Annotated in this window: 103 protein-coding genes and 2 tRNA genes (2 of these 105 cut by a window edge); 59 read left to right on the forward strand and 46 right to left on the reverse strand. The window is 39.8% G+C overall.

The annotated features are described in order from the left end of the window. Positions 1 to 44, reverse strand: the 5' end (the start) of a protein-coding gene (locus tag ACK2WI_RS09035) for a DUF1080 domain-containing protein (RefSeq protein WP_409150679.1). It extends 1351 nt beyond the left edge of the window; 44 of the gene's 1395 nt are visible here — the first part of the coding sequence; its start codon is at positions 42 to 44; its stop codon lies beyond the left edge, outside the window. A 124-nt stretch (positions 45 to 168) separates the two neighbouring features. Here ACK2WI_RS09035 and ACK2WI_RS09040 point away from each other — a divergent pair, with 124 nt between their 5' ends. The 3 genes from ACK2WI_RS09040 (at position 169) to ACK2WI_RS09050 (ending at position 4198) form a co-directional block, all read left to right on the forward strand. Further along, entirely contained in the window at positions 169 to 1584 is a 1416-nt protein-coding gene (locus ACK2WI_RS09040) for a Gfo/Idh/MocA family oxidoreductase (protein ID WP_312698081.1), read from the forward strand. A 27-nt stretch (positions 1585 to 1611) separates the two neighbouring features. After that, on the forward strand, positions 1612 to 2631 hold the full coding sequence (locus ACK2WI_RS09045) for a DUF1080 domain-containing protein (RefSeq protein WP_409150445.1): 1020 nt from the start codon (positions 1612 to 1614) through the stop codon (positions 2629 to 2631). Between the two features lie 460 nt (positions 2632 to 3091). Next, on the forward strand, positions 3092 to 4198 hold the full coding sequence (locus tag ACK2WI_RS09050; protein WP_409150446.1) for an SMP-30/gluconolactonase/LRE family protein: 1107 nt from the start codon (positions 3092 to 3094) through the stop codon (positions 4196 to 4198). Here ACK2WI_RS09050 and ACK2WI_RS09055 read toward each other — a convergent pair. Then, positions 4193 to 4492 carry a Smr/MutS family protein gene (locus ACK2WI_RS09055; RefSeq protein ID WP_409150447.1) on the reverse strand — a complete coding sequence of 100 codons (300 nt, stop codon included), beginning with the start codon at positions 4490 to 4492 and terminating at the stop codon, positions 4193 to 4195. The genes ACK2WI_RS09050 and ACK2WI_RS09055 overlap by 6 nt on opposite strands. 167 nt (positions 4493 to 4659) lie before the next feature. After that, a complete protein-coding gene (locus ACK2WI_RS09060; protein WP_409150448.1) occupies positions 4660 to 5562 on the reverse strand; it encodes a hypothetical protein in 903 nt (300 codons plus the stop codon). 226 nt (positions 5563 to 5788) lie between these two features. Here ACK2WI_RS09060 and ACK2WI_RS09065 point away from each other — a divergent pair. Both ACK2WI_RS09065 and ACK2WI_RS09070 read left to right on the forward strand, forming a co-directional pair. Continuing rightward, a tRNA-Pro gene (locus tag ACK2WI_RS09065) sits at positions 5789 to 5862 on the forward strand. 1170 nt (positions 5863 to 7032) lie between these two features. Next, complete coding sequence (locus ACK2WI_RS09070; protein ID WP_409150449.1) at positions 7033 to 7635, forward strand: hypothetical protein; 603 nt, start codon at positions 7033 to 7035, stop codon at positions 7633 to 7635. Between the two features lie 142 nt (positions 7636 to 7777). On the opposite strand, the gene ACK2WI_RS09075 is transcribed toward ACK2WI_RS09070, so the two are convergent. After that, entirely contained in the window at positions 7778 to 7936 is a 159-nt protein-coding gene (locus ACK2WI_RS09075; protein WP_409150450.1) for a hypothetical protein, read from the reverse strand. 1075 nt (positions 7937 to 9011) lie between these two features. On the opposite strand from ACK2WI_RS09075, the gene ACK2WI_RS09080 reads away from it, so the two are divergent. From ACK2WI_RS09080 to ACK2WI_RS09110, 7 genes are all read left to right on the forward strand, one after another. Next, on the forward strand, positions 9012 to 9182 hold the full coding sequence (locus ACK2WI_RS09080) for a hypothetical protein (protein ID WP_409150451.1): 171 nt from the start codon (positions 9012 to 9014) through the stop codon (positions 9180 to 9182). 2 nt (positions 9183 to 9184) lie between these two features. Further along, positions 9185 to 9598 (forward strand): hypothetical protein, encoded by a 414-nt coding sequence (locus ACK2WI_RS09085; RefSeq protein WP_409150452.1) that lies wholly within the window; start codon positions 9185 to 9187, stop codon positions 9596 to 9598. A gap of 208 nt (positions 9599 to 9806) precedes the next feature. Further along, on the forward strand, positions 9807 to 10469 hold the full coding sequence (locus tag ACK2WI_RS09090; protein ID WP_409150453.1) for a DUF4369 domain-containing protein: 663 nt from the start codon (positions 9807 to 9809) through the stop codon (positions 10467 to 10469). Positions 10470 to 10504: 35 nt separating this feature from the next. Continuing rightward, entirely contained in the window at positions 10505 to 10918 is a 414-nt protein-coding gene (locus ACK2WI_RS09095; protein ID WP_409150681.1) for a peroxiredoxin family protein, read from the forward strand. 158 nt (positions 10919 to 11076) lie between these two features. Then, positions 11077 to 11562 carry a CPBP family intramembrane glutamic endopeptidase gene (locus tag ACK2WI_RS09100; protein ID WP_409150454.1) on the forward strand — a complete coding sequence of 162 codons (486 nt, stop codon included), beginning with the start codon at positions 11077 to 11079 and terminating at the stop codon, positions 11560 to 11562. 113 nt (positions 11563 to 11675) lie between these two features. Beyond that, positions 11676 to 12290 carry a hypothetical protein gene (locus ACK2WI_RS09105; RefSeq protein WP_409150455.1) on the forward strand — a complete coding sequence of 205 codons (615 nt, stop codon included), beginning with the start codon at positions 11676 to 11678 and terminating at the stop codon, positions 12288 to 12290. A 204-nt stretch (positions 12291 to 12494) separates the two neighbouring features. Continuing rightward, the gene (locus tag ACK2WI_RS09110) at positions 12495 to 12938 is read left to right on the forward strand and encodes a hypothetical protein (RefSeq protein WP_093094943.1); all 444 of its coding nucleotides are present in this window, start codon (positions 12495 to 12497) and stop codon (positions 12936 to 12938) included. A 508-nt stretch (positions 12939 to 13446) separates the two neighbouring features. Here the strand turns inward: ACK2WI_RS09110 and ACK2WI_RS09115 are convergent. Beyond that, positions 13447 to 14544: a hypothetical protein gene (locus tag ACK2WI_RS09115; RefSeq protein WP_409150456.1), complete on the reverse strand. Its 1098-nt coding sequence runs from the start codon at positions 14542 to 14544 to the stop codon at positions 13447 to 13449. Positions 14545 to 14720: 176 nt separating this feature from the next. On the opposite strand from ACK2WI_RS09115, the gene ACK2WI_RS09120 reads away from it, so the two are divergent. After that, complete coding sequence (locus ACK2WI_RS09120) at positions 14721 to 15194, forward strand: hypothetical protein (protein WP_409150457.1); 474 nt, start codon at positions 14721 to 14723, stop codon at positions 15192 to 15194. Positions 15195 to 15355: 161 nt separating this feature from the next. Here ACK2WI_RS09120 and ACK2WI_RS09125 read toward each other — a convergent pair whose 3' ends face one another. The 9 genes from ACK2WI_RS09125 to ACK2WI_RS09165 all read right to left on the reverse strand — a co-directional run bounded on the left by ACK2WI_RS09125 (position 15356) and on the right by ACK2WI_RS09165 (position 23606). Continuing rightward, positions 15356 to 15679, reverse strand: coding sequence for a cupin domain-containing protein (locus tag ACK2WI_RS09125; RefSeq protein ID WP_093094949.1), 324 nt, complete (start codon positions 15677 to 15679; stop codon positions 15356 to 15358). A 161-nt stretch (positions 15680 to 15840) separates the two neighbouring features. Then, on the reverse strand, positions 15841 to 16494 hold the full coding sequence (locus ACK2WI_RS09130) for a hypothetical protein (protein WP_312698245.1): 654 nt from the start codon (positions 16492 to 16494) through the stop codon (positions 15841 to 15843). Positions 16495 to 16522: 28 nt separating this feature from the next. Further along, positions 16523 to 17185: an OmpW/AlkL family protein gene (locus ACK2WI_RS09135; RefSeq protein WP_409150459.1), complete on the reverse strand. Its 663-nt coding sequence runs from the start codon at positions 17183 to 17185 to the stop codon at positions 16523 to 16525. Between the two features lie 23 nt (positions 17186 to 17208). Then, positions 17209 to 18489, reverse strand: coding sequence for a leucine-rich repeat domain-containing protein (locus ACK2WI_RS09140; RefSeq protein ID WP_409150460.1), 1281 nt, complete (start codon positions 18487 to 18489; stop codon positions 17209 to 17211). 29 nt (positions 18490 to 18518) lie between these two features. Then, positions 18519 to 19061 (reverse strand): hypothetical protein, encoded by a 543-nt coding sequence (locus ACK2WI_RS09145; RefSeq protein ID WP_409150461.1) that lies wholly within the window; start codon positions 19059 to 19061, stop codon positions 18519 to 18521. Positions 19062 to 19135: 74 nt separating this feature from the next. Further along, the gene (locus ACK2WI_RS09150; RefSeq protein ID WP_409150463.1) at positions 19136 to 19726 is read right to left on the reverse strand and encodes a hypothetical protein; all 591 of its coding nucleotides are present in this window, start codon (positions 19724 to 19726) and stop codon (positions 19136 to 19138) included. 11 nt (positions 19727 to 19737) lie between these two features. After that, entirely contained in the window at positions 19738 to 20328 is a 591-nt protein-coding gene (locus tag ACK2WI_RS09155; RefSeq protein ID WP_409150465.1) for a hypothetical protein, read from the reverse strand. Positions 20329 to 20330: 2 nt separating this feature from the next. Next, entirely contained in the window at positions 20331 to 21113 is a 783-nt protein-coding gene (locus tag ACK2WI_RS09160; RefSeq protein WP_409150467.1) for a class I SAM-dependent methyltransferase, read from the reverse strand. Between the two features lie 63 nt (positions 21114 to 21176). Further along, the gene (locus ACK2WI_RS09165) at positions 21177 to 23606 is read right to left on the reverse strand and encodes a TonB-dependent receptor domain-containing protein (protein WP_409150468.1); all 2430 of its coding nucleotides are present in this window, start codon (positions 23604 to 23606) and stop codon (positions 21177 to 21179) included. Between the two features lie 225 nt (positions 23607 to 23831). Between ACK2WI_RS09165 and ACK2WI_RS09170 the strand changes: the two genes are divergently transcribed. Beyond that, the gene (locus ACK2WI_RS09170) at positions 23832 to 24842 is read left to right on the forward strand and encodes a helix-turn-helix transcriptional regulator (protein ID WP_409150470.1); all 1011 of its coding nucleotides are present in this window, start codon (positions 23832 to 23834) and stop codon (positions 24840 to 24842) included. 1396 nt (positions 24843 to 26238) lie between these two features. Here the strand turns inward: ACK2WI_RS09170 and ACK2WI_RS09175 are convergent. The 5 genes from ACK2WI_RS09175 to ACK2WI_RS09195 are packed head-to-tail and all read right to left on the reverse strand — an operon-like array spanning position 26239 to position 32448. Continuing rightward, positions 26239 to 26457, reverse strand: coding sequence for a DUF2892 domain-containing protein (locus ACK2WI_RS09175; protein ID WP_409150472.1), 219 nt, complete (start codon positions 26455 to 26457; stop codon positions 26239 to 26241). A 17-nt stretch (positions 26458 to 26474) separates the two neighbouring features. Further along, entirely contained in the window at positions 26475 to 26780 is a 306-nt protein-coding gene (locus ACK2WI_RS09180; RefSeq protein ID WP_409150473.1) for a hypothetical protein, read from the reverse strand. Between the two features lie 18 nt (positions 26781 to 26798). After that, complete coding sequence (locus ACK2WI_RS09185; protein WP_409150475.1) at positions 26799 to 29999, reverse strand: efflux RND transporter permease subunit; 3201 nt, start codon at positions 29997 to 29999, stop codon at positions 26799 to 26801. Between the two features lie 44 nt (positions 30000 to 30043). Then, on the reverse strand, positions 30044 to 31129 hold the full coding sequence (locus tag ACK2WI_RS09190) for an efflux RND transporter periplasmic adaptor subunit (protein WP_409150477.1): 1086 nt from the start codon (positions 31127 to 31129) through the stop codon (positions 30044 to 30046). 8 nt (positions 31130 to 31137) lie between these two features. Further along, complete coding sequence (locus ACK2WI_RS09195) at positions 31138 to 32448, reverse strand: TolC family protein (protein WP_409150479.1); 1311 nt, start codon at positions 32446 to 32448, stop codon at positions 31138 to 31140. Between the two features lie 457 nt (positions 32449 to 32905). Between ACK2WI_RS09195 and ACK2WI_RS09200 the strand changes: the two genes are divergently transcribed. From ACK2WI_RS09200 to ACK2WI_RS09220, 5 genes are all read left to right on the forward strand, one after another. Further along, on the forward strand, positions 32906 to 33637 hold the full coding sequence (locus ACK2WI_RS09200; RefSeq protein WP_409150480.1) for a hypothetical protein: 732 nt from the start codon (positions 32906 to 32908) through the stop codon (positions 33635 to 33637). 5 nt (positions 33638 to 33642) lie between these two features. After that, positions 33643 to 35043: an RtcB family protein gene (locus ACK2WI_RS09205; protein ID WP_409150482.1), complete on the forward strand. Its 1401-nt coding sequence runs from the start codon at positions 33643 to 33645 to the stop codon at positions 35041 to 35043. Between the two features lie 124 nt (positions 35044 to 35167). After that, a complete protein-coding gene (locus ACK2WI_RS09210; protein WP_409150484.1) occupies positions 35168 to 35605 on the forward strand; it encodes a hypothetical protein in 438 nt (145 codons plus the stop codon). 144 nt (positions 35606 to 35749) lie between these two features. Further along, a complete protein-coding gene (locus ACK2WI_RS09215) occupies positions 35750 to 37276 on the forward strand; it encodes a glycosyltransferase family 39 protein (protein ID WP_409150486.1) in 1527 nt (508 codons plus the stop codon). A gap of 138 nt (positions 37277 to 37414) precedes the next feature. Further along, the gene (locus ACK2WI_RS09220; RefSeq protein ID WP_409150487.1) at positions 37415 to 38038 is read left to right on the forward strand and encodes a hypothetical protein; all 624 of its coding nucleotides are present in this window, start codon (positions 37415 to 37417) and stop codon (positions 38036 to 38038) included. A gap of 76 nt (positions 38039 to 38114) precedes the next feature. Here the strand turns inward: ACK2WI_RS09220 and ACK2WI_RS09225 are convergent, their stop codons facing one another. Further along, positions 38115 to 39491 carry a tryptophanase gene (locus tag ACK2WI_RS09225; RefSeq protein ID WP_409150488.1) on the reverse strand — a complete coding sequence of 459 codons (1377 nt, stop codon included), beginning with the start codon at positions 39489 to 39491 and terminating at the stop codon, positions 38115 to 38117. A gap of 194 nt (positions 39492 to 39685) precedes the next feature. Here ACK2WI_RS09225 and ACK2WI_RS09230 point away from each other — a divergent pair, with 194 nt between their 5' ends. Beyond that, positions 39686 to 40777 carry a Gfo/Idh/MocA family protein gene (locus ACK2WI_RS09230; protein WP_409150490.1) on the forward strand — a complete coding sequence of 364 codons (1092 nt, stop codon included), beginning with the start codon at positions 39686 to 39688 and terminating at the stop codon, positions 40775 to 40777. Between the two features lie 918 nt (positions 40778 to 41695). On the opposite strand, the gene ACK2WI_RS09235 is transcribed toward ACK2WI_RS09230, so the two are convergent. Further along, on the reverse strand, positions 41696 to 41920 hold the full coding sequence (locus ACK2WI_RS09235; protein WP_409150492.1) for a hypothetical protein: 225 nt from the start codon (positions 41918 to 41920) through the stop codon (positions 41696 to 41698). 878 nt (positions 41921 to 42798) lie between these two features. Here ACK2WI_RS09235 and ACK2WI_RS09240 point away from each other — a divergent pair. Continuing rightward, positions 42799 to 43272 (forward strand): ankyrin repeat domain-containing protein, encoded by a 474-nt coding sequence (locus ACK2WI_RS09240; RefSeq protein ID WP_409150493.1) that lies wholly within the window; start codon positions 42799 to 42801, stop codon positions 43270 to 43272. A 12-nt stretch (positions 43273 to 43284) separates the two neighbouring features. Here ACK2WI_RS09240 and ACK2WI_RS09245 read toward each other — a convergent pair whose 3' ends face one another. After that, positions 43285 to 43692, reverse strand: coding sequence for a hypothetical protein (locus ACK2WI_RS09245; protein WP_139185398.1), 408 nt, complete (start codon positions 43690 to 43692; stop codon positions 43285 to 43287). Between the two features lie 131 nt (positions 43693 to 43823). Here ACK2WI_RS09245 and ACK2WI_RS09250 point away from each other — a divergent pair, with 131 nt between their 5' ends. Continuing rightward, positions 43824 to 44570, forward strand: a complete 747-nt coding sequence (locus tag ACK2WI_RS09250) for a copper homeostasis protein CutC (RefSeq protein WP_409150494.1) — start codon at positions 43824 to 43826, stop codon at positions 44568 to 44570. Between the two features lie 38 nt (positions 44571 to 44608). Here ACK2WI_RS09250 and ACK2WI_RS09255 read toward each other — a convergent pair whose 3' ends face one another. Then, positions 44609 to 44788, reverse strand: a complete 180-nt coding sequence (locus tag ACK2WI_RS09255; RefSeq protein ID WP_093094996.1) for a spore protein — start codon at positions 44786 to 44788, stop codon at positions 44609 to 44611. A 31-nt stretch (positions 44789 to 44819) separates the two neighbouring features. After that, a tRNA-Cys gene (locus ACK2WI_RS09260) sits at positions 44820 to 44890 on the reverse strand. Between the two features lie 302 nt (positions 44891 to 45192). Between ACK2WI_RS09260 and ACK2WI_RS09265 the strand changes: the two genes are divergently transcribed. Then, positions 45193 to 45831, forward strand: coding sequence for a porin family protein (locus ACK2WI_RS09265; protein ID WP_093097675.1), 639 nt, complete (start codon positions 45193 to 45195; stop codon positions 45829 to 45831). Positions 45832 to 46072: 241 nt separating this feature from the next. Further along, the gene (locus tag ACK2WI_RS09270; protein WP_313367312.1) at positions 46073 to 46708 is read left to right on the forward strand and encodes a porin family protein; all 636 of its coding nucleotides are present in this window, start codon (positions 46073 to 46075) and stop codon (positions 46706 to 46708) included. A gap of 545 nt (positions 46709 to 47253) precedes the next feature. Here ACK2WI_RS09270 and rpsJ read toward each other — a convergent pair. From rpsJ to fsa, 7 genes are all read right to left on the reverse strand, one after another. After that, positions 47254 to 47559, reverse strand: coding sequence for a 30S ribosomal protein S10 (gene rpsJ / locus ACK2WI_RS09275; RefSeq protein WP_013667229.1), 306 nt, complete (start codon positions 47557 to 47559; stop codon positions 47254 to 47256). Between the two features lie 80 nt (positions 47560 to 47639). Beyond that, a complete protein-coding gene (gene fusA / locus ACK2WI_RS09280; protein ID WP_093094999.1) occupies positions 47640 to 49763 on the reverse strand; it encodes an elongation factor G in 2124 nt (707 codons plus the stop codon). Between the two features lie 126 nt (positions 49764 to 49889). Beyond that, on the reverse strand, positions 49890 to 50357 hold the full coding sequence (gene rpsG, locus ACK2WI_RS09285) for a 30S ribosomal protein S7 (RefSeq protein ID WP_093095001.1): 468 nt from the start codon (positions 50355 to 50357) through the stop codon (positions 49890 to 49892). Positions 50358 to 50372: 15 nt separating this feature from the next. Next, entirely contained in the window at positions 50373 to 50786 is a 414-nt protein-coding gene (rpsL, locus tag ACK2WI_RS09290) for a 30S ribosomal protein S12 (RefSeq protein WP_002993550.1), read from the reverse strand. Positions 50787 to 51010: 224 nt separating this feature from the next. Next, positions 51011 to 53140 (reverse strand): ribonuclease R, encoded by a 2130-nt coding sequence (gene rnr / locus ACK2WI_RS09295; protein ID WP_409150496.1) that lies wholly within the window; start codon positions 53138 to 53140, stop codon positions 51011 to 51013. A 538-nt stretch (positions 53141 to 53678) separates the two neighbouring features. Continuing rightward, positions 53679 to 54143, reverse strand: a complete 465-nt coding sequence (locus ACK2WI_RS09300) for a Fur family transcriptional regulator (RefSeq protein ID WP_093095004.1) — start codon at positions 54141 to 54143, stop codon at positions 53679 to 53681. Positions 54144 to 54229: 86 nt separating this feature from the next. Beyond that, positions 54230 to 54889 carry a fructose-6-phosphate aldolase gene (fsa, locus tag ACK2WI_RS09305; RefSeq protein WP_093097677.1) on the reverse strand — a complete coding sequence of 220 codons (660 nt, stop codon included), beginning with the start codon at positions 54887 to 54889 and terminating at the stop codon, positions 54230 to 54232. 274 nt (positions 54890 to 55163) lie between these two features. On the opposite strand from fsa, the gene ACK2WI_RS09310 reads away from it, so the two are divergent. After that, positions 55164 to 56393, forward strand: a complete 1230-nt coding sequence (locus tag ACK2WI_RS09310; protein ID WP_409150498.1) for an MFS transporter — start codon at positions 55164 to 55166, stop codon at positions 56391 to 56393. On the opposite strand, the gene ACK2WI_RS09315 is transcribed toward ACK2WI_RS09310, so the two are convergent. The 4 genes from ACK2WI_RS09315 to ACK2WI_RS09330 all read right to left on the reverse strand — a co-directional run bounded on the left by ACK2WI_RS09315 (position 56360) and on the right by ACK2WI_RS09330 (position 65495). Continuing rightward, positions 56360 to 56812 (reverse strand): retropepsin-like aspartic protease, encoded by a 453-nt coding sequence (locus ACK2WI_RS09315; RefSeq protein ID WP_312697564.1) that lies wholly within the window; start codon positions 56810 to 56812, stop codon positions 56360 to 56362. The two genes, ACK2WI_RS09310 and ACK2WI_RS09315, sit on opposite strands and share 34 nt — an antisense overlap. Positions 56813 to 56840: 28 nt before the next feature. Then, positions 56841 to 57785, reverse strand: a complete 945-nt coding sequence (locus tag ACK2WI_RS09320) for a malate dehydrogenase (RefSeq protein WP_093095007.1) — start codon at positions 57783 to 57785, stop codon at positions 56841 to 56843. Between the two features lie 230 nt (positions 57786 to 58015). Continuing rightward, a complete protein-coding gene (locus ACK2WI_RS09325; protein ID WP_409150501.1) occupies positions 58016 to 60316 on the reverse strand; it encodes a BamA/TamA family outer membrane protein in 2301 nt (766 codons plus the stop codon). Next, a complete protein-coding gene (locus ACK2WI_RS09330; RefSeq protein WP_409150503.1) occupies positions 60306 to 65495 on the reverse strand; it encodes a translocation/assembly module TamB domain-containing protein in 5190 nt (1729 codons plus the stop codon). The genes ACK2WI_RS09325 and ACK2WI_RS09330 overlap by 11 nt, the downstream gene beginning before the upstream one ends. 585 nt (positions 65496 to 66080) lie before the next feature. On the opposite strand from ACK2WI_RS09330, the gene ACK2WI_RS09335 reads away from it, so the two are divergent. Next, positions 66081 to 66557 (forward strand): Dabb family protein, encoded by a 477-nt coding sequence (locus tag ACK2WI_RS09335; protein ID WP_409150505.1) that lies wholly within the window; start codon positions 66081 to 66083, stop codon positions 66555 to 66557. A 75-nt stretch (positions 66558 to 66632) separates the two neighbouring features. Here ACK2WI_RS09335 and ACK2WI_RS09340 read toward each other — a convergent pair whose 3' ends face one another. Together ACK2WI_RS09340 and ACK2WI_RS09345 are read right to left on the reverse strand one after the other, a co-directional pair. Further along, positions 66633 to 66947, reverse strand: a complete 315-nt coding sequence (locus ACK2WI_RS09340; protein WP_093095013.1) for a DUF4342 domain-containing protein — start codon at positions 66945 to 66947, stop codon at positions 66633 to 66635. A 157-nt stretch (positions 66948 to 67104) separates the two neighbouring features. Next, positions 67105 to 67893 carry a sulfite exporter TauE/SafE family protein gene (locus tag ACK2WI_RS09345; RefSeq protein WP_093095014.1) on the reverse strand — a complete coding sequence of 263 codons (789 nt, stop codon included), beginning with the start codon at positions 67891 to 67893 and terminating at the stop codon, positions 67105 to 67107. A 159-nt stretch (positions 67894 to 68052) separates the two neighbouring features. On the opposite strand from ACK2WI_RS09345, the gene ACK2WI_RS09350 reads away from it, so the two are divergent. The 5 genes from ACK2WI_RS09350 (at position 68053) to ACK2WI_RS09370 (ending at position 71467) form a co-directional block, all read left to right on the forward strand. Then, complete coding sequence (locus ACK2WI_RS09350) at positions 68053 to 68601, forward strand: YeeE/YedE family protein (protein ID WP_093095017.1); 549 nt, start codon at positions 68053 to 68055, stop codon at positions 68599 to 68601. Between the two features lie 3 nt (positions 68602 to 68604). Then, complete coding sequence (locus ACK2WI_RS09355; RefSeq protein WP_409150506.1) at positions 68605 to 69018, forward strand: DUF6691 family protein; 414 nt, start codon at positions 68605 to 68607, stop codon at positions 69016 to 69018. 73 nt (positions 69019 to 69091) lie between these two features. Further along, positions 69092 to 69400 (forward strand): rhodanese-like domain-containing protein, encoded by a 309-nt coding sequence (locus tag ACK2WI_RS09360; RefSeq protein WP_409150508.1) that lies wholly within the window; start codon positions 69092 to 69094, stop codon positions 69398 to 69400. Positions 69401 to 69449: 49 nt separating this feature from the next. Next, entirely contained in the window at positions 69450 to 70829 is a 1380-nt protein-coding gene (locus ACK2WI_RS09365; RefSeq protein WP_409150509.1) for an MBL fold metallo-hydrolase, read from the forward strand. A gap of 11 nt (positions 70830 to 70840) precedes the next feature. After that, complete coding sequence (locus ACK2WI_RS09370; RefSeq protein WP_175486266.1) at positions 70841 to 71467, forward strand: Crp/Fnr family transcriptional regulator; 627 nt, start codon at positions 70841 to 70843, stop codon at positions 71465 to 71467. Positions 71468 to 71470: 3 nt separating this feature from the next. Here the strand turns inward: ACK2WI_RS09370 and ACK2WI_RS09375 are convergent, their stop codons facing one another. The 5 genes from ACK2WI_RS09375 to ACK2WI_RS09395 form a co-directional block, all read right to left on the reverse strand. Further along, positions 71471 to 72055 (reverse strand): RNA polymerase sigma factor, encoded by a 585-nt coding sequence (locus ACK2WI_RS09375; RefSeq protein ID WP_409150510.1) that lies wholly within the window; start codon positions 72053 to 72055, stop codon positions 71471 to 71473. 352 nt (positions 72056 to 72407) lie between these two features. Further along, positions 72408 to 73241 carry a hypothetical protein gene (locus ACK2WI_RS09380; RefSeq protein WP_312697573.1) on the reverse strand — a complete coding sequence of 278 codons (834 nt, stop codon included), beginning with the start codon at positions 73239 to 73241 and terminating at the stop codon, positions 72408 to 72410. Between the two features lie 17 nt (positions 73242 to 73258). Then, on the reverse strand, positions 73259 to 74956 hold the full coding sequence (locus tag ACK2WI_RS09385) for a RagB/SusD family nutrient uptake outer membrane protein (protein WP_093095027.1): 1698 nt from the start codon (positions 74954 to 74956) through the stop codon (positions 73259 to 73261). A gap of 8 nt (positions 74957 to 74964) precedes the next feature. After that, positions 74965 to 78456: a TonB-dependent receptor gene (locus tag ACK2WI_RS09390; protein ID WP_409150512.1), complete on the reverse strand. Its 3492-nt coding sequence runs from the start codon at positions 78454 to 78456 to the stop codon at positions 74965 to 74967. Between the two features lie 174 nt (positions 78457 to 78630). Beyond that, the gene (locus ACK2WI_RS09395) at positions 78631 to 79818 is read right to left on the reverse strand and encodes a FecR family protein (protein ID WP_409150514.1); all 1188 of its coding nucleotides are present in this window, start codon (positions 79816 to 79818) and stop codon (positions 78631 to 78633) included. Between the two features lie 105 nt (positions 79819 to 79923). Here ACK2WI_RS09395 and ACK2WI_RS09400 point away from each other — a divergent pair, with 105 nt between their 5' ends. The 8 genes from ACK2WI_RS09400 (at position 79924) to ACK2WI_RS09435 (ending at position 88031) form a co-directional block, all read left to right on the forward strand. Next, a complete protein-coding gene (locus tag ACK2WI_RS09400) occupies positions 79924 to 80325 on the forward strand; it encodes a hypothetical protein (RefSeq protein WP_093095030.1) in 402 nt (133 codons plus the stop codon). 136 nt (positions 80326 to 80461) lie between these two features. Next, positions 80462 to 81817 carry a TolC family protein gene (locus tag ACK2WI_RS09405; protein ID WP_409150515.1) on the forward strand — a complete coding sequence of 452 codons (1356 nt, stop codon included), beginning with the start codon at positions 80462 to 80464 and terminating at the stop codon, positions 81815 to 81817. A gap of 8 nt (positions 81818 to 81825) precedes the next feature. Further along, a complete protein-coding gene (locus tag ACK2WI_RS09410; RefSeq protein WP_313367301.1) occupies positions 81826 to 84981 on the forward strand; it encodes an efflux RND transporter permease subunit in 3156 nt (1051 codons plus the stop codon). 3 nt (positions 84982 to 84984) lie between these two features. Then, positions 84985 to 86073 carry an efflux RND transporter periplasmic adaptor subunit gene (locus ACK2WI_RS09415; RefSeq protein ID WP_409150516.1) on the forward strand — a complete coding sequence of 363 codons (1089 nt, stop codon included), beginning with the start codon at positions 84985 to 84987 and terminating at the stop codon, positions 86071 to 86073. A 17-nt stretch (positions 86074 to 86090) separates the two neighbouring features. Next, on the forward strand, positions 86091 to 86666 hold the full coding sequence (locus ACK2WI_RS09420; protein WP_093095038.1) for a TlpA disulfide reductase family protein: 576 nt from the start codon (positions 86091 to 86093) through the stop codon (positions 86664 to 86666). Positions 86667 to 86671: 5 nt separating this feature from the next. Continuing rightward, positions 86672 to 87139: a DsrE family protein gene (locus tag ACK2WI_RS09425; protein ID WP_409150517.1), complete on the forward strand. Its 468-nt coding sequence runs from the start codon at positions 86672 to 86674 to the stop codon at positions 87137 to 87139. Between the two features lie 61 nt (positions 87140 to 87200). Beyond that, the gene (locus tag ACK2WI_RS09430) at positions 87201 to 87461 is read left to right on the forward strand and encodes a hypothetical protein (protein WP_409150518.1); all 261 of its coding nucleotides are present in this window, start codon (positions 87201 to 87203) and stop codon (positions 87459 to 87461) included. Between the two features lie 447 nt (positions 87462 to 87908). Continuing rightward, complete coding sequence (locus tag ACK2WI_RS09435) at positions 87909 to 88031, forward strand: hypothetical protein (protein ID WP_409150519.1); 123 nt, start codon at positions 87909 to 87911, stop codon at positions 88029 to 88031. 126 nt (positions 88032 to 88157) lie between these two features. Here ACK2WI_RS09435 and ACK2WI_RS09440 read toward each other — a convergent pair whose 3' ends face one another. Beyond that, positions 88158 to 89231 (reverse strand): DUF3667 domain-containing protein, encoded by a 1074-nt coding sequence (locus tag ACK2WI_RS09440; protein ID WP_409150521.1) that lies wholly within the window; start codon positions 89229 to 89231, stop codon positions 88158 to 88160. A 291-nt stretch (positions 89232 to 89522) separates the two neighbouring features. Here ACK2WI_RS09440 and ACK2WI_RS09445 point away from each other — a divergent pair, with 291 nt between their 5' ends. The 5 genes from ACK2WI_RS09445 (at position 89523) to ACK2WI_RS09465 (ending at position 93538) form a co-directional block, all read left to right on the forward strand. After that, the gene (locus tag ACK2WI_RS09445; RefSeq protein WP_409150523.1) at positions 89523 to 90398 is read left to right on the forward strand and encodes a substrate-binding domain-containing protein; all 876 of its coding nucleotides are present in this window, start codon (positions 89523 to 89525) and stop codon (positions 90396 to 90398) included. Further along, positions 90388 to 91278, forward strand: coding sequence for a phosphate ABC transporter permease subunit PstC (gene pstC / locus ACK2WI_RS09450; RefSeq protein ID WP_409150525.1), 891 nt, complete (start codon positions 90388 to 90390; stop codon positions 91276 to 91278). The genes ACK2WI_RS09445 and pstC overlap by 11 nt, the downstream gene beginning before the upstream one ends. Continuing rightward, positions 91268 to 92125, forward strand: coding sequence for a phosphate ABC transporter permease PstA (gene pstA, locus ACK2WI_RS09455; RefSeq protein WP_093095049.1), 858 nt, complete (start codon positions 91268 to 91270; stop codon positions 92123 to 92125). The genes pstC and pstA overlap by 11 nt, the downstream gene beginning before the upstream one ends. Beyond that, on the forward strand, positions 92115 to 92861 hold the full coding sequence (gene pstB / locus ACK2WI_RS09460; protein ID WP_093095052.1) for a phosphate ABC transporter ATP-binding protein PstB: 747 nt from the start codon (positions 92115 to 92117) through the stop codon (positions 92859 to 92861). The genes pstA and pstB overlap by 11 nt, the downstream gene beginning before the upstream one ends. Before the next feature lie 227 nt (positions 92862 to 93088). Continuing rightward, a complete protein-coding gene (locus tag ACK2WI_RS09465; protein WP_409150527.1) occupies positions 93089 to 93538 on the forward strand; it encodes a hypothetical protein in 450 nt (149 codons plus the stop codon). Positions 93539 to 94548: 1010 nt separating this feature from the next. On the opposite strand, the gene ACK2WI_RS09470 is transcribed toward ACK2WI_RS09465, so the two are convergent. Next, complete coding sequence (locus tag ACK2WI_RS09470) at positions 94549 to 95235, reverse strand: arylesterase (protein WP_409150529.1); 687 nt, start codon at positions 95233 to 95235, stop codon at positions 94549 to 94551. A 41-nt stretch (positions 95236 to 95276) separates the two neighbouring features. Here ACK2WI_RS09470 and ACK2WI_RS09475 point away from each other — a divergent pair, with 41 nt between their 5' ends. From ACK2WI_RS09475 to ACK2WI_RS09495, 5 genes are all read left to right on the forward strand, one after another. Beyond that, positions 95277 to 95948 (forward strand): ABC transporter ATP-binding protein, encoded by a 672-nt coding sequence (locus ACK2WI_RS09475; RefSeq protein ID WP_409150530.1) that lies wholly within the window; start codon positions 95277 to 95279, stop codon positions 95946 to 95948. After that, entirely contained in the window at positions 95945 to 98476 is a 2532-nt protein-coding gene (locus ACK2WI_RS09480; protein ID WP_409150532.1) for an ABC transporter permease, read from the forward strand. The genes ACK2WI_RS09475 and ACK2WI_RS09480 overlap by 4 nt, the downstream gene beginning before the upstream one ends. A 64-nt stretch (positions 98477 to 98540) precedes the next feature. Then, positions 98541 to 100805, forward strand: a complete 2265-nt coding sequence (locus tag ACK2WI_RS09485; RefSeq protein WP_409150533.1) for a prolyl oligopeptidase family serine peptidase — start codon at positions 98541 to 98543, stop codon at positions 100803 to 100805. Between the two features lie 60 nt (positions 100806 to 100865). Beyond that, on the forward strand, positions 100866 to 102377 hold the full coding sequence (locus tag ACK2WI_RS09490) for an NAD(P)H-hydrate dehydratase (protein ID WP_409150534.1): 1512 nt from the start codon (positions 100866 to 100868) through the stop codon (positions 102375 to 102377). 72 nt (positions 102378 to 102449) lie between these two features. Next, positions 102450 to 102977, forward strand: coding sequence for a helix-turn-helix domain-containing protein (locus tag ACK2WI_RS09495; RefSeq protein WP_409150536.1), 528 nt, complete (start codon positions 102450 to 102452; stop codon positions 102975 to 102977). Positions 102978 to 103037: 60 nt separating this feature from the next. Here ACK2WI_RS09495 and ACK2WI_RS09500 read toward each other — a convergent pair whose 3' ends face one another. Further along, the gene (locus ACK2WI_RS09500) at positions 103038 to 103706 is read right to left on the reverse strand and encodes a tetratricopeptide repeat protein (RefSeq protein WP_093095065.1); all 669 of its coding nucleotides are present in this window, start codon (positions 103704 to 103706) and stop codon (positions 103038 to 103040) included. Between the two features lie 324 nt (positions 103707 to 104030). On the opposite strand from ACK2WI_RS09500, the gene lon reads away from it, so the two are divergent. The 3 genes from lon to rnhA all read left to right on the forward strand — a co-directional run bounded on the left by lon (position 104031) and on the right by rnhA (position 107762). Next, the gene (lon, locus tag ACK2WI_RS09505; RefSeq protein ID WP_093095067.1) at positions 104031 to 106493 is read left to right on the forward strand and encodes an endopeptidase La; all 2463 of its coding nucleotides are present in this window, start codon (positions 104031 to 104033) and stop codon (positions 106491 to 106493) included. A 173-nt stretch (positions 106494 to 106666) separates the two neighbouring features. Next, positions 106667 to 107200 carry an aromatic acid exporter family protein gene (locus ACK2WI_RS09510; protein ID WP_093095069.1) on the forward strand — a complete coding sequence of 178 codons (534 nt, stop codon included), beginning with the start codon at positions 106667 to 106669 and terminating at the stop codon, positions 107198 to 107200. 55 nt (positions 107201 to 107255) lie between these two features. Next, the gene (rnhA, locus tag ACK2WI_RS09515; protein WP_409150538.1) at positions 107256 to 107762 is read left to right on the forward strand and encodes a ribonuclease HI; all 507 of its coding nucleotides are present in this window, start codon (positions 107256 to 107258) and stop codon (positions 107760 to 107762) included. Positions 107763 to 107800: 38 nt separating this feature from the next. Here the strand turns inward: rnhA and ACK2WI_RS09520 are convergent, their stop codons facing one another. Then, the gene (locus tag ACK2WI_RS09520) at positions 107801 to 109828 is read right to left on the reverse strand and encodes a M3 family metallopeptidase (protein ID WP_409150539.1); all 2028 of its coding nucleotides are present in this window, start codon (positions 109826 to 109828) and stop codon (positions 107801 to 107803) included. A 116-nt stretch (positions 109829 to 109944) separates the two neighbouring features. Here ACK2WI_RS09520 and ACK2WI_RS09525 point away from each other — a divergent pair, with 116 nt between their 5' ends. From ACK2WI_RS09525 to ACK2WI_RS09555, 7 genes are all read left to right on the forward strand, one after another. Continuing rightward, on the forward strand, positions 109945 to 110415 hold the full coding sequence (locus ACK2WI_RS09525; protein WP_409150541.1) for a hypothetical protein: 471 nt from the start codon (positions 109945 to 109947) through the stop codon (positions 110413 to 110415). Between the two features lie 114 nt (positions 110416 to 110529). Then, positions 110530 to 111159, forward strand: a complete 630-nt coding sequence (locus ACK2WI_RS09530) for a TetR/AcrR family transcriptional regulator (protein ID WP_409150542.1) — start codon at positions 110530 to 110532, stop codon at positions 111157 to 111159. Positions 111160 to 111213: 54 nt separating this feature from the next. After that, entirely contained in the window at positions 111214 to 112509 is a 1296-nt protein-coding gene (locus ACK2WI_RS09535; RefSeq protein WP_409150543.1) for a TolC family protein, read from the forward strand. A 5-nt stretch (positions 112510 to 112514) separates the two neighbouring features. Next, positions 112515 to 113417, forward strand: coding sequence for an HlyD family secretion protein (locus ACK2WI_RS09540; protein ID WP_409150544.1), 903 nt, complete (start codon positions 112515 to 112517; stop codon positions 113415 to 113417). 7 nt (positions 113418 to 113424) lie between these two features. After that, positions 113425 to 114333: an ABC transporter ATP-binding protein gene (locus ACK2WI_RS09545; RefSeq protein ID WP_093097683.1), complete on the forward strand. Its 909-nt coding sequence runs from the start codon at positions 113425 to 113427 to the stop codon at positions 114331 to 114333. A gap of 1 nt (position 114334) precedes the next feature. Continuing rightward, entirely contained in the window at positions 114335 to 115081 is a 747-nt protein-coding gene (locus tag ACK2WI_RS09550; RefSeq protein ID WP_409150545.1) for an ABC transporter ATP-binding protein, read from the forward strand. After that, positions 115082 to 115343: the 5' end (the start) of an ABC transporter permease gene (locus ACK2WI_RS09555; protein WP_409150547.1), read on the forward strand. Its footprint extends 845 nt past the window's final position; the window shows 262 of its 1107 coding nt (coding positions 1–262); it begins with the start codon at positions 115082 to 115084; its stop codon lies off the right edge, out of view. It begins immediately after the preceding gene.

The following is a 115343-nucleotide window of genomic DNA, read 5'->3' on the forward strand; positions in this document are numbered from 1 at the left end:
CCGAATGTGGATTTAAAAACAGATTTCAAATAGGTATTTCTCATCATAATATGTCTTTATTGTAACAGGTTTATGGATTAATGTCCAATAAGGTGACTGAAATTAGGATTTTTTTTTAATTTTAAGCTAATCATTCATGTAACATTCGTAAACCTAAACATATTACAGATGAATCATCATTTTTCAAGAAGAAGTTTTTTAAAGAAATCCATTATCGCTGGAGGAGCCTTGACGATGGCTAGCAGTCCATTGGGAAATATCTTGATGGCCAAGCCAAATGAACGGGTCAACTTGGCGGCGATAGGGATCGGGAATAGAGGTGGAGAAATCCTGATGGATCTGTATAAAACGGGTTTATGTAATATTGTTGCACTATGTGATGTGGACATGGGGGCTAAACATACCGAAGCTGCTATCAAGCAATTCCCAGATGTTCCACGTTTTCAGGACTTCCGCCAGATGTTCGATAAGATGGGTAACCAGATCGATGCGGTGACGGTTGGAGTGCCAGATTTTTCCCATTTCCCGATCACCATGATGGCGCTGGACCTTGGAAAACATGTGTACGTGGAAAAACCGATGGCCCGTACCTTTTTGGAGGTGGAGCTGATGATGGAAAAAGCTAGGAAGAACCCAAAATTGGCAACCCAGATGGGTAACCAAGGACACTCCGATGCCAATTACTTCCAGTACAAAGCATGGACCGAGGCGGGAATCATCAAGGATGTCACCCAGATCGTCGGCCACATGAATATGCCGCGCAGATGGCATGGATGGGATGTCAATATCAAGAATTTCCCGCCAGCAGAACCGATTCCAAGCACGATCGATTGGGATCTTTGGCAAATGCAGACCATCGGACATAATTACAACAAAGACTTTGTCAATGGGCAATGGCGTTGCTGGTTCGATTTCGGAATGGGAGCCTTAGGCGATTGGGGTGCACATATCCTCGATACCTCCCATGAATTCCTGAAATTGGGCCTTCCGACCGAGGTAGGAGCAGAGATGCTAGAAGGGCATAATTCCTTCTTCTTCCCGATGTCATCCACCTTAAAATTCAGCTTCCCTAAACGCAAGGGCATGCCAGCCTTGGATATCATGTGGTATGATGGCATCAATAACCTGCCTCCAATTCCAGAAGGATATGGCGTATCGGGACTGGATCCGAATATTCCGCCACCAAGTACTGGTAACCTAGAGCCAGCCAAATTAAACCCTGGAAAGATTATTTACGGAAAAGACCTTACCTTTAAAGGAGGATCACATGGCAGTACCTTATCGATTATCCCTGAACAAAAGGCTAAGGATATCGCAAATAAGCTACCAGTAGTTCCGGAATCACCTTCCAATCACTTTGCAAACTTCCTGAAGGCTTGTAAAGGCGAGGAAAAGACACGTTCGCCGTTTGAAATCGCAGGTCCATTGAGCCAAGTTTTCTGCCTTGGGGTGATTGCACAGCGCTTGAACGGAAAATTTAAGTTCGATCCTGTCAAAAAAGAGATTACAAATGATAAATTTGCAAATGCACTCTTGATCGGACCGCCACCTAGAACCGGTTTCGAACAATACTATAAAGTTTAAAATAATAATCAATCAAATACATTAAAGATGATCAAACAACTTGCTTACGGTTTAGCTTTCACCAGTATTCTTGGATTAGGCTTGACTTCGTGCCAAAACGGTAACTCGGATAAAGCAGACAATCAAGACAAAAAAGAAGATGTGGAACACAACCCAGCATCTCAAACCATCCCAGAAGAATCTAAAGACCTATTGGGTCGTTGGGACTTGAACGTAGACAAGAATGGCAAACAAGTGCCTTCTTGGATTGAAATCAAATTATCTGGATTCACTACCTTGGTAGGGTACTGGGTAGGAGATAGCGGCAGTAGCAGACCCATCTCCCATATCAAACTTCAAGATGGCAAGTTCTCCTTCGCTATCCCACCGCAATGGGAAGGTGGCACTGGTGATATTACGATTGAAGGCGAATTGGCAGGTGCTGAAATCAAAGGTACCATCACCAACAATAATGGTGAGAAATATACTTTCACCGGTACAAAAGCACCTTACCTGAACCGCACGGCTGAACCTACTTGGGGCAAACCTGTGGAATTGTTCAATGGAAAAGACCTGACCGGTTGGAAACCATCAAACGATAAGAACAAATGGGTGGTTAAGGATGGCATTTTGACCAATGAAGATGCTGGTGCAAACCTGATCACTGAAAAATCATTCGAGGACTTTAAATTGAACCTAGAGTTCAAATACCCTGAAGGAAGTAACTCTGGTGTTTACCTAAGAGGTCGTTACGAAGTTCAGATCGAAGACTCTCCAAAAGATAGACATCCTGGAAACCTTTATTTCGGCGCTATCTACGGATTCTTGACGCCAAATGCAATGGTAACCAATGGTCCTAATGAATGGAACAATATGGAAATCACGCTTGTAGGCCGTTTGGTTACGGTGGCTATCAATGGCAAAACAGTGATTGACAAACAAGAAATCCCTGGAATCACTGGTGGTGCGCTTGATTCAAAAGAAGGCGAACCGGGACCACTTTATATCCAAGGGGACCATGGACCGATCGAATTTAGGAAAATTACGATTACGGAAGGGGTTAAATAGTATTTAGTATTAAGTATTTAGTAGTTAGACCTGTTGGGTCTCTATTGAGTGCTAAAGAAAAATGGTATTTAGACCTATGTCTTTTACATGGTCTGAAAATATAATAATTAAGGAGCTTGCTAGCGGTAGCGGGCTCCTTTTTTGCTTTATGGTTCTTGGATAGAATTTTGGCTGAAAAATCTTTGAAATCGGGGAGATTTTGGGATTATATATGGGGTCTTATTCGAGACTCATTCGAGGCATGTTCGGAAAATTCCATGCTGGCTAAAATTTTATTCAGGTCATATTCGAATGATCCTCGAAGCATTCTCGAAGATGCCTCGAATGAAGTCCATTAATATGCTTGGAAATTATCGGTTTTGTTGGATAGAATTATTCTCTTCCAAATTGATTTGTCCAAACAGTATTTTGTAACTTTTGTTGTTTAGTTAGGTGCTGGTAAATCTTGCAACAAATTCGAATGATGATGAAAACTTTATCCTTATATATCCTATTAGCTGTTTCCTTTATTTTCAATGCTATGAGCCAAAAACAAGATCCTAATCTGCAGGTGGTAGCTTCCTTTGGGAAGTCGCAACCCATCGGTGTCTCCGTTTCTTCTGATAACCGAGTATTTGTTTCCTTTCCACATAAGGATCCCTATCTATTTGGATTGACCGAGATCGTCAATGGCGAACGCAAAGCCTTTCCAAATGCAGAATGGAATGCTGTGGAAGGCGACTATAAGGAGCATTTTGTCAATGTGCAAGATATCTATGTGGATACCGATGATCAATTGTGGGTTTTAGATTCCAAACCGGCTCCTTCAGGTTCCATTTTTGGAAAAGAGGGGGGAAGCGATAAGAAGGAAGGTCAGTTTAAGCTGGTTCAGATAGATTTGAAGAGCAATCAGGTCAAGCAAATATTTACGTTTGATGATTTGGACAAGAGTAAATCGGGTTTAAATGATGTTCGTGTAGATACTGATAAGAAATTGGCTTACCTATCCGATCGTGGCCAAGCCTCCATTATTGTGCTAGATCTCAAGACCGGGAAAAGTAGAAAGCTCTTGAGCAATAGCAGCTTTACCTTGGCAAAACCTGATGCCGTACTATCCTATAATGGACATGAGATGCGGGACAAGGATGCTAATCCATTCAGGTCAAATGTCAATGGTATTGCATTGACTAAGGACAATAAGTGGTTTTATTTTAAACCGATCAATGCGATGAACTTGTATAGGATTGAAACCAAGTTTCTGGCAGATGCAAGTCTGACTGATGAAGCCTTGAAATCCAAGGTGGAAGATATGGGCGAGGTCGGGATCACGCATGGACTTGTCGCTGATCATGAAGGAAATATCTATTTGACAACTTCTCTTGATTATTCCATTCGCAGATTGACCCCTGAGGGTAAATTGGAAATCGTGGTTCAAGATCCACGTTTGATATGGCCGGATTCCCTAGGTGTTGGTTCGGATGGATACCTGTATTTTTCTTGTGCACAAATGCAGTTGCTACCGCAATGGAATGATGGGAAAGACTTGGTACAATATCCTTATGAAGTCTATCGGGTCAAGGTCTTATAGCCCGATTACCACCACTACAATATCTTCATTGGAATAGGAGGGATGGAAATGACTGATGGCATTGGATTGCTTGTAGATCTTCAGTTCCTCATAGACCGCGTTTTTAAGCGCTCCTTTGCCTTTTCCATGGATAAACTTGATTTCCGGATATCCCCAATAAATCGCCGCGTCTAGCTGTTCCCTAAGGTAATCTATCGTTTCTGCCAATAGTTCATCCAGTTCATAGCTGTCCAAATCGGCCAAAAATGCTTCGGCATGCAGGTCGACAGTTTTGCGGGGCTTGGGTAGGGACATTAATTAAAGAGTATTTAGTATTTAGTATTTAGTATTTAGTATTTAGACATGAGATATGAGATATGAGATATGAGAAATGTCCATCCCTAATTAGAGTTGACCGATTTAATACTTATCACTTATCTCTTATTTCTTATCTCTTATGTCTTATGGGGCAAAGTTAAGGATTAATTGATGGATCTGCCGATTAAACTTGGTAACATGGCTTTGGCTTCGTCGATTTTTTGTTCTTGAAGGAGTGCAATGTAGGGTTCCAGTTTTTTGTAGGTGGCAGAGTTGGGTGAAAAATCCTTGAGGTAGCTGTAGGCTTCCTGGAAGTAGGGTGAGATCTGCTGACTTTCGATGGCTGGGGTATTGTCCATCCCGATGGTTAGCGTCGTGAAGTATTTCTCGTATTCTTTCTGTGCTTTTTCGCCTGCGACTGTGCCTTTGGTCTTATTGGCGAAGTCTTCATACCAGATCGTTCGCTGAACCAAAGACTGGAATGGGATCGCGATGGCTGCATCTTCTGCATATCCTTCCATATTATCACGTCCGATCTGTTGCAAAAATATTTCTAGGTCAGAAGTGATATAAGGGTAGAAGTTCTCCTGGAAATAGATCGGGTTAGCTTCTAGATCGAACATACCTTCTGTTTCGCGAACACGGAAACCGTTGCGGTTGATCTTGTCATAAGCTTGTTCCAGATCACTTGGAACGGCCGCTTTGCCGCCATCGAATTCAATGTTAACCAATGGGCGGTAGTTTGTTTCATCATCAAAAGCCGAGCGGTGCGCATACATGGATAGCTTGTCGATATAGTCCATGATCAGGGCTACTCCTTTATCATTTTCTGGGTTTTCCTTCTTTTCAAAAAGTTCCTTGAATTTAGAGGTTGCTTTTCCCACGCTTTCAATATCTGTGGAGTCGAGGGCCAGGATATAATCCTCCAAGGCCTCCGCTTTGGTCAGGTTGTATTCTTCGGGATTCTCCACCGTGCTACTGTCGGAGTTTTGTTGTTCCTTATTATTGGAAACACAGGCCGTCAGGCACAGGGTTAAGATCAAGCAATTTCTGAAAATTTTTGTCATAATTTTATTGATAATTATGTGTGATGGAAGATGAATTCCACCCCAAATATCGTATTTAAATCCTATTTATAAGTATAAACGTTCAAATGTGGGATAATGTGTCGAGGAAATTTAATTTTATTGGCATAATAATCAATTGGTTAATTTAATGTTGCTTTTATCATTTGGAAGATTGTGGGGAAAGATTGTATATTTGTGCCACACAAGAAAAAAGGTGATACCTTCTCGGGGTGTAGCGTAGCCCGGTATCGCGCCACATTTGGGATGTGGAGGTCGTAGGTTCGAATCCTGCCACCCCGACTAAAAAATCGAAGCCTTCCGCATAGCGGGAGGCTTTTTTCATTCAGGGGCAGAGCCAAATTTATTTGTGCTCAAGCCCCTGAATGAAAAAAGATCACCTCCGGTGAAGCTTCGATTTTTTATGGCCAACCCCCCACAGGATGGCTCAGGGTTTGAGTGCGGGGTTTGTGGGGCTGAGCCAATCCTGTGGGGAGAGTATTTAGTAGAGAGTATTTAGTATTAAGTATTTAGTATTTAGAGCCTTTCTGCCGTGCTAGTTAAGACGATAATAGGATTTACGCTCGACTTAGGTCGAGCTTTTTTGTGTCCGGGTACAGTGTTATTTTTTATGGAAAAAAACAAAAGATTGATTCTCTTTTACTTTTGGAGCGTAAAAGAACCAAACTGACGAAGGAGCTCACGGATACCAAAAAAACAACTCGAATCCGTAAAACGCTTCGGCTCATTTAAGGTAGCTTTTCGCACGGGCTTCCATACATGGATAGAATGCCTTGTTGTCGGGAATATCTTCCTTCAAAATTCTCCTCTTAGATGGAGAATTTTTTGAAAGTATTCCAAGGCCAATCCCATCTCACAGAGCATCGGCATTCTTTCCATTTGTCCGCCAAGGAAATGAGCCGGAGGCTAAAGGACTTCCTTCGGAAGTATGAATGTTCCTTAACTCACTAACAATGCAGATCCCTAGCAAGAAAAGAACCCTAGAGGGGGTTAATTATTTTAGCAATCCCATCGCACAGGTCATCGGCATTCTTTCCATTTGTCCGCCAAGGAAATGAGCCGTGGGCTAAAGGACTTCCTTCGGAAGGAAGATGTTTGCATGGATAGGCAACCCCCAGCGGGCAATGTCATTAAGTTTAACTTTTTTGTGTAGTACTGAACTTTATTCGATTATCTCATTATGCAAAACATCAAAATAAAAAACATCGTGGGTTACACTGGTTTACAGTTCCTTAACCTTCGGTTAAGGATGACAAGATTTTAGGGAGAAGACCCGTACAGATTCTTCACGAATTGTTCAGAATTAAATTATCCTATTGGCATTCTTGTTCCTTGGGATAGTTCCGCTTTGTTTTTTCATTAATTTAATGATATTAAGATAAAATATTCTTTTAGGCAATAAAATTAATTAAAAATAATATTACCTTTGCGCCTCTTATAAAAATAGATACAATGGAGATAATGGACAATGGAAAGCAGGAGCGCTTGGAAAAAAGAAGAATAAAAAAAGGATATAGTTTGATGAAAAATTACATAACAATAGTTGTGTTGCTGTTTTCTATAACGGTTAGCAGTGCACAGGAAAGGCAGGTAAAGCCATTGAATCGGATCAATTTAGGGGTTTTTCCAACTGGAATAAACTATTCGCGAGAAATACCAATAGCTAAGAGATCGACAGTGGAAGGTTCTGCTGGTATATCTTTAACATATTATATAGATAATTTTGGCGTACAGCTTGGAACTGACCTATCCGTTGATTACAAATTTTATTATAATATTGGAAGTAGGGAGAGAAAAGGTAAAAACACAGCTGGCAACAGCGGATCTTTTGTAGGAGCAACCGCTTATTCTAACCTGTTTCCTTTGAATAAATTAGAACAATCCAATAATAAAAGTTTCCAGTTTGGCGGAGCCATCTTTTGGGGAATACGTCAACAAATTAAAGATAGTGGTTTTCAAGTTAACTTTCTTGGAGGACCAGCTCTTGCAATGGAAGGGCTTACTGATAATAATCCTTCACTTTTTATAAGTACAGGTATTTCTTATATATTTTAATCTGAAATATATATTATTTTACTTGTAATGTGATTCCAAAAAGGATAATAGGATTTACGCTCGACTTAGGTCGAGCTTTTTTTTTGTGTCCGGTCGGGTACAGTGTTATTTTTTAAGGAAAAAACAAAAGATTTTTTCTATGTTACTTTTGAAGCGCAAAAGTACCAAACCGACGAAGGAGCTCACGGATACCAAAAAAACAACTCGAATCCGTAAACGCTTCGGCCCATTTAAGGTGGCTTTTCGCACGGGCTTCCATACATGGATAGAATGCCTTGTTGTCGGGAATATCTTCCTTCAAAATTCTCCTCTTAGATGGAGAATTTTTTGAAAGCATTCCAAGGCCAATCCCATCGCACAGGGCATCGGCATTCTTTCCATTTGTCCGCCAAGGAAATGAGCCGGAGGCTAAAGGACTACCTGCGGAAGGATAAATGTTTGTTTGTAGAAAACCCCTGGAAGGGGTGATATCTTTGTAGAAAAACGAATTGTTAATCGGATAACCCACAGCGTGGGTGAAATATTTTTCTATAACTATTTTGTGTCACCCTGGGGACCCCCGAAGGGTCTCGGGACTATCCGCAATCATTTAAAATAGTTTTCTCATCTCACGATTTCGATGACAGGATATCCTAAAAATAACAAAAATAAATTCTTCGCTGTGCTCTGAATCCCTCTCAGGAATATCCAATTCTGAACGATCAGTGAAGAATCTGTACGTAAATGTCTCAACACTTCCTTGTCATCCTTGATCGAAGATCAAGGACTTGTTCGCCAATGATGTTGTTTTATCTATGGTTCTGATATCATTTTCTGAATGGCTCCAAGAATCTTCGTTCCTAGCAATGACATTTTGTAGAACTGTGTTTCTAGGTATTTAGACCCATATTTATTTCCCTGATGTATATCTCTTTTGGCGACATACTGCCCTGGAAGGGCAGAATTATTTTAGATGAATGGTATTGAACAATATAGGGCTAATGCAAAAGCGATGTTCGATTAATCGAACATCGCTTTTGCACGACTTTCAGGCTAATTGGCCATGTCTGCTAAAATAATGGAACCCCAAAAGGGGTTATATCGCTAAAATTAGAAAAGCATTTTTTGCCTTCCACTTTGCTGTCATCACCTTTCGATAAATTTTACCAAACCTTTACTTCTCAGCATGAAACAAAAAACCTTTCCTCAAGGATGTAGCCGGTAATGGGATTTCTAAGATGTGTGGTCCAAATACCGATAAAATAAACCTTAAACATATCGTAAAATAGAGTGGATAGGTTTTTTGTAGAAAACATTTAACCAATACTTCATATGAATGATATATCGTAATTAGATAAAATTTATATTTTAGAGAAAATGTTTGAAATAATTACTTCATGATTATCCTAACTCCTTTTAAGCAAGAGATCCTCCCCGAGGAGGATCACCATTATCCCAATAGTAATTGGGCATCGTCTGTTGGGAAAGACAAGAAAATCCATATTTCGCACATGGGAGTGACAGATGCTCAAATAAATGATCTATTTAACATGTATTTAAGTTATTAACGATGAAAAGAATTTTCTCTGTAATAATAATTGCTCAATTGACTTCCTGTATAGTAGAAACACCTAAACTAGAGCTGTCTTACCTATTTGTAAATGACACTGATCTTGATTTAGAATTAACAAGGTATGAAAGCAAGAATGGAATAGATAAGGACATTAGACATATATATCGCCACAAAATCAAGAAAAAAGAATCTCTAGCGCCTAATAATTACCGAAAAAATAATCTTGATATAGACTCCATTAAAATTGTTTTTGAAGATGGTAAAATTCAAATGTTTAAACGTAGTGACCGTGAGCTTAATCCAAAAAGATGGAATAAAAGTCCCTTAAATATTTCTAATTTTAGGCAAACTGATAATATTGAAATTTATCAATATACCATAGATAATTCGATTTATAAGTTATCTAATTAGAAAGTACCTATAGTCATTAATTAATAGTTTAGAACCCCGTTGAAAAGCGGGGTTCTCTATTTGAATTTTAGAAATACCAAACCTGAGAGAAAGAAGCTTATTATGAAATTGAAGAAATGTAGAACCATATAGGACAGTTTGTTTGAGCTAGATATAACTTCTTTTTAAAAAGAATCGTTATTTTTATTTTAGTTGTCAAACAATTAATATGCAGCCAATTAACTATTGCTTAACGATTATTTTTTCTTTATTTATTTCGATTGGTTTTCCCCAAGGCAATTATTCACTTCTTTGCAAAATTGATAGTTCTTTAAATTTAGAAGGGGAGACCTTATATTTAAAGTATATTGACTATAGCAAAATGAACCCTGTAATTAACGATTCTGCTAGAGTTGAAGAGGGAAAGTTTATATTTAAAGGCTCGCTAAATACTCCTGGAGTTTATTCAAGATTGATCAGTAAAAGTGATAAATCAGAATATTGGTTCATGTTGAGCGCTGGCGAAAGCAAAGCGACATTGGCTAAGCCAAAGTACAATGAAATAACAGGTGAAAAAAGAGGCTTCACAAGCTCATTTGATATTCCAGTGAACGATAAGTTTAGGTTGATGCAAATATTCGATAAGTTGTATGACTTATATGGAGAAGAGTCCTCAAAGTTTCATAAGTTGGCAAATGAAGTCGAAGATGAAACTTTACAGCAAAAACTAAGTGATTCCGCCTTTATGTATATGGAAAAAAGGGATCCTTATGTAATTTCATTGATAAAGGATAATCCAGACAATTATATTTCCTTATTTATCCTTAAATACTTTACTCCTGTACCTCTAAAAAAAGATATAAACCAACTTGAGGATGTTTTAAGCTCTTAAATCCCAAACTTAGGGAGCCCAAGGAAGGATTGGAGTTGCTCAATGTCATTCTAGCGAAGAAGAAACTGAAAGTTGGCTCAGAAGCTCCAGACTTTTCGATGTTCAATCAGGATGGCCAAACGGTAAAATTAAGTGATTTTAAAGGTAAAAAGGTCCTTCTGGATTTCTGGGCTACTTGGTGCGGACCTTGTATTGATAATTTACCAAAATTAAAAGATTTTGCCAGGAACAATTTGGATTACCAAATAGTGGCGATTTCACTTGACAATAATAAATCAAGCTGGATAAACGGTATAAAAAAATTAGACTTTGAATGGGCAATTCATCTTTCCGACCTTCAAGGATGGAAAAGTCCAATTAATGTATTGTATAATATTGAGGCAATTCCAAGAAGTATTTTAATTGATGAAAAGGGAATTATTACAAATTTGGATTTCAAATTGGAGTAATGTTTTTCTGAATGAGATATTTTGGGTTATGGGTCAAGATGTTTAAAGTATGGTGTATTTCTATCTTTCCTAATTCAAACCATTAGGACGAATCGCTGGTGAGTTTTAATTCTTTTCTTGGTTTTTTTTCTTTTGATCTTTAAATTTTATCCTTCGAAATGATTCGAAGAATAAAGGAGATGTTGTGTTTTACTTGGCTTAAAAAGCCTCAAAAAAATTGGGGATGGAATATTGTTGCAATTATTGTCGGACTTATCCCTTTACCTATTTTTCTTAAATTTAATTATCTATTGGCTGACTGGACAATCTGGCTACCTTGGATTTTATTAGCGCTAATCAACCCTTTCCTTGAAGAGTTCTATTGGAGAGGGCTTTTGATGGATTCGACCAAGACATGGAACAGAGCCCTTGCCCTCTTATTTACCAGTGTCGTGTTTTCCGTGAATCATGGCGTATTTGGAATTAACTCGGAATTATTTAGGGGCTATGAAGTCATCTTTTCCACTTTTATTATGGGGCTGGTCTGGGCAATCACCTATAAAAAAACTGATAGTTTAAGATGGGTGATTGCATCTCATTTTCTGGTCGATTTCTTGAATCTATCTGCACCCGCATTCCTTGATTTGTTTAAATCAAAATTTTAAAACTGTTAAAAATGGTGAAGCATAAACTCCGTGAGGATATGCAGGACCTGCGGGAGTGCATGGTGTCGGGAAGCTAAAAAGTAGCCTATGACCAGCAGGATATACTCACGCTGATGGACAGACGGCTGAACATTATCGAAGAGAAGCTCGAGGACAAAGACTATTCGGCAGCGCTGGCAGAAATCAGCCAAGAACTGGACAGCAATATAAAGGAGGAAACATTTGCCGGACTAAAAACAGCCATTCTAAAATACAGCAAAGTGAGCGATAACCTTGTCGCCGCTTTCGGCGAGCAGCGGACGCTGATTCGTGAACTGCCAAAAAAAATACAGGTCGGCGTAGAGCATCGCATTACCGGAAACCCAAAGCCCTACATCATTACGGGCTTGGTTCTGCTATTGATATCGTTCTTTTCTCTTTTCGCCAACTTTCAGCTTTGGAGATCAAACTCGGCTCTACAAGACGGTGACATAAAAATCCGTATGATGAGATTGTTTTATCCACCGGTGTCATTGGATATTGATTCCATCTACAACAGCAACCCCAAAGAACTTAAACTATGGGTGAAGCAGGAGGAAGAAAGGTTGCTAGCGATTATAAAAGCCGAAGAAAATGGGAAGCAGTCGACGGAACAGCAGAACACGCGAAAAAAGAATTGGAAAGGTCGAGAGAAATTAAAAAACAGGAATTGGAGTAGAACGGTTTGGCACAAACACTCAGGGATATAGATTACTTTTTAAACACTTTGAAACTAAATAGAGCAATCGAAGAAAGTCAATGAGATTGCATGGGCTTTTTTTTGTATTTTAGGAACAATGATAAAAGAACCACTTACGAAAGTTGTGTAAAGCCGACCTATTGTGGTTGTATTTGGAGAGGTTTCATGAGAGTTATAAATAAGTTAGGCGCAACTTTACAAGAACAGAATATCAATGGAATTTTCAGAAGGAAAATATAAGATAGTAACGGGAATTTTTGATTATAAGATAAATCCAAAAAATCCAAAATACTTTGCAAAATTTTTGAATGACGATGTGGAGGTTTTAGGTCATACCGAAGATGAAGCTATTGAAGGTCTAAAAAAACTTTACAAAGAATATAAAGCCAAGAATAAATTATTCCCTTCTCATTCAGACCAAGTACTTAATCCTTATGTTCCAACTGAAAAATTTCAAGAGTATTTTGATAAAGGAATTTCTATAGCCTTTTTTGAACTTATTGAGGAAGATCCTTATACACAAATAGATGACGAATTTACTGTTCAAGATTTAGAATTAAGTAATAAACAAATTGAAATAATTAATGACAAATACCAGCTTTCCGTTCGACCAGAAGATGTTGTTGTAGACATTTTTGACAGAATAAAAAATAGCTGAGCCTAACAGCAAATTTGCTCAAAAATGGCTGACGGTGGTTTACGTTAATTCATCAGTTATTTACTTAATTTAGTGCGGTACGACAATGGTTCTGCAAGCAATGCCATTTCTGCACAAATTAGTAAACCTTTAGCGAGAACCACCATGCAACAAAGGACAGACAAGCAAAATGAACATTGAAACTCACAATATAAACGATATAAAAATTGCAGAAGTAATTTCGGCAGACAACATTTGTATAACCACGACAGAGGTTAAAAAAGTCTGTACAAGAAATAATTCATTTTCCCCTCGCTCATTAGTTGCTTGCGAAACCCCACCGCTCCAGGCCATGGCTGTTCTCGCTTTTATTGTGTCCGGTGTGGCAGATTTGAACCCTGGTTCGAACCTTAAGAAATTATTGAAGAAAAAGTATTTAATAAAGTGCCAATGCTTAACCAAAGTAAACTAAAAAGAGTCAAATGGAATTTTCTGCATAATCTGTTTTCAAATGCAAATTTGCGTAACATCAAAATTCCATTAATTGTTTTCCAAATTGTTTGGTAATTCCGGAAGGAAGAGGAGGGATTCCAAATTGGTCTAGTTCTTTCCAAAACTCCATAGAGTAATCACTTTTTTCTTCCAGATAGATGCTCTTGTTAAATAGGTTTTTCTTTTCTTGTACTTCTAGTGAAGTTAAGAAAAAACGTTCCAATACATAGAATTCGGATAATGTCTCATATGGGAAATAACCCAATTTTCTTTTCCGTTTTATACTTCCGATATTATTGCTATACCAGCCTTTAAGATGTTCTAGGCTTATTTCAGAAAAATTGTTAGCATCGTATGTTTCAATTCGGACTTGACTTGTACGTATTCCTTCCACACGAAATATTTTTTTCTTGATCATAGAATCAGGCTGTACCAAATCAATATAAGTTTGTGCTTCACCATTTGGGCTAAAACCTATTTCGCCAACTTTATTTCCATGCTTGTAGATATTGACCAGCTTCGATTCTTTCTTCAATTCATACTCATTTGATAAGCTGCTATGAATAGGATTAGAATCAATGTTTGCAATTCGAGGAAGTTCAGAAAATGGTCCCATTACTTCTTTGAAGGCTCGAATTGTCTTATCATTGCCAAAAACTCGATAATCTTCTAATATATGCCTTTTCTTTTCCTTTTTATCAGTCAGCGGGATAAAGAATTGCACTATGCCATCGGAAAAATATTTATTTTTGCCATCAAAGGTTTCCAATACACGATAGTACCCTCTTAGAACTAACCAATCTTTTGAATTATTATTGATTTCGATTTCATCTATACTGATAGTTGATGGTGTTAGCTTTATTATCTTTTCAAATGACAAAATACTTTTTAAGCTAATTTCCTTTGAGCGATATGAAAGATGTTGAAAGGTTAAATTTTCTATAGAATGCAGTTTTTCTTTCTTTAACTGAACATGTCCGTTTTTATCACTGATATTTATCAATGTTCCGTTTGAATCAAAAACACTTACAGCAGGGATTGGATCATTGGAAATAGAGTCTAGTAGAACGATCTGGCCAATCAAGTAATTTGCAAAAAAGGAAAAAATTATTATTAAAGTAAATTTGGTTTTCATGAATGTTTACCTAAAGATACGATAATCTCTTTTACAAGTACAAAAATGATAATAGGTTGTTAGCCATGAATTAACACTCAATGTCTTAAATAGATAACCATCCCACTTCACTGGTTAATACTTTTTTTTATTAAATCTATTTTCTTTCCTTTATATATGTAAACTATTATATTATTATGAAAGCACTTATCACAGCACTAACCATGGTTTTCATGCTCCATGCACCTTCCTTTTCCCAAGAAACCAATTCAGCCAAAAAACTCATCAAAACTTTCTATAAGGAAATATTTGAAGGTCAAAAATGGTCAGATGAGATTGTCGATAAGTATGTGGTTTATGTAGATTCCAACTATGAGGATGCAGTCAATTCCGTGGAATATTTCCAAAAGGGAACTCATGAACCCTTTATTGCTGCATTTAAGGAAAATATGCTTAGTGATAATATTAATTTGGTTGGATATGAAGAGTTCAAGGAAGAAGATAAGGCAAAGTTTTTGAGATTTAATCCGAAACGTTATCCAGATATCTATAAATTGACCTTTGCGGATTATCCGCCTATCTATGTCTTGGTAAAGGACCATCAAATTGAGTCATTCTTTGGTTTTCAGAAAGCACAGGACGATGATTATCTTTTTATTATCTATCACTAAAAGGCTGGAAATTGAGCTGTCCTTATACATACCTTTATCATTTAACTTAGTTGTCCCATCTACATTTGCATCCCTGCCATTAACAAAAAAACTCCTTAGTTCAATTCCCAAGGAGTTTTTGAAAGCATTAGATTTCTACTCAATATACCCAACTTATACCCTTAGCCTTTGATCATGGTCAGCATCATTTTGAATGCTGTTGTGGCATAGACTTCGTGGGGGATGTTTGCTGGTAGGATGATCATTTCGCCTTCCTTGACCACATGGGGTTCACGGGCGATATGGATCAGGGCTTCGCCGTCCAGAACCTGTAGTGCAGCATCAAAGGGAGCGGAATGTTCGCTGAGCTGTTCGTCTTTGTCAAATGCGAATAGGGTAATATTGCCAGCCTTACTTTTGATAACCTGTTGGCTTACCACACTGTTTTTTGAATATTCTATTCTTTCTTTTAGTGAAAAAACAAAACCTGTTTCTATTGTTGCCATATTATTTTATGTTTTTCTTTTTATAATAACCTTTCCAACAAAAGGATTCTTCTTGTTGGAAAGGCTGATAGATTGTATGATGCCTATACGCTTAGCATCCTTGTTGTCTGTTGCTTAAAGAGCACTTATTGCTTACCCGATATAATTTAATGATCTTATCATTAAAAATCAATAAAATCATTAGGGTCTTTGCCTACAGGAGACTTGGTGGGTTTGGTTATGCTTTTATCCTGTACCCATACGGAAGCAATGACCATTATGACAGTTTCATTGGCCATGGCTTCTAATATTTGGATGGTTTTACCTGTTTTGACGTTATAGGTTGCGGACATTGAAAAACCCATACCTGTTGGCTTTGTTGTGGTTCCTTCCTGTGTAATCTGGAACATGTCCTCTAATTTTGCCGTTATGGTATAGAGGTCGTTTTCTTTCTTCAGGCCGAAGTTTTCGAAGAAGTAGTAGCTTCCACCTACAGAAAAGTAGAGCTTGGCTTTTTTATCGATTACAAGGTTTGAAGCCATGTATTTATTCTCATTGTTGTCCCATTGAATTGATTTAAGGGATTCACTAAAGTCCTTTGCTGCTTTAAAATCAGGGTTTAAATTGGAACTATATTGTAGCTCTTTATAGCTACTATTATATTTCATGCTGGTCCGCAGTTCTTCTTTGAGTTCCGCTAGGATTTCTGCATCGGTTTTGGGTACCACCGGAGTTACTGTAACTTCATCTTTATCTTCGTTGCATGAAGCGATGCCCAAGGTCATCAGGGCAAAGGCTCCTACAAATAAACGGCTGCTAAATTGTCTTCTGTTCATGATCATTTAATTTTTGTTAATAATATTTTTAAAAGCGGTATCCAATTCCGATTGTCATTTGTGTTGGGTCAGGTTTTAGCTGACCATTGAGTTTCCAGCCGACCGATTTTGTGAAATCAGGGTTGACCTTTGCTCGGTTTGCCAAGAAATGTTTGAGGTCCAGTTGCAGAAACCAACTTTCATGGAGTTGATAGTCGACGCCCAGACCGAGGTGCAAGGCCGAACGGCTATGGTATTCCACGGCATCGGCTGCCCATCCTGGATCTTCTTGGTCAAATAATAAAAAGCTTCGTCCTGCGGCGAGGTATGGTTTTATTTTATTCCATCGATTGACATGATAGCGAATGGAAAGGCTTATCGGTGCCAGCCAAACCCTACCTAAGGGAATCTCATCTCGCAATACCTTCATACTGGAGTAGTCGCCGTTTTTCATGGACATTCGATAGTGGCCAGCAGAGGCGCTGACTTCGGTAGACCAAGAGGGGCTAAGGAACCAGGCAATGCCAAAGCCTACGGAAGGGGAATTATTCAACTCATAGATCCCGCCGACTTTTTGCAGGTGACTGCTTTCATTGGTCCTGGAATATCCGCCAAAAAGCTTTACGGTAAACCTTTTAAAACCATCGTCCTGTGCATACAGAGCGTTGCTGGTTAACAGATACAATACTATAACAAGTAGCGGAAGGGTCATATTTCGATTATTCCTGAGCATACCTATTCCTCTATGATCTGTTTGAAATTTTTCCAGCCCGCTGCATTTTTATAGGCGATGGAAGTCCCTTTGGGGACGAAAAGTTTCACCTTTTCAAAATCTGGGCTTTTGTTGTACTCAGGTTTTCCCAATGGACTGATGAGGATATCGTTGAATAAGCTGTTTGCTGCTGGCGGTATGGCCCATGTAATATGCACTTCTTCTAGATTACTCATTCCATTGATAAAGCCTAGACCCAGACTGGAAATGTTTTGATGGAACCATATTCGCTTGATGGTACTTTGGTAAAAGCAGCTTTCTCCGATTTTTGTGATCTGGTTGGGTATATGGAGTTCATCCAATTGACTTCCACGCATGGCTCGCACACTTAATTCGGTCAGGCTTTGGGACCATTTGATTTTCTTTAGTTTGATTCCGGAAAGGAAACCTTCTCCAACTTGGTTAACTCCATCAGGCATCAGCAATTCCTGAATTTTAGTGCCTTCAAACGCTGCGGATCCAATGGATGTCAAGCCTTCGGGCAGGTTTATGCTTTCCAGATCATTGCTTAAGAAGAAGCATTCATCGGGCACTGCTGTTACCTTCGCTGGGAAAGTAAAGCTGGTCAGTTTGCTGTTTGCAAAACAGCCTCGCTTTATTGTTTCAACGGATTCGGGTAGTGAAAGTTCCTGATAAGGATAGTATCTGTAAGCAAATTCCCCGATTTCTTTTACCGTATTGGGTAATTGATATCTTTCCTTTGCCATGTACGGAATGTCTATGGGGAACACCTGTCCAGTTCCTTGAAAATCTATCCTGAAGCTAACGATTTCGAAGGTTCTATCCCCAATGATTTCTACATCCTGAGGAATAATGATCTCCCGAACCCAGAAGGATTCAGACATGACATTATCGCCAGTGCTTTTGATCTTTTTAGGATAAACGAAATGTTCCAGGTTTTTCAGCTTATGGAAAGGGGAGTTGATGAATTGGCCTTCAAAGACTTCGGCGTCTCGAAAATCCAGTTCCCTTAATTCGCCATCAAATGTCTCGGCTATGTAGCGTTTGATGATGCCTATATCTTTATTGTTGATATGTCCTTTTAGGATCAGTTTCTTGATGCCAGACCAATCCATTTGGTCGGCTGCATGCTCAAAATCGCCAGCTTTTTTACCCTCGTAAACAAGGGTTTTGCTGTCATTTTCTGAGGTAATGAAAAAGGAGGAGTTTATTGGGAATTCTTCCTTGTTACAGGAAGCCAATAAAAACAGTGCGATCGACAAAAAGCCTAGTATTCTGCGCATAGCCATCGGGAATTGGAATTACTATGGAATTAGATTTTTGTCAACACGATTTGAAAAGGGATTTGGAAACCTAATTTTATCCGAATGGAAAAGGCCTGGGCAGAGTTACCAGTAGTGGTAATAATTGCCGCTGAACCATCAGAATCCTGACTTGGATTGATAAAAGGAGGGATGCTGCTACCCGGGTTTCCGTTTCTTCTTGCCAATGCTTTCAGGGGATTTCCTTGGCTTATATTTCCTGTTGCTTGGTTGAATGTAAAGCTAACGTCCTGCAAAGCTAAGGCCATGGGCATTTGGTTTTTCCAATAATGTTTGGTTGAGGCATAGTCGAAGTCGCCATAAGATGAAGGTGGATTTCCGGGGTTCAGACCACTGATATTACCGTTGGCATCGCAGAATTCTACTTTTGTTATTTCGGATGTTTTAGCGGATAGTTTAATATAATGGTACCCATCTGGGTTTAATAGCCCTTTTGCTAGGTTAGTGAATAAATCCCCCATGGGGTCAAAGAATACTTTTACTTGGAATATGCCTGTTAGGGAGATTGCTCCTGTAGATTGGTTTGCGCTCATAATGATGGATTTTTGAATGATAAATAAAAATTTTTGAAGTAGTATCAGCTAGTATGTGAGCTTGTTTTATGGGTTTAATTCAGTTTTTGGACAGATTTGATGATCACCACTACGGGTAGTGACACCGCGGGATCCAGTTTAAGGTCATATTGCATCGCACCTGACCCGTTGGGGTTCTTATCGATTGTACCGGTCAGCTTGGACTTGCCATTGCTGTGCAAGCCTTTCTTTAGGGCTTCCTCAGGGATTTCAAATCCAGGGTCAACATCGGGATCAGCCCCGCCAGCGGGAGGGTCTGCATCAAAGAAGCTTTTGCCCTCAATATTTTGTACCAGCAGTCCTTTTGCAGTTTCTGAAATGGTAAAGCTGGCATCTACACTCATCTCAAAGGGCATGGGATTAGCGCGGAAGCCATTGAAACGGAGCCTCAAAACCCCATTGCCTTCATCGCTAACTGTGCCATCGACGGTGCCCGTTGCAATGGGGATAGTCCCCATCATAGTCGGAATAACTTGAAATCGGTATTGACCTGTCAGACCATATTGTTTGATCAGGGTACTGCCTCCGGTATCTTCATCTTCCTTGCTACATGAGAAGAGCATCAACCCGCTGAGCAAGAAGAACAAGAAGTAAGTTAGTTTTCTAATTATGCTTTTTGTGAACATGGATTTCTAATTTATTTAGAGCCCGTTATATGGGCTTTTATGGGAATGGGCAACATGAGGTCCAGCAGGACACTTAGTTTCTTGCTGCTTCGGACGTAATAACCCTGTAGTTCGGCGTCATCACTTTGGGGCAGAGGCGTTCCGATAGCTTGGCCTGAAGCTTCTGCCGTTCGGATCTTTCCATCGGTACCCCGTAGCCAGATCGTGTCTTTTGTGCTGTTCAATTCCAGTAGGACATTGATGTTGGCTGTCATTTTAAGGGGCATCATTTCGGTCTGGAAATTCCTATAACCCAATTCTAAAGCTCCGTTGGCTAGCCAACGCATATTAATGGGCCATTTTTGTTCTGTAAAAGTCAGCAATGGCTGCTTGCGTGTTGCATCGTCGTACATGATCATTTTAATCAGTACGCTGTCGTTTTTATAGCCTGTATAAGCTTCGAAGATTTCCTTTGCCAAGGCCTGCGTCCCATAATCTTTGCTTAGGTAATCCGATCTATCGGGCAATAAGCTAGGGTCGTTCAGGTCAGGCGATAAATAATCGTCGCCTGAACACGCGCAAAACAGGATCAACATCATCCCTATGAAACCAAATGCCCTCATATCTAGATCTTTTTTCGAGCAACAATAGCTACAGCATTGATGTCGTTCTTATGCTTCTTGAATGTTTGACGCATCTGAAGGATTCGTTTTCTTAGGTCGCCATGGGTCAATACATTGAAGATGATTTTCATGGTCCGAAAGAGGCCTTCATCTGCCAAGACACGCTTTGGCTCCAAGAGCGCCATGGCATTGCTGTCTACTTTGACAATTTCAAAGCCTTCATCGACCAGCAATTGGCTCCATTCGGAGATGGTCAATGGGCGCGCATGGACACGGATATTGGAGCTGAGGTCTTTGTACACGCTCTGTTTTATTTCTTCACTGATGTTTTCTGGTTGAAGGCCCAGTTCATGGATACCGTAGTAGCCACCGGGTTTCAAGAGGCGCGAAGCTTCCTTTATGATCGCTTTCTTATGTTCCAGCGGTTGCATGGTCAACATCGCCTCGCCGTAGACTTTTGATGCATAGCCTGAAGGGATCGTCGTATCAGAAGCATCTGCGACAATGAACTTAACCTTATCGTATTTTACGTTCTTACGGGCCAGCTCTGCAGCCTGATGATTGTTGTCCACCCCGGTATAGCTGTTTGGTTTTTTCGCGCATGCAATCGAAGCTGTAAAGCCGAGACCTGGAGCAAACTCCACGACATCGTCTGCGGAGTTGATGTCCATATTGTCCATCAGTTTTTTCGTAAGTTCACGACCTCCGGGACGCAACACTTTCTTACCTACCTTGGCAAGTATCCAGTGTCCTTGTTTTTCATTTAATTTTTCTTCTATTGACATTTTTTGTATTGAGTTTGGAGAGCTTAGGGTTATGAATCCTGCTCTCTTTGTTTTATTTCTATCTTAAAATTTATAAGTGAGTCCTGCATAAAAAGCCCTAGTCTGCCCCGGCATGAAAAACGCCACATTGTTCACCGTAAATTCAGGGAATGGAATAGGAGGGAGCAAGATCTGGTCGCTGATGATGTAGCTCGAAGCATAATATCTGTTCAGGATGTTCTTGCCTTCTACGTAGAATGAAAAGTTTTTCCAGCCATCAACCCCCGCACGCATGCCAAGGATGGTAAACGGTTTCTGAAAGACTGTATTCGTATGGTCTATCGGGCTTTTTAGGGGTTGGCTTTCGGCATTGAGCGAAACGAAGAACTTGCCTGGATTTTTATATTCTATGGCGGCGGTCAGGTAATGGGGTGGAACGCCAGCCAGTTTTTTGCCTTCATAATCTCCCGCAGAGAAGAAAAAGTCGCTGTAGGTGTACATCCCTTTCACTGAAATTTGATCCTTTGGATAGAGGACTCCTTGGAAAGGAATTGCCATTGCTGCAAATTCTATCCCTTGATGTATCGTCTGGGGATAGTTCTTGGTTTGCTTCACACCCAGCACAAAATCCTTCACTTCCAGAAGTTCGTTCTTTACCCAAGAACGGTACAGGGAGATATTCCAGCTGTAACGAGTGTTCTCATTCCTTGTGCCAATTTCTACCGTGGTAGAAGATTGTTTGTCCAGTTTGATGGCAAAGAACTCTTTCGGGCTGGTGTTGATATTGGCTGTTACTTTTGTACCGACCAGTTCATCAAAGGTTGGGGGCTCATAGCTTGTGCTGACATTGCCAAAAAATTGGATATCCTTGTTTCGACCGGCATTGTAAATTGCGCCAATCCGTGGATTTACAGATCTGAACTGTTGGTCTAGCGATTGGCTGTAGGAGTGGAAATAGCGGTACTTATGCGATGAATGGCTATACCAAGGGCGTAATTCGGGATCAGGGAATACATCTTCGCTGTTCCGTTCGTTATTGACGGCCTGAATATTAGTAATCAGCTGGAAGCGTTCATTAAAACGATGTTGATATTCCGTGTAAAAAGTGAGGTTTACTGCATTCAGCTTGTCCTTGCTGAACATGTAGGAGTCCAATCCATTGACATTGATATGCCCTCTGCGGTCTATATTGCCATGGCTTTCTAGGAAACCGACCATGAGTCGGCCTTTATCCATCCTATGCTCGGCTTGAATGCTGATTCCTCCATCAGTTCCCGTTGATCTTTGGGTGGAAAGTACGATGGGAAATACAAAACGATCTTTGATAAGCTGATAATATGCGGAAACAGTAATATCGGTATTCGCTGAAATGCGGAAGGCAGTTCGGTTGGCAATCCGTAATACTTCAGCTTCTCGTCCCGGCTTGTCGCGTTCGATATTGGGGCCCATATAATAGGGCAAGGCTATTCCCTTGTTGATTTGTGAAGGGTCCTCCAAAAGCATTTGCATGGTCAGTGGACCCGGTACATCGAAATTGATATACGAATAATTGAGAAAAAGACGACTGTCAATATTGTTGGAAAAACGATGGCCGAAATTGCCGGCTACATTCATCTTTCTATTGTTATTGTGCTGACGAAAACCATCTTGACGGCTCCCAGAGACTGAAAGGAAGGCATCTGACTTTCCCCAATGCTTGCCTGCCATCAAATTGCCCTGCGTATAGCCGAAAGATCCGCCTTCGACTTTTGCTTGTATGCCCGACGCAAATCGACCGGTATGGGAATTGAAATTAACGGCACCACCAAGCGTTGCTGCGCCATAGCGAAGGGCATTTGCTCCTTTGAAAGTCTCGATCGATTCGGTAATAGCTGGATCCATTACACCGATAATAAAGGAGCCATCAGCGAAATTAATGGGGATGCCATCCTGTAAAAGATATACACCTCGGCGTTGGGGATTGCTTTGGATACCCGACCCCCGTATGCTCAAGCGAGGTTGGTCATTTGCTCCAAAAAACTCTTGTATGACCACTCCTGGCTCATATTTCAAAGCATCCTTAATGGTTTCCAGACGCTGAACCTCTGGAGTCATCACAGCCACCGAAGTTCCCCCTGCAATCTGCTTATGTTCCAGTTTGATGGTTTTGAGAGATGGGGCAGCGGATAATACTTTCTGTCCCTTAATGTCTACCTCTTGGATCTCTATCCGTTTTTCCTTAAGGTAGATCTCGTAAAAATGCTTGTTACTTTCATTTTCAGCTATCCTAAAGATTCCTTCAAAAGACTGATAGGATTGATGGCTAAAAACGAGTGTATGGCTTCCTTCGGGCAGGCTAAGTTTGAAGGACCCTTGGGCGTCCGTTTTGGTCGAGATTTTATGGTTGGTTTTTAAAATAATACTTACGTTAGGAATGGGTTCTTTTTCATTGGTCAGTACTTTTCCTTCGATCAAGAATTGCTGTTGAGAGATGGATATGTTTCCATAAACTATTTGACATATTGTGTTCATCATTACCAATAGAAAGCAGTACCTAAAAATTCCTAGCATATAAAATATTCCGACTCGTATCTTGATAATCTTCATTCAATTGTAATAAGCAGTTGAATGCGTGTTGTTATTTAGATTTATACTAAATATAAATTATCTTTACAAAGATATCTAAAGTGAGATTTTTCGAGTGCCCAAAATGGAAGTAAAAGTGCCCAAAATAGAAGTATTTAGTAACCGCGATTGCAGATGGAATTGATATGGACGAATCGGAAAGGAGCTGAAAAAGCCAGCATCGTTGTTCCTGATGTTTATGACCTAGGGTCTGAGCTGAAAGAACTGCTATTGGGCAATGAGGAGCTTTCAGACGGCCTATTTAGGTTCTTCCATACGGATGGACTGATTCTTATAGATGTCCATTCCCATCTTTCTCAGCGGGCTACTGCAAACTTGTCTTTCAAGGATAATGTGTTGCTCATTGTTTTTCATCTTGAGGGAGATGTAAGGATCATGGACATGGAGAGCAGTCATGCCTCTGGTTTAAAGTTACAAAGAGGGGAGCATAAATTCGAGATTTTTAATGCCAATAATTTAAAGATAATTTATGAACCGGCTTTAATGGTCAATTCCTTTATCATCCTTCTTTCTCCGGAGTTCAGCCATCGGATTATCCCTCATAATTACAGCAATCAGGATGGTCTGATTAAAGCGGTTATGGATGGAGATAGGATTAGTTTGCCTCTAGATTTTGCGCCATTGAGCCTGGATATGAAACAGATAATCGAGAAGGTTCGTAACTGTAGTCGAAAGGGTTCATTTCATCGTCTATGTCTTGAGATAAAGATTGCTGAATTGCTGATGCTGCAATTGGAACAGCAAGCCAGTTTGCATTCAGAACAGTTGGCAAGACCGGCCATGCATGATGCGGATATTGAAAAAATAGAAGAAGCGAAAAACATTTTGGAGGATCAATATATCCAACCCCCAACCATAAAGGATCTGGCAGGGATGGTTGGTCTAAACGAAACAAAGCTCAAAACTAATTTTAAGAAGACCTTTAACAGTACCATCCATGCCTATACACAACGGATAAGGATGCAAAAGGCGCATGAGCTTCTTACCCAAAAGAATTTATTGTTGAAGGAAATTGCCATGCAAGTTGGCTATCAAAAACCTTCAAATTTTACCAGTGCCTATAAGGAATTTTTTGGGATACATCCAGGTGATGTTGCCAGAAATAGGAAAAGAAAGGAATATTAATGAGCACCTGTTTTCTTATAGAAAACATAACATTGGCTTTTGTTTTTCTTTTGGATTAAAATTTTAAATTGCAACTCAAGCAAGGGGGATGCAAGAAATCTAGGTGCTCTAATCGTTATTTAGAACTAGGTCCTTGTAAGCGGCCCTGTTTGTCGGTTGTTCTTTGAAATTGTCGAAATTTCGCATTTATTGCTGCTGAATGCGAAAGTTTAATCATCGTTACTTTTGGAGCCCAAAAGTACCAAACCGACGAAGGAGCTCAGGGATACCAATTCTCATTGTTACTTTTGGAGCCCAAAAGTAACCAAAAACCTTTGGCTCATTTAAGGTGGCTCTTCGCACATTCCCACACACATGGATAGAATGCCTTGTTGTCGGGAATATCTTCCTTCAAAATTCTCCCTTTAGATGGAGAATTTTTTGAAAGCATTCCAAGGCCAATCCCATCGCACAAGTCGACGGCATTCTATCCATCTCTCCGCCACTGGAAATGAGCCGGGGGCTAAAGGGCTTCCTCCGGAAGGATGAATGTTCCTTGACCCACTAACAATGCAGAATCCTAGCAAGAAAAGAACCCTAGAAGGGTTCAATTATTTTAGCAATCCCATCGCACAAGTCGACGGCATTCTTTCCATTTGTCCGCCAAGGAAATGAGCCGGGGCTAAAGGACTTCCTGCGGAAGGATGGTTGTTTGTATAAATTGGGAACCCCTGGAAGGGGTGGAATCTTTATAGAAAATTGGATCGTCTAAAGGATAACCCACAGCGTGGGTGAAATATTTTTCTGAAAATCCTTTAAATGGGTTTATAATGAAAAAAAATAGTTCCCTCATCTTACGATTTCGGGATGACAACCATCCTAAAAAAAATAAAAAAATAGATTCAGAGCACAGCGAAGAATCCCTCTCAGGAGGCTTCCAATTCTGAACGATTAGTGAAGAATCTGTACGATTCTCCACCTCATGACCTTGTCATTCTCAATCGAAGATTGAGGACCTGTTCGTCATTCCAATCATCGTTTGTATGGTTCCGAGACACTTCGTTCCTCAGTGTGACACCGGAAAAGAAAGGCCTTTTTAGCGATGTGCCGACCCGAGGGGTTCAATTATTTTTATTAAAAAATTCCTCAAATCAGGAAGCTGCAATAAAAGTTAGGGTCTATAATCATTCTTCAAGAGTACAACAGAAAACTAGTGCTTTGTAATGGAGTGTACTGTAGATTGTTGTGCATAAGAATAAGGTTTCTCACTTTTAATTCAACAAGTAGGGTCGAGTATCGAAAATTTGAAAAGCAAAGATATTCTACAGTCTTCTTAAATATGAATAGGAACTATATGTTCAAAAATGAAAAGAGCTGCCCATTACAGGCAGCCCTTCCTTATTAAACTCATAGGTAATCAACATTTTTCTGTTCCGCAGCATTCTATTTCCGATTTTATCCCCAATGCCTTCAAGATGTTATTCAGCAGGCACCATTGGGTAATGGAAAATTGCAATAGGTTTACACCTACAAATACGGCGAGCCATATCCAATTGATATTGATAAAATAGGCTCCTAAGCTGGATATTAAAACCATCGCACCGGCGATCATTTTAATGTAGCGTTCTCTAGTCATATTTGATATTTAACTGGTTAATTTGATTTTTCAATAGAACTGATGGCGATATGCACTTTCGAGTGCAGGTCCATCGTCCGGTTTAATTCTTCCACGGCGGAGAAAATCTGATCAGATTGCTCATCCTGCACAAAGGCAAAGAATAGCAAGGATTCAGTCTTGTTCATTTCAGAAGCGAACCAATTATCCTTCACTGCATCCTTGGTGCTATCCCTATAGCCCGTTACGGCGCTATAAGAATAGGTGATCACATTATTTTCTGCCAGCAAATTTTTGACGCTGTATTGGTAGCTATTTGCAGCTGTAATGATTAATAGTTTCATAATAGTAGATCTTAAAAATTAATCCTTATTGTTTGCCCATTTTTTGCGTTCCACGATATAGTATACCAATGGTACGACGAACAAGGTCAAGATCGTAGATACGATGGCACCACCCACAAGGGAGATGGCTAGACCTTGGAAAATAGGGTCGAAAAGAATAACCGATGCACCGATTACAACCGCTCCTGTCGTCAAGAGGATAGGCGTGGTCCGAACAGCACCCGCATCGATGATGGCCTGTTTCAAAGGAATTCCATCTTTCAGCCTGATCTCAATAAAGTCGATCAGCAACACGGAGTTCCTCACCATGACCCCGGCCAGGGCAATCATCCCAATGAATGAAGTAGCTGTAAAGAAGGCGCCCAACAGCCAGTGACCGAGTACAATTCCGATCAGTGATAATGGGATTGCCACCATCATGACAATCGGTGTTTTGAAATCTTGGAACCAGCCTACGATCAGCATGTAGATAATGATGATCACGACCATAAAGGCAATTCCTAAGTCACGGAATACCTCAAGGGTAATTTGCCATTCACCATCCCACTTAACCGTGAAATTGCTGGTTTCCTTAGGCTGACCCATGTACAGGTCGGAGATTTCATATCCTGTAGGCAATTTCATTTGCTTTAGGGTTTCCTCCATTCCCAAGATGGCATAAGCAGGACTTTCCAGATCACCAGCCATATCCGCAAGGACATAAACCACGCGCTGCTGATCCTTTCTGCTGATGGATTTTCTCAGGGTATCTTGTTTTACCTGTACGATATCACGAACAGGGACCATATTGCCTTGCTGACCTTTGATCTTCAGGTTCTGGATATCGTCAATATTCGTTTTGTCCTTATCGTCTAAGGCCATCACGATTCCTACCGGATTTACCGACTTTTCATCGTAAAGATTAGAAATAGGGTATTCACGCAATAGGTAAGTCAGGTTGCCAACCACTTGTTGTGGAGCAATACCGTTCAACATGGCTTTTTCCTTGTCTACTTCCAATTTATATTCGGTCTGCACATCTTCAACGCCCCAGTCTACATCGACCACATCATTGGTTTTCTTCAGGATTTCCTTGACTTGATAAGCCACCTTGATCTGCTCTTGATAGTCGGGACCATAAACTTCCGCAACTATGGTCGATAATACTGGAGGACCAGGAGGGACCTCCACAATCTTCACATTGGCATGGTGCTTTTGAGCTATGGCCTGAATCGCTGGTCGAATACGCTTTGCAATAGCATGGCTCTGCTCATCACGATCAGTTTTGTTCAACAGGTTCACTTGGATGTCCGCCATATTACTTCCACCACGCAGGTCATAGTGACGAACCAAACCATTGAAGGTAATCGGAGCCGATGTTCCGATATAATTCTGATAGTTTACAACCTCAGGCACAGTCGTTAAATATTGAGAAATTTCCTTGGCTACTGCCGATGTCCTTTCTAATGTCGTGCCTTCCGGCATATCGATCACCACCTGGAATTCATTCTTGTTGTCAAATGGAAGCATCTTTACAGCAACTGATTTCGTAAAGAACATACCCACAGATCCAAACAAAAGAACCACAGTCAGCCCTAGTACCAACCAACGTTTCTTGGAGTTGTCCAATAGTGGTTTTTCAAACTTGTTATAGATCTTATAGATCCAACTGGTCTGATGCCCCTGTTCCTCTTTTTCATGTTGCTTCTCTTTTTCATTCAACAAATGGTAGCCTAGGTAAGGCGTAATGGTCAAAGCAACAAATAGAGAAAGCAACATGGCAATGGATGCACCAATTGGCATAGGACTCATATAAGGGCCCATCATTCCCGAAACGAAGGCCATCGGTAGAATAGCCGCAATAACAGTGAAAGTTGCCAAGATGGTCGGGTTACCTACTTCATTGATCGCATAAATAGCGGCATCCTTGAATGGCAGTTTCCGCATCTTAAAATGCCTGTGCATATTCTCGGCAATGATAATACTATCATCCACCACGATACCTACGACAAAGACCAGAGCGAATAAGGTAATCCGGTTCAAGGTGTAGCCCAGCATATAATAGCTAAAGAGTGTTAGAGCAAAGGTCAGCGGTACAGAAAGGAACACAACTAATCCACCACGCCAGCCCATAGCCAACATAACCAATGCCGTAACTGCTACAATGGCCACTCCAAGGTGGAACAGCAATTCATTTACTTTATGTGAAGCTGTTTCGCCATAGTTCCTGGTTACTTCTACTTTTACATCCTTAGGGATCAAGTTGTCCTGTAATTTCTCTACACGCTTCAAGATCTGCTCCGAGATTTGCATCGCATCCGCGCCTTGCACTTTCGCAATGGAAAGAGTGACAGCAGGGTATTCAGATGGATTGCTTTCGAAGTTCTCATTGTTCTTGCTGTATCCAAAAGACACATAGCTTTTGGCTGTTCCAGCAGCATCATTGATCTGTGCGACCTGTTTTAAGTAAACTGGCATCTGTTGGTGCACACCAACCACCAAGTTTTCCATATCTTCTTTGCTTGCCAAGAATTGACCAGTTGTCAATAAAAACTCCTGATCGTGCTGCACAAAGCTACCTGACTGCATGCTGCCGTTATTGGCTTGGATCATCTGCATGATACTCAAGGCATCAACGCCATTCTCAGCCATCTTATCTTTGTCCAAGACCACTTTCAATTCGCGACTACGGCCACCAATCTCCTTAATGGTAGAGACATCCTTGATCTTTTTGATTTCTGAGGAGACCTCTTCCGCCATCTGACGGATTTGGAAATCATCATATCGATCGCTCCAAAGGGTCAGTGCCAACATCGGCACATCGTTTATCGACCTTGTTTTAACAACCGGAGGATACACACCCTGAGGGAATATATGCTGGTTTTTTATCAACTCATCATAGAGTTTTACATAGGAACGTTCAATATCTTCGCCCACATAAAATTGGACAATGATCATCGCCTGCCCGTTCATGGCAGTACTATGTAGGTGCTCTACACCTTTGATATTGGAAATGATTTTTTCCAAGGGTTCCAATACCCTTCTTTCAACTTCCTCTGGGCTTGCTCCAGGGTAACCGACCATAATGTCGGCCATTGGGACGTTGATTTGAGGTTCTTCCTCTCTAGGGATCAACGAAGAACTATATACACCGATGATCATCAACCCAACCATCAACAGTATGGATAGTTTGGAGTTCAAGAACATCGAGGCTATTTTACCTGATAAACCATTTTGCATTGCTCTGAATTTAAATTTTAAAGATTTTTACCTGTTCTGAAGGCTTATTTAGCCTTGATTTGAACTCCGTTGAATAATCGTCCATCAGCCTTTAGCACATACTTTTCATTTTCTGATAACCCAGATAGGACCTCAACATCATTTCCATAGGTTTTACCCAACCTTACCCATCTCAATAGTGCAATGTTCTGGTCATTTAGGACATAGATTCCTTTCAATTGCCCTTCCTCAATGATGGCTTCCTTCGGGATAAGGGTCATGCTTGTTGCCGCTTCTGCCGATGCACTGCGTTCAATTGGGAATACCGCTTGGACAAACATGCCCGAAAGGATCTGCGCAGGTTCATCTAAATTGATCTTGACGATGTATTGTCCGCCTGTATTCTGTGCAGAACTGCTCATTTCAGCTACTCTACCTTTTATGGTTTTTTGAGTCGACTTAATGGTCACATCAGCCTGCATGCCGTTTTTAATATTTAATATTTCGCTCTCGGATACCATCACTACCGCTTGAAGTTTAGAAGCGCCTTCCATGCTAATGATTGGCATACCTGGATTCGCCATTTCACCTTTCTTCATGAAAGTCCCGGTAATAACTCCACTGAAAGGAGCAGTAATATTGGAATAGGAGAATTGTGCCATGACTTCATTGCGCATTTGTTTGGCAGCTTCCAATCCAGCCTTTGCCATTTCCATTCGAGTGCTCATATCATCCAGTTCCTTTTGGCTAGCACTTTTTTGAGCAAACAAGGCTTCGAAACGTTCGTAATCTTTTCTTGCATTGTTGTAACCGGCATTTGCTTGTGCAATTCCAGCTTCTGCCTGTGCTTTTTTAGCGGTCAGGTCATTGCTGCTGATTCGAGCCAATAGTTGACCTTGAGAGACCTTTTGTCCGGTTTTGACGGTAATATCAGTCACGAATCCCATTAATCGCGTACTGATCATCGCACTGTTCTCTGCTTCTATTTTACCGCTGGCAGTTACATACTTTCCTTGGTTTGATCCTGCAGTTTGTCCTATCGTTGCAGAGATAGCTGATAGTTCCACCTTCTTTTGTTCTGCTTGATTCGAGCAGGAAGAAAGGGAGCCCAAAAGAGCTAAAAAGCTTATAGATGTTAATATTGTTTTCATTGTATGAGTTAATTTGATGGTTGGGTTAAAAACTTGATTTGTATGATGGAAAGGTTGTATTCTTTGATCGCTTCCAGCAATTCCACTTGTTTCTCGAAATCCTTAGCTTGGGCAACCAATAAGTCGGAGGTTTTTTCCAGACCTTGGCTGTAGCGGTTTTCCAAAATCCTTAGGGATTCAGAAGCTTGTTTTTGTGCAGTCTCCGTTAAGCGGATCTTTGCTTGGTTGGCAACTAGATCGCGTTTAGCTTTCTGCAATTCCAATTCATGTTTTTCAACATAGACCAGCATTTCGGATTCAGCCTTGGCATAGGAGATTTGGCTCTGTTTGATTTTATTCTGGGTTTCATTCCCATTGAAAATATCCCATGAAAGCGAAATTCCAGCTAAATAGCCATTTGCACCGAAGCCAACAATCTTCTTGTCGTTGAAATTATATTCCCCAAAGGCATTGATCCTAGGGAGTAATTTTTTCCTATTCATATCAATCATCTGTCCTTGTGCTGCTAAGCCTGAAACCATGGCTCTGATGTCAGCTCTTTCTTGTGAGAACGTCAATTGATCAGTAGCTAAGCTCATGCTAGTCAGTGGAGTATCAGGTATGTAGATTTCATTAGCAGGCTTGCCCATTAACCAGTTCAGGTAATCCGAAAGGTTAGAAATATGGTTATCGACTTCAATACCTTTGTTTTGGACCTCCGAGAGTCCTACCTGTACCAAATAGACATCCGAAGCTTTGGCATATCCTTGTTGTTCCATATTTCTGGTGTTGCGCAATACCTCTTCATAGGCAATCTGTCCCTTTTCTACAGCTTTCTTCGCTTCATAAAGGAACTGAAGGTTGCTATAGGCTTTTTCGATCTCTACAACCAGCATCTCTTCTGCGAATTTCTTTTGGTATTGATTGGCGGCAATTTTTTCTTTCAAGGCTTTTCTTGCCGAATAGACATCGAAGTTCAAAAGGGGTTGTTGAAAGGCTAGTTTGGTATTGAAATGAGCCATATCATCAGGGTTGTTCAACAGATCTGGATTGAAATCTGCTGCGGTCACCGTTTTTTGCTGAAGCTTGAATCCAAATGAATTCAAAGGGTCATTGGTGAAAAACGCAGTGTGGCTCACAGATACTTTCGGAAGAAATCCAGATTTAGTTCCTTCCAGTTCTGCATTGGAAAAGTCAATTTCTTTTTGTTGTACCCGAAGCTGCGAATTGTTCTGCTTCATTTGGCTGATCGCTTCTTCTAAGCTCAATGGCTGCTGCGCCATTAAATAGCTGCTCAATGAAGAAAGGATAATAATTAGTACTATAAATCTTTTATACATACCTGATCGTATTTAATTAATAATGCAAAATTCAGATATGGCGAAGTGATTTTAGGTTACAGTAGTTACACAAGGAAAAAAAATAATGATTATTTTTCAAAGGGATAAAATGTAGCTGAGTTTAAAGAAAATGGTCTTTTCTGATTAATAGAGCGTCTTTTTGAAACTTTAATTTGCAGACTTTTAAACAATTACATACTTTTGCCCATAATTCTTTGATTTAATCATCCATTAATCTAAAGAAATCATGACAGAGCACAACAACATATCGTCCCTTTCGCTCATTGCCTAAATAGGCAGTCAAATCCCTTATATTTTAATATATAGTGAGTATTGTTCTACAACAATGCTGCTGCCTTAATTTCCTTGGGTTTTCTGAGCGTTTTCAAAAGGGTATATCCTAATCAAGGACGAAATGAATCAGAAAATCAAATTCAAAAACATGTAATTAATTGCGATGAGCAATTTGGATTGGTCGTGCGGTATGAAATCTGCTCGACGCAAAAAGCAACTTGTCAAAAAGGATAGAGACAAAAGGTTGATTGCCTTGTGGCGGCGTTATTGCAAGCTCAGCAAATACAAATGGAGTTTGCCTTTCGTGGAAATTGAACAGCCTTATCAACGTGGTTGGAAGCGATATTTTGTATTGCATGATGACCTAAGGTATAATCCTAGAAAGGATTTCTTTGAGGCTTTATTGGAAAAGATCAATACTGTTGAATACCATCATGATCAGGATTTTAAGTTTAAGAAACGGAAAAAAAAGCGGTCAGGCTATGAATATAAGCGGCAATTCCTTCGTGAGTTTGCTTCTTATGAATGGATTGATAATAAAATGAAGTTAACGGAAGAGGAACGAGCTTATTTCATGGAAGTGGAAACCTACAATGTATATGCGAAAAGGACGAGTATCAGCTATGTGTTTACTGAACCCTGGCGTTATAAATTGAAAGTTGCCCCGCATTTTGTGACACATGCAAGAAAGCTCGATGTTGAAGTAGAGCGGGAATTGGCATTTGTCAATAATCATATCAACAAGAATTTCCTTTGGCCTAGAATCGGTCGGTTGACATCCGGTAAAGGCTATCGAGGTAATCGCTTTCTTGACGAGAAACCAAAGTATAAAAACAGAATTAAAAACATTCCCAGGTACAGTTTCAAAGAACGATTCCTGGAATTAGATATTTAGAGCCAATGGGCAATTTAAGAACAAAAGATTTAAGTAAAATAGGTTATCAGAATGATCAGCTCAGAAGTTTGGTCATTAACATAGCCAGTAAAAATTTCAAGCATCACTGCAAACAAGAATTGCTTGACTTGCTTGTGGAAATTAAGAATAATCCAGAGGCATTTTTGGAAATCGAAGAGACCAAGAAAATAGCGGAAAAGATTATTGGAAAAGTGAAAGAACAGAATTTCAAGGTTTATGAATTAAGAGAAGAACCGATCCCTTGCAAGATTTATGGAAGTAAGGGGATTGAATCTTCTGCAAAGAAGCAGATGGAAATAGCCTGTATGTTGCCGGTAAGTGTTCAGGGAGCATTGATGCCAGATGCGCACATGGGATTTGGATTGCCAATTGGAGGGGTCTTGGCTACCGAACAAGCTATAATTCCATACGCTGTGGGAATGGATATTGGATGTCGAATGGCACTCTCTATTCTGGATGCAGCAGCAGGTTTTACCAAAAAGTATGAATACCAGATTGTGCAAGCCTTGAAAAACCATACTCATTTCGGTATGGAAGGAGGCCTGGAAATCAGGCAGGACCATGAGATCTTGGACCATTCCCTGTTCAATGAACTGCCTTTTCTCAAACCATTGCGAGGAAAGGCCGCCAGACAATTAGGGACTTCGGGCAATGGGAATCACTTTGTAGAATTTGGTGAAATTGAGTTAATGGAAAATAATAGTCTCGGTTTGGAACCCAAGGTCTATACCGCTTTGCTCACGCATTCTGGAAGTCGTGGTTTGGGTGCAGCCATTGCTAAACAGTATACCCAAATCGCTATGGAAAGCTGTAAGTTACCTCGTCAAGCACAGCAATTGGCCTGGCTAGATATGGAATCAGAAGCAGGACAGGAATATTGGTTAGCCATGAATTTAGCCGGTGATTATGCCAAAGCTTGCCATGATCGTATCCATAAAAACTTGTTAAGTGCGTTGGGCCTGAAGGCAATGGCGATGGTGGAGAATCATCATAATTTTGCTTGGAAGGATGTTCTTTCGAATGGTAAAGAGACCATAATCCATCGCAAAGGCGCAACACCAGCCCATCAAGGAGAATTAGGAATCATCCCCGGGAGTATGACGACGGCGGCATATTTAGTGGCAGGCAGAGGAATTGCGAATGCCTTAAATTCTGCTTCCCATGGCTCTGGACGTGCAATGAGCCGGCAAAAAGCCAAAGTTAATATGACTAACTCTGCCATGAAAAAGCTGATTTCTAGTGCAAATGTCAAACTGATCGGAGGATCAGTAGAGGAGAACCCTCTGGCTTACAAGGATATTGAACAGGTTATGCTTTCCCAAAGAGAACTTGTTGATATCCAAGGAAAGTTTATCCCGAAGATTGTTAGAATGCATAAGGAGTAAAATTTTATGGAGCACTAATAAGGCGGCAAGAAATTGCCGCCTTTTTTTGGTAAAATGTATTTATTATTCATTCTCTATTAATATTCTTTACAGAAGAAAACCAAAAATAGCCTATATTTAAGAAGTGAAAAACACAGGACTAAGCTTAATCATCTTCTTTTCTATTCTTTCGATTGTCTTCCTTCAAAGCTGTTCAGATTTGAACCAACAGGATTTAATTGAAAAAAAATTGGTTTCCTATCAAGGCAGAGATACTGTTACGATTGATCTAATCCTACATGAAAAACGATTTGTTGGGAAATATAAAGTCAATGGTCCAGGTGATTATCTTATAACAGGTGAGGTGGAAGGTGAAATCAAAGCAGATACCTTGCTTGGAAGTCTCTATTATACCCCTTTTGGTTGGCGTGATAAAAAGCGCAAAGCTTTCGCTTTGCTGGCAAAAAATGACCAATATTTTTCTGGTAAAGGCACTGAACTGATCTATATGGGCATTCCTTATTTTGTGCCTACAACACTTAGCTTTGGACCAGATAAGGGTGTCTATCAAGTAGTTGATTAACTAAAGTTTCCAATTGCAACTTGTTTTAAATCAATAGGCTACATTCAATTGACCTTAATTTTTTGTAACTTAGTTGAACATACTCATTCAGATTATTTTGCTTTTTATTTGTAATAAATTGCCCAACTAATCTGTCTTAGCATTATGACCAAGACTAACATTATTATCCTAATCGGCTTTATTGTATTGAAGTTTATTCTGCAATATTCTTTGGTTCACCCTATCTATGACCTTCAACGAGACGAGTTTTTACATTTAGACCAAGCCAATCATCTGGCTTGGGGATTTCAGTCCGTTCCGCCGATGACTTCTTGGATCTCCCTAATCATTAAGTTTTTGGGGAATGGTGTCTTTTGGATCCGTTTCTTTCCAGCATTATTTGGGGCATTGACCATTTTGCTGGTCTGGAAAACCATTGAAGAATTGAAATGGAACCTTTTTGCATTGCTATTGGGTACAACTTGTGTCACCTTCTCAGTTTATCTACGATTAAATACCCTTTATCAGCCAAATTCATTGGATGTGCTCTGCTGGACTTCAATGTTCTTTTTCTTGGTTAAATACCTGAATAGGAATGAGAACAAATGGCTAATTTACCTATCCCTCGCATTTGCCGTTGGTTTTTTGAATAAGTACAATATCCTTTTTCTAGTCATGGGATTAGTGCCAGCGTTTATCCTGGTTCCAGAAAGGAAAATCTTTACAAATCGAATATTGTATCTCGGTATCCTTTTGGCTTTATTCTTGGTCCTTCCCAATATTATCTGGCAATATAGGAATGATTTCCCAGTCTTGAGACACATGAAGGAATTGTCGGAAACCCAACTGGTCCATGTGGATCGATGGGGCTTTCTCCGTTCGCAATTGATGTTCTTTCCAGGGACCTATTTACTGTTTATTATTGGACTTTATGGATTGGTGAAATATCCAGCCTTTAAAAAGTATAGGGTTTTCTTTTGGACTTTTTTCTTCGTTCTCACCATATTCCTGTACTTTAAAGCCAAAGATTATTATGCCTTAGGACTTTACCCTATTTATTTTGCGTTTGGATCAGTTTATTTGTCACATCTGCTGGACCAGAAAACTTGGACCAAAGTATTAAAACCAGTAATCTTAATATTTAGTTTTGTCCTCTTCCTTCCATTGTATTTTATTGCTTTTCCGAATAAGACCCCAGCATATATTGTAAAGCATCCTGAATATTATAGAAAGTTTGGAATGTTGAAATGGGAAGATGGAAAGGAACATCAATTACCACAGGATTTTGCTGATATGCTAGGCTGGTCTGAATTGGCCCGAAAGGTTGACTCGGTGTATACAACAATGCCTGAAGCCCAGAATACCCTAGTGTTATGCGATAATTATGGTCAGGCGGGAGCCATAAATTATTATTCAAAGTTAGGTATCCAAGCAGTTTCTTTTAATGCTGATTATTTGAATTGGTTTGATTTGGAGATCCCATATAAAAATATCATCCGCATAAAGAATGCTCCGGAGGTTGAGAAAGAATTCGCAGAAACTGCTCCTTATTTTGAAAAGGCCCATTTAGCGGCTTCCATTGAAAACCAATATGCAAGGGAATATGGAACCGGCATCTTTTCTTTTATCGGGGCTAAACTAAATGTGAATGAACGGATTTGGGATGAAATCGAAGAGGAAAAGAGTTATTAGCCTTTACAGGGAAAAACCTGTAGATTTATATTTACCAATTTATTAACAATGTTGTAAAGGTTTAATTTTATTTCCGTTGAATTATACCTTTGCAGATTGAATGTTATCATTCGTAAAAGCCTATTTTTTTGAAATTTTATGGTTAAAAAAAGTGTACTAGAGAAGCTTTCCGACAAAGAGCTGGAAGGATTTATCCAACCAGGCTCGAGAAAGGTTCCTGAAGCGAAAAAGATGGCCTTGGAAATCTTGCTTGAAAGAGGACGAGTATTTTCTGAAGAGGAAAAAATCAAAGCGGAAAGTATAATCGAAAACCAGATCCAAACCGAATACCAAGAAGATCTAACGAGGAGAAAAGCAATGGATAAGCAGTTGACAGATGATCAAAATGCTGTTGCGTTATATACCAATTTTTTCATCTTCATAATCAGTATTGTTTTTGGAATTTTATATGGCTTTATTCTAGCCATGATAAATTATATTATCCTGAAAAAGTATGGTTTAGCTTTTTTATTGTTGGCAATCGGAATTGGGGCACTTTCTATTTCTAGTTATTTTATTGGCTTACTCATGACGAAGGTTTCAATATCAATTGATATCCTAGGTTTTATTGTAGGGGTATTTGTTTCTGCCATAGGTTTGGCTATCATTTCCTTATTCAATAAGAACTTTATTCCGAAAGATCTTGAATACCGGTCAAGATCAATCCTTATTCCTACACTTATTTGTATTGCTATTCTTATTCTAAAAAAAATCTATACCTAAAAATTGCCTTTTTGCTCAAAATAAAAAAGAGTGAACATCGGATTTATCCTAAATGTTCACTCTTTTTTTTATGCTTTTATTTCTTTTTCAACAAGATGGTGAAATGCCTCAAGATCTCTGATTCCCATACGATTTCTAGACCTGATTTGATCTCTTCTCGTCTATCAAAGATGTTTTTTAGGGCAGCAGCCACATAGTCCAGGTGTTTATAGCTGTAAGTCCTTCTTGGGATTGCCAATCGAAGTAGTTCCAACTTCGGGAAACGGTCTTTTCTGGTTTCGGGGTCTCGATCTGCAAGTAAGGTCCCAATTTCAACCCCGCGGACGCCGGATTCTTTATAGAGCTCAATCGCTAATGTTTGGGCAGGATATTCCGCACGAGGTACATGTGTCAAGAAGTTTAAGGCATCTACGAATACAGCATGCCCTCCAATTGGTTTTTGGATAGGGATTCCATATTCAATAAGTTTATTGCCTAGGTATTCCACTTGGTCGATTCTAGCCTTTAGATAGGGTAGTTCGGTTGATTCCAAAAGCCCTTGTGCCAATGCTGCTAGATCTCTGCCCGCAAGACCTCCATAAGTGATAAATCCTTCGTAGATAATTCCCATATTGCCACAGGCACGGTAGAGCTGTTCGTTTCGCATACCTAAAAGACCGCCAATATTCACCAAGCCATCTTTTTTAGCAGACATCGTAAATCCGTCTCCATAAGAAAACATCTCTTTTACGATTTCCTTGATAGTCTTGTCTTGGTATTCATCTTCGCGCTCTTTGATGAAATAGGCATTTTCAGCAAATCTAGCCGCATCAAAGAAAACTGGAATTCCATATCGATCGGATAAGGCCTTTACGTCCTTGATATTTTGCATAGATACCGGTTGACCTCCAGATGAATTGCAGGTAACTGTTATCATGCAGAATGGAATGTTTTCTTTTGGATGTGCTTTATAGACTTCTTCAAGCTTTTGGAGGTCGATATTACCTTTGAAAGGGTGGAGGTTATTGATGTCAAAGGCCTCATCAATGGTACAGTCTATTGCATGGGCCTTTCGGAATTCGATATGGCCTTTTGTCGTGTCGAAATGAGAGTTTCCCGGTACCACATTATTTTCTTTCACGAGGATGCTGAAAAGTACGTTCTCGGCGGCTCTTCCTTGGTGCGTTGGCAAGAAATAGGGGAATCCTAGGGTATGGCGAACGACTTCTCGGAGTTTGAGATACGATTGAGATCCAGCATAGCTTTCATCGCCCATCATGATTTCTGCCCATTGTCGGTCAGACATGGCTCCCGTACCGGAGTCCGTTAATAAATCAATAAAAACTCGGTCACTTGCTAGGTTAAAAAGATTGTTTCCTTCCTCCTCGATCCACTTTTCACGTTGTTCTCGGCTAGACATAAAGATTTCTTCAACCATCTTTACTTTATAAGGCTCTGCCCAGGGTAGTTCCATAAAATTTATATTTGGTTCACTGTTGTTAAAGTTAAAAAATTAATCTAGGAAATGCTGTACTTAAGCCTTCGAGGTATTGGAACAATTTTGTTATCAAAGGATAAATATAATAGGGAAGAGGATTTTTGTTGTTGATTTTCTATATTTTAGATAGACAAAATTGTCGCATTGACCATCACCTAAACTTAATAAACATGAAATCATTCTTGCTCAGTATTTTCATCATAGTTTGCACATCCCCATTATTTGCACAGAAGCCACTGAAATTGGCCGTTGCTGGCTTGAGCCACGGACATGTGGATTGGGTTTTCAATCGGAAGGATAAGCAGGATATGCAGCTAGTGGGAATCTATGAAACCAATCCGGAATTGGTGGAGCGATATATGAAACGCTATCAATTGGATAGGTCCTTGTTCTTTTCCAATTTGGAAGAGATGTTGGACAAGGTTAAACCAGATGCGGTTTCGGCATTTGGAGCTATTTCCGAGCATATTGCCGTAGTAAGGGCCTGTGCTCCCAAAAAAGTCCATGTGATGGTAGAGAAGCCTTTGGCGACTAACTTGGCTGATGCCAAGGAAATTGAATCCTTAGCCAAGAAAAACAATATCCATGTGCTGACCAATTTTGAAACCTCTTGGTATGAAAGTAACCAAAGGATTAAAGGTCTGTTGGAGGAAGGCAAATTAGGTGAAATAAGGAAGGTCTTGGTCAACGATGGCCACCAAGGACCTAAAGAGATAGGCGTGAGCAAGGAATTTTTCGAGATATTGACGGATCCTGCAAAAAATGGAGCAGGAGCATTAGTGGATTTCGGTTGTTATGGTGCCAATTTGATGACTTGGTTGATGGATGGGAAAAGACCTTTGTCAGTGACCGCTGTAGTCCAACAGAATAAGCCTGAAATCTATAAAGAAGTGGACGATGAGGCAACCATCATTCTACAATATCCAGAAGCCCAATGTATCATTCAAGGTTCTTGGAACTGGACCTATTCACGCAAGGATATGGAAGTCTATGGGAATAAAGGCTATGCGATAGCAGCCGATGCAAAAACCTTAAAAACGCGCCTGCAAGAAAACCAACCCGAAGAAATCTTGAAATTAGATGCAAGACCAGCACCCTTCAATGACCCTTTCTCCCTGCTTGCAGCGGTGGTTAATGGTTCGCTAGTTTTAGATCCATTGGATCAATATGGTCTGCAGGTCAATGTAACCGCTGTGGAGATATTGGACGCAGCAATGAAGTCTGCGAAGGAGAAACGGACCATAGAGTTGAGGGTTAAATAAAACCCTAATGGGGTTTTATTATTTTTGATGAGGTTTTCTTCTCCGGTGCCATACAGAAATTAACATCATTGGTGGACAGGTCCTTGATCGGATATCAAGGTTGAAAATACCTGTGCTTACTAACCATACAGATTCTTCACTTTAGTCTATTCGTTACTTTTGGAGCCCAAAAGTAACCAAAAACCTTTGGCTCATTTAAGTTGGCTTTTCGCACGGCCTCCCGCACATGGATAGAATGCCTTGTTGTCGGGAATATCTTTCAATAGATCATCCCTTTTGATGGGATGATCTATTGAAAGCATTCCAAGGCCAATCCCATCGCGCTAGACAACGGCATTCTACCCATTTTTCCGCCACTGGAAATGAGCCGGAGGCTAAAGGACTTCCTTCGGAAGAATGAATGTTTGTATAAATTGTGAACCCCTGGAAGGGGTGAAATCTTTATAGAAAATCAAATCGCTTGACGGATAACCCACAGTGTGGGTGAAATATTTTTCTGAAAATCCCTTCTTAATTCATTTCCAATTCTGAACAAATAGTGAAGAATCTGTATTGCCATTAATGTAAGTATTTGTTTGATAGTGTTTTAACTATTTGGTTGCGTGGTATTTATGTTCGATTACGGACATAAATTTGTTCGTTTTTGAACAGGATAGGAGGAGGTCCTAATAAGGATGATTTTTTCAGATAAATTTAGCCTGACAATTGATAAAAATTCGACAAAAAAAGGAGGGTTTTATTCGAGACTTATTCGAGGCATGTTCGGGACATGTTGCGAAAATTCGGAATGTGTCTCGAATAAGGTCAACATGAATATGTAGGTAAAATCTCTAGGATTTTCTTATCAAATCAACGAGTAAAAAAGGAGGTCGAAATTCTCCCAACCTCCTTTATGCTGACTCTTGTTTTTTTACTTCCTTAGGGTTGGGTCGTTTGATCCGTGGGAGTCTCATCTTTGATTTCATCTTTACCGGCAAACCACCATAGTGCAGCGCCTACAAGTACGAATGCTATTTTAATTAACCATGCCGTTCCTTCGCCCCAATTATAGATCCAAAGCAAGATGCGGGGCACTGCATTAAAGAAATTCATAATAATGGCTAATAGGCCATAAATAAATAAAATTGAACCGATATTTTTCATGCTATTTTGATTTTGTTTTTGAATGAAATAAGAATCTCTTGTGATGTTTTAACCAGTGTGATTAAATATTAATCAAATTTAGGGATGTTTCATTTTTCGGAACATCCCTGAAATCAGGTATTTATCTTGGTGGATGTAGGTTATAGGACATCCTTCGGAAGGAGGAATTTTTGGTTTGGAAAAAACCTCCAGTTGGGGTGACATCTTTGTAGAAAATCGGATCGCTTGACGGATAACCCACAGCATGGGTGAAATAGTTTTCAATATCCTTTTTCGTGTCACCCTGAGGGCATGCCCGAAGGGTCTCGGAACGTTCCACTCTTAATTTGAAATAGTTTTCTCATCTTACGATTTCGAAATGACAAAAATCCTTAATAAAACAAAAAAATAGATTCTTCGCTGTGCTCTGAATCCCTCTCTGGGAATTTCTAATTCTGAACGATTAGTGAAGAATCTGTACGGAATGTTATTATAGGTCCTGTCATCCTTGATCTTCGATCAAGGACCTGTTCGCCAATGAGGTTAATTTCTGTATGGTTCTGATGTTATTTTCAGTATGGTTCTGATGTTATTTTCTGTATGGTTCTGATGTTATTTTCTGGTTGGTTCTGCTCTTAATTTCTGTATAGTTCTGATACCACTTTCCGCATGCTTCCGATACCTTTCGTTCCTCAAGCTGACACCGGAAAAGGCTCCATTATTAGGCCCCTCTCTTATGTATTTCAAAGCCTTTAATTTTGATGTTCGTCAAATATTTCTTAACTTATTTATAAACGGCTTAGGCTAAAATTAAAATCAACCCTAGGTTTGATAATATTTTTCAAAGCATAAAAGAAAGGAGTTAGGCTTTGAGTTTGAAGATAAAAAGAATAGATAACATGCTTGAGGCTATAAAGAAAAGTGAGATTGAAATGGTGAAGGATCATTATAGCAACCTGGATATCAACAAGCCCGATCGGTTTAATCGGACTTTGTTGATGAATGCCATTCTGTATGGTGAGCTGGAACTGGCGGATTGGGCAATCAATCGAAAGGCCAATGTAAACCATCAGGATAAAAAAGGTCTGAGTGCGTTGCATATCGCAGTCGAAAGAAATCAGTTCCAATTGGTTTCCTTCATGTTGCGGAAAGGGGTAGACGTAAATCTCCAGGATCATTTTGGGAATACCGCCCTTTGGCGCGCCATGATGGACAATGTGGATGTCAATATTATTTACATTTTATTCCAATATCAAGCAGATCCCGATCTAAAGAACAATTATGGGATCTCAGCTCGAGACCTTCTCAGCGAAGAAAACCGGAATTGGGAACTCCTCCACAAGATTTTTAATGAAGTAAGTCCGGCTAATTAATCATTTTAAGCGTTACCGATTTATGAAAAGATTGCTACTGACGTGATCATGCCATTTCTTGATCACGGCACAGGTTTCGTATGCTTCCTGACGGACAAATTGTTGAAGAAGGGTTTCTAGGGTTAGGATGAATTCTTCGAGATGGATAAAATTCCCTTCTTCGTCCCGGTAGTCGGTCAGGATGTCCAATAAAAAACAATGGGTTTCGAACTCGCGGAACTTGTTTTGATAGTTCTGATCTGCCCTGAGCCAAAGTTTTTCCATTTGAAATCCCGACTTGATGTGCAGGTGACAGGCGTCCTCATATTCTGACCGATGAGTCTTGAGTTCCTTTTTCATTTTCTCGATGCTGGTTTGCAGATTATCATACATAGATGATAAATGTATCTGTACCTCTCGTTGTTTTGAAATAAGTGGCATAATGATGTAATTTGGATGCTCGCAAAAATTTCAACAAGTGTACTTGAATTTTGTTTTAATAATTTATTGATTTATTGTGAATTAAAAAATCAAGATTTAATTAGCCCCACAAAAAGGATATATTTGAAAATATGAATGAAGTCAGGATAAATGGAATTCAATTGGAGATTTGCTCCAATTCGATATACTCGGCAAAGCAGGCGCAGGCCGGAGGAGCAAGTAGGGTAGAGCTGTGCCAGAATCTAGAAAATGGTGGGACGACGCCCTCTTATGGGCAGATCAAATTGACCCGAGAATCACTGCATATAGGTGTTCATGTACTCATCAGACCAAGATCTGGTGATTTCCTTTATACAGCGGAGGAGTTCCAGGAAATTGTGGAAGATATCCGGTATTGTAAAGAAGTGGGATGTGATGGAGTGGTGATCGGCGTTTTGAAAGCGGATGGTTCGGTAGACAAGGAAAGGATGGAGATATTGGTAGAGGAAGCTAAGCCGCTATGTGTGGTGTTCCATAGAGCTTTTGATCGTTGTAATGATCCAAAACAAGCCTTGGAAGATATCATAGCGTTGGGTTGTGATCGGATATTGACTTCTGGCCTTCAAAATACAGCATGGCAGGGTCGTGAGCTATTGAAGGAATTGATTGAACAGGCAGCCGGTCGGATTGAGATCATGCCGGGTTCGGGCGTCGATGCCTCCAATGTGAAAGAAATATTGGAATTCACAAAAGCCAGCAGTGTACATTCTTCTGCAAAAGTAGTGGTAAAATCAAAGATGGAATATAGATCGGAATCTGTGACGGGTATGGACGAGGATGAAATCTATAGTTCGCAAGAGAAGGTCGAACAGATAATAGCACAAATAAAAAGCCTATAGAATTAATCTACAGGCTTTTTAATATGTTTTTTCTAAACTTATTTAGCGTCTGCTGAAAGTTTATCTAAGATTTCATTGTTCTTAGTGATTTGGCTGTTCTTAGGCATTTTGCTTTTTGAACCTGGTTCAATATTACGGCCAAGTTTTAAAAACTGTACTTCAACGCGTGCAACAGTTTTATTTCTTCTATCTTTTCTTTTTAAACGTGTAACTCCCATTGTGATCAAATATTTTTAATTGTTATTAACGAGGTCGGAAGCGGATTCGAACCGCTGTAGGAGGTTTTGCAGACCTCAGCCTAGCCACTCGGCCATCCGACCCTTTTACCCTTACAGGCATGCAAAAATAGGATTAAATTTTAAAATAAAAAAACCTTTTTCGCTTTTTGTTTTTCTAAGAGCTTTTAGCCCCCTTAAAGCCTTGATTTTGAATTTAATGCCGAAAAATTAGCTTTTGAATGCAGTGAGTTTTCATTAATTTTTAAAAATTAATGTGTTGATTATTAATAATTTGTACGAAATAAAGTTGCTAAAATAGAGTTTGGTCTAAACTTTGCAAGACTTGGGTGTCTCTCGCAAACATGTGTTTGAGGGAGCATAACAAAAAGATAAATAATAAGACTATGAAAAAATTATTACTTTCATTTGGTGCTGCACTTTTATTAGCAGCTGGAGCTCAGGCTCAAACTAGTTATGGTTTAAAAGCTGGTGTGAACTTAGGTAAATTCTCTAATCAAACTGATTTAGCAAAAGATTACCAAACTAATAATGTTTCATTCTATGTAACTGGTTTTGCTGATCTACCTATTGCTCCTCAATTTTCCATTCAACCAGGAGTTTCCCTTCAAGGAAAAGGAAATAAATACAAATTTGATGGTGATGGATTGGATGGTTCTTCAACTACCAATCTAATGTCAGTTGAGATTCCGGTAAATGCAGTTTACTATATCCCTGCTGGTTCAGGTAATGTTTTCCTAGGTGCTGGTCCTTATGTAGGATTCAACGTTTCTGGAAAAACTAAAAACAAAGGAAACTTAGGTGAACTTGGAGGTGAAGGAGAACATGATTTGAAATTCTCTGGTGATAACAAAGACATGAACCTAATTGATGCTGGTGCTAACTTTATGGCTGGTTACAAATTCAACAATGGTTTATTGGTTAACGCTGGATACGGTTTAGGTTTAACTAACCTTAACCCTAACTCGGATGGAGATAAATTCTCTACTCGTACATTATCATTTGGATTAGGTTTCCAATTCTAGTCGAAATTGAAAAAGGCTTAACAGCCTTAGTGAATAAATTATTGGGCAGTCCGGTTGGGCTGCCTTTTTTTGTTGTACCATTTAGCCTGAAATTTTATTTAAAAGTGAGGCTTGTCTTTCGATCCTAAGTTTTTATATGAAGAAAATAATATAATTGTGAAATTATGTTAATTAACTAAGTGATAACAAATAACCTTCTCGATGCTGATTAATTTTGGTTCATAAACTAAAAATATTAAGTATGAAAACATTTTTATCCTTACTTGGCATCGCTGGATTGTCCATCTTTGCAGCCAATGCCCAAACTTCCTATGGCCTTAAGGCTGGATTGAACCTTGGGAAAATCACGAACTATGATTCCCAAAAATTTAATCCTTCCTATTTTGTGACTGGTTTCGCAGATATCCCATTAGCTGGAAGATTTTCGATCCAACCCGGGATTTCCCTACAAAGCAAAGGGACCAAATTTGTGGACGCCATTCCAAATTGGGATCAAACAAATAGTGAGCCCTATGCCTCTTCTTTAAATGTGATGTCCATCGAAATCCCAGTAAATGCGGTTTATTATGTGCCTGTAGGGACTGGCGATGTTTTCCTTTCTGCGGGGCCTTATTTAGGTTATAACCTCAGCGGTAAATTGAAAAATTCCAAGCTTAATTCTAATGCAACCAATTCACGGGATGTTGAGTTCAGTGGAAATAATAAAATGATGAATCGATGGGACGCTGGGATCAATTTTGCAGCAGGGTATAAGCTTTCCAATGGTCTATTGATCCAAGCTGGTTATGGCTTAGGCTTAACCAACCTAAACGCATCCAGTCACTCAAAAGATTTCTCAAGTAGAACGATAAACTTTGGTGTAGGGTTTCAGTTTTAGCTTTTGTAGTATTGAGATGTGAGATATGAGATTTGAGATATTGAGGGTGTCACAAAGCATTGCTTGGGATAGTATTGAGATGTGAGATATGAGATTTGAGATATTGAGGGTGATAAAGTATTGCTTGGAGGAGTATTGAGTATTGAGTATTGAGATATGAGATTTGAGATATTGAGGGTGATAAAGCATTGCTTGGAGGAGTATTGAGTATTGAGATATGAGATTTGAGATATTGAGGGTGATAAAGCATTGCTTGAGGGAGTATTGAGTATTGAGTATTGAGATATGAGATTTGAGATATTAAGCGTGTCTGACAACCAAATATGCTTAAAAGAAATATTTAGTTTTGAGACTTGAGTTATTAAGGGTGACTGACTTCCCACTCTTAAAAAGCTTTTGTTGGGATCTAATCTATGTTTGAGTTTCATTGGAATCCAGAAAGTCTTTCAAATTTCTCATATCTCAAATCTCACATCTCATATCTTGAAAAAAAACAAAAGCCCATTTTTCAATGGGCTTTCTTGTTTTTTTTCAAAAGAAATCTATCACACTTTGATTTCAACTTCAACACCTGAAGGTAATTCTAATTTCATTAACGCATCAACTGTTTTAGAGTTAGATGAGTAGATGTCTAACAATCTCTTGTAAGAACACAATTGGAATTGCTCACGTGCTTTTTTGTTAACGTGTGGAGAACGTAAAACGGTATAGATTTTTTTCTCAGTAGGCAATGGAATAGGACCACTAACAACTGCACCTGTAGGTTTTACTGTTTTTACGATTTTCTCAGCTGACTTGTCAACCAAGTTGTAATCGTAAGATTTCAATTTGATTCTGATTCTTTGGCTCATTATATAAATTTGTTTTAAGATGACCCCTGGTTAGAGCTATATACAACCAGGGATCGGTTTGTTTTTTATTCGTATGAATATTAGTCTTCGATACCTTTAACTTTTCCTTTAGACTTCGCGATTACGTCATCTTGAACGTTACGAGGTGCATCAGAATAGTGATCGAATTCCATTGTAGAAGTAGCACGTCCTGAAGTGATAGTACGTAACTGCGTTACATATCCGAACATTTCAGAAAGAGGTACTAATGCTTTGATTACTTGTGCACCATTACGTGAATCCAAACCTTGCATTTGGCCACGACGACGGTTCAAGTCACCCATTACATCACCCATGTTTTCTTCTGGAGTCAATACTTCCACTTTCATGATAGGCTCCATCAATACTGGAGAACATTTAGGAAGAGCTTGACGGTAAGCCATCTTAGCTGCTAATTCGAAAGATAGAGAGTCTGAATCGACTGCGTGGAATGAACCATCAATCAAACGAACTTTCATACCTGACAATTGGTAACCAGCTAAAACACCATTCTTCATAGAAACTTCAAATCCTTTTTGAACTGAAGGGATATATTCTTTAGGAATAGAACCACCAACGATCTCATTAACGAATTGAAGAGGGTTTTTAACTACATCCCAATCCTCATCAGCAGGAGAGATAACCACTTTGATATCCGCGAACTTACCACGACCACCTGATTGTTTTTTGTAAACTTCACGGTGTTCAGTAGTTCCGTTGATAGACTCTTTGTAAGCTACTTGAGGAGCACCTTGGTTAACCTCTACTTTGAACTCACGTTTCAAACGGTCGATCAAGATATCTAAGTGAAGCTCACCCATACCTGAAATAACTGTTTGACCAGTATCTTCATCCGTCTTAACTACGAAGGTTGGATCCTCCTCAGCTAATTTGTTAAGTCCGATACCTAATTTATCAACGTCAGCTTGAGTTTTAGGCTCGATCGCTAAACCAATAACTGGCTCAGGGAATACCATTGACTCAAGAACGATTGGGTTTTTCTCATCACAAAGAGTGTCACCAGTTTTGATGTCTTTGAAACCAACAACAGCACCGATATCACCAGCACCGATTCTTTCGATCGGGTTTTGTTTGTTTGCGTGCATTTGGAAGATACGAGAGATACGCTCTTTGTTTCCTGAACGAGTGTTCAATACATAAGAACCAGCATCTAAGAATCCTGAATATACACGAGTGAAACACAAACGACCTACGAATGGGTCAGTAGCGATTTTGAAACCTAATGCAGCGAATGGTTCAGCTTCAGAAGGCTTACGAGAGATCTCTTCACCTGTACGAGGGTCAGTACCTTTAACAGCTTCTTGATCCAATGGTGAAGGCAATAACTCCATAACGAAGTCAAGCATAGTTTGAACACCTTTGTTTTTGAAAGATGAACCACAAACCATAGGAACGATAGCGTTATCCAATACTGCTTTACGTAAAGCGTCTAAGATTTCGCGTTCTGTTAATGAATCTGGATCATCGAAGAATTTCTCCATCAATGACTCATCGTATCCAGCAACAGCTTCTAATAATTTTTCACGGTATTCAGCAACCTCTTCAAGCATATCGTCAGGGATAGGAACTTCAGTAAAGGTCATTCCTTTATCTGCTTCATTCCAAACGATACCACGGTTGTTGATCAAGTCAACCACACCAGTGAAGTTGTCTTCAGCACCGATAGGCAATTGAAGCGCTACAGCTTCAGAACCTAACATATCTTTAACTTGCTTAACTACTTTTAAGAAGTCAGCACCAGAACGGTCCATTTTATTGACGAAACCAATACGAGGAACTTTGTATCCGTCAGCTAAACGCCAGTTAGTCTCTGATTGAGGCTCAACACCATCAACAGCAGAGAATAAGAATACTAATCCGTCTAATACACGTAGAGAACGGTTTACTTCTACAGTAAAGTCAACGTGACCCGGTGTATCAATTACGTTTACTTGGTATTTTTTGTTACGGTAGTTCCAGAATACTGTTACAGCAGCAGAGGTAATTGTGATACCACGCTCTTGCTCTTGTGCCATCCAGTCAGTTGTAGCAGAACCTTCGTGAGTTTCTCCTAACTTGTGGTTAACACCCGAGTAGAATAAAATACGCTCTGTAGTTGTAGTTTTACCAGCATCGATGTGTGCAGCGATACCAATATTTCTTACTAATTTTAAATCTTTTGCCATGTTTTTTATTGCAGTTTGCCTATTGGCTGATTGTTATTTCCTTTGAAATAAATACACCGACTTTGATAATTGAAAAATCCATTATCTAAAGTCGGTGTAAACATATTTGATTCTTTTTGTTCAAAATTAGAATCTGAAGTGTGAGAACGCTTTGTTAGCTTCCGCCATCTTGTGCGTATCTTCTTTCTTCTTAACAGCGGCACCTTCACCTTTAGAAGCTGAAATGATTTCTCCTGCTAATTTTTCAAACATAGTTTTTTCACCACGTTTGCGCGCATAAGAAATTAACCATTTCATACCTAAAGCGATCTTGCGCTCAGGACGAACTTCCATAGGTACTTGGAAGTTAGCACCACCAACACGACGAGATTTAACCTCTACGGCTGGCATTACATTGTTAAGAGCTTTTTTCCAAGTCTCAAGACCATTCTCTTGAGTTTTTTGCTCTACTAATTCAACTGCATCGTAAAAAATTGAATAGGCGATAGATTTCTTACCGTCTACCATCATGTTGTTTACGAAACGAGTTACCTGAACATCGTTAAACTTCGGATCAGGTAAAATGATTCTCTTTTTTGGTTTTGCTTTTCTCATTTTCTTTTCCTCCGTTTATTTTTTCTTACCTTTTGCTGGTGCAGCAGCTGCTTGTCCTGGTTTAGGACGTTTTGTTCCGTATTTAGAACGACGTTGGTTACGACCGGCAACACCTGAAGTATCTAATGCACCACGAATGATGTGGTAACGAACTCCTGGTAAGTCTTTAACACGACCGCCACGAATTAATACGATCGAGTGCTCTTGTAAGTTGTGGCCTTCTCCTGGGATGTAAGCATTCACCTCTTTACCGTTTGTTAAACGGACACGAGCTACTTTACGCATTGCTGAGTTTGGTTTTTTAGGGGTAGTAGTGTATACACGTGTACACACACCTCTTCGCTGTGGACATGAGTCCAACGCTGGTGACTTACTCTTGTCTACCAGAGCTACTCTACCTTTTCTAACTAGTTGTTGAATAGTAGGCATTTACCTGTTTTTCTTTTTTGTTTTTGTTAAAAAATGTTTTTAAGTCCGCAAAGATATAAAGAATAATCTAAACTGTAAAGAGTTGTGTGCTAAGTTTTTTGAAATAAATGTTGATTTGCCAAAAATAAATTGTTAAATCTTCTTAATCAGGTCTAATCCTCATGAAAAAGCCCTCTAGAAAACTAAAGGGCCGATGTTTTTATTCCTGATGGAGGGGTAGGGTTCTAGCTCAACAAAGTGAAGTCAATCTGTCTTTTTTCCAGATCCACTTTCTTGACCTTGATCTGAACCTCATCTCCCAATTGGTAGACTTTTTTCTTTCTTTGCCCAATAATGGCAAAATTCTTTTCATCCAATGTGTAGAAATCATCCGTAATGTCTCTCAAACGGACCATTCCCTCACATTTGTTCTCTTCGATCTCTACGTACATTCCCCATTCGGTCACCCCAGAAACGATTCCGGTATATTCCACGCCGATCTGATCCTGCAAGAATTCCGCTTGTTTGTACTTGATGGAAGCTCTTTCTGCTTCTGCAGCTTTCTTTTCCATCTGTGAAGAGTGTTCCGACATTTTTTCATAATGCTCGGCATTCACGTTTTTACCACCATCTAAGTAGAATTGGAGCAGGCGGTGTACCATCACGTCCGGATATCGGCGGATAGGGGAGGTAAAGTGGGTGTAGTAATCGAAGGCCAGTCCGTAGTGAGAAGTTTTCTTCGTCGTGTAAATTGCCTTTGCCATGGAACGGATCGCAAGCGAGGTCAGTAAGTTCTGTTCTTTTGAGCCTTCAATTTTTGTCATCAAGGCGTTTAAGGACTTTGCGGTCTCTTTGTCGGTCTTAATGCTCAATCGGTGCCCGAACCTTGAGGCGAACAAAGAAAAGCTGGTCAAGGTCTCCGGATTAGGTACATCGTGGAATCTGTAGACGAAAGGAAGCTTGTTTTTTCCTTTGCCCATTCTTCCGATGAATTCTGCAACCTTACGGTTTGCCAATAGCATAAAGTCCTCAATCAACTTATGGGCCTCTTTTCTCACTTTGGTGTATACCCCTAATGGTTTTCCGTTTTCATCCAGATTGAATTTCACCTCCTCCGATTCAAAACTGATCGCTCCAGCTTTAAACTTGCGGTCGCGAAGGATAAAGGCCAGCTCGTTCAATTTTAAGATTGCTTCGGATAGCTCATCTTCTTTTCCTTCGATGATCTCTTGGGCTTCCTCATAACTGAATCTTCTATCGGAATGGATAACCGTTCTTCCGAACCATTGGTCCATTACGTTTGCTTTCTCGTCCAATTCAAACACGGCTGAGAAACATAGTTTGTCCTCATTTGGACGCAAGGAACAAAGGTTGTTTGAAAGTCTTTCTGGAAGCATCGGGATGACGCGGTCAACCAAGTACACCGAAGTGCCGCGTTCGAAAGCTTCTTTATCCAAAGTGGAGTCAGGGGTTACATAATGGGAAACATCAGCAATATGGATACCGACCTCATAATTTCCGTTCTCCAGTTTTTTGAAGGAGATGGCGTCGTCAAAATCTTTTGCATCTGCCGGGTCGATCGTAAAGGTGGTAGTAGATCTGAAGTCATGGCGCTTAGCGATCTCTTCAGCAGAGATGCTGTCAGAAATAGAATTGGCTGCGTCCTCGACTGCCTTAGGGAACTCCAGTGGGAAACCAAAGTCAGCCAGGATAGCGTTCATCTCAGTGTTGTTCTCTCCTTTTTTACCAAGAACGCTTTTTACTATCCCAATAGGGTTCTTGGCATTCTTTGGCCATTCCAGAATGGACACTAAAACTTTCTCGCCGTTTTTCGCGCCGTTGAGGTTGTCCAGTGGAATGAAAATATCATGCAGCATTTTCCGGTCGTCCGGTTGGAAGAATGCATAAGATTTTGAAATGTCTATAGTCCCTGTGAAATCGGTCTTTGCTCGCTGTAAGATTTCCACCACTTCACCTTCTCTTTTCCTTCCTTTCTTCCTTTCGTAAACATGGACTTTCACGATGTCATTATGCAGCGCTTGTCTCAGTTTTCTAGGGGCAACATAGATGTCGCTTTCGCTGTCGTCATCAGGTACGATATAGGCGGATCCGTCGGCCGTCATATCAACTTTTCCAGTGACATAAACATGGAGTTGCTTAAGTTGGAATTTTCCTCTTTCCGGTTGGTGGAAAAGACCAAGTCTTGAACCGTCAGAAAGGATGTCGGAGATGGTGACTTTTGAGTCGCTATCGGTGATGTTAAGTTTGGCGGCTACTTGCTTATAGTTAAGGGGAGTGTTTCCGGATTTTTCAAAAATGTCTACGATCAGTTGGGTTAAAACTTCTTTGTAAGGATTCTCTTTTTTTGATTTCATAGTCTGTCGTTTTGTCTGTTCCTTCCATCAGAATTTTGCGAAGGAAGGAGAGGGGAGAGGGAGTAACCTAAAGGCTAAGCAGTCGGAATATTTTGCGCTCCTCTGAAACCCGAATCTAATATACTGAAAACTGTCGGTTATTGGTTCATTCGCTGGAAAATGGGTTTAAATTATTTTATCTCATTTATAAGTTAATTAAATATATATTTTAGCTACAATAAAATGCTGAATAATAACATATTAAAATATATTTGCTAAAACAATATTTATCATTATTTTTCATAAATGCCTGTTTTATAGATGTAAATGAGTTTTGGGGTCTTTTTGATATGCTTTTGCTAAAGTTTGTTTATTTAATTTATTGAGTATATTAATATATATAAGTATCTATAAAATAGAGTAGTATAAATATTATAACTAAAAATTAGCAAGATGTAAAAAATTGATTTAGCTTAAGGTTTTAGGGCAAAAAAAATACTCTTGAAATTTCTTCTGGATTTGAAATTTCAAGAGCAATTTATAAAAATTTTATGAATAATTACGAGGATTTCTCGTTGCAAATGTCGCAGATTCCTACGGCGTTGATGGCAATCGAGTGCAATGAAAAATCGGTAGGGAGGTTGATTTTTGGCAATGCGATTTCATCCAAACAGTAGACAGAATTGCAGACTGAACAAATGAAATGTACGTGCTGATCATGGTGATGGTCGGCTGTACATTTCGTCGAACAGAAGGCATAAGTAGCCGTTCCATTCAGGTCAAAAACCTTATGGAGAATTCCCTTTTCTTCAAAACTTGCCAAGATCCTATAGAGGGTAACCCGGTCGATTTCAGACCCTAAGATCTTCTCTAATTCGGGTTGTGAAATAGCTGAAAGTTTAGTGGAAATAATGTCCAAAACCCGTAGTCTGGGTTGGGTTACTTTGAGTTGATTTGCCTTTAAAACCTGGCTGAATTCTTCTAATTTTTCCGGATCCAATTCCGTGCTCATATCCGTTTTCATGGTTTAAATTTACGCAATTATATTGGGTATAAAAAAAGCCCCCAATTTCTCATTGGGGGCTCTATATTTTCTCAGGAAAATACCGATTATTTACCTGCTGCTTTAGCGTGGTCAGCTAAGAATTGAGCTAGTCCGCTATCTGTTAATGGGTGCTTCAATAAAGCTAACATAGCTGATAAAGGACCCGTCATAACGTCTGCACCGATCTTCGCACATCCTAAAATATGTGCACTATGACGTACAGATGCTGCTAAAATCTGTGTTTCAAAGCCGTAATTATCGTAGATTTCACGGATTTCTTCGATCAAACTCAAGCCATCTACTGAAATATCGTCCAAACGACCGATGAATGGAGATACGTAAGTAGCACCTGCTTTAGCCGCCAATAAAGCTTGACCAGCAGAGAAAACTAGCGTACAGTTGGTTTTGATGCCTTTTTTACTGAAATATTTAATTGCTTTAATACCGTCTTTGATCATAGGAACTTTAACGACGATCTTGCTGTCTAGTGCTGCTAAAGCCTCACCTTCTTTGATCATTCCTTCATAATCTGTTGAAATTACCTCAGCACTTACGTCTCCCTCAACGATATCGCAAATAGCTTTATAGTGATTGATTACATTTTCTTCACCAGAAATACCTTCTTTAGCCATTAAGCTAGGGTTGGTGGTTACTCCGTCTAAAACGCCAAGATCTTGAGCTTCTTTGATTTGTTCCAGGTTTGCGGTATCAATAAAAAATTTCATGATAGTATTTGAATTAATTTGTTTTGTAGAATTTTCGAATATCCAATTGGATAGGCAAAGGTAATTATATTGTTTCAAGAATTGAAGTTATTGCCTTCATATCCAATATATTTATTACGTTTAAATGCATTTTTACTCCTAAACGGAACAAATTCCAGCGTTCTCCTGTTATAATGGAAAGCAATTGTAATAATTTATTCATGTGCAAAAGCTTTTTTCCTTTTTGGATTTCAATCCTTTATCTTTAAAAAGCTGTAACAACAACCCGCATTTCATGCAAATATTTAGATCTCTCAAGTACCCCAACTATCGATTACATGTTATAGGGCAATCAATCTCCCTCTTAGGTACTTGGATGCAACGGATAGCCATCAGCTGGTTGGTCTATCAATTGACAAACTCGGTCTTTTGGCTAGGTTTTGTTTCCTTTATATCCTTACTTCCTTCACTTGTTTTATCCCCATTTATCGGCGCTTTTGTCGATCGACATAAAAAATATAAGCTCGTTTTGATCACCCAAATTGGGTTGATGGTCCAAGCTGGCTTGTTGGCTCTTTTGGTTTATTTAAAGATGGAATCCGTCTTGTATTTGTCCATTTTGGGCTTTCTTCAAGGCGTGGTAAATGCTTTTGATGTATTGGGGAGACAGGCTTTGCTGGTCAATTTAGTGGATAATCGTAAGGATTTACCCAATGCCATAGCCTTAAATAGTTCAATTTTCAATGCTGCTAGGATGGTAGGGCCTGCAATAGGGGGGATTTTACTGTCAACTTATGGAGAATTGGCCTGTTTTACACTGAATTTTTTAAGTTTTATCCCAGTAATTATCTGTCTTTTATTGATGAAAGTGACGGAACATGTGATCGTGATTCCTAATGAAACCTCTTTCCAGGGGCTTGTACATGGCTTCAATTATCTCAAAAGATCCCCACATATCGCCTCTTTAATTGTTATTCTGAGCATTTCAAGCCTATTGGTTATTCCTTATACCTCCCTTTTGCCAGCTGTTGCCAGGGAGTTATTCCAAGGAAATGAACGTACTTTTTCCTGGTTTGAGAGTGCTGCCGGACTGGGTGCCATGATCGGAGCGATCAATATGGCGAGGTTAAAGACTGGTGAAAATCTACGGTATAGGATCATGTTTGCAGCCTTTTTTATGGGGATTTCATTGGTGTTACTGGCATTTGCCCATTATTTACCTTCAGCATTATTTTTTACTGGGGCGGTTTCATTCTCCATGATGATGCAGAATTCGTCCATCAATACTTACATTCAAACCCATGCAATGCCAGCTTATAGAGCCAGGGCAATGTCCTATTATGTGATGGCATTCCAGGGAATATTCCCTATTGGGAGTCTTTTGACAGGTGCAATTGCAGAAATAGTAGGGATTAAGAACACCCTTTATATTATGGGTGGCTGCGGAATTTTACTGGCTATAGGCTTCTATATTTACCTAAGGCTTCATATTCAGCGCAGGTTGTTTAAATTCAATTTACGTTGATTTAAGGTCAAAATATTCTTTTTGTAATCAATTTTTGCACCATATAACTTCAAGATATCACCTCCTAAAACCCCGATAACTGGGTCTAAACCAATCTGACCATACGCATAATTAATAGAGCTGAGGTCCAATACCGCTGCGGTAAAGTTTTTGGTACTCCAATCTGCCATTTTTATCTGGGGAATGGTAATCATAAAACTTTGCATATTGTTGGTGCCTAGACCAGTAGAAAGGATGTCGGTATTCAAGAAATCTTCTTCATTAATGCCTGAATTCAGAAGGGTTTCCTTGTCCAACACGGTTTTTGAAGCGCCCGTGTCGATAACCATTTTAAATTTCTTGTCAAAAATCTCGATCTCTGTAATAATATGAAAGCCATCGGCTTGCAGGCCGATGACTTCAAATGGAATATTTTGCATTTAAATAATTATTCTGAATTATATTGAGCTATTTTTTTAGTACCCCTTCGGCGTAAAGAACATCATTCATTTTGCGAACTGCATCAGCACTTGCTTTGAACAATTCCTCTTCCTCAGCAGATAGATTCATTGGTACGATTCTGTCCCAACCTTTATTATTGATGATGACAGGCACCCCGATATTGATGTCTTCTTGACCATATTCGCCTTCAAGGTAAACTGAAGCCGTGAACAATTTGTTCTGGTTGTGCACAATACTTTCCACCATTGCTGCTGCGGCTGCGCCCGGTGCATACCATGCAGAAGTGCCGATTAAAGCGGTCAATGTAGCACCACCAACCATGGTTTTCTTAACGATTTCTTGTTCTTCTTCCTCTGTAAGGAAGTCTGCCACTGGCACGCTGTTCCAGGTTGCATGTTTGATCAATGGAATCATGGTCGTATCGCCATGTCCACCAATAACGATAGCATTTAAATCATTTGCAGAAGCATTTAATTTATCACTTATTTGATATTTGAATCGTGCTGAATCCAATGCTCCACCCATTCCAATGATTCTATTTTTAGGAAGTCCGCTTGATTTTAATGCTAAATAGGTCATTGTGTCCATTGGGTTGGAAACAATTAATATGATGATCTCTGGTGAATGTTTGATGAGGTTTTCAACTACGGTCTTTACGATATTGGCATTCGTACCGATTAATTCTTCTCTCGTCATCCCTGGTTTCCTAGGAATACCTGAGGTAATCACCGCCACTGTTGAGCCTGCCGTTGCTAAATAATCATTGGTAACTCCTTTTATTTTTGCATCAAATCCTAAAAGGGCTGAGGTTTGCATCATATCTTGGGCTTTCCCCTCCGCAAAACCTTCTTTAATGTCTAACAAGATGATTTCTTCTGCTACATTTTTTCTTACCAGATTATCAGCGGTCGTTGCTCCAACTGCCCCTGCTCCAACTACGGTTATTTTCATATAGTTAAGGGTTATGTTTATTTCCACTAAATCTAACAAAAATAATCGTCAATCGCAGGGTAAATAGCGTCAATTTAATGTAAATCAATAATTACAGAACGAAATTTCGAAAGAGAAATCCGGAGTCTCATCCATAAAACCAACCTTTAATTTTATGGGTTTTGAAGAGGAGAATAGTTAGGCTAAAACGAGAAAAATAAAGGAGCTGTTTGATCAAACAGCTCCTTTTCTTAGAATGGATAACCTATTGCTAGGTTAAACACCAAATTATCTCTTCTCCAGTCCCGATCGCGGATATCGATATATTTGAATACCCAACGGTCATCTTTAGGACGATATGGAACCCTGAATGGTATAGCGAAGTCCGTACGGATGATTAAGAAATCCAAATCTAACCTTAGACCTAGACCTCCACCAACAGCCAATTCACTTAAGAAAGCCTTACTGAACTGACCACCAGGTTTATTTTCATCTTTGTTTTGCAACCAAACATTACCTGCATCGATAAAAGCTGCCCAATGCAGCATCCCTGCTAGTTTAGCTCTATATTCTGTATTCAGTTCCAGTTTATAGTCACCGGTTTGGTCAGCAAAGAAATTTTCCTCACCCAAGTTTTCAGGAAGGGAAGAACCTGGACCTACCGCACGTGCCCTGAAAGCCCTTAATCCATTAGGGCCACCGGTAAAATACTGCTTCAAATAGGGTAATGAACGCGAGTTTCCATAAGAATAACTCGTTCCGATCATAATCCTGGATGCAAGGGTTGAAGTAGGCGTAATCTTTAAATAATGTCTTAAATCTGCCTCTGCTTTAATAAATTGCGAATACGGGGTACCGAAAACCTCTTTGATTTTTCCTTCATTGTAATTAGCGCCTTGGATCAATCCCAAGATGTTACCAGACGTATTTAATCCTGCCTTGGCATAGAAGGTATGCTTCTTGTTTTCCATGGTATTCGTGAATGTGTACACGTAATTTGGACCAAAAGAAAACTGTGGGTCTACAATATGACGTAGGGTAGGGACAGTGTCCATTTGCGCCCTATATTCATCAGAAATACCTCTAGGTTGCACATAGATAATCTCTGCAAGCGTTAAATTATGGTCTTTCTGCTGGTTTTCTTTCCATGCATAACCATAGTTTAAGGTCATTGAATTCAAGGTATAGGCAGTCCTACGGTTCAAGAATTCATAACCCGCTTTTAAGAATGTCTTCGGGATATACTGTTTACCGGGAGTCCATTTATAAGGAGATAGCAAACGAGGCCAAGTAATTCCTACTTCAGCACCATAACGGATATATGACGAGTTTAAGTTTACATTTCCTCCGGTTTGGGTTTCATAACCTCCGAAAACAGAAACTGTTAGGTTCTCAAACCCTTTGAATGCATTCTTTAAGGTCCAGTTGGCCGTAACTTCCGTTCCATTATAAACGGCAGCAGTCTTACCCACAAGCTCCAAACGGATGGATTTTTTCTCCATTGGCGTCAAGTAATAATAGACATCCAAATGATCGGTAGAATCTGGACTATCCACAAATTCGTTCTTGACAAATTTGAAAGTATTCAAGTTTACCAAGTGGTTGATGGTCATATTGTGATTCCATCGGTTGTACATCTGCTCTGGTTCCAAGAACAGGTGGTTAGCCAATACTTTCTTACGGTATTTGTTCTGTGGATCAATGATATAGAACTTGTCGTCGTATTTCTCAACACTTCTCGGAACTCTTCTTCTATTGGACCCAGAAGTTTCCTTATAGTCCGCAAAAACATAGACATTCCCGATATGTTGAGGTTCTTTCGCCTGTCTAGGGGTTTCCGGTTTGACAGTCATGTACATGTTGACTTTATTGTCTCCAATTGTACTGTCTACTTCTACCAATAGGTTGTCAGGACTGAAATAATAATAGCCTTGATCCTTTAACTTATCGTCAATCCGATCCCGTTCATTCAAGATGACATCGAGGTTGTAGTTATTACCAGGTTTTAATAAAGTCTGAGCCTTGGTATTGATAATAGATCTCCCTAAGCGACTATTGCTGTCGACATCAAATTTGACTTCATTGATTCGATAGATGGGCCCTGGAAAGGCATCATATTGAATGGTTGCCATCTTACCATCGATCAGCGTATCAGAAGTGACGCGAGCCGTAAAGAATCCAAGATTTTCCATCTTATTTCTAAGTAGGTTCTCATTGTATTCCCTGTTTACATCACTCAATAGGACAGGGGCTTCACCTTGTTTCTTTAACCAACGCCTTATGAAGTTGTTGCTAGTATCCGGACCGCCACCCATATTCCATAAACCCACTTTAAAATAAACTCCTAAAAGTTTACTGTTTGGTTTAGGCAATAGAGAACCCTCCAAAAAGGTCTCAAAACCTTCTTTTCGCTCCTTTGGAATGGTGTCGTTATGGATGACCACATCTCCTTCTTTATAGAATTTGTCCCCTTCAGCAATGTATTTTGTAGGATTACAGCTTGCGATAAGCAATATTCCAAAGGAGTAAGTAAACAGTTGCTTAATTTTCATTATTACCCCCTTCCTCTTCTTCATTTTTAATGGCAGACTTATTTGGCTCAATGGTATTTGTTGAAGTATCTCTATTTGTGCTGTCTACTGGCAGTCCAGTGCTATCTGGCTGTGTTTTCAGCTCTTCTTGTTTCCTCTCTTTTTCTCTTTCTTCCATCCGTTTTCTGAATTCAGGGCTATGGATCATCAAACTATCGCGGATTACCATTCTTACGGAATCACGGTATACCGAATCGGTTTCCATTCTTTCCACATCAAATCTTCTTCTGAAGCCGCGGCTATCGGTATTATAATATTCCTGTAATGCTTTGGAGTTCATGAACAATTCCCTGAATCTATTGTAACTCATATTGATGATAAAACCGATACCCGTTTCAACAAATTGTCCCTGTAGGGTCGCTTGATATTGGTTTTTGCGGTAAACTCTCGCAAAATAACGTCCATCTTTCGATAATTGATAATCCAAGGAAATATCACCTGCAATATTAGAAGCTTTTTCGCCTGGACGGGTATTTCCTTCCACCTCAAAGTTGGAACCAATCGTGATCTTTAAGCGATCATCAAACAGCATTTTGGAGATACCTACGTTTAAGTCTGTTCTAGTTTCAGCATTTCCAGTCAGGTAATCCTCTTCCGAATTCAGGTTGAAGTCTAGCTCAACCCCTTTGATTAGGTCTGAAGCTAAATTGTTCAATTGACCGGTCAAGAAGGAACTTACGGTACTTCTCACCATGGCTTCCGTACCACCACCCGACAAACTTTCAAATGGATTCGCCGACATAAATCTACCCAAGGCAATCAAGGAGAATACCTGTTTATTTAATTCGGCTGGATCCTCGCGCATATTTGAAAGGGCAATATTAACCTTGCTCACCACATCTTGGGAAACAATGGCGTTCTGCTCATCCAAATCGATATCGAAATTGATCTGAGGTTTGAATAGTTCTCCAGTCAATTTCAACAATACATTAAATGGCACCCTTTGTTTATATAGGTTTTGGCTCTCTGAACCAATTTGGTTCTGTACCAATTCCAATGTGGCAAACTTACCTGTGTAAACTGCTGTGATATCTAATCTTGCATCCAATGGATCTCCATTCCATGTAATGGTACTTCCTTTTTGGAAACTGAAATCCTTGGAAATAGGACCGAAGGAGAAGGTATAATCACCTTTTTCCACGGTAAATGTACCAGACATCGTAATCTTTTCATTGGCATCAATGCTGGTATTGATCTCGGCAACACCTTGGATATTTAAGGCATCCTGGGTTCCTTCATCTAAGATGACCTTGAATTTTGCATCTGGATCTGTACTTAAGTTCAATGCAATATCATAGCCTGACAATTGGCTTGAAACCGTAGTCAAAGAGTCTAGCTGAGCAAATACATTGGCCCTCGCCGTATCACTTTTATCAACAAATTTGACAACACCTTCGCGTTGTGCAATACCTGGATCATCATTTGGAACGATGAAGTTAAAATCTGTACGGTCATTAGCTTTTACATTTCCATCAATCCTAGGTTTATCTAAATCACCTGTAATACGCAAGTTTGAAGTCACGTACATCTTACCAAAGAATAGATCATTGTCAAGGCGGGTGGAATTCATGACCTCAAAATCATCCGTTGTCAGGTTCAGATTAAAGATAAAATCTGTGTAGGTTGTGGTTTTGATAGTACCATTCAACCGAGCCACATTATTTTTAGAGTCCACCAAATTAAATTGACGGAAACTGATTCCCTGATCATTAAAATAGATTTTCTGATTATCAGCACGCATATTGGAGTTCAACATGGAGGCATTGATAATGGCGTCATGGAATGTCAATTCACCATTGATCCTTGGGGCTGATGTGGTTCCTGTAATCTTTAAGGTTCCTGCTAAATCCCCTTGTGCATCTCTAAGATTACCCAAACTGAAAGCTTGGATCGTTTGCATGCGCATAGGGTTTAAGTTCAAGGTAGCATCAATCTGCATATCGCCTTCAGGAGGCGAAATAACATCACCTACGAGATGAACATCATTACCGTTTTCCGTTATTCTGACATCAGCAGAATAGGTGTTTTCCTTAATGTTGTTAACCTTTAAAGCTACATTACCGATCGTATCTGTACCAAAGAAGAATTTATCAATCGTTAGATCTGAAACAAATACTGGCGTCGATTCAAATCTAGAAACTGTTGCATTACCATTAATTCCACCACCAACTTTTAATGTTTCTGATTGAAGCATTTCCGTAATGGTTTCAATTCTAAAGTTATTGAAGCTAAGGTCAATAGGAGCATTATAGGTTGAATCCTGGGATTGGATCCGTAGTTCTTGGCCCTCATTCGATAAAACGAAGCCAGATGCCCGGACTCCTCGTTGTCCAAAACTGATTACATTGTTCGGTTCAATATCCCAATCTTCATAGTTCAACATTAACCCATCTTCTTTCAAAGAAAGATCATAGCTATTGTTGCCCACTAACATGGTTGCACCTAGATGGTATTGTTCTTTATCTTCCTTATCCTTAATCCATAGCCCAAAATCAACGTTGTTCTCAACCACACTACCACTGATTACGGTATTTCGGAGCTCAATGTTATTGACCAAGATATGGCCGATCAAGGCATTATAATATAAGGTGCTATCTGCGGTAATGATATCCACTCCCACATTTTCAACCTCAGTGCCTGCATAGGTAACCTTTGGAGCCAATAACTTGGCCATCAAAGTCCGGTCCTCACTATTGAAAGTACCATCTAGGGTCACATCCTGTAGTTCCTGTAAATCAGGAAGGAAGTCACGCACGATCCTTGACCGATATAATCGAGCAGAAAACTCAAATTGCTGTGGCGAATATTCATATTTCGTATGGACACCTGAAGGGTTATAATAGGTCTGAATAATATCCGAAATAGATGACCCTAATTCAGTCAACTTATAACTTCCCGTTAAATGGGCGCTTAAAAATTCAGAGTTTAATATTAATGTGTTTCTTCCAGTGTCCGACTGAGCAGTTAATGAAATGGTATCCAAACCATATCGATCTTTTTCATAAGCAATGGAAGAATTGGTAACCAATAAGGAGCCGTTTAGATTATCTAAATCCAAGCTTTCAAAATCAGCTAAGATTTTACCATGATATCTGACGTCCTGATCCATTAATTTCAAGTTCTTGAAATTAATGCTGTCGATCATCATTTCTGCGTACAATCTCGGGAACTCACCGCGCATGTCCGCTTGAATATTGGCATTTAGGTCGATGTTTGGATCCGGACTATTGATGCTACCAGCGATATCTCCTGAGCGAGCTGTCAGGTCAAATTCGATGTCCTTATAGCTATAGCCCATCGCATCAAAACGGTTAAGCGTTCCTAAAATATCGGCTTGCATGGTCTTAGGATTCAATCCAGTACCATTAACCTGCGCCTGCGCTGAAATATAACCCAAAACGGAATCCTGTTTCAGGAACTCACCCAAATTAAAGTTATCAACCGTTACAAAGGCATTGTAGGTAGTATCTCTACCCATGCTCAACTTTCCATTAACCGTTGCATTCCCTTGCTCGGTTATCAATTTCATGTCGGTATCAAAACCGTTCATGCCTCCTTTGAAAGTACCCGTCAAGCTTATGTTTCGTGGCAATTGTATACTATCAGGCAATAGGGAAGGAGCGATCAATTGATTTAAATCATTTCTACCTGTTACCATTTTTTTCAGGTTCAGGTCCAGATACATTTTGTCCACATCAGGAAGTCCCTTGATGTGAGCAGTAGCAATAACATGGGTATTGTTTAAGGTTTTGAACTCAAATCGAGGGATTCGAAGGTCATTCAATTTACCCATCACCTTTCCATCGATATAGAAACGTTTGTTCATTAATGGCTTCATAACTTCCTCTTTTTCAAGGTCAGGAGCTAATAGCCTAATGTCTTTCATATCGATATGGCTCTTTTTGATATTGGCATTGATGCTCATCGTCGCTGGGTTGTTCGATACAGCATCTAACGAAGGGTAGGAAATAATGATTTCGTCTTGAATGAGCGTATTTGGCGTTTCAAGTAATAGATCCTTAATCGTAGCCCCAGTATTGGTATAGACAAAGTCTCCCTTCAGCATTTTTAGATCAAAGCCAGAATGATCTTTAACCGTAAATCCTTTCAGATCTCCTGAGATGGAGTCAGCAGAATAATACAGTTCATCCAAGGCTCCAGCAATATCAGTAAGTTTAAGATTAAAATAATCGATTCCTTTGGTCCTGGCTTGATTATCATCTTTGAACCAAAAATTGGTCTTTTCAATGGCAAGTTTATCCACCGAAACCTTCCAGTTTACAGAAGAGGTCGTGGTGTCAGCAGTATCATCAAAAGTATGTTCTTGAGTAGTTTTTCCAAATAAAACCTCTGAATCCGATTGTGAAAGCTTGATTTCTTTCAGCTTCACAATTTCCTTGTTCAGATCAATTTGATCAATGTTACCAGCAAGGTTCTTAATATCAAACTTGCTCTGCATATTGATCGCCTTATCATCATATCGGATAAAGATATTCTTCAGATCCACAGTCTTGATATCTATACTGGGAAGTAGAGAACTTTGTTCAACGCTCTGGCTTGTGATACCAAAGTCTGATGCTTTTACAGAATCCTGGGAGGTAATGACAGCCCATTGCTTGATATCAGCGCTAAGCCCGTCAATCTTAACATTTGGCATACCAAATGCCATGTTATTGGTCAGGTCAAATTTAGAAACCCGCGTATCAAATTTATTTAAGTAAATATCAGCAGAAGTACCAATGACATCATCTTTATAAACAAATTTGATCCTTTCAAAATTGACTTTATCGATGTCAAAAGTTAGTGCCGAGGAAGAGTCTGCAGTAGGTGTGCTTTCCTTTTCAGAAGCAAAGGCCGCTACGATATAATCAAAGTTAAAGCTGCTGTCCGGAAGTGTTCGGTTGATTTTGGCTGTAATACCCTTTAACTGCAGCTCATTGATTTCAACGGTATTTTTCAATAATTTAAACATATTGATATCCACCATCAGGGACTCGCCGGCGATTAGGGTATCTTTAGATTCATCTGCGAAAAAGACATCGTTCAACTCCAGTTTTTTAGGAAAGTTGATATAGATATGGCCAATATCTACCTGTGTTCCAAGCTTATTTTCTAAATAATTCGAAACCTTGCCAACCACATAGTTTTGAACTGAGGGAAGACGGATCAGAAAAATTAGAAGTAAAATTAAAGCTATTATGGACCCTATAATCCACAAGACTGTTTTTAATACAATTCGACCAAATCTATTCAAAGCCTGAAAAATATCCTTTTATAATTAATATTGTATCTCTTACTAACACCTATTAGCTGCATTTGTTTAATAATAAATCAATTTAATTGCAGCATAATTTTCCTGCAAATATATAGTTTGAAAAGGAAAATACCCTAGATTTCTTTATTGTCTTTCGGTGAATTAAAGCAAGGAATGTGCCGTATATTCTATTAATAATCAATTTGTTTACACTAAGTATTTTCATTTATGAATATTGAAAAAACATTCAACTATTGTTTAAAATATTTGAATAATTAATGCCTATTATTTCTGTCCAGCTCTTCTATAATAAAACGAAGGAGTTTACTTTTGTAAAATTTTGATTTTGCTGTAGCGTTTCTCTTTCCATTTGTGATGTCTGTGCAATATTTTGATTTTAAGCACCTCCACAGTCGAATAAAAGGAAAGATTTCTTATATTTATCTACCTACATCAATCTAAATTTTAAACATGAAAAGAAAAAACTTCATCACAACAATTCTAGTCGGAGCAAGTTCAGGAGCGTTATTGAGCTCATGTGCCAATGAGTCTTCTAATGCAAGCAATACTAGCACTGCCGATTCTACTGGGGCAGCAACTGCTCCTGAGGCCGCTGCTCAAACAGAGGAACTTGGATCCGGGCTTATTGTCCACAATGTGTTCTTTTGGCTAAAAGAGGGGATCACTGCAGAAGAAGAGAAAGATTTTATGAATTTTTTTGAAGAACTAAAGAAAGTTCCTGGACCAAAAGCATTGAGATTTGGAAAACCAGCACCTACCACTCCTCGGGATGTCGTAGACAACTCATTTTCCTACTATTTGTTGGTGACCTTTAATACCATGGACGATATCAATACTTACGAACATCACCAAATTCACCTTGATGCTGTAGATAAATTCAGTAAATATTGGACTAAGGTTCAGGTGAAAGATGCTATTCTGATGTAATCTTTCCGATAAAAATATAAAAGAGGCCGTTGGATTTCCCAGCGGCCTCTTTCGTTCAGTAAAAAATCTAAGAAATTAGTGTACTTCAATATCCGTACTTTGTGTGTTTTCTTCTGTTTTAGCAGCATCAGTAGGGTCTTTATCTTCAGGCTTATCGCTGCGTTCCACAGTGATTTTGCATTCAGTCAATAAAGCCGCAATAGCGCCTACTGCTGCAAATATTGGAGCTAATACCACTCCGATTACGCCTAAGGTTACTGGAAAGCTCATGATGTCTTTTCCATGTTTATCGGCGATGCTGATCTTCGTTACGTTTCCTTCAGCGATTAAATCCTTGATCCTTTTTAATAAGTTCTCCCCTGTTACTGAGAATGTTTCTTTAATTGACATAGTTGTTCGTTTTTATTTGATATACAATTTGTTGTTAACTTATTTTTGTTAATCAAAGATAAGACTTGTACAACGTTCTCTGTTAAGAGATTAGGTCAATCGATATATATTTTCGGTAACTGCCAATAAATTATCGGTGAATTTTCCAAACCGATACCTACTTGCTGATCTCTTGGATGATGACCACAATCCCCATCAATAGAACAAACCAACCGAAAGCAGGTTTCAATTTTTTTCCATCAATCTTCTGGCTCAATTTTGAGCCGATCAAAATTCCTGTAATTGCAATTCCGGAAAGGGTCAATAGAAAGGTCCAGTTGATTAAATGGAAATCTAATTTTCCGATAAATCCAAAAAGTGAATTGGCCGCTATGATCAATAGGGAAGTACCCACTGCTTTCTTCATGGGCATTTGATTAAAGATAATCAAGGCAGGAATAATTAGGAATCCGCCACCAGCACCTACTAATCCGCTGATAAATCCTACCGCAGCTCCTTGAAAGACTAATGGTAGAACACTACGTTGACTTATTTTCTTGGATTCATCAACCTGATTCCCTTTTATCATTTTTAATGCTGCAAATAACATCAGGATAGCGAATAGAAGCATGATCCCCATGTTTTTTGTTATTTCAAAGCTACCGATCTGGAATAAGTGATTAGGAATTGCCTCGATGATGTATAATCGGGTCAGGAAAACCGTAATAATGGAGGGTAAACCAAAATACAGGGCTGTTTGGAAGTCCACCAAATTATTCCTGAAATATGGAACTGCACCCACAGCAGAGGTGGAGCCTACAATGAATAAGGAGTAGGAGGTAGCCAATAATGGGTCTATTTGAAACAAATAAACTAAAACAGGGACGGTTAAAATACTGCCACCACCACCAATCAATCCAAGTGAAATACCTATCCCAATCGACGCTATATATCCTAAAAACTCCATAAATAAATTTTTCTTCCACAAAGTTCCGGGAAAGTTTTTTTGGAGTTAGTTACATTAGTTACATAGCTATGAAGCAGTTTTGCACAGGTATTGAGTAACTTTGGTTACTAAAAGACTTTTTTTAAGACCGTACTTTTGCAGAAAATTTATTTAACGACTATGGATTTATTAATGGGGCCTTGGCCCTGGTACGTCGGCGGCTCACTAGTCGCCCTTATTATGCTGGCTTTAATTTTACTAGGTAGAACTTTTGGATTTTCATCCAATTTCAGAAACATCTGCGCTGTCCTTGGGGCAGGCAATTCCTGTAGCTTTTTTAAATTTGATTGGAGAACACAGATGTGGAACCTGTTGTTCCTGCTAGGTTCCGTGATTGGTGGCTTTCTTGCTGCTCATTTTCTTTCCGACAACCAAATTCCTCAAATTTCCGAACAAACAGTGACAGATTTAAAGGAACTAGGAATTGAAAGCGCCGGTGCAGCTTACTCCCCAACAGAAATCTTCGAAACCATCAACGCTAAAAATATCGCCATCCTTGCAATTGGAGGTTTATTGATTGGTTTCGGAACTAGGTATGCAGGCGGTTGTACTTCCGGACATGCTATTTCGGGCCTCAGTGATCTACAATGGCCATCTTTGATTGCTGTTGTTGGCTTTTTTATCGGTGGACTGGTCATGGTTCATCTATTATTTCCCCTTATTTTTTAAGACATGAAAAAATTAATATTTATATTATTAGGCGTAGCTTTTGGTGTTGTCATGTATAAAGCCGAGGCTGCCTCATGGTTTCGTATCTATGAAATGTTCAGTTTCCAATCTTTTCACATGTATGGATTTATGGCAACTGCCTTATTGATCGGCCTCCCTGCAGTACAATATCTGAAACGAAAGAAAGTAAAGGATGTAAATGGCGATTCGGTATCTATTACACCTAAAGCCAAATCCATTCCTAGGTATCTTATTGGTGGTATTATCTTTGGACTTGGTTGGGCATTGGTAGGTGCATGTCCAGGACCAGTTTTTGTGTTGATCGGTTCAGGTTTGTATAGTATGTTGATCGTGGCTGCTTTCGCTGTTCTAGGAACCTATGTATATGGTCTTGTAAGAGAGAAATTGCCTCATTAACAAATTGATGTGTAACAAAAGTAACGGATACTGGTATTTGATTGGCCTAACTTTGTTGTATAAAATTATTGATATGATAAAATTATTAACAGTTCCAGAGTTTAAGGCTCAAATAAAAAATAACGACGTTCAACTACTTGATGTTAGAACAGAAATGGAATACGCATTAGGCAAGATTGATGGCTCTACTTTAATTAATGTACAGTCTTCGGATTTTATGGATCAAGCAAAAAAGTACATTAACTTTCAAAAACCAATCTATATCTATTGCCGTTCTGGAGCACGCTCGCACATGGCGGCCATGATATTGGAAAACATGGGCGCAAAAGAAATTTTCGATCTACAAGGAGGATTTTTATCTTGGGCGCAAAACAATAAATAAGAAACATTAACTTAACAGAATTATAAATTTAATATTTTAAACAAATTCTATGTTTTTTCAACAAGTTTATGATAAAACCTTAGCTCAAGCCAGTTTCTTTATTGGCTGTCAAGCTAAAAACGAAGCGATTGTAATTGATGCAAAGAGGGATATTGATTCCTATTTGGAAATTGCAAAGCAAAATAACATGAAGATTACGCACATTGCTGAAACACATATTCATGCCGACTTCCTAGCAGGTTCTCGCGAACTGGCTGAAGTAACAGGTGCTAAATTATATCTTTCTGATGAAGGTGGTGAGAATTGGCAATATGAATTCCCTCATGTAGGACTTAAAGATGGGGATGTCATCAATGTGGGTAACCTAAGCTTAAAAGTTATGCATACTCCAGGACATACTCCTGAAAGTATCAGCTTCCTGTTGACAGACCATCCTGCATCCGAAGAGCCCGTAATGATCTTCACTGGTGACTTTGTTTTCGTAGGCGATATCGGTAGACCTGACCTTTTAGAAGAGGCAGCGGGTCTGGTTGGTACTAAGGAAATTGGTGCTCAGCAGATGTTTGAATCTTTGAAAAAATTTGCCGCATTACCAGATTACGTTCAGGTATGGCCCGGTCATGGTGCTGGATCTGCCTGTGGTAAAGCTTTAGGTGCTGTACCTAGCAGTACAGTTGGCTATGAAAAGATCAGAAACTGGGCTTTCCAATTCGGCGATGACTACGAAGGCTTCAAAAATTACTTGTTGAGCGATCAACCTGAAGCCCCGGTGTACTTTGCCATGATGAAGAAATTGAACAAAGTAGACAGATCTCTTTTGGTTGAAGTGCCAGAGCACCCAACATTATCGGTTGAAGAGGTTGAAAAGATGGATGATATCACCTTAATAGATACCCGTCATAAAACTGAATTTGCTAAAGGTCACTTAAAGGACGCTATCAATATCCAAAACAATAATTCCCTGGCAAACTGGGCAGGATGGATGATTGGCTATGATGAAAACATGGTCATGATTGCAGACGAAGGTAACCAAGAAGAAATTACAAGAAAATTAATGCGTATCGGATTAGATAATATCAAAGGCTTCGTGACTGATTTGGATTCTGCTGAATTGGAAAAAACCAAGCTTGTCGATGCCGATACTGTTGAAGCAATGAAAGATAATTCAGATACCGTATTGTTGGATGTTCGTGGAATCTCTGAATTCAAAGCTGAACATATACCAGGAGCTGAACATCGCTTTGTTGGTTCTTTTAGAAAGAAATTACCAACCGATATCAAAGATAAAAAGATCATTATTCAATGTCAATCTGGAGACAGAGCTACTATTGCGGCTTCTTACCTAGAAAAAAATGGTTTCAACCAAGTTTATAACTATGCCGGTAGTTTTATAGACTGGAAAAACCAGGGTAAAGAAACAACAAAATAGTATATTTGAGTATGAGTCTAATAGAAAACGCTTATACCGGAATATTAGAACCCGCCTTAATTGAAGAAATTGAGGCGGTTGCTACTTTAAAGACCTTTCAGTCTGGCGACATAATTATTGATATCGGTCAATATATCCGTTCTATGCCCTTGCTATTAACAGGAGCAATAAAGATCATGCGTGAGGATGAAAAGGAAGGGGAGTTGTTGCTTTATTATTTGGCAAAAGGTGAAACCTGCACCATGTCCATAGCTTGTTGCCTAGGGAACAAAAAAAGTGAGATCAGGGCACAGGCTGAAATGGAAACCGTAGTCGCTATGATCCCAAACCAATACCTCAACGAATGGCTGGTGAAGTACAGTTCTTGGCGAAGCTTTATTTTAAACAGCTATTCTTCCCGAATGAACGAAATGCTTGGAGCCATCGATAACCTCGCATTCTCCAAAATGGAGGACCGGATCATGAACTATCTTAAAGAAAAAGTGAAACTAACGGAAGACCGAATTCTGACGGTTACCCATCAGGATATCGCTTTAGACCTCAATACCTCCCGTGTAGTGGTCTCCAGGATCCTTAAGAAACTGGAAAATGAAGATAAAATCGTCCTTCTAAGAAATGAAATAAGGGTTTTAGTATAAATACTAACGCTCGAATAAGAATAATAATAGGGACAGGTGATAATAGGAAATGTTTTTGTGTTTGAACACCTTTTTCAACGTCGAAAGAGCTTTAGATCTTGAGAAATAAACATTACTAGCAGTTGTCCCTAATTCCTCGCAAATCTCTGCAGTGTCTTTGCCCTCCAATACCGATAACTGAATGATTTTCCCTTGTTGATTCGGTAATTTCTCAATCTCCTTTACAATCAACTCGATCAATTCCGTATAGATGATCTTGCTCAGGATATTTTCTTCCCCTGATTCTAGGTTTACCAACCATTCCTCATCATGCCGAAGTTGATTTCTCTTTAACTTGAGATGATCCAAACATTCGTTCCTTGTAACAATGTATAGAAAGGATTTGATACTTTCCTCAGCATGAAAGTTCTCTTTCTTTTCCCATAGCTTACAAAATGCTTCCGAAACGATCTCTCTGGCAATGTCTCTATCCTTGATAATTTTGAACGCATAGAAGTGCAAGGCATGGCTGTATTGATCCATGAAGTAGCATAAAGAAGATTCTTTACCCTGCTGTAAGCCAATGACTTCCTTGTCAAAATTGTTCATCTCGTGATTTGATAGGCAATATTAAAATGGTCATTATAAATTTAATGTTAATTTGACGAATAAAAAAGTTTAAAGCATTTTTTTAAGCAATAAATTAGAAAGAAATTAGCCTAAAACTATCTTAAGCTCAGTTCCAGCCTCCATATTCAAGTACTGCACAATCGAAAAAGACAGTGAACTTTTTAAACCTAATAAAATGATCAAAAAGAAATCGAGATCTGCTTTCGCAAACCTCGATCCCCCAATTATAACAATGACTCCAACAAAACCTTCTCTTTATAGTAGTAGACAATCATTCTGCCTACTGACTTCTGACCTTTGTCTACTGTCTTATGTCTCCTGTCTCTTGTCTCTATATAGCTTTAAAGTTCCAGAACCATGCTGTTCCCCATGGACCAACTCCCGGCTCTGGATAGCTCAATACAATTTCCGAATCATTGATGATAAGGATATCATATTCATAAACAGGAGCATTTCCTTCATTAGGTGATTTTCCACAAAGAACCGTAACGCCTTTGGTCGTTAATTTTCCTTTGGCCCAAACCGTTCCATCATCCAATTTCACTTGCTTGCCCATATCAAAAGAAAAACTGCCTACTTCCTGTTGGCCTGTAGATTTTACTTTAGTCAATTTTGCTCCGCGAAGGGAAAAGATCATTTTTGCGCCTTTTCCCTCGCCAGGAGCCTGACCATCTATATCGGCTTCTTTCAAGGTCCACCATGCTGGTCCATTGCTACCCATATAGCCTCCATTACCCCAAACTGAAGGTTTAGTCGTATCCCATACCCAAGTCTTGTCTTTACCATCGGTCAGCATTCCCCATTCCAATGGAACAGGAAATGATAACTCATCGACAGTCACTTTCAATGACTTGCTGATCTTACTGCCATCAGGGTTCAACCCGGTAAAAATGATTTCGTTTTCTCCGGTAGAAACTAGCAGAACAGTATCTGTTTTCTTTTGTGTTACGCCCGTTCCATAATCCCATGAGGATAGGACCGGACTGTTATTGTTGACTACCACCTTGTTGCTCTTTTTCCCATTTACGGTCAGAACAGTGGCAGAGATATCCAATTGCTCAGCTCCAATGGCTGAACCCAATTCCATTCGATCTTCTATAGGTTCACAACCCAATAACAAGGCAAATGAAATCGAAAATATGATGATATTGATTAAATTTCTCATTTGTTTAAGTTTATTGATTACCAACCTGGAAACTCATTGCTTGAATCTCCCCAACCTTTATTTTGAACCAAAACGCCTTCTGAAAGCGCAATTTGCGAACTTGGAATTGGCCAAAAACCTCCAGTAGCCTCATAACGTGCTTTATAACCGCCCCCAAATGCTTTCATTTTCGTGTCAATACCTTTGTTTTTGATATCCACACCTTCTTGTTTAGCCAAGGCAGTACCTGCATCATTCCATCGCATCAAGTCAAAATAGCGTAAGCCTTCAAAAGAAAGTTCCCAACGGCGTTCTCTTTTCAGTGCAGCCAATGAATAAGCAACTGGTGTCAATTTTGCCCTTGCTCTTACCCTGTTCAGGTTCGTTGCGGTCTCCGTCAACTCAGCATGCATCAACAATACATCTGCAAATCTGATCAATGCCAAATCCTGTGTATGGGCAAGTTGCATTTCTGATTGTGCAGCATTGGCCAAGATCGCATAGGATGGGAGCAGAGCTCCAGTTTCCTTATCATAGGCGGTAATGGAGATGTATTTCTTCTGCCAAAAACCGGTTTCTTCCATTTGGTTATCTGCCCCGAAGATATAGGAATCTACATCGGTCGCCATATTGATAATGGATCCTGTACGTCTTACATCGGTTGGTTCTGCCTGTTTCCATTCATTCCAAAGGTTACTGTTTACTGGTCCTGCTCCCCAACCTTGTCCAAATGGGAAAGTTCCAGCTAGACCGTTGTTAGAGCGCAATCCAAAGTGTAAGTTGTATTGATTGGAATAACCCAAATTATATTGGTCTCCCCAATCCACCAAGGTTCCGAATTTCACTGCAAAAACAGTTTCCTTATGGCCTTCACCTTCATATTTCAGGTTGTTGTCCTGAGCGTATTTATAGTCCAGTTTGGTGAACTCATTGGAATACGGCCAAAGGTTTCTGAAATCACTCACAAGGTCATGACCACTGTTTTTGATACAGTCATCTAGCCATTGGATAACTTGCGCCTTGGTCACAGATCCGCCAGATGCTAAAGGAAGATCTGCTTTTTTATAATAACCAGTATAGAAAAGGAAAACCCTAGCCATCAATGCTTCTGCAGCCCATTTGGTCGCATGACCCGAAGGAACTGAATTGTATGGAGTAGCAGGCATTAAACTGATAGCGGTCTTCAAATCCTCTGCAATCAATGCGTAAGTTTCTGCTGCCGGATTCTTCGGGATATTGGTGACTTGGGTACTGGTTACCAAAGGCACCTCACCAAACATCTGGGAGAGCTCGAAATAATATAATGCCCTTAAAAAATGAACCTCACCAAGAACTTGATTCTTTTGTCCTTCGTTGGTCCAACCTTGAACCTGATCCAATGTTTCCAATGCTGTATTGGCCCTGAAGATTCCTTGGTATCTTGCTGTCCAGAAGGTCAAGAAACGATCGGGTTGGGTATTCATCAGGTGATCTAAACCTTGCATATCACGGTCGTTCTCACCTCCACCCCCAAAACGGTCGTCTGAAGCCAGTTCTGCCATGTAGAAATGCGTATTCGCTACATTCGAAATTGCTGCGCTTAAACTCGAGTAAATCCCTGTAAGCATGGAGTTAGCATCCGATACATTCACCGGAAAATTCGCTGTATTTTTCTTATCGTAACTCTCAGAATCTAGGAACTTTTCACAAGAACTAAGAAATCCTACAGCCATCAATAATAATATCGTCTTTTTCATGATTGCAATTAAAATTTAAGGTTTAAACCAAACATTATAGTTCTAGGCTGCGGATAGAATCCTAAATCAATTCCAGTAACCCATGACTTATCATATCCATAGCCGATTTCTGGGTCCATACCGCTGTATTTGGTGAATGTGTACAGATTCTGTACCGTACCATAAAGACGGATCTGACTGAAAGGAGATTTATTCCATAATTTGGAGAAATCATAGCCTACAGTAATGTTTTGGATCTTTACGAAATCTGCATCTTCGATATAGATGTCCGAGATATATTGATTGTTGGTATGGCTACCACTGGTTAATCGAGGCAACTTGTTCGAAGTCCCTTCACCATGCCATCTTTCAAAGATCTCCGTAGTATAGTTCTGTAATGGACTGTCAGCAAATGAACGGTAAGATTTTGCAATCTGATGTCCAAATGAGCCATGAGCAGTTATACCCAAGTCAAATCCCTTGTATCCCAAGCTGATGTTCATACCACCACTAAAGTCAGGATGCGGATTTCCGATCATCATTTTGTCGGCATCAGTGATAGAGCCATCCATGTTGGCATCCACAAAAGCTACATCTCCTGGTTGTGCTGTAGGTAAAACTCCTTTTCCTGCTGCACGCCATGCATCAATCTGATCTTGGTTTTGGAAAATTCCATCAGTTTTGAATCCATAGAAATATCCGATTGGGAAACCTACTTGAGCACGGTACATTTCTTTTGTTCCTTGACTCAGTACATTTTCTTCCCCATGGATAATTCCTTCTGAATTGGCAATCCTTACTACTTCATTCTTGTTATAAGCACCGTTCAAGCCAATGCTATAGTTGAAGTTGTCATTTCTATCTGACCAGTTCAAACCCAGTTCAAAACCTTTGTTAACAATGTCCCCGCCATTGATGAATGGGGCAGAGGTTCCATAGATTGCTAATACGGGCGCCTGAACTAACCAATCCACTGTTGATTTCTTATACCAATCGAAGACCACCGATAATTTGTTGTCTACAAATCTCGAATCAAAACCTACGTTGATCTGCTCGGATGTTTCCCAACTTACGTCCGGATTCGGTAAAATATCAGGATATGCTCCACGAAGCAGCGTATTCATGTTATTACCAAAATAATAACCGTTTTTATTGTTGATAGCAATGGTTGCCAAGTATTGGAATGGCGAAATGCTCGCATTACCATTTTGACCCCAGCTAGCTCTCAATTTAAAGAAGTTGATGCCTTCATTCCCTTGTAGGAAATCTTCATTGCTCAGTACCCAACCCACGGATGCGGAAGGGAAATATCCCCAACGTTTTCCAGGAGCGAAATTAGATGAACCATCAGCCCTTAAGGTCAATGTAGCCATATAGGTCTCATTATAGTTGTAATTGACACGTCCGAAAACCGAAGCAATGGAACCCATTGGCCAATGTACACCGTTCACGGTTGGAATAAATCCATCGTAACCTTGACCATTGCTCACCCATGCTTTCTCCCATTGACCTGGGAATGATGAGTTAGAGGTTGTTACGCTTAGATCTTCGCCGATACCGCTCTTCTCCATGGATTGACCCGCTACAACATCAAATTGATGACCAGTAATTGGTTCGAAATGGTAGCTTAAAGTGTTCTCTAAAACCCAGTTATAACCTACAGATTGGTTTTGGCTGATATCATCAACCGCATTTTGAACGGTGGTCGATAAGTTATAAACATCTGTATATTGTCTATAGGTGGATGCACTCATTCTATATCCAAAATTCGACTTGAATATCAAATTTTTGATCGGCTGGATCTCTATATAAGCATTGGCAAACAAGCTGTGGCTTTTTGCTTTATTCTGACCTCTACGAAAGACCATTTCTGCCATAGGATTGGAAATAGCACCATCCAATGCCCATTTATCCGCTACTTTGCTCGGTTGATCATAATAATCTCCATTCTCATTAAATGCCGGCAATAAAGGGTTGCCAACAAGCATGTTGTGCACATCATTCCAATAGATGTTTCCAATACCGATTCCTGAACGGTTGTTGTATCCATAGTTAATGTTCTCTCCAATTTTGATGATATTGAATTCATCATTTTTCAATAGAATATGGTCAGAGTTTAAACGTACTGTATGTCTTTGGAAATCAGGTTGAACAGGTTTTCCAATAATCCCTTCACGGTTGGTGATGGAATAACCCATGGAGAATTTTGACTGTTCATTTCCACCCATTAGGTTCAAGGATGTGTTTTGTAAAATGGCATCGTCATTATGGATTTCCTTCATCCAGTTGGTGCCATTCCAAGTTCCATCTTGAATTTGTTGGTATTGTTTAGGGATTAGGTTAGCCCAGTCATAAGGAGCTGCACCTTCATTGAAGCGACGTTCATCTTGAATCGTCATATATTCTTTTGCCGTTAATAAGGAAGGCAATTTATAGGCATTTTGGAAACCTAAGTAATTATCAATATGCAAGGACATCTTTCCATCCTTACCTTGCTTGGTAGTGACCAAAACAACCCCGTTTGCCGCTCTTGCTCCATAAATAGCCGCAGATGCCGCATCTTTTAATACGTCAATACGCTCGATGTCCGATGGGTTCAACATATTAATATCTCCGCCTGCGATTCCATCAATGACATATAAAGGACTGGAGTTACCGATGGTTCCCAGACCGCGGATCGTTACTTTAAAGCTTTCACCTGGCATCCCTGAACTTTGGGTGATCTGAACCCCTGGTGATTGACTTTGTAGGGCTTCCAATATGCTAGGCGTGCTTAATTTCTCCAAATCTTCGCCTTTTACCTCAATGGTAGCTCCAGTATTTAATTTCTTCTTTTGGGTACCGTATCCAACAACCACAATCTCATCCAGATCGCCTAAATCTTCTTTTAGGATGATGTTGATGTTCTGTTGGTTGCCAATGCTAACTTCCGATTTCAAGAAGCCGATATAGCTCACACTTAAGCTGATATTGCTTCCACTGACCTCTAAAGAAAAGTTTCCGTTTGCATCAGTAGACGTTCCATTGCTAGTGCCTGTAACGACTACGGAAGCCCCTTGAATAGGATTCCCGGACTCATCGCTCACTTTTCCGCTGATGCGTCTTTGTTGCGCAGCCCTGTTTTCCACTGCAGAAACTTGCGCTCCTAGGGTTGGATTTTCGGATCGACGAAGAATGATCGTGCCATCCACCAATTCCCAGGAAATTGGTTTCCCGGTAAATAGATTGGTCAAGGCCGTTTCAAGTTTTTCATTCTTGATATCTGCATTGATCTTGGTATTTGCAATGTCTTTGCCATTCAAGAAAAATGGAATCCCACTCTGCTTCTGAATGGATTGCATCACTTGAACCAAGGGTGAGTTCTTAGCTTTTATGCTGACATGCTGTGCATAGCTGTTCGCATATACTTGAACTACACTTAGGACAGTCAATAAAAAGGTTAATTTCATGGTCAATACCCAGTGTTTTAATTTAGGTATGGCAGACCTACTGCCATAATCAAATTGTTGTATAAAAATCATATTTTTGTACAATTAGGATTTTAAATGATTAAGGTTTACTATCAGTTTACTGTATTCTTGAGATCCTCATGTATAGCCGAACAATGGTGTGAGAGACCATGTTCGGTTTTTTTTATGAGGATCACCCTAAATGGGAATGGTGTAATGGTTTGTCTTCATAATTTGTTTAGTTAATTAAATGATGATTAGTTTATAGGTACTTCCTTTTTGTTTCAATTTGAATTTCACGCCACTCTTCTCTATTAACCGAATAACCTCGGCTAAGTTTTTGTCCCGACCTATTTCTCCATAGAAATAGGTGGCAGGGATATTTCCTTGATATTCTACCTGTATATCATACCAACGGCTCAAGCCTTTCATTACATCCCTCAACTCGGTTTCATAGAACATGAATTTGTTGTTCTTCCAAGCAATAAAACTCTCTACTTCAACCGCTCTCTTGCTGAGTCCATTGGCTGAATTGATGGCCTGTTGATTTGGTGAAAGACTTATTTTCCCGGAGGCGGAATGTACATTGATGGAACCTTCCACCAAAGTGGAAACGGTTTGGGCATCTTCTGGATATGCCGATACATTGAATTGGGTCCCAGTAACCTCAATGGTCTGTGAACTGCTGATGACCTCAAATGGTACTCGTTTGTCGTTCTTGTTCAGTTTTGCCACTTCAAAATAACCCTCACCTTCCAGTTTTACGGTTCTACGGTTCGGGTCAAAAGCTAATGGATATTCCAATTTGGACATGGAGTTTAACCAAACCTTGCTACCATCAGGTAATTTAATCTGATATTTTCCGCCCTTAGGGACCTGAATGGTCGCCATAATTTTGGTCAGTTCTTTTTTGTTGACTTCAAGGAGGGGCGTTCCATCAGAATACGCCAAATCTTGATCAATCACGATACCATCCTTGTCACTTCGAAGATTAATGGTTCTCCCATCGGATAGCGAAAGCTCCGCCTTATTGGAACCTGGTTGTACCGCAGATAATTCAGCATCAACCTCCGTAATTGTTTGAGAACGATAATTAAGAAATGAATATCCAAGGCCAAACAACAGGATAGCAGCGGCAGCATAATAAATCCAAACTCGTTTTTTAGAACGGATAGGTTTGGGTTCAGCCTTCCTGATTTTTTGCAGGGTGTCGCTTTTGATATCTTCCAGCCATTCTGTATGATCGGTTTGGTTCAGGTTGACCCAAGTCAGAGCATCCTCAAACAATTCATCTTCGATCAGGATCTTTTTAAAGAATTCTTCATGTTCTGGCTTTTCTTTTATCCATTGGTCCAATTGGATACTTTCAAGCGAACTGATATTCCCCTCAATGTATTTTTTGATTAATGCAGCTACTTCTCTGGAAGTTTTCATTTTGTTTATAATGGTCGTTGGAGCTAAAACGAAACATAGGGTCAAACCTTAGTAACTTTTTTAAAATATTTTTTATTTCCTACCAGAAGCCATAACTTTGCGGATATGCTTAACACAACAATCGGGTTCAATCAGCAATTTCCCCTTATCGCTAAGGTCTTAGGGATTGTATTGCTGTTTGTATTAACCTCATGTCCGATTAAGGCATCAATCAAGCAAAATCTGTATCAGGACACCAAAACTGAAAGCAGAAGCAACAAATCAGCGAAACCTGATTCTTGGATTGACTACGAAGCGGTGGATTGTAGCGTTGCAAATGAGCAAATCAAAGCTCATGATCTCGTGGTTAAAGATTTTCAAGTACAGCCGGCTGTAATTGCTTTGTTTAGCCTTGCCTTAATCCTTTTTTCTTTCCTGCCTAGGAAAGAAGTAGAAAATTACCATTGGAATTCCCAAAAGACCAATTCCAATGATCTATTCCTCCAATTCCGTCGTTTAAACTTATAGAATTGCTATCCTGACAGCAGTTTGTCCTGTGGACAAATGTATGTAGGCCTGGAAATGAACTGTCTTGTTCAATCCTAAATTTTCTGTGTAATGGCTCGGCCAAGCCATTTAATCAATTCAAATTTTACTATTTAAGATGGGTTTAAAATTTAAAAGCCTATTGATCCTGTTGGGACTGTTCATCGCTATGGATAGCCATGCACAAAGCCTGCAAGATCTCTGGGATAAAACAAGGAATTATTACAAAGGATTTGAAGTTCAGAAACAACAGATCCTATTGGCAAAACAGGATAGTATTGCCCAACAGATAAAATACAAACCTCAAGTCCAAGCCCAATTCCAACAAGGATTTAGCTCAGTCGAAGGAACCTCTGGTGCCTTTCTGCCGCTTCCCGGAATCATGAATATTTCCGGTCCTAATCAATTGGATGGTGCTTCTTCTACTTTCAATCATTTTCTTTCGGGAAGTATGAACTGGGATTTGATCAACTTCGGAAGAAAAGGACTGGATAAAGATATTTCCAGTACAAAAATTGACTACACTAAATTAAAAGAGCAAGATTTCTCTTATAACGTCCAACAAAAATTGACCAGGAGATATATTGAATTTCTGTTTTTTCATGTAATGGATGATTGGTACCAAAAGCATAGCGAGCGCTATCAATCCATAGTGGATATTACCAAAGGCTTGGCACGTGCCGGTATTGTTCCTGGTGCAGATACCTTATTGGCGACTTCCTCCTTGAAGAATGTAGAAAGCAATCTGCTTCAAATTCAAGGGAAATTAAATGGTGCTAAGATCTTGTTAAAGGAATTTACCAATGAAGAGGTATTAAGTGCTGGAAACAATAATCCAGAAGCTTTTTTACAATTGATTGGCAGCCAGCAGACCAGTACCCTTGAGCATCCTTTGTTGATGATGAAAAAGAAGGAAGAAGAATCTCTTACGCTCTTGGAGAGAAAACAGGGCAAAGAACTTTTTCCCCGCGTGATGTTATTGGGAGGCTTGGCAAATCGCAGTTCAGGTGTTACAGCCAATGGTTATGTCCATGGAAACTATGGCGAAATCTATAATGATTTTGCCAATAACTATTTTGTAGGAGTAGGAGTTACCTGGAATCTACAGGATATGTTTAGATCCAAGTCGGACAAGAAACAATATAATCTAAAACTTCAGAACAATCTATTTGAACAGGAGCTGCTACAGAATGAAATCAGTAGCAACCTAAATCAGCTGAATGCCGAGATATCAGCTGCTGCAGATGGTATTAAAGAATCAAATATCAGTAGACAACAGGCAGAAGATGCCTATCAACTCTATAAGGCTCGCTATGAAGGTGGTTTGATAAACCTTTCGGAGTTGTTGCAGGTCCAGGAAATCCTCCTACAAACGGAGCGACAGAACCTGACGGCTTATTTGAATTACTGGAATCTGATGGTTAATAAAAGTTACCAACAAGCAGATTTCAGTCAGTTGTTTACACATTTTTAAAGAATACTATGAATTTAATACGTTTTGCTTTAAGAAAACCGATCGCCATCATCATGGTCATCTTCGCGATTGCCTATTTTTCATGGCCGGTTATCAAAAAGATTAAAGTCGATATATTCCCGGAGATTGAATCTCCAGCCATGTATATAGCCATGCCTTATGGTGGGCTTTCCCCAGCTTATATGGATGGTTTTATGGCCAATGAATTCCAAAAAGTGTTGCTCTTTGTAAATGGAGTCAAAGAGTTGGATTTCAAGAGTGTACAAGGATTGTCCTTGATGAAATTAACCTTCTATCCTGGAACGGATATGTCCCAAGCATCTGCTGAAATCAGTATGCAGGTTTCCAGGGCCATGGGATTCCTGCCTTCCGGTGCTGTACCGCCAATGGTGGTCCGCTTTGATGGTAGTTCCCTGCCAGTCGGCCAATTGGTATTCGACTCGGACCAACATACGGTAACAGAGCTTCAAACCATGGCTGTTACGAAAGTACGCCCCATGTTTGTGAATATCCCAGGCATTACTGCTCCAGCACCTTTCGGTGGTAATATGCGAAGTTTGGTAGTCAATATTGATCCCCAGAAGATGAAGGCCCATGGCTTGAGTCCCGAGGAGGTGACCTTGGCTGTCACTAAAAACTCCATGCCTTCTCCTGCCGGAAATGTGCGTATCGGGGATAAAAACCTGATGGCGCCCATTAACTCCATTTCCAATGGGGTGGAGGAATTTTTACAGACGCCTATTAAGTCCTTGAATGGCAGGACCATTCTCATTGGAGATGTTGCAACCGTCATGGATGCGGCGGATCAAACGGTAGGTTATGCCATTATTAATGGAAAACGTTCGGTATATCTACCTATTATCAAAAAGCCAGATGCATCTACTTTAGATGCGGTTGATAATCTGAAGAAAGCACTGCCTATGCTGGAAAGCCTTCTCCCTGAAGGAGTAAAGATTACTTATGCCTTTGATCAGTCGGTCTATATCTCTAGGTCATTGTCCAATCTGATCTTTGAAGGTGCCTTAGGAGCTTTGTTGACGGGTTTAATGGTATTCCTTTTCCTTCGGGATCCACGAGGTGCACTCATTGTAATTTTGACCATTCCGATCGCTATTATTACGGCGGTAATTACCTTGCATATGTTTGGTCAGAGTATCAATATCATGACCTTGTCGGGCTTGGCGCTTTCCATAGGTATTCTCGTCGATGAAGCCACGGTAACCATTGAGAATATTCACCAGCACATGGAACTCGGAAAGAAAAAGGCCCGAGCCATATTGGATGCCCTGTTGGAAATATCAGCTCCAAAATTGCTGATCTTGCTGAGTATCTTGGCGGTGTTGACCCCTGCATTTATGATGGAAGGTATTCCGCGCGATATGTTTATGCCACTTTCTATGGCGGTCGCCTTTGCGATGATCGCTTCCTTTATCTCATCCCAAACCTTCGTACCCATCATGGCCAATTGGATCATGAAGACCAAGAAGCATCACGCAGGGAAATATAAACGGTCCTTTGTCGATAAAGTAGGTGTGAAGTACGTATATAGGCTTCGCTATTATTTTGCAAAGTCAAAATTGATATCCATTCTCTATGTGGTCGTAGCCTTGTTTTTGGTGTTTGGAGCCGTTAATATTCTAGGAACGGACATCATGCCCAAATCAGAAGGTGGGGATTTTCAATTGAGGTTGCGCATGCCTGATGGTACCAGATTGGAAAGAACGGAAGAGACTGTTAAGGCAATGACCAAGAGTTTGGTTGCTGAACTTCCCGAAAACAGCCTTAAGATTTCCTCTTCTTTTGTTGGGATGCACCCATCTGCCAATCCCATCAACCCAATTTTCTTGTTTACCAGTTCAACTGGAGAAGCGGTAATGCAGTTCTCCTTGGATAAGAAAAAACTAGGGATGAAAACAGACGAGTTCAAAGAATTTGTCCGTAGTCATGTCAAGGAGAAATATCCCGAAGCTAGGATCAACTTTGAACCTATTGAGTTGATGGAGAAAATCATTGGTCAGGGTTCAATGACTCCGGTGGAAGTGAAAGTAAGTTCAGCACAATTGAAAAACGCAGAAGCTTTTGCGGAGAAGATCAAAAAAGAATTGACCACCTATCCCTTCTTAAAAGATGTACAGATTGCAGAACCGCTGCATTATCCGACCATCGATATCAAGATTGATCGTAGAAGATTGGCTGAATTTGGCCTAACGGTTCAAGAAGTTTCCAGGAACCTGGCCGCAACCACTTCTTCGACCCGATTTACAGACAAGAACTTATGGGTAGATCCTAAGTCTGGATTGGTTTTCCAAGTGCAGGTCCAGGTACCTGAAAACATGATCCAAACGCTGCAAGATCTAAGGTCCATTCCTGTCAAGGCCGGTTCTTCAACGCCTTTGTTGGAAGACATAGCGACAATAACAGCCAATGAAGTGCCAGCACAGGTAAACCGAAGAGGCCCTAACAGATATGTGAGCATTATTGCAGATGTCCATGAAAAAGACCTTGGTGCTGCCAACAAAGCAGTTAATGAATCCTTGGAAAGGGTGGGTGAAGCCCCTCGTGGTACCCGGATCTGGAAAGAAGGTACCTTAACTTTATTGGAGGACACCTTGTCCGGACTACTCTCGGGACTGTCCATTGCCATTGTGGTGATCTTCTTTATGATGTCGGCTTATTACCAATCTGTTCGAGTGAGCTTGGTGATCCTATCGGTAGTCCCTGCAGTGATAGCTGGTTCCTCGATTATGATCTGGATCTCTGGAAGTACCTTGAACCTACAATCCTATATGGGTATCATCATGTCCATCGGTGTATCGGTTTCCAATGCGGTCTTGTTGATTAATCAGGCAGAATGGTATAGAAAGAAACTGAACCTGTCTGCCTCGAGGTCTGCCTTATTGGCCGCCAAATCTAGGTTCCGACCTATTTTGATGACCGCATTGGCCATGCTTGCAGGTATGACTCCAATGGCATTGGGAATGGGAGATGGCGGTGAACAGGTGGCGCCATTAGGACAAGCCGTTATCGGAGGCTTGGTCAGCTCAACCTTTACCATTTTGTTGATCATCCCATTGATTTTCAGTCTTATCATGAACAAAGCATCTTATGGATCACCATCATTGGATCCAGATGATTCAAATAGCAAATTTTATTTAGAGAAATAAACAATGAAAAAACTTAGCATATTCGGACTTATCTTGTTATTGGCTGGTTGCCAGGCAAACAGCAAGGACACTGATACTAAAAAGGAGAGTCCATCCAGTACGAACATATCAGTAAAGGTTACTCAACCCATTGAACAGCAGCCTTCCTACACCTTGAAGCTGCCTGCTGAATTACATCCGTATGAATCTGTGGATGTCTTTGCAAAGATCAAAGGTTTTGTACGCAAGATCAATGTAGATGTTGGTGATCAGGTTAGCAAAGGGCAGATCTTGGCGGTATTGGAAGCTCCTGAAATGGATATACAATCTACAGCCGACCGCGCAAAATCCCAACAATTAAGCGCCAATTTTGAAGTGAGCAAAAGCCGTTTCGATCGCTTGAAAAAAGTGAAGAACCAGAGCTCTGGATCAGTTTCTGACCTTGAATACGAGCAAGCTTATGGTTCGATGCTGCGCGATAGTGCTGCCTTGGAAGAAAGTAACTTCTCCTACAAGAAGTCAAACCAAATGCGTGAATATCTAGTGGTGAGAGCTCCATTCTCAGGGATCATCACCCAAAGGAATTTCTCCGTTGGAGCTTTGATGGGTGATACGGGAATGCCATTCTTTAAATTGGTAGACAACAACAATCTCAAATTGAAAGTGGTTGTGCCTGAATTACATGCGCAATCCATTTCAGATAGTACCGTGGCAAAGTTTAAGGTTTTGAGCAAGCCAGATACGGTTTTTACCGCTCAATTGAAACGCAATGCCTTGGTCATCGATCCAGTTTCTAGATCCTTGGCCCTGGAGTTTGATGTGCCGAACAAGAGTAGAGCGTTGAATGGTGGAGATTATACCGATGTGCAATTAAACCTGAAAAGGAAAAGGCCAACGGTTTTTGTTCCCCAATCTGCGGTGGTAAATTCGCAGTCCGGAATATTTGTCCTAAAGCTAGTTGAAGGGAACAAGGTGGAACGTGTTCCGGTGGTTCTAGGACAGGCTCAGGATAAACTGATGGAGGTATTCGGTGATCTACATCCATCCGATCAGATCATCGAAAAAGGTTCAGAAGAAATTAATTCTGGGCAAATAGTTCAAATAATAAAATAATCTAAGCAAATTTAAATATGAAAACGAAGCAAATGATTTTGGGGATCTCCATGTTAGCCCTATTCGCAGTTGGATGTAGCTCGGCAACCAATAAAGAAGGTTCGGCAGATTCTACTGCGCAAGTTGATAAAACAGAGGAAGTCCAAGAAGCGAAAATGGTCGGCAAACAAAATGACCTGAAAGCAAGTTTTACAAATATCAATGGCGAGACCGTTGCCTTGAGCGACCTGAAAGGAAAAGTCGTTGTCATGAACTTTTGGGCTACTTGGTGTCCCCCTTGTATTGCAGAAATGCCTTCCCTTCAAAAACTACACGAAGAATTGAAATCTGAAAAGGATATCGTCTTTATGGCCATTGAAGTAGATCAAGATATTGACAAGGCAGCCAAATTTATGGCAAAGAACAAATATACCTTGCCATTGTATACCGTTGGATCAGAACTACCTGAAGAACTGATGTCCAATTCGATTCCTATGACCGTAATCCTTGCCAAGAATGGAGACATCATCGGTAAACAGGTCGGCATGATGGACTTTAAGTCGGAAAAGCTTAAACAGGGATTAATCGATCTTACAAAAGAAAACGAAAGATAAAATCAATGAAATACATATTAATTATGGTGCTACTTGCAGGATTACATGCTGATGATGCCTTCGGCCAAAGCCGTGAAGAGCTCATCGCAAAAAATCAACAATATACAGGTGCAGAAACTCAAAAAGAGCATTACAAAGCCGTATACCAACTGGATACCGATAATCCGGATATTGTCAAGAAAGCTTTTAGAAATATCAATAACCTTCTCAAGGATCCTCGCTTAAGCGGAAAATTGGAAGTGGAATTGGTAACATTCTCCGGAGGTACAGAGGTAATGCGTAAAGACAATAAATACGAAGAACAGCTTTTAGGCCTTATCGATAAAGGGGTCCGCGTCGTACAATGCCTGAATTCCTTGGATGAAAGAGGGTACAAAAAAGATGAACTCTTTGACTTTATTGGGTACACCCCAAGCGGCAATGGAGAACTCGTCATTCTAAACAACGAAGGCTGGACAGTGGTCAAGCCTTAAGGAATTGAGCAGGAAATGATAAAAAAAGCAACCCAGAATGGGTTGCTTTTTTTGAACCAGGATGGAAAGGGATGAGAGGATGGACCAAGATTATGAATTGAACCAGGATGGGAAGGATAGGAGGATGGACCAAGATTATGTATTGAACCAGGATGGAAAGGATGGGAGGATGGACCAAGATTATGTATTGAACCAGGATGGAAAGGATGGGAGGATAGACCAAGATATACACTTCAAAAAGAAAATAGCACTTTCAATTCTGAACGAATTGTCAAGAATCTGTACGGTTCTCCTCCCAAAGATCTTGTCATCTTCAATCTAAGATTGAAGAACTGTAAGTAATTGGTTCCTTCCCAGATCTTGGCCTTCCTCTCATCCATGTTGGCTGAGCGGTGACGAAGCCCATCCTGGTTCCCTCCCAGATCTTGGCCCATCCTCTTATCTTATCCATCCAGGTTCAAAAGCACCATACGTTTCCAACCCACCAGCATTGTCGAACCCTTTCCAAGTTCAAGTTTCCAACCGACCCAAGCTTTGGTTTCATTCGAGGCATATTCGGAAAAATCGGAATGTGCCTCGAATAAAACCAATCTAAAATCCCAGAATAATCCTCGCTCTCATCAAACTTGATCTAGTAAAAATTCCTTAAAAAAGAGAGAGTCAAAAATGTAAAAAACTTTAATTTTCTTAATTAATTGACAACACGTTATTAATGTTCTCTTAATAAAGCAATGTTAATTTCGCAACTATACCTTAAGCTGGTTACACTATGAAAATCGAATCTACTTTATTAGGAGCATGGCTTCTTTCGGTAGCTTTTTCAAAAGAACAAACTGATGATAGCATTATGCAATTGTCAGAATTTGCTTATCCTGTAAAACGTAGGAACTAAAAGATCTCTAATGTCAATTTTTTCAGGATTAGAAATCGGCCTAAAATAGCATACAACAACAATGTAATATTAAAAAACCGCCCCAGAAATTCTGTGGGCGGTTTTTGTTTATGACTGTATTTTTGATTAATGGATAAGCAATAGTGAAATGCTGACCAGGATCATCAATAATATGGAGAATACAAAGGAATTGACAATGAATACCAAAATCCCTATCAAGATACTCCTTCTTTTCCGTGTGGCATAAAAACGATGATGGGCAATAAAGAAATAGATGCCTGCATAGATCATTGCTATGGTATAGATCCAAGTGGAGAGGTGATTGAACCAGACATAAGCATGAAGGATAGGTTCAATCAGGTTCATGATCAGGAATAAGGTTGCGATCATGAGCAAGAAGGAAAAATAGTGAAGCGTAAATACGCCATGGTCGTAATACCACCATTTCTTCTTATCATGGAATAAATAGAGAATAAATGCAAATATCGGAAGATAGAAGAACAGTGCCTTCGGGAAAGTATGCATAAAGATCGAAACGAAACTTTGAGCGATTTCATTTAAAGGAACCTGTTTATCCTTCAGTTCGAAGTATTTATTTACGTAAGGCCTGAAAATCTTTCGGAAAAACGACGGATTATCGCGGGAGATTGAGTCATATTCAGCTAAGGAGTTAAAATCAAACAACTTGGTTTTGCTTAAATCTGCATATGGGTCGTTTTGTATGCTATCCAATCTAAAGACTCGATCCAATTGCGAATTTAATTTTGAAGAGTCCAGAACGCCATTGCTTCCATTGGCTAAAAGATCCTGATTGATTTCCTTTTTGAGGATTTCTTTCTGTAAAGAATCAAGCGACACATTGCCTGAATTTTTAGAGTGGCTGTTGGTACCTACGAAGGAAGCAATAAAGAAAGTAACAAAGGAAATGAAGATATATAGTTTTACCGGCGGTACATATCCTTGTCTTTTACCAGAGAGGAAGATTTTCGTCAATTTACCTGGATAGAGCATCAGGTACTTCATGGTCTTCCAGAATTGGCCATCGTAATGGGTGAAATCTTCAAAAAAATGGGTGAATAGATAATGAAAAGGCTGTCTGTTTTCCGTGTTTTCCTGTCCGCAATGTGGGCAGAATCTTTCTTCGACGAAGTGACCGCAATTTAAGCAGGTTTTATCTTCACGTAGTTTTCCGTGGCTCATTAATTTGGTTAGTGTTTTGATGCAAAATATTAAATTTTATTAAAAAAATAAGATATTCTTCCGATAAAAGATCTTAATAATTCAGGCCCGATGGGAGCCGCTCAAATTCATGGTTAATTTTTCGGTATAATAAATTTTCGAAAGTAATTGAAAAAAAATTGGCCAAATACAATAGATTAGAAGCTAATCTTAATGTTAATTTTACAATTCCTTTACACAAAAATATCAATATGCATATTCGTTAATATTGGCTTAATAATTTGTTAATTCTTAATCTTCATTTTTGTGGGGATGAGAAATAGTATAATTCGCATTTTCCCAATCCTAACTTTGTTAGGTACTACATTTTTCTATTCATGTAGTAATAATTCCAACTCCATCAAGATGAAGGGTTCTGATACGGAGGTCAACTTAGCGGTTAATCTTGCAGAGAAATTCACCAAGCTGGATCCAACTTTCAGTATTGCTATATCTGGGGGAGGATCAGGATTGGGCATTACTTCTTTGATGAATGGTCAGGCCGATATTGCCAATTCTTCCAGACCACTGTCTGAAGAAGAGGTGCAGCAATTCAAGGACAAAAACATCGATATCAAAACCGTTGTTTTTGCCGAAGATGCGACCGCATTTATAGTCCATAAGGATTTGCCGATGGATTCCATAGATGTTGAAACCTTGGCAAAAATCATGAATGGTAGCATAAAAAATTGGTCGGAAGTATCCGAAGTTGATTATCCAGTCAATATTTATGGTCGTCAGAGTAGCTCCGGTACCCATTCCTTTGTAAAAAAGAAGCTGAAGATTGAATTTGCCAATACGGCAAAGGAAATGACAGGTAATGCGCAGATCATTGAAGGTGTCAAAGCGGATAAGACTGGAATAGGTTATGTAGGAGCTGGTTATGTTTCTCCAGATCCACAAGAAACTCAAGGAATAAAAATATTGAAAATCAAAAAGGATAAAGCATCTCATTCCATTTCACCTTTGGACCAAGATGCCATCAATAACGGGACTTATTACTTTCAGAGACCCTTGTACCAATTTATCCTGACAAAATCATGGGAAAAGGTACGCCCATTTATCAATTTCGAGCGCAGCCCTGCAGGTAGAGTATTGATTGAAGACCATGGTTATTACATCTTAGAAAATCAAAAAAATGAAATATAGAGCAAGATTATCCTTGGACGTTTTTTTCAAATTCGTTTTCAAGGCCACAGGGTTTTTGGTATTGGCTTTACTGGGCGGAATATTGGCCATGTTGATTTACAATTCCATTTCATTTTTCTTGGATGTCAAGCCTTTGGATTTTATCACGGGTATGGAATGGAACCCAACTGGAAAGAATCCCAAATACGGAATGCTTCCATTAATCATTAGTACCACGATCGTAACTTTTGGGGCAATGTTGATTGCCATTCCACTAGGGATTGGTACAGCTGCCTTTATCGCTGAATATGCAAGTCCGAAGTTGAAGAATTTCTTGAAACCAGCTATTGAAATGCTGGCTGCAATTCCATCGGTGGTTATCGGTTTCTTAGGAATCGTGGTCGTGAGCCCAGGAATTGCGAGTTTGGCTGATCTTTCCAATGGTTTAAATGCCTTGAATGGTGCCATACTATTGGCAGTAATGGCTTTACCGACCATTATTACGGTCGCGGAGGATGCTATTCATGCGGTGCCGAAGACTTATAAAGAAGCCAGCTACGGGGTAGGAGCTACTAAATGGCAGACCCTTTGCAAAGTGGTTATTCCAGCAGCTGCTCCGGGTATTATTGCCGCCGTGATGCTAGGCGTGGGCCGGGCGATCGGTGAAACCATGACCGTATTGATGGCCACAGGTAATGCTTCCATCTTACCGACCAGTATGTTTGATTCCGTGAAAACCATGACCGCAACCATTGCAATTGAAATGGGAGAGGTTCCTTATCAAACGACACATTATTTCGCATTATATGCCATTGCAACCGTTTTATTCATTATGACACTTGCAGCAAATATGTTAGGCGAATATTTTATTAACCGATTCAGAAAATATCATGCAGCGTAGAACACTTAGATTATCAAGTATCATAGAATGGGGTACTTTATTGACCAGTACCTTGTTGGTGTGTTTCTTCCTGGTGGTGGTGATTTGGGAGATCGTATCCAAAGGCGCTAGCCAATTATCATGGGATTTTGTAACGAAAGTGCCATCTGATGGTATGACTAAGGGCGGGATCTTAACGCCAGTTATCGGAACGGTGTTATTGACCTTGATTACGGCCTTATTTTCCATTCCATTTGGCGTTGCCTGTGCCATTTATCTTCAGGAATATGCGGAAGATAGTTGGTTGACTAGGACCATTCGTGCCTCCATCCGTAACCTTTCAGGGGTTCCTTCGATTATTTATGGACTTTTTGGACTGGCGTTATTTGTACAGGCCATGCATTTTGGCACTTCTTTAATTGCTGCCGGATTAACATTAGGACTGTTGTCTTTGCCTTATATCATTACTACAACAGAGGAGGCTTTGATGCGTATTCCAAATTCAACCCGTGAAGCTGCTTTAGCAGTAGGAGCTACGAAATTTGAAACCATCAAAGACGTAATCATTCCTTCCGCCATGTCAGGAATCTTAACCGGTGTGGTATTGACCTTGTCCAGGGCCGCAGGGGAAACAGCTCCCATTTTATTTACTGGAGCCGCATTCTATATCAATGGTACCAGTGCCTATATCAACCAAGAATTTATGGCTTTGCCATATCATCTATATATGTTGTCAACCCAGCATCAATCCATTGACGAAGTCCGCCCAATAGCTTATGGAACGGCCCTTGTCTTAATCATTGTGGTGTTCTTGCTGAACCTGACCGCATTTTATATTCGTTATAAGTACAGAAAAAATGAAAACTAAGTTATCCGCAGAAAATCTAAACATCAGTTTCGGTACCAAGCATGTGCTGAATAATGTCAACGTGCAGTTTGCTGAAAATGAAATTACGGCTTTGATTGGGCCATCAGGATGCGGAAAGAGTACTTTATTGCGTTCTTTCAATAGAATGCATGACCTTTCGGCTGATGCCAAGATCACAGGATCTTTAAAATTGGAGGACCTAGACCTTTACTCCAGAGCAGTTCCTGTTACGGAAATCAGAAAGCGAATCGGGATGGTGTTCCAAAAGGCGAATCCATTTCCTAAAAGTATTTATGAGAATATAGCTTATGGCTTAAAGATCAATAATTTGCCGCATGATAAAGCCATTATTGAAAAGGCTTTGCGGGAAGCATTCTTATGGGAAGAGGTGAAGAATGATTTGAAAATGCCTGCAACCAGGTTATCAGGTGGTCAACAGCAACGTTTATGTATAGCACGTGCGGTAGCTCTTCGTCCTGAGGTAATTTTGATGGATGAACCGTGTTCGGCACTGGATCCGGTGAGCACCTTGAAAATCGAAGAGTTGATCATGCACTTAAAAGAAAAATATACGATTGTCATTGTAACGCATAATATGCAACAGGCGCAACGTATTGCCGACAAAACAGTGTTTATGTATTTGGGTGAAGTGAAAGAGGAAGGATTGACCAAGCAGATCTTTGGTAATCCTGTCAATGAGGTAACCGCCAATTATATCACAGGCCAATTTGGCTAGTTAGACGAGATATTTTTCCGCTCCGTTTATATATTAAATTATCCTTGCGAGAACCTTGATTTGCTGCGGCAAATCAAGGTTCTCCTTTTTTATGGGCTTAATTCTGTTCCTCAGCGACTTATGGAAAAAAACAAAAAAACATTTATGTTAGGTTTTTGTTAAACTAATAAAACTTTCTTTGAGTTATTAGAATTTAAACTATATTTAACCGTTAAAATAATTAAGTTATGAGAAAATTAATCGTTTTTTGTGGTCTTTGTGCCTTGTTCTTCAGTAGCTGTGGCCTGAAGGGATCAGGAGAAGTTGTCAAAGGACCCCAATTGTTGACCGTTGAATTTGTTGGTCAACAAGATTCTGTAATCCAGAATACCAAAGGAAAAGTGAAGTTGTTTGCGGTTCCAGCCAATGTGGCCGATGTATCAGCAACTATGATAGATGAGGTAGAATTTGAGGCTGCACAGGTGCCCTTCACAGTGGATTTTGAAATCCCGATGGATCATCAAACCATGATCAAGCCAGAAGTCCAAGAAGGCGATTCCATTAAATATTATGTTTCCATGGAATGGGATTCCAATGCTGATGGTCAATTGGATTCTTTGGATATGGCAATTGATTTTGATAAGCAGTTCCCTGATATCGATATCAACCAATTACACCAACAAGTTTTTCTTAAATAAGGTTGTTTCAATACAAATTTTAGTTGTTTTTTAAATTTTTTAATTAAAGGATTTCCGGAATGGGAATCCTTTTTTTATGGGGGACAGTGGAAGGATAGCGTAGGAAGGAATCCTGGTCTAAATCAGCGGGCGTATTAAAATCACCAAAATCCTGTGCCGGGTTTCGACTCCGCTAAACTATCGGGATGATTTTGGTCGTCGGGTGAGCGGAGTTATGATGCCCCTCCACCAGTGGGATGCAAACCTTTTATTTATTCAATATATGTGGCGGGCGTATGCGAGACGCCCCTACGGAATTGTGGCCAAATATAGTCTAGGAAGCCACTTTCCTACCTTGAAATAGTTTCCTCATCTTACGATAGCGGAATGACAATGATCCTTAAAAAAAATAAAAATAGATTCTTCGTTTTACTCTGAATCTCTCTCTGGGTCATTTTCAATTCTGAACGATCAGTGAAGAATCTGTACGTTTCCTCACCTTCATGTCCTGTCATCTTGTACCGAAGGTACAGGAACTGTTCGCCAATGCAAACCTTTTATTTATTCAATATATGCGGCGGGCGTATGCGATACGCCCCTTCTACGGAATTGTGGGCAAATATAGTTTTGGAGGCCACTTTTATATCATGAAATAGTTTCCTCATCTTACGATAGCGGAATGACAATGATCCTTAAAAAAATAAAAAATAGATTCTTCGTTTTACTCTGAATCTCTCTCTCTGGGTCATTTTCAATTCTGAACGATCAGTGAAGAATCTGTACGTTTCCTCACTTTCATGTCCTGTCATCTTGTACCGAAGGTACAGGAACTGTTCGCCAATGCAAACCTTTTATTTATTCAATATATGCGGCGGGCGTATGCGATACGCCCCTACGGAATTGTGGGCAAATATAGTCTTGGAGGCCACTTTCAAACCCAGATCTTGGTCCATCCGGTGGGTGAGCGGAGCAGAACTCCGCATCCCATTAATCCTGGTTCAAATCAGCAGATAACCTTCGAACCCACATTCCTACAATATCGTTTTTAAATGTGTCCAGACGTTTTCTGCTAAGATTTGTTGGCCTTCTTTTGTGGGATGGACGCCATCGCCTTGGTTAAGGCTTTGGATTCCGGCAACTTTATCGAGCAGAAAGGGCACTAAGGTCATATTCTGTTCTTTGGCTAATTTGGGGAATATGGCTGCGAAATCCTTAAAGTATTGGTCACCCATGCTTGGTGGGACCATCATACCGGTAAGAACAAGTTTACAATCGGGATAGGCTTTTTTGACTTTGTTGACAATCTCGTTGAGGTTTTGATATGTGGCATCAGGAGATATTCCACGAAGGCCATCATTCGCCCCTAATTCTAGTATGAATACATCAATCTTATCCTTTAAGAGCCAGTCGATCCTATCTTTTCCTCCTGCAGAGGTTTCACCGCTCAGGCCAGCATTGATACAAGTATAGCCTAAACCCAAGGAATCGATTTTTGCCTGGATCAAGGCGGGGAAAGCTTCTGTTTGATCATCAAGTCCTAGTCCAGCGGTCAGACTATTACCAAAAAACAAGATACGTTTAGAGCTTTCTGTTTTGGCTGTATCCTGCGATGTGCTGTCTGAAGGAGCCTGGGAATTCTGCTGTGGCCTGGAATTATTGCAAGATGCAAGTAAAAAAACAACGAAAACGGCTGATATTAAGGATTTGATGTGATTCATAAAGCTAATTTAATTAAAAATAATCTATAAATTTATTAGATATGTCATCTACTATGATCCTACAAGTTCAGCATGTCTTCAAGAATTATCAAATCGGAGACCATAAAATTCCAGTTTTAAATGATATCAATTTCGAAATAGAAGAAGGTTCTACCGTTTCTATTGTAGGTCCCTCGGGCAGCGGAAAGACAACCTTATTAGGTCTGTGTGCTGGTCTGGATCAGAGTTCGGAAGGAGACATCATTCTGAACGGAATAAAATTAACGGGTTTGAGCGAAGATAAATTAGCTCAAGTTCGAAATGAGCATGTTGGCTTTGTTTTCCAGAATTTTCAATTATTGCCGACCCTGACTGCGTTGGAAAACGTATTGGTCCCAATGGAATTGCGGGGCATGAGAAATAAGCAAAAGGAGGCTATGGAATTATTGGAAAAGGTAGGGCTTTCTGCCCGTGCGGACCATTACCCCTCACAACTTTCGGGTGGAGAACAGCAGCGGGTATCCTTAGCAAGGGCTTTTGCCAATAAACCAAAGATTTTATTTGCCGATGAACCAACGGGAAACCTAGATGCGGAGACCAGTGCCATCATTGAAGATATGTTATTCCAATTGAATAAGGAGTCTGGCACTACCTTGGTTATCGTGACCCACGACTTAGATTTAGCCACCAAAACACAAAAGATAATTCCAATCAAGGGAGGGAAGATCCAATGAATTGGCGCTGGATATTGTTGATGGCATGGCGGGATAGCCGTAAAAATAGATCGAGGTTATTCCTCTTTATTTCCTCCATTATTTTAGGGATTGCTGCCCTCGTGGCGATGAATTCCTTTAATGTGAATCTCAAGAAGGATATCGACTCGCAGGCCGCCGAATTGATAGGGGCGGACCTGGAGCTGGAAAGCAGAAGGGAACCTTCAGAGGAGGCCATGAAGTTTATTGACTCTTTGAAAGGTTTGAGCGAAGATTATGCGAAGGAAGAACGGTTTATGTCGATGATCCGTTTTCCTAAGGCTGATGGTTCTCGATTGGTTCAAGTACGTGCCATAGATGGTAACTATCCATTTTATGGCAAAGTGGAGACCAGTCCAACAGACAGCTATCAGGATTTTGGTAATAAAGCCGGGGTCTATGTAGAGAATTCCCTTTTGCTGCAATTTAATGCTGCGGTTAGGGATTCCGTTCACCTTGGCAACAATAGTTATCAAATCCTAGGGAATGTTCTTTCACAACCTGGCCAAGCTGCCATTGCGGGAGCCATGGCGCCATCTGTCTTTGTGCCCATTGCACAATTAGCGAATTCTGGTTTGCAACAGAAAGGTAGCCGGATTGAATACCATTATTATTTTAAATTACCTAAAAACTTTGCGGTCGATAAGGAGGTCGAAAAACTAGACAAAAGGATCACCGAATTGCAGTTAAGGGCATCCACTATACAAACCACTAAAGAAAACACCGGTAGGTCCTTTGAGGACATGGCGAGTTTCATGGAGTTGGTGGGATTTGTGGCTTTATTGTTAGGTTGTATTGGGGTTTCAAGTTCTGTTCAAATCTACGTTCGTGAAAAGTTATTGTCCGTTGCGGTATTGCGTTGTTTGGGTACCACAGCTAAACAGGCCTTTTATATCTTTTTGGTTCAATTTGCGGGCATTGGATTAATCGGTGGTATAATTGGAGCAATCTTGGGATCTCTGATCCAATACCTGATTCCTGTAGTCATGCAAGATGTGATCCCGGTAAGTTTAACCACTGGAGTCTCTTGGCTTGCCATAATAGAAGGAATAGGACTGGGGGTAGTCATTGCAGTTTTGTTTGCTTTATTGCCTCTATTAGCGGTTCGTAATATTTCTCCTTTAAACTCCATTCGGATCTCTGATAAAGAGGAAAGCATGTTTAAGGACAAGATGAGCTGGTGGGTCTATCTTTTGATCTTGGTCTTTATTACGGGATTTGCAAGGCTTCAAATGGCGGACTGGGTGCAGACATTGGTATTTGTAGCTGGAGTAGGAATTACTTTTTTACTGCTCTATGGCGTAGCCAAGGCGTTCACCTATTTGATCAAGAAATTCTTTCCAAAAGGTTGGCCGTATTTATGGCGCCAGGGTTTGTCCAACCTTTACCGACCTAATAATCAAACCGTGATATTGATGATCTCCATCGGTTTAGGAACAGCATTGATTTCCACCATGTTCCTGGTGCAAGATCTATTGATCAATCGGGTGAAAATATCTTCCGAACAGAGCCAGGCGAATATGCTGATGTTTGACATTCAACCTTCGCAACGCGAATCGCTTTCGGAGATGGCGAAAGCGGAGGGTTATCCCATCTTAGAATCTGTTCCGGTAGTTACCATGCAATTGCAAAGTGTAAATGGCGTAACGCTGAAGGATGTCGTCGCAGATACCAGCCAGGAAGTTTCTTCTAGGGCCTTTCGTGGAGAGATCCGTGCTACCTATCGAGACTCACTAACAGCTTCTGAAAGGGTTACATCGGGCAAATGGGTTGGAACTGTAGGCAGTAATGATACAGCTTTGGTTTCCTTGGATCAGAATTATGCGGATAATATCAAGGTAAAGGTAGGAGATAGGTTGTCCTTTAATGTTCAAGGTTTGATCATTCCTGCAAAAGTGAGCAGTATCCGACAGGTGGACTGGAATCGGTTCCAGTCTAATTTCAGGGTTGTTTTTGCAAAGGGAAGTATTGATAAAGCCCCGCAGTTTTATCTGATGATGACCAAGGTGCCAACAGAATTGGAATCCAGTAAATTTCAACAGAAGATCGTCAATAATTATCCGAATGTTTCCGTGATCGATATGAATGCGGTTTTGACGGTCTTGCAAGAAATCTTAGATAAAATTGCTTTCATCATTCAGTTTATGGGGGCCTTCAGTATCCTAACGGGGATCATTGTATTGATATCTTCTGTGCGGATCAGCAAGTTCCAGCGGATTCGAGAGAATGTCCTGTTACGGACCTTGGGAGCGAGTAGAAAGCAGATCTATTTAATTACCATTAGCGAGTATTTGTTTTTAGGCTTGCTCTCTGCATTGACTGGAATTATTATTTCGCTACTAGCGAGTTACTTATTAGCTATTTTTGTATTTGAAAGTGTATTTGTGCCGTCCATTGGTATGATCGCTTTATTGATGTTTTTGATCGTTGGCTTGACGGTTCTGATTGGTTTGATCAACAGTTTGTCAGTCATCAACCGTTCTCCCCTAGAAGCTCTGCGAAAAGAATAGATTATTAATCGAAAATATTGTAACAATATGTTAATTTTATACACTAACAAATTAAAAATGGATTATGAAAAAATTATTCACACTGCTGTTTGTACTTTTGAGTATGATTAGCACAAAAGCACAGGTTGCTGGTGATTGGAAAGGGGAGCTCGAGGTCCAAGGGACCAAAATGGAGATGATCTTCCACATCAGTGATAAAGATGGAAATTTATCGGCAACAATGGATGTCCCTGCTCAAGGAGCATCGGGATTGCCTATGTCTACGGTGAAGTTCGAGAACAACAAACTTAATTTAGCGATGGAGCAAGCAGGCATAGCCTATGAAGGTGAGCTCAAGGGGGAATCCATCGAGGGGAAATTTAAGCAAGGAGGAATGGAGTTTCCTTTGAAATTGGCAAAGACCAAGATCAGCAAACCTGGAGATCCAAGTTTGGTTTCTACGGAAGCTGAATTGGCGAAATTGATCGAACTGGGAAATGGAAATTACAAGTATAAGGTAGAGGACTATTTTGCAAAGCCTAAATCCTCCAGTTTTGCTTTGTCTCCGAATGGTAAATACATCTCCTACCGTGAAAAAGATGCCAACAACAAACGTCATGTCATGGTGAAGGAAGTTGCTACTGGTAAAGTAGTTAGGGCCATCGAAGAGAAGGATGAACTGATCCGTGGGATGGGCTGGGTAAATGATGAACGCCTGGTTTATATTATGGATCAAGGCGGGAATGAAAATTACCATTTATATGCCGTCAATATTGATGGTACGAAAAATATTGACCTTACACCATTTGAAGGTGTTCAGGCAGGGATCCTGAATATGCTGAAGGAACAGAAGGATATTATCATTATCCAGATGAACAAGGATAATAAGCAAGTTTTCGAACCGTACAAGGTCAATGTGCAGACGGGTGAAATGGAAAAGTTATTTACCAATACAGATCCGGAGAATGCCATCGTAGGATACGAGTTTGATAAAGACGGAAACTTACGGGGGTATGCCAAGATGCAAAATGGCATCAATACCCAGTTTTTTTATAAACCAAATGGAAAAACTGAGTTTGAATTGTTTGGAACCACAAATTGGTATGATACTTTTTCAATTTTGTCTTTTAACTATGCGTCCAAGAATCCAGACGAGGCTTATGTTTTGACTAATCTAGATTCAGATAAGGCAAGGATAGTCTTATATGATCTAGGCAAGAAGGAATTGATTAAAGAAATCTATTCCAATCCGGATTATGATGCCACCATTTTAGGGCTTTCCAGGAATAGAAATTGGGAACTTGACTATGTGGGATATGAGGGAGAAAAAGTAGAAATTGAACCAAAGAGTGAGACTTTCAAGGGCATATATTCCTTATTTAAGAAAGAATTCCCGAATTATGAATATTCCATTGTTGGTAAGACCGATAAGGAAGATCAATATTTGGTTGTTGTCCAAAGCGATAAGCTGTACGGAAAGTACTATCACTTGGATGCAGGAACCAAAAAGATCACCTTGCTTTATGATTTAATGCCGCAGTTGAAGGAAGCGGATATGTCAGAAATGCGTCCGATATCCTTTAAATCAAGGGATGGGCTGACTATGCATGGTTATATAACCTTGCCAAAAGAAGCCTTGGAAGGTAAAAAGGTTCCATTGATCGTCAATCCACATGGTGGACCACAAGGGGTTCGGGATAGTTGGGGTTTCAATCCCGAGGCACAATTGTTTGCTGCCCATGGGTTTGCAACTTTGCAGGTGAACTTCCGAGTGTCAGGAGGTTATGGTAAGGACTTTTTAAAGGCTGGTTTCAAGGAGATTGGTAGAAAAGCTATGGATGATGTGGAAGATGGAATAAAATATGTCATTGACCAAGGTTGGATAGATAAAGATAATGTGGCTATCTACGGAGGTTCTCATGGAGGTTATGCTGTTTTAAGGGGATTGACCAAAACTCCAGACTTATATAAAGCGGGGGTTGATTATGTTGGAGTCTCTAATATCTTTACCTTGATGAGTTCCATTCCTGAATATTGGAAACCTTACAAAGAGATGCTTTATCAAGTGTGGTATGATCTGGATGATCCCAAAGAGGCGGAAATTGCTAAAGAGGTTTCACCAATATTTCATGTAGATAAAATTAAGGCTCCATTATTTGTGGTTCAAGGGGCGAATGATCCGAGGGTGAAAATTGCAGAAGCGGACCAGATTGTAAAAGCTTTACGTGATAAGGGTGTTGATGTTCCTTATATGGTAAAGTATGATGAGGGCCATGGTTTCGGAAAAGAGGAAAATCAGATAGAATTCTATAAAGCCATGATGGGCTTTTTCCACAAACATTTAAATTAATCTGTTGTTATATATTCGTAGAGCTCCTAAATTTAGGAGCTTTACTTATTTTACTCCGTTATGAAAATCCTAAACGCAGATCAGCTGAAAATTGTAGACCAGGAAACCATTCAAAATGAAGGGATCAATTCTTGGGAGCTTATGGAACGTGCATCAAGTATCGTGACTACGGCTATCATAGATGACTATTTTGATATCATTAAGGAACTTCCAATCGCCATTGTCTGTGGAAAGGGCAATAATGGTGGGGATGGTTTAGCGATTGCTAGGCAATTGATGGATTCAGGATATGATGTGGAAGTCCGTTTGTTGAAAGCTGATCGCTATACCGCTGACAATCAGCTGAACCAGGCAAAGTTGGAAAATATCCAATATTTTGATTTGGAAGATGATTTAGATCTGCCCTTAGAAGGGTTTTTAATTGACTGTTTATTTGGTTATGGATTGAGCGCTTCACTATCAGATGAATGGAGCGGGGTGATTGAGCAGATCAATGATTTTCAAGGGAGGATTATATCAGTCGATATGCCTTCTGGATTGATGCTGGATGCTGTAGGCAATTTTGAAGACAATATTGTCCGTGCCAGCAAGGTGTACACCTTTCAGTTTCCTAAATTGGCACTTTTATTACCGGAGAATTCCATTTTTGTTGGTGAATTTGAAGTTTTGGACATTGGATTGGATGAAAATTCGATCTTAAAGCAAGGTACTTCCTATCGCTATGTGGAGGCAGGGATGTTGGATATTTTATTACGCTTGAGGTCAAGATATTCGCATAAGGGAACCTTTGGCCATGTAGCTATCATTGGTGGAAGTTTGGGGAAGATGGGTGCGGTCTTGATGGCGACAAAATCAGCATTAAAGTCAGGATGTGGATTGGTTACTGCTTATATTCCAAGATGTGGTTACAATGTTTTGCAGATAGGTTTTCCGGAAGCCATGGTCATACTGGATTCTTCAGAAGAGAAGTTGGTTGACTTTCAGATCCAAGATGATTTTACGGCTTATGGAGTAGGGATTGGGATGGGGAAAGATGAAGAAACGGTCCGTGGGTTTGGTATTTGGTTGCAGTCGCTTGCTGAAGACAGTAAACTCGTGTTGGATGCGGATGCATTAAATATAATTTCTGAAAATGAACATTTGTTGAAATATCTTCCCACTAATAGTATTCTTACTCCGCATCCTAAGGAATTGAAACGCTTGATCGGCGAATGGGAGAATGATCTAGATAAATTGGAGAAAGCAAAGGCATTTAGTAACGAGAACCAGTTAATCCTTGTCATTAAAGGGGCAAATAGCGCAATTGTAAATCCAGCAGGTGAGGTTTATTTTAATTCAACTGGCAATCCAGGCATGGCGACAGGTGGCATGGGGGATGTGTTGACAGGAATTATCAGCAGTTTGTTGGCACAAGGATATAATGCTTTGGATGCAGCGGTTCTGGGAGTTTATATACATGGTTCTGCGGGAGATTTTGCCAAGGATTGGGTAGGAGAGACCAGTTTGATAGCAAGCGATCTGATCGATCATTTGGCTTCTGCCTTTATGAATCTGCTGAATGAAAGTGAGTAAATATGAAATTCAGATGATAGCATTGGAGGAGGGGCTGATTTAGGTCCGGTAAAATATCCTTATCTTTATCCAATGCAAATTCACATTAAAAATATGGTATGTCCGCGCTGCGTAATGGCAGTTGAACAGATCTTGAATAGATTGGATGTTCCTTTTGATGATGTGAATATAGGTTCCATCAACCTGAGCAGAGCCTTGACGGAGGCCGAAAGCATTCAGTTTGATCAAGAGCTGAAGATGATTGGCTTTGAGGTGCTGAAGGACCGGAAGCAAGTGTTGGTGGAGGAGATGAAAATTGCGCTTTCAGAGATGCTAAACGCAGGAGAATCGATGTTAGTTAAAACTTCCAGTTTTTTATCGGAGCGATTTAATTTAGAATATTCTTATCTCAGCAGTATTTTCTCGGAAATCCAAGGGGAGAGTATCGAAAAATATTTGATCAAGCTAAAAGTAGAAAAAGTGAAGGAGTTGTTGAGTTATGATGCCACATTGGCGGAGATTGCAGCTCAACTGCAGTATAGCAGTATTGCGCATTTAAGTAATCAGTTTAAAAAGACAACAGGTCTGAGTCCTTCGGTTTATAAGAAACAGTTGGTTTAGCCTAAAAGGTATAGAACAAAAAAAGCTCGCAATTTGCGAGCTTTTTGTTTTGTTTAATTCTTATTTAAGGTTATCACGGTAAACTGTAGCTTTTTTAACTTCAGTTTGGATATCTTTACGAGAAGCATCATAAGTCAATACTTTCTCATAGTCTGTAATCGCTTTGTTGTAAGCGTCAGTTGCAGTTGCTTTATTGTAGTTAGCAGCTCCCTTAGTACCAGTCAAGATACCTAAGTCACGGTATGCAATAGCGCGGTTTTGATATAATTTAGCGTCATTTGCATTGATAGCGATCGCTTTGGTATAGTCAGCAGTAGCTGATTTCAATAAAGCTTCACGTTCTTGGTTACTCAATTTCAATTCTTTGTTTACTGCCATATTGTTGTTAGCTTTTGCTTTGTAGTAGTAAGCAGAAGTATTTTTGGCATCCAAAGAGATTACTTTGTTGAAGTTAGCGATAGCTTTCTTGTAATCACCGTTTTGGAATTGAGAGTAACCTAATAAATACACAACTTCAGGTTCGTTTCCAGCATTAGGTAATGCTTTTTCGAATTGAGTTGCAGCTGTTTTAAAATCACCATCCAACAATGCTTTTTCACCAGCACGTACATTTGGATCGCTGTGTTGTTTTTCTTGTGCTTGTGCACCCATCGTAGCTAATGCCAAAGCAACAGTAGCTAACCCAATCTTAATCGTCTTCATCTGTGTATTCAAGTTATTTAATTTCATGTCTGAATTTTTATGTTGTTTTCCCTGTAAATTTTCACACTCCTACTAATAGAGTAAAAATCTGTTAAATAGTTTAACGTCGCAATCAATAGTTATAAACATTTCCACATTTTGTATATTGCCTCTAATTATTTCAGAAATCTATACACAAAGGTGACAAAGAATGTGCTGATTACTGACGATTTAACAGATACCAAACAATAATAGCATAAAATGTACCAAAATTCGGACTTGGCACTTTGCTTGCACTATATGAGTTCATTAATTTTAAAATAAAAAATAGCTGATCGTCTGACAAGATGTCGGCAAGCTGGACATGTACATATGAACAAATTTGATTCATTCAATTTTAATCAAACGTTACCTATCATAAACGAAGAAACTGAATTCTTTCCATTATTAACTCAGCAAGATGAGGACGAAATGAGGAATGCAGAAATTCCCGATCAACTTCCAATTCTACCCTTAAGGAACACGGTTCTTTTTCCAGGGGTAGTGATTCCAATTACGGTTGGTCGTGATAAGTCTATTAAACTGGTAAAAGATGCCTACAAAGGGGATCGCACCATTGCTGTTGTATCTCAAAAAGATATGAGCGTGGAGGACCCAAACTTTGATCAACTGAACAAAGTGGGAACCGTTGCCCATATCATCAAGATTTTGCAAATGCCTGATGGAAACACTACGGTGATCATCCAGGGTAAGCAACGCGTGAAACTTAAGGAACTGGTTCAAACGGAACCTTATCTGATTGCCCGTGTAGAGAAATTTCCAGAGGATAAACCAAAAACAAGCAGTAAAGAATTCAAAGCCTTGATTTCTTCTGTTAAGGAAATGGCTTTGCAGATCATTCAGCTTTCGCCAAACCTACCGAGTGAGGCTGGGATTGCTATCAAGAATATCGAAAGCCCAACTTTCTTGGTCAACTTTATCTCTTCTAACCTTTCTTTGGAATTAGAGCAGAAGCAAGACCTTTTGGAAATTAAAGATTTCGTGAAGCGTGCTAAACAATTGTTAGAGCATTTGACGACTGAAATCCAGATGTTGGAGCTGAAGAATCAAATCCAAAATAAAGTAAGGATTGATTTAGATAAACAGCAACGTGATTATTTCCTGAGCCAACAACTGAAGACCATTCAGGAGGAACTGGGAGGAAATACTCCAGACCTTGAGATCGAAGAACTGAAGAAAAGGGCTAAGGCAAAAAAATGGAGAGATGATGTGGGCAAGCATTTCCAAAAAGAATTGGAAAAATTAGCTCGTATTAATCCGGCAGCTGCTGATTATTCGGTTCAGTTAAACTACCTGGAATTGCTCTTGGATTTGCCATGGGGTGAATTTACCAAGGATAATTTTGATCTGGCAAGAGCGGAAAAGGTTTTGAACAAAGACCATTACGGGCTGGAGAAAGTGAAGCAACGTATCATTGAGTATTTGGCTGTATTGAAGCTGAAAAATGATATGAAAGCTCCGATCTTGTGTTTGGTAGGGCCTCCAGGAGTAGGAAAGACTTCATTAGGAAAATCCATTGCCAAGGCATTGGGAAGAAAATATACTCGTATGGCTTTGGGAGGTATCCGCGATGAAGCTGAAATCCGAGGACATAGGAAAACCTATATCGGCGCAATGCCGGGTCGTATTATTCAATCCCTGAAAAAAGCAGGTGCTTCAAACCCTGTGTTTGTATTGGATGAAATCGATAAAATTGGTTCTGATTTTAAAGGTGATCCATCCTCAGCTCTATTGGAGGTACTGGATCCGGAACAAAATACCCACTTCTATGATCATTATGTAGAAATGGAATATGATCTATCCAAAGTGATGTTCATTGCTACTGCCAACTCATTGAGCGGTGTGCAACCAGCTCTCTTGGATCGTATGGAGATTATTGAAGTCAATGGTTATACCATTGAGGAGAAGATTGAAATCGCTAAGAAACACTTGCTGCCTAAGCAGAGGGAAATGCATGGTATCCAAGCAAAGGATATTTCTTTGAAACCGAAGATGATCGAAAAAATCATTGAAGAATATACGCGTGAATCGGGTGTTCGTGGTTTGGAAAAGAAAATCGGTTCGATCGTAAGAGGGATTGCGACAAGGATTGTGATGGAAAAACCTTATGATCATAACCTTTCTGCCGAGGATGTGGAAGAGATCTTGGGGCCTCCAATCTTTGACAAAGATCTTTATGAAAACAATGATATTGCTGGGGTTGTAACTGGCTTGGCTTGGACTTCCGTAGGCGGTGATATCTTGTTTATCGAGTCTAGCTTGAGTCCGGGTAAAGGGAAATTGAGTTTGACCGGTAACTTAGGGGATGTGATGAAAGAGTCAGCAGCAATTGCAATGGCTTACTTACGATCGCATTCAGATGAGTTTGGTATTGACTTTAAAGTGTTTGACCAATGGGACGTGAATATACACGTGCCTGCAGGTGCTACTCCGAAGGATGGACCATCAGCTGGTATTACCATGTTGACTGCTTTAGCATCCTTGTTTACCCAGCATAAGGTAAAACCTAAATTGGCTATGACCGGTGAGATCACTTTACGTGGTAAGGTGTTGCCAGTAGGAGGGATCAAAGAGAAAATCTTGGCTGCTAAGCGCGCAAATATTAAGGATATTATCTTAAGTAAATCCAACCAAAAGGATATTTTGGAAATCAAGGAAGATTATATCAAGGATTTGAATTTCCATTATGTTACTGAAATGCGTGAGGTTGTTAAATTGGCACTTCTTGATGAAAAAGTGAAGAATGCGAAACAATTAAATCGAGAGAATTACTAATACTAAATTGCATAATAGCTAAGGCACAATTCATTCAGAATTGTGCCTTTTTTATGTTCTGTAAAGCTGGGAAATAAATCTTTAGTGTTTGGTAATCAGGTAGAATTGTCAGTAGTATTCCATCTTGTAAGGTTAATTTTAATTATAATTTAATAAACAGTATTTTTGCGGCAATGAATCTCAACAGTAATACAGCGAGGTTTGTCAAGCGGGTTATTACCTCACCTCTTTTAATTTATATCATCCGGTGTCTGATTGGTTTTGTCGTGGGTTACTTATTGTATCTAAGGTTTAAACAGTTTGAGATCTTCTGGGCATTATTATCCATTATTTTAGTTATTTCACCTGAGGAAAAGGATTCCAAACGACTTTCCATAGAACGTTTCAAGTCCAATTTTGTTGGTTCTGTCGTTGCAATGGCCTGTGTATGGTTATTGCCCAAATCGGTGTACTCTATTATGACTGGTATCGTGCTGACGATATTTCTTTGTTGGGGATTCAAGATCCTGAATATGGCAAGGGTGGCAATTGTGGCTCTGTTGATCATTATGATTGAACCACATCATACCCAAATAGCATATACTCCAATCTATCGTGCTCTATCTACTGGCCTTGGCTGTATAATAGGTTTGACCATAGTGATCGTCTCTTCGGGCCTGATCCAATTCCTGCGAGATAAATACAAAGTGTTTACAGAGCCTGCCTAACAGCGAGTTGCAATATTAAGCCAGCACTAACAATTAATTCATTATTTTTACGCCAATGATTGAATTATATACTGACGGCGCATCTAGCGGAAATCCAGGTCCTGGTGGTTATGGAACTATCCTAAGGGCAATATATCAAGGCTCAAATCCTGAATTTCAAGGTAAGCTCATCGAAAAGGAATTTTCGGGCGGTTTTAGGAAAACAACCAATAACCGGATGGAATTGCTCGCAGTAATTATTGGTTTGGAGGCCTTGAAAAACCTAAATCAGCATGTAACCATCTTTTCAGATTCGAAATATGTAATCGACGCTATCGATAAAAAATGGGTGTATGGCTGGATAAAAAAGGGATTTCAGGGAAAGAAGAATAAAGATCTATGGATGCGGTTGATGAATGTATATAAATTGCACCAGGTCAAATTAGTTTGGGTCAAGGGGCATGCTGGACATCCATTGAATGAACGCTGTGATCAATTGGCTGTTAAAGCATCAAAAGATAAATCCACATGGAAGATAGATTCTGTTTTTGAAGCAGAATTGCAAAAAGGCTTAGATATTTAATCTAAGCCTTTTTCTTTTTTTATGTTATAATGGATTGTTTAGATCAATCCGGCACGTTTCAACAATGGATCTACGGATGGTTCTTTGCCTCGGAACTGTTTGTATAGTTTCATAGGGTGTTCGGTTCCACCTTTAGATAATATATTGTCTTTGAATTTCTTTGCAACCTTTGGATTGAAGATACCTTCTTGCTTGAAATAGTCGAATGCATCTGCATCCAATACCTCAGCCCATTTATAAGAATAATAGCCCGAAGAGTAGCCGCCATCAAAGATATGGGAGAATGAAGTGGACATCACATTTTCTTTGACATCCGGGTAGATGGCTGTTTCCTCAAACTGTTTGGTTTCGAAGTCTTTTACCTTACTGATGGAGCTAGGATCCTGTCCATGCCAGCCCATATCCAATAGTCCAAAGCTCAACTGTCTGACGGTTGCCAGTCCTTCTAAGAAGGAAGCGGAGTCTTTGATTTTTTGGATGTATTCCATAGGAATGGTCTCACCTGTTTCATAATGTTTTGCAAATAGCTTCAGGGCTTCTTCTTCGTAGCACCAGTTTTCCATGATCTGACTTGGGAGTTCGACGAAATCCCAATACACGGAAGTGCCCGAAAGCGTAGGATAGGTGCTGTCGGCCAACATACCATGCAAGGCATGGCCAAACTCATGGAACAAGGTTGTAACCTCGTTGAACGTCAATAAAGATGGTTTACTCGAGGTAGGCCTTGTAAAATTACAGACGATGGATACATGTGGTCTTTCATTATGACCATCTTTAATGTATTGCGATTTGTAAGAGGTCATCCATGCTCCATTTCGCTTTCCTTTGCGAGGAAAGAAATCGGCGTAGAAGACTGCTACAAGATTGCCATCATCGCTGCTCACCTCATAGGTCTGCACCTCTGGGTGATATTTGTCTATATTTTGGATTTCCTTGAAATTTAAACCGTAAAGACGATGAGCTATTTCAAAGACTCCGTTCAATACATTGTCGAGTTTGAAATAAGGTCTTAATTTTTCGTCATCTAGATTAAAACGTTCCTGTTTCAATTTCTCGGAATAATAACTGCCATCCCATTTCTCTAAATGGACTAAGCCATCTTTTTCCTTTGCATATTGGCTCAGTTCATCAAATTCTTTTAATGCTGCGGGTTTGCCTTTTGCAAGCAGGTCATTTAAGAATGCCGTAACGGTATTGGGATTTTGTGCCATGCGTTCTTCTAATTTGAAGTGTGCATGGGAATCATAACCCAATAACTTAGCACGTTGATGTCTTAGTTTTGCTATTTTTAGGATAATTTCTTCGTTGTTATTGGCATTATCTTGAAAACCCTTTTTACCGGCAGCAATTGCTAATTCCTTTCTCAATTCACGATTGCTTGCGTAGGTCATAAAAGGGATATAACTTGGATAATCCAAGGTGAATATCCAACCTTCCTTTCCTTCCTCTTTGGCAAGCTCATGAGCGGCTTCAATTACAGATTCTGGAAGCCCATCTAGATCTTCCTTTTTCAAAATATGTAATTGATAAGCATTGGTATCCGCCAATACATGTTCTGCGAAATTTAATTTCAACACAGACATTTCTTGGTCTATTTCACGAAGTTCCTTCTTCTTTTCATCAGAAAGTAGGGCGCCATTTCGAACAAAATCCTTGTAGTTTTTAGTCAGGAGCGTGTCTTGTTCAGGACTCAGGTTTAAGTTTTCCTTTTGGTCATATACTTCCTTGATCTTTAGGAATAGATCGTAATTCAAGGTGATGTCCGAGCTTAATTCTGCCAACATAGGAGCTACTTGCACGGCAATTTTTTCTAATTCATCATTCGTTTCCGCAGAATGGAGATTGAAAAATATATTGGAGATCCTGTCCAATTGCAATCCTGAAAAGGAAAGCGCTTCGATGGTGTTTTCAAAAGTAGCAGGTTGGGGATTAGAAGCGATCCGTTCAATTTCCTTTTTCGTTTCAGCGATTGCTTCTTGAAATGCCGGAACGTAATCTTCGTTTTTGATTTGGGAAAAGGGAGCAGTATTGTAATTCGTCTCGAAAGACTTTGTCAGAATATTCATAGTATTTAAAGTTACAAATATAATTCTAGTGGAAATGTGTCCTGAATATACATTTATCAAGATTTTACGGAAACATTACGTATTATTATGCTGTTATAACAATAAAAAACAAAAACATGAGAAATATCGCGAAGTCCTTATTTGTTGTTCCGGTTCTGTTGATAAGCATGAGTGCTTGTAATAATTCAGGACAGGAGGCGAAAGGCAACAAGGAAAATGATTCTGTGGATAATGATTGGACTGCGACAGAGTTGGTCGGAAAATATGTGTTTGAAGCAAAAGGAGATACCATATTGCTGGATTTAAAAAACCAAAATGATTCTTTGGTGGGTCACTTAAGTTATAATTTCCAAGAAAAAGATAAGAACAATGGTGAGTTCCGAGGTGTAATCAAAGACTCTTTATTGGTTGGTGAATACAGTTTTATGTCAGAGGGAGTGAACTCTGTAAGAGAAACAGTTTTTGGCATTGTTCCTGAAGGATTAATCGAAGGTTTTGGCGATGTGGAAGAGATTGATTCGAAGTTTGTTTTCAAAAATATAGATAGTTTGAGGTTTGATCATGGGATGATTTTACATAAAAAATAAGCTTCTACAGGGGTGTTAGTTGATTTTATTTAAAAAGTTTGGTCATTTGATTAAAATGTTTGTTCAATTAACGTAAATGTTCTTATCTTTGTGCAATCTCAAGTGGAAAGCACAATGACGAATAAGAAGGAAGAGAAAGAACTAGATACATCAACCGAAGAAAAAATAAAAGAAGCAGCCCGCATCGTATTTCATAAGAAAGGATTTGCAGCGACCCGGACTAGAGATATTGCTGATGAAGCAGGAATCAACTTATCCCTTTTAAACTATTATTTTAGAAGTAAGGAAAAGCTTTTTGAACTCATTATGTTGGAAACATTAGGTGAGTTTGTTAAAGGCCTGGTCATGGTATTGAATGACCGTGAGTCTACCTTGTTGGAGAAGGTGAGTGCCATTGCAGAGCATTATATCGATTCAATCAAGGATAAGCCCGAGATCCCTGGGTTTATTGTGAGTGAAATCCGCAACAATGTCAATAATATTTTAGAGAAAATTCCAGTCCGCGAAATATTGGGTGAATCTTTCTTTGCCCAACAATTGGATGCGGAAATCAAGAAAGGAACCCTGAAAGAGGTTAGTCCGATCCAATTCATAATGAATGTTCTGGGTATGGTCCTGTTTCCTTTTATTGCTCAGCCTATGATCATGAGCGGAACTGGTCTTAATAATCAAGAATTTTCTGCCTTGATGGAAGAGCGTAAGAAGTTGATTCCCATTTGGGTACAGGCTATGTTTAAAGCATAGTCTATTTTTTTATCTATGAATTGGTCAATTGTTTAAATCAATATATTAAAATATATGATTAAGGTAAATGTCTTTACGAAAGTTTTAAGTTTTATTCTATTTACGGGGCTAGGAATTAGCTTCGCGTTTGCTCAAACTACGGCGGGTAACTTAAGTTTAGAGGAATGCTACAGCTTAGCCCGCTCAAATTATCCTTTAATCAAGCAGCAAGATCTTATCTCGAAAACTAATGAGTTTTCCTTGGATAATGCCCAAAAGGCGGTGATGCCGCAGTTGACTGTTGCTGGGCAGGCGACCCATCAATCGGATGTTACATCGATGCCTATTAAGCTTCCTAATATGGAAATTCCTACCATTAGTAAGAGTCAATATAAGGTTTATGCGGAGCTGACACAATCTTTAACAGGTTTAGTGAATCTTAAGGACCAAAAAGAAAGCTTGAATGCCAACACTGCGGTAGAAAACCAAAAGGTTGAGGTAGAAATGTACAAGCTCAAAGAACGGATTAACAATCTCTATTTTGCCATATTGCTCTTAGAAAAGCAAAAAGAACAGATCGAGCTGAGTATCCAAGACCTACAGAGCGGAATTGAAAAAATGGAAACAGCAGTAGCCAATGGCGTTGCGCTTAGGAGCTCTGCGAGTAATCTGAAAGGGGAAAAACTAAAAGCTGATCAGCGAATTACAGAATTGGAATTTAACAAAAAAGCTTATTTGGAAGTTCTAGGAGTGATGATCGGACAAAAGCTAGACCCTAAAGCCAGATTACAGACTCCCTCTTCATTGCAACTGAACAATGAAATCCATAGGCCGGAACAAACCTTGTTTTCCCTCCAGAGAAAATCTTTAGATGTTCAGAATAAATTGATTGATAATAAGTCCTTGCCTCAATTTAGCCTTTTCGTTCAAGGTGGTGTTGGCCAGCCGGCATTGAATATGCTGAATCCGGAAACTCAAGGGTTTTATATTGCTGGATTGCGTTTGGCTTGGAACCTGAATAGTTTCTATACCCAGAAAAATGAGAAGAATATCATAAGGAACAATCAAAGGATATTGGATGTCCAAGAGGAAACTTTCCTGTTCAACACAAAAATGAATCTGAATCAACAACAAACGGAGTTGTCTAAGTATCAGGAGCTGCTAAAAACCGATCAAGAGATAATCGACCTTCGCGAACAGGTGAAAAATTCTACTTTGAACCAGTTGAATTATGGAACAGCAACTAGCAACGATTACCTCATTTCGGTGAATGTAGTTGAACAAGCGAAACAGAACTTGGCCCTACATGAAGTGCAATTATTAATGGCTCAATATAACTTACAAACAACAACTGGAAAAGCAGAAAATTAATCATAATGAAAAGACTAAAAATATATTTGCTCCTAGGTACTGGAATACTGGCTTTAGGGTCCTGTAAAAATGATAAAGATACCTTTGATGCGTCAGGAAGCTTTGAAGCGATAGAGACCATCATATCTGCAGAAGCAAATGGAACCATCAAGGAATTTAATCTTGAAGAAGGGGATCAATTAGCCGTAGGTCAGCAAATAGGTTATATAGATACGGTGCAGACTTATCTTAAAAAACGCCAATTGGAAGCACAGGTAGGAGCAGGTTTAAGTCGAAAACCTAATATTCCTGTCCAGCTTTCTGCCATCAAGGAACAGATACAACACCTGGAACGAGAAAAGATCAGGACACAGAACTTAATTGCTGGTGATGCGGCGACTCCAAAGCAGTTGGATGATATCAATGCGCAGATAAAACTATTAAACAGGCAATTGGATGCACAACAATCCAGTCTTTCGATTTCAAATCAAAGCATAGGAAAAGAGGTAGTGCCATTGGAAGTGCAGATCTACCAATTGGAAGATCAATTAAAGAAATCTAAAATTGTAAACCCTGTTCAAGGGACAGTCTTGACAAAATATGCCGAAGTAAATGAAACTGCCGGTATGGGGAAACCCTTGTATAAAATCGCGGACCTATCCAGTATGATCCTGAGGGCATATATTACGGGCAATCAACTTCCAAATGTCAAACTTAATCAAAAGGTTCAAGTGTTGACCGATGATGGAAACGGTGGTTACCATACTGCCGAAGGTATCATTACATGGATAAACAGTAAGGCGGAATTCACTCCGAAAACCATACAGACCAAGGATGAGCGGGCTAATCAAGTTTATGCCATCAAGATCAAGGTAAAGAACGACGGAAGGTATAAGATTGGCATGTACGCTGAAATAAAGTTTATCTGATATGGATATGGTGCAAGTAGTTGATCTGGTAAAGACTTACAATAAAGGTGCCCTAACTGCAGTGGACCATGTTGACTTTTCTGTAAAAAAGGGAGAGCTCTTTGGTCTAATCGGTCCAGATGGCGCCGGGAAGACCAGTATTTTCAGGATATTGACTACACTCTTGATGCCCACTGAAGGTGCTGCAACCGTTGCAGGTTTGGATGTTGTCAAGGAATATAAGCAGATCCGTAAGCTAGTAGGCTATATGCCTGGTAAATTTTCTTTGTACCAAGACCTGACCATTGAAGAGAACTTGAATTTCTTTGCTTCTGTTTTTGGAACCACCGTAGAAGAAAACTATGACCTGATCAAGGATATTTATGTGCAGATCGAACCATTCAAGGATAGAAGAGCAGGTAAATTGTCTGGCGGGATGAAACAGAAGCTTGCACTGTGCTGTGCTCTGATCCATAAACCTGAGGTCTTGTTCTTGGATGAACCTACAACAGGTGTAGATGTTGTTTCTCGCAAAGAATTTTGGGAAATGCTGGCAAGGCTAAAGGACCAAGGGATCACGATCTTGGTTTCAACACCCTATATGGACGAGGCAACCCTTTGCGAACGCATTGCCTTGATCCAAAATGGTCAGATTCTGAGCGTTGAAACTCCTGAAGAAATCATCAAACAGTATCCAGACCCATTATATGCCATCAAGGCTAATAATATGGGTAAATTATTGGTTGATCTCAGGAATAATCCGAATATCAAAACTTGTAATGCCTTTGGTGAATACCACCATATCAGTTTTAAAGAAGATCAAGGCCATGCTAAGGAAATGCTGCTGAAGTCCTTGGAAAATCAAAACCATCAAGGCTTAATTATCGATGATATCCAACCGAATATCGAAGATTGTTTCATTAATCTAATGAACTAATATGACAGATGAAGTGGTAATAAAGACGGATAAGCTGACCAAGAAATTTGGCGATTTCATAGCGACCAACTCCATTAGCTTTGAGGTTTATAAAGGTGAGATCTTTGGGTTCTTGGGTGCCAATGGCGCTGGTAAAACCACAGCCATGAAGATGCTTTGTGGTCTTTCAAAGCCTAGTTCTGGAGAAGCGAATATTGCTGGTTTTGATATCTATAAACAAACAGAGGAAATCAAGAAAAACATTGGTTATATGAGCCAGAAGTTTTCGCTTTACGAGGATCTAACAGTAAATGAAAACATTGATTTTTTTGGAGGCATCTATGGCCTCAATAATAAGCAACTTAAAGAAAAACGGACCGAACTATTAAAAACCTTAGGTTTGGAGAACGAAGCCAAAAAATTGGTGGCCTCACTGCCCTTGGGTTGGAAGCAAAAGCTGGCATTCTCAGTTGCGGTCATCCACGATCCGAAGATCGTTTTCTTGGATGAGCCTACCGGTGGAGTGGATCCTGTTACCCGTAGGCAGTTTTGGGACTTGATCTATGCTGCAGCAGCTCGTGGGATAACCATATTTGTGACTACCCACTATATGGATGAAGCAGAATATTGTAACCGGATATCGATGATGGTGGATGGTGAGATCAAAGCCTTGGATAGCCCACTAAACCTGAAACAAAAATATAAGGCAGATACTATGGATGATGTGTTTTATGAACTGGCTCGCGCCGCAAAACGGAAGGGGGATTAGATGAAACAGTTTATGTCTTTCGTAAGGAAGGAATTCTACCATGTGTTCAGGGATAGAAAGACTTTGTTGATGTTGTTTGGACTGCCGATCGTGCAGATTGTACTCTTTGGATTCGCCCTTACCAATGAGGTGAAGAATGCGAAAATCGTGATCTGCGACTATTCACAGGACATTGCAACGCAGGAGTTAACCAGGAAGTTTGAAGCAAATCGAAATTTCCAGGTTACTAAATCCTTAATGAGCTATAAAGATATTGAGGACT

The organism is Sphingobacterium sp. BS-2, assembly GCF_046161205.1.
Taxonomy (GTDB): Bacteria; Bacteroidota; Bacteroidia; order Sphingobacteriales; family Sphingobacteriaceae; genus Sphingobacterium; species Sphingobacterium mizutaii.

What these genes read in the sequence shown, in the direction of transcription:
- ACK2WI_RS09135 (WP_409150459.1), bottom strand. Translation starts at nt 17,185, where the DNA reads ATGACCCTTCCGCTACTTGTTATAGTATTGTATCTGTTAACCAGCAAC.
- ACK2WI_RS09155 (WP_409150465.1), bottom strand. Translation starts at nt 20,328, where the DNA reads ATGAGGGCATTTGGTTTCATAGGGATGATGTTGATCCTGTTTTGCGCG.
- ACK2WI_RS09235 (WP_409150492.1), bottom strand. Translation starts at nt 41,920, where the DNA reads ATGAAAAATATCGGTTCAATTTTATTTATTTATGGCCTATTAGCCATT.
- ACK2WI_RS09125 (WP_093094949.1), bottom strand. Translation starts at nt 15,679, where the DNA reads ATGGCAACAATAGAAACAGGTTTTGTTTTTTCACTAAAAGAAAGAATA.
- ACK2WI_RS09525 (WP_409150541.1), top strand. Translation starts at nt 109,945, where the DNA reads ATGAGAAATATCGCGAAGTCCTTATTTGTTGTTCCGGTTCTGTTGATA.
- ACK2WI_RS09495 (WP_409150536.1), top strand. Translation starts at nt 102,450, where the DNA reads ATGCAAATTCACATTAAAAATATGGTATGTCCGCGCTGCGTAATGGCA.
- rnhA (WP_409150538.1), top strand. Translation starts at nt 107,256, where the DNA reads ATGATTGAATTATATACTGACGGCGCATCTAGCGGAAATCCAGGTCCT.
- rpsG (WP_093095001.1), bottom strand. Translation starts at nt 50,357, where the DNA reads ATGAGAAAAGCAAAACCAAAAAAGAGAATCATTTTACCTGATCCGAAG.
- ACK2WI_RS09355 (WP_409150506.1), top strand. Translation starts at nt 68,605, where the DNA reads ATGAAAAAATTAATATTTATATTATTAGGCGTAGCTTTTGGTGTTGTC.
- ACK2WI_RS09550 (WP_409150545.1), top strand. Translation starts at nt 114,335, where the DNA reads ATGACAGATGAAGTGGTAATAAAGACGGATAAGCTGACCAAGAAATTT.
- ACK2WI_RS09400 (WP_093095030.1), top strand. Translation starts at nt 79,924, where the DNA reads ATGCTTAACACAACAATCGGGTTCAATCAGCAATTTCCCCTTATCGCT.
- ACK2WI_RS09385 (WP_093095027.1), bottom strand. Translation starts at nt 74,956, where the DNA reads ATGAAAAAGACGATATTATTATTGATGGCTGTAGGATTTCTTAGTTCT.
- pstC (WP_409150525.1), top strand. Translation starts at nt 90,388, where the DNA reads ATGAAATATAGAGCAAGATTATCCTTGGACGTTTTTTTCAAATTCGTT.
- ACK2WI_RS09110 (WP_093094943.1), top strand. Translation starts at nt 12,495, where the DNA reads ATGGAATTTTCAGAAGGAAAATATAAGATAGTAACGGGAATTTTTGAT.
- ACK2WI_RS09475 (WP_409150530.1), top strand. Translation starts at nt 95,277, where the DNA reads ATGTCATCTACTATGATCCTACAAGTTCAGCATGTCTTCAAGAATTAT.
- ACK2WI_RS09170 (WP_409150470.1), top strand. Translation starts at nt 23,832, where the DNA reads ATGGAATTGATATGGACGAATCGGAAAGGAGCTGAAAAAGCCAGCATC.
- ACK2WI_RS09115 (WP_409150456.1), bottom strand. Translation starts at nt 14,544, where the DNA reads ATGAAAACCAAATTTACTTTAATAATAATTTTTTCCTTTTTTGCAAAT.
- ACK2WI_RS09050 (WP_409150446.1), top strand. Translation starts at nt 3,092, where the DNA reads ATGATGATGAAAACTTTATCCTTATATATCCTATTAGCTGTTTCCTTT.
- ACK2WI_RS09180 (WP_409150473.1), bottom strand. Translation starts at nt 26,780, where the DNA reads ATGAAACTATTAATCATTACAGCTGCAAATAGCTACCAATACAGCGTC.
- ACK2WI_RS09265 (WP_093097675.1), top strand. Translation starts at nt 45,193, where the DNA reads ATGAAAAAATTATTACTTTCATTTGGTGCTGCACTTTTATTAGCAGCT.
- ACK2WI_RS09445 (WP_409150523.1), top strand. Translation starts at nt 89,523, where the DNA reads ATGAGAAATAGTATAATTCGCATTTTCCCAATCCTAACTTTGTTAGGT.
- ACK2WI_RS09480 (WP_409150532.1), top strand. Translation starts at nt 95,945, where the DNA reads ATGAATTGGCGCTGGATATTGTTGATGGCATGGCGGGATAGCCGTAAA.
- ACK2WI_RS09150 (WP_409150463.1), bottom strand. Translation starts at nt 19,726, where the DNA reads ATGTTCACAAAAAGCATAATTAGAAAACTAACTTACTTCTTGTTCTTC.
- rpsJ (WP_013667229.1), bottom strand. Translation starts at nt 47,559, where the DNA reads ATGAGCCAAAGAATCAGAATCAAATTGAAATCTTACGATTACAACTTG.
- ACK2WI_RS09470 (WP_409150529.1), bottom strand. Translation starts at nt 95,235, where the DNA reads ATGAATCACATCAAATCCTTAATATCAGCCGTTTTCGTTGTTTTTTTA.
- ACK2WI_RS09325 (WP_409150501.1), bottom strand. Translation starts at nt 60,316, where the DNA reads ATGAAAATTAAGCAACTGTTTACTTACTCCTTTGGAATATTGCTTATC.
- ACK2WI_RS09080 (WP_409150451.1), top strand. Translation starts at nt 9,012, where the DNA reads ATGATTATCCTAACTCCTTTTAAGCAAGAGATCCTCCCCGAGGAGGAT.
- ACK2WI_RS09255 (WP_093094996.1), bottom strand. Translation starts at nt 44,788, where the DNA reads ATGGGAGTTACACGTTTAAAAAGAAAAGATAGAAGAAATAAAACTGTT.
- ACK2WI_RS09245 (WP_139185398.1), bottom strand. Translation starts at nt 43,692, where the DNA reads ATGCCACTTATTTCAAAACAACGAGAGGTACAGATACATTTATCATCT.
- ACK2WI_RS09415 (WP_409150516.1), top strand. Translation starts at nt 84,985, where the DNA reads ATGAAAAAACTTAGCATATTCGGACTTATCTTGTTATTGGCTGGTTGC.
- ACK2WI_RS09045 (WP_409150445.1), top strand. Translation starts at nt 1,612, where the DNA reads ATGATCAAACAACTTGCTTACGGTTTAGCTTTCACCAGTATTCTTGGA.
- fsa (WP_093097677.1), bottom strand. Translation starts at nt 54,889, where the DNA reads ATGAAATTTTTTATTGATACCGCAAACCTGGAACAAATCAAAGAAGCT.
- ACK2WI_RS09090 (WP_409150453.1), top strand. Translation starts at nt 9,807, where the DNA reads ATGCAGCCAATTAACTATTGCTTAACGATTATTTTTTCTTTATTTATT.
- ACK2WI_RS09130 (WP_312698245.1), bottom strand. Translation starts at nt 16,494, where the DNA reads ATGAACAGAAGACAATTTAGCAGCCGTTTATTTGTAGGAGCCTTTGCC.
- ACK2WI_RS09195 (WP_409150479.1), bottom strand. Translation starts at nt 32,448, where the DNA reads ATGTATAAAAGATTTATAGTACTAATTATTATCCTTTCTTCATTGAGC.
- ACK2WI_RS09200 (WP_409150480.1), top strand. Translation starts at nt 32,906, where the DNA reads ATGAGCAATTTGGATTGGTCGTGCGGTATGAAATCTGCTCGACGCAAA.
- ACK2WI_RS09055 (WP_409150447.1), bottom strand. Translation starts at nt 4,492, where the DNA reads ATGTCCCTACCCAAGCCCCGCAAAACTGTCGACCTGCATGCCGAAGCA.
- ACK2WI_RS09335 (WP_409150505.1), top strand. Translation starts at nt 66,081, where the DNA reads ATGAAAAGAAAAAACTTCATCACAACAATTCTAGTCGGAGCAAGTTCA.
- ACK2WI_RS09165 (WP_409150468.1), bottom strand. Translation starts at nt 23,606, where the DNA reads ATGATGAACACAATATGTCAAATAGTTTATGGAAACATATCCATCTCT.
- ACK2WI_RS09490 (WP_409150534.1), top strand. Translation starts at nt 100,866, where the DNA reads ATGAAAATCCTAAACGCAGATCAGCTGAAAATTGTAGACCAGGAAACC.
- ACK2WI_RS09435 (WP_409150519.1), top strand. Translation starts at nt 87,909, where the DNA reads ATGAAAATCGAATCTACTTTATTAGGAGCATGGCTTCTTTCGGTAGCT.
- ACK2WI_RS09520 (WP_409150539.1), bottom strand. Translation starts at nt 109,828, where the DNA reads ATGAATATTCTGACAAAGTCTTTCGAGACGAATTACAATACTGCTCCC.
- ACK2WI_RS09160 (WP_409150467.1), bottom strand. Translation starts at nt 21,113, where the DNA reads ATGTCAATAGAAGAAAAATTAAATGAAAAACAAGGACACTGGATACTT.
- ACK2WI_RS09315 (WP_312697564.1), bottom strand. Translation starts at nt 56,812, where the DNA reads ATGCAAAATATTCCATTTGAAGTCATCGGCCTGCAAGCCGATGGCTTT.
- ACK2WI_RS09270 (WP_313367312.1), top strand. Translation starts at nt 46,073, where the DNA reads ATGAAAACATTTTTATCCTTACTTGGCATCGCTGGATTGTCCATCTTT.
- lon (WP_093095067.1), top strand. Translation starts at nt 104,031, where the DNA reads ATGAACAAATTTGATTCATTCAATTTTAATCAAACGTTACCTATCATA.
- ACK2WI_RS09320 (WP_093095007.1), bottom strand. Translation starts at nt 57,785, where the DNA reads ATGAAAATAACCGTAGTTGGAGCAGGGGCAGTTGGAGCAACGACCGCT.
- ACK2WI_RS09440 (WP_409150521.1), bottom strand. Translation starts at nt 89,231, where the DNA reads ATGAGCCACGGAAAACTACGTGAAGATAAAACCTGCTTAAATTGCGGT.
- ACK2WI_RS09225 (WP_409150488.1), bottom strand. Translation starts at nt 39,491, where the DNA reads ATGGAACTACCCTGGGCAGAGCCTTATAAAGTAAAGATGGTTGAAGAA.
- ACK2WI_RS09465 (WP_409150527.1), top strand. Translation starts at nt 93,089, where the DNA reads ATGAGAAAATTAATCGTTTTTTGTGGTCTTTGTGCCTTGTTCTTCAGT.
- ACK2WI_RS09350 (WP_093095017.1), top strand. Translation starts at nt 68,053, where the DNA reads ATGGATTTATTAATGGGGCCTTGGCCCTGGTACGTCGGCGGCTCACTA.
- fusA (WP_093094999.1), bottom strand. Translation starts at nt 49,763, where the DNA reads ATGGCAAAAGATTTAAAATTAGTAAGAAATATTGGTATCGCTGCACAC.
- ACK2WI_RS09215 (WP_409150486.1), top strand. Translation starts at nt 35,750, where the DNA reads ATGACCAAGACTAACATTATTATCCTAATCGGCTTTATTGTATTGAAG.
- ACK2WI_RS09190 (WP_409150477.1), bottom strand. Translation starts at nt 31,129, where the DNA reads ATGAAAACAATATTAACATCTATAAGCTTTTTAGCTCTTTTGGGCTCC.
- ACK2WI_RS09205 (WP_409150482.1), top strand. Translation starts at nt 33,643, where the DNA reads ATGGGCAATTTAAGAACAAAAGATTTAAGTAAAATAGGTTATCAGAAT.
- ACK2WI_RS09340 (WP_093095013.1), bottom strand. Translation starts at nt 66,947, where the DNA reads ATGTCAATTAAAGAAACATTCTCAGTAACAGGGGAGAACTTATTAAAA.
- ACK2WI_RS09545 (WP_093097683.1), top strand. Translation starts at nt 113,425, where the DNA reads ATGGTGCAAGTAGTTGATCTGGTAAAGACTTACAATAAAGGTGCCCTA.
- ACK2WI_RS09070 (WP_409150449.1), top strand. Translation starts at nt 7,033, where the DNA reads ATGGAGATAATGGACAATGGAAAGCAGGAGCGCTTGGAAAAAAGAAGA.
- ACK2WI_RS09380 (WP_312697573.1), bottom strand. Translation starts at nt 73,241, where the DNA reads ATGAGAAATTTAATCAATATCATCATATTTTCGATTTCATTTGCCTTG.
- ACK2WI_RS09500 (WP_093095065.1), bottom strand. Translation starts at nt 103,706, where the DNA reads ATGAAATTAAATAACTTGAATACACAGATGAAGACGATTAAGATTGGG.
- ACK2WI_RS09060 (WP_409150448.1), bottom strand. Translation starts at nt 5,562, where the DNA reads ATGACAAAAATTTTCAGAAATTGCTTGATCTTAACCCTGTGCCTGACG.
- ACK2WI_RS09085 (WP_409150452.1), top strand. Translation starts at nt 9,185, where the DNA reads ATGAAAAGAATTTTCTCTGTAATAATAATTGCTCAATTGACTTCCTGT.
- ACK2WI_RS09510 (WP_093095069.1), top strand. Translation starts at nt 106,667, where the DNA reads ATGAATCTCAACAGTAATACAGCGAGGTTTGTCAAGCGGGTTATTACC.
- ACK2WI_RS09425 (WP_409150517.1), top strand. Translation starts at nt 86,672, where the DNA reads ATGAAATACATATTAATTATGGTGCTACTTGCAGGATTACATGCTGAT.
- ACK2WI_RS09220 (WP_409150487.1), top strand. Translation starts at nt 37,415, where the DNA reads ATGGTTAAAAAAAGTGTACTAGAGAAGCTTTCCGACAAAGAGCTGGAA.
- ACK2WI_RS09540 (WP_409150544.1), top strand. Translation starts at nt 112,515, where the DNA reads ATGAAAAGACTAAAAATATATTTGCTCCTAGGTACTGGAATACTGGCT.
- ACK2WI_RS09430 (WP_409150518.1), top strand. Translation starts at nt 87,201, where the DNA reads ATGGAAAGGGATGAGAGGATGGACCAAGATTATGAATTGAACCAGGAT.
- ACK2WI_RS09230 (WP_409150490.1), top strand. Translation starts at nt 39,686, where the DNA reads ATGAAATCATTCTTGCTCAGTATTTTCATCATAGTTTGCACATCCCCA.
- ACK2WI_RS09390 (WP_409150512.1), bottom strand. Translation starts at nt 78,456, where the DNA reads ATGATTTTTATACAACAATTTGATTATGGCAGTAGGTCTGCCATACCT.
- ACK2WI_RS09410 (WP_313367301.1), top strand. Translation starts at nt 81,826, where the DNA reads ATGAATTTAATACGTTTTGCTTTAAGAAAACCGATCGCCATCATCATG.
- rnr (WP_409150496.1), bottom strand. Translation starts at nt 53,140, where the DNA reads ATGAAATCAAAAAAAGAGAATCCTTACAAAGAAGTTTTAACCCAACTG.
- ACK2WI_RS09040 (WP_312698081.1), top strand. Translation starts at nt 169, where the DNA reads ATGAATCATCATTTTTCAAGAAGAAGTTTTTTAAAGAAATCCATTATC.
- rpsL (WP_002993550.1), bottom strand. Translation starts at nt 50,786, where the DNA reads ATGCCTACTATTCAACAACTAGTTAGAAAAGGTAGAGTAGCTCTGGTA.
- ACK2WI_RS09310 (WP_409150498.1), top strand. Translation starts at nt 55,164, where the DNA reads ATGCAAATATTTAGATCTCTCAAGTACCCCAACTATCGATTACATGTT.
- pstB (WP_093095052.1), top strand. Translation starts at nt 92,115, where the DNA reads ATGAAAACTAAGTTATCCGCAGAAAATCTAAACATCAGTTTCGGTACC.
- ACK2WI_RS09250 (WP_409150494.1), top strand. Translation starts at nt 43,824, where the DNA reads ATGAATGAAGTCAGGATAAATGGAATTCAATTGGAGATTTGCTCCAAT.
- ACK2WI_RS09105 (WP_409150455.1), top strand. Translation starts at nt 11,676, where the DNA reads ATGGACAGACGGCTGAACATTATCGAAGAGAAGCTCGAGGACAAAGAC.
- ACK2WI_RS09375 (WP_409150510.1), bottom strand. Translation starts at nt 72,055, where the DNA reads ATGAACAATTTTGACAAGGAAGTCATTGGCTTACAGCAGGGTAAAGAA.
- ACK2WI_RS09360 (WP_409150508.1), top strand. Translation starts at nt 69,092, where the DNA reads ATGATAAAATTATTAACAGTTCCAGAGTTTAAGGCTCAAATAAAAAAT.
- ACK2WI_RS09120 (WP_409150457.1), top strand. Translation starts at nt 14,721, where the DNA reads ATGAAAGCACTTATCACAGCACTAACCATGGTTTTCATGCTCCATGCA.
- ACK2WI_RS09345 (WP_093095014.1), bottom strand. Translation starts at nt 67,893, where the DNA reads ATGGAGTTTTTAGGATATATAGCGTCGATTGGGATAGGTATTTCACTT.
- ACK2WI_RS09370 (WP_175486266.1), top strand. Translation starts at nt 70,841, where the DNA reads ATGAGTCTAATAGAAAACGCTTATACCGGAATATTAGAACCCGCCTTA.
- pstA (WP_093095049.1), top strand. Translation starts at nt 91,268, where the DNA reads ATGCAGCGTAGAACACTTAGATTATCAAGTATCATAGAATGGGGTACT.
- ACK2WI_RS09485 (WP_409150533.1), top strand. Translation starts at nt 98,541, where the DNA reads ATGAAAAAATTATTCACACTGCTGTTTGTACTTTTGAGTATGATTAGC.
- ACK2WI_RS09300 (WP_093095004.1), bottom strand. Translation starts at nt 54,143, where the DNA reads ATGAAAACGGATATGAGCACGGAATTGGATCCGGAAAAATTAGAAGAA.
- ACK2WI_RS09395 (WP_409150514.1), bottom strand. Translation starts at nt 79,818, where the DNA reads ATGAAAACTTCCAGAGAAGTAGCTGCATTAATCAAAAAATACATTGAG.
- ACK2WI_RS09530 (WP_409150542.1), top strand. Translation starts at nt 110,530, where the DNA reads ATGACGAATAAGAAGGAAGAGAAAGAACTAGATACATCAACCGAAGAA.
- ACK2WI_RS09365 (WP_409150509.1), top strand. Translation starts at nt 69,450, where the DNA reads ATGTTTTTTCAACAAGTTTATGATAAAACCTTAGCTCAAGCCAGTTTC.
- ACK2WI_RS09185 (WP_409150475.1), bottom strand. Translation starts at nt 29,999, where the DNA reads ATGCAAAATGGTTTATCAGGTAAAATAGCCTCGATGTTCTTGAACTCC.
- ACK2WI_RS09420 (WP_093095038.1), top strand. Translation starts at nt 86,091, where the DNA reads ATGAAAACGAAGCAAATGATTTTGGGGATCTCCATGTTAGCCCTATTC.
- ACK2WI_RS09175 (WP_409150472.1), bottom strand. Translation starts at nt 26,457, where the DNA reads ATGACTAGAGAACGCTACATTAAAATGATCGCCGGTGCGATGGTTTTA.
- ACK2WI_RS09100 (WP_409150454.1), top strand. Translation starts at nt 11,077, where the DNA reads ATGATTCGAAGAATAAAGGAGATGTTGTGTTTTACTTGGCTTAAAAAG.
- ACK2WI_RS09145 (WP_409150461.1), bottom strand. Translation starts at nt 19,061, where the DNA reads ATGAGCGCAAACCAATCTACAGGAGCAATCTCCCTAACAGGCATATTC.
- ACK2WI_RS09140 (WP_409150460.1), bottom strand. Translation starts at nt 18,489, where the DNA reads ATGCGCAGAATACTAGGCTTTTTGTCGATCGCACTGTTTTTATTGGCT.
- ACK2WI_RS09240 (WP_409150493.1), top strand. Translation starts at nt 42,799, where the DNA reads ATGCTTGAGGCTATAAAGAAAAGTGAGATTGAAATGGTGAAGGATCAT.
- ACK2WI_RS09405 (WP_409150515.1), top strand. Translation starts at nt 80,462, where the DNA reads ATGGGTTTAAAATTTAAAAGCCTATTGATCCTGTTGGGACTGTTCATC.
- ACK2WI_RS09535 (WP_409150543.1), top strand. Translation starts at nt 111,214, where the DNA reads ATGATTAAGGTAAATGTCTTTACGAAAGTTTTAAGTTTTATTCTATTT.